The organism is Pseudomonas sp. 9.1(2019) (genome assembly GCF_009910445.1).
Classification (GTDB): domain Bacteria; phylum Pseudomonadota; class Gammaproteobacteria; order Pseudomonadales; family Pseudomonadaceae; genus Aquipseudomonas; species Aquipseudomonas paraversuta.
Genome location: NZ_VBWF01000011.1, coordinates 229,753 through 344,609, shown reverse-complemented (window position 1 = coordinate 344,609; position 114,857 = coordinate 229,753). Strand labels below are relative to the sequence as shown.

Genomic DNA, 114,857 nt, shown 5'->3' with positions numbered 1-114,857 from the left:
ATAGCGCCGGACTTCGTCCAGCACTTTGCCCATCGGGCAGTTTTCAAATACCAGACGACCCTGAACCCAGGCGAGGTCAGTCTGCGGGTTGAGCTTGACGGGCTGGCCGAATCCGTTGGGGCCGATGCTCACGCTATTGCCGGCAGACAAGCGCATTTGTGTGCCGGCACTTTTTACCCGCAGTTCAACATCGCCACGCTGTACCCGCACATGGGCTTCGCCATTGAGGTAGCTCACGGCGAAGGCGGAATCGCGCACGCTGGCGCGTACCGGACCGGCGTCAAGCAGCATCGGCAATTCCAGATTGGCCGGGACCTCAAAAAATGCCTCGCCTTGATACAGGCGAGCATTGCCCTGGGCATTGACCAGCTTGCTGGAAAACGCCGAGTTGGTGTTGAGCAGCACCTTCGAGCCGTCTTCGAGCTGCAGGCGCTGGCGTTCGCCGACCATGGTCAGGTGATCGGCTTGCAGACGTAAGGGCACGTTGCTGTAGCCACCCACGGTGATCACCAGCACGGCAGCGGCTGCCGCGTGTTTCCAGTAGCGGCTGACGCGGCGCATCACCCCGGGAGCACGGCGGGTTTGCAGGGTGTGGGCCGCGGCCAGCAACGGCTGCCCGTTCCACACGGCGTTGGCTTTGGCATAGGCCCGGGCATGGGCCGGGTCGGCATTCAGCCAGTCATTGAAGGCTGATTTTTGCGCATCGTTTGCGCACTCAAGGGTAATCAGCCAGTCCAGTGCCTGATCCATGGCGCTGTCTTGCAGCACCTCTTGAGCGGATTTGTGAGTGTCTGTCACAGATGTTCCTTGGCAGTCTCAGGACATTTTTGCAGGCTTCGAGGGTGAAGATTAAGGCCGACTCAGCCTGTCGGCTACCCCGATGCAGATTGCCATGATCAATTTGAGTTCCTTTTGGACGGTACTCAATGAGACGTCGAGCTCTTCGGCGATCTCTTGATAACTGCAGCCATGCAGGCGGCTGAGGATGAAAATTCGCTGCTGGCGTGCGCTTAACTGGCTCAGGCTCACACTCAAACGCTCCAGTAATTGTGCGGCTTGATGGGCTTCTTCGGGGGTGCTGAGGGGAGAGGCAACGCCCTCGATGACTTCAATCGGTACATCTTCAACCACTGTCCGGGACTGGATGCGCCGTGCCCGCAGATGATCAAGCGCCAGGTTGCGCGCCGTCTGGAACACAAATGGCTCAAGATGCTCGACCGCTCGTTCGCTCAAGGCCCGGGTCACGCGCAGATAGGTCTCCTGCAACAGATCCTCTGCGGTGCTGTGGTTGTTGACCATTCGCTCCAGCGTGCGCAGCAGGGTTACCCGTTGGGCAAGGAAGACTTGATTGAAGCGGGACTGACTCACTGTGTTACCCGACCGATTTTGAGCGAATGATAATGCTTATCATCCATGCCTTTGGTCAAGTGCTGTTTTGTGCGGGGGAGAATCTGTGAGGCCACTTTCCATCTGTGGGAGCTGGCTTGCCAGCCCCCACAGTGTGGATGAGGTGCTGGTGCCTTACACGCGCCCCTTGAGATAGGCGCTGTAATCGGGGATGCGATGCTCGTGGGGCTGGCTCATCAATGGGCTGCTGATCAAGTAATCGGCGCTGCACTCATTGCATGCCACCGGAATATTCCACACCGCGGCTACCCGCAGCAGTGCCTTGATATCCGGATCGTGGGGCTGGGGCTCGAAGGGGTCCCAGAAAAACACCAGCATATCGACCCGTTGCTCGGCGATCCGCGCGCCGACCTGCTGGTCGCCACCCAATGGGCCGCTGATCATGCTTTCGATCGGCAAGCCCAGGCGTTGGCTTAACAGCAAACCCGTGGTGCCAGTGGCGCACAGCTCGTGCTGGCTGAGCACTGTTTTGTGCCGCTCGGCCCAGTCCAGCAAGAAACCCTTGCAGTGATCGTGAGCCACCAGGGCGATACGCTTGCGCGCCGCCAGGGGGGCCGAGGTGAAGCTGATACCGATCATCGCGTTACTCCGCGTTACACAGCGCCAGGCAGTTATCGAGCATACGGTTGGAGAACGCCCATTCGTTGTCATACCAGGCCAGCACTTTCAACATTTTGCCGCTGACTTTGGTGTGATTGGCATCGAAGATCGACGACAGCGGATTGTGGTTAAAGTCGCTCGAAACCAGCGGCAAGGTGTTGTACCCCAGGACTTTGGAGTGTTGGCTGGCCTCTTTGAACAGAGCATTGACTTCGGCCGCGCTGACTTCACGCTTGAGCTCAACGGTCAGGTCCACCAGTGACACGTTGATCACCGGAACCCGTACGGCCATGCCGGTCAGCTTGCCGGCCAGTTCAGGCAGCACCAGACCCACGGCTTCGGCGGCGCCGGTTTTGCTCGGGATCATGTTTTGGGTGGCCGAGCGCGCGCGGTAAGGGTCGGAGTGGTAAACGTCGGTCAGGTTCTGATCGTTGGTGTAGGCGTGAATGGTGGTCATCAGGCCGTTTTCAATGCCGAATTCGCGATGCAGAATTTGCGCTACCGGTGCCAGGCAGTTGGTGGTGCATGAGGCATTGGAAATAATCTGGTGCGATTGACGCAGGATGTCGTGGTTTACCCCGTAGACCACCGTCGCGTCAGCATTTTTACCCGGGGCGGAGATGATCACTTTGCGTGCGCCGGCGCTAATATGTGCCTCGGCTTTGCTGCGTTCGGTGAACAGGCCGGTACATTCAAACACCACGTCGATCTTCAGGGCGGCCCAAGGCAGTTCAGCGGGATTGCGAATGGCAGTGACGGCGATGCGGTCGCCATTGACGGTCAGGCTTTCCTGATCATGCTCGACCGTTGCGTCGAAAGTGCCATGAACCGTGTCGAACTTGAGCAGGTGAGCATTGATCGAGCTGTCGCCCAGATCGTTGATGGCGACGATCTGCAGGTCCTGACGGTAGCCTTGGGTATACAGTGCACGCAGGACGTTGCGGCCGATTCGGCCAAAGCCATTGATTGCGATTCGTAGAGTCATGGAAAGCGTCCGCCATCGATTTGTTGTTGGAATTACAAGATTATTCGCATAAAAATAGAAAACAAGCCATTTAAGTGGCAATATTTTGTTTTATCTACAACGAGTGACCTGAATCAACGGGTCCGAATGATTGAAGTCGCGTGTCTGCGCCCTTCGGTCAGCATAGGACACGTCCCGGTCGCCACATCCGTTAGCCTGGAGTTCAACACATGCATCCCCGCGTTCTTGAAGTCACCGAGCGTCTTATTGCCCGCAGTCGAGCTACCCGCGAGGCGTATCTGGCGCTTATTCGCGGGGCCGCCAGTGACGGTCCGCAACGCGGCAAGCTGCAATGTGCCAACTTTGCCCATGGCGTAGCCGGGTGCGGGGCGGATGATAAAAACAACCTGAAGCTGATGAACGCGGCCAACGTCGCAATTGTTTCGTCATATAACGACATGCTGTCGGCGCATCAGCCTTACGAGCATTTTCCGGAGCAAATCAAGCAGGCACTGCGTGAAATGGGCTCGGTCGGCCAGTTTGCCGGCGGTACCCCGGCCATGTGCGATGGTGTGACCCAAGGTGAGGCGGGGATGGAGCTGAGCCTGCTGAGCCGTGAAGTGATTGCCTTGTCGACGGCCGTGGCGCTGTCGCACAACATGTTCGATGCGGCGATGATGCTGGGGATTTGCGACAAGATCGTTCCGGGCTTGCTGATGGGCGCGCTGCGCTTTGGTCATCTGCCGACCATCTTTGTTCCGGGCGGGCCTATGCCGTCGGGGATCTCCAACAAAGAAAAAGCCGACGTACGCCAGCGTTACGCCGAAGGCAAGGCCAGCCGCGAAGAGCTGCTGGAATCGGAAATGAAGTCCTACCACAGCCCCGGCACCTGCACGTTTTATGGCACCGCCAACACCAATCAGTTGTTGATGGAAGTCATGGGCCTGCACCTGCCAGGCGCCTCCTTCGTCAACCCCTACACCCCATTGCGTGATGCGCTGACGCGGGAAGCCGCGCACCAGATCACCCGTCTGACCAAGCAAAACGGCAACTTCATGCCGTTGGGCGAGATCGTCGACGAGCGTTCGCTGGTCAACTCCATTGTGGCGCTGCACGCCACGGGCGGCTCGACCAACCACACCCTGCATATGCCGGCAATTGCCATGGCCGCGGGTATCCAGCTGACCTGGCAAGACATGGCCGACCTGTCCGAGGTGGTGCCAACCCTGTCCCACGTGTATCCGAACGGCAAGGCCGATATCAACCATTTCCAGGCCGCGGGCGGTATGGCGTTCCTGATTCGCGAACTGCTCGAGGCCGGCTTGCTCCACGAAAACGTCAATACCGTGGCCGGTTTTGGGCTGAGCCGCTACACCCGCGAGCCGTTCCTGGTAGATGGCAATCTGGTCTGGCGTGAAGGTCCGATTGAAAGCCTGGATGAATCCATTTTGCGGCCTGTGGCCCGTGCCTTCTCGGCAGAGGGCGGGCTGCGGGTGATGGAAGGCAATCTGGGGCGCGGCGTGATGAAAGTATCGGCGGTGGCACCCGAGCATCAAATTGTCGAAGCCCCGGCCCGGGTATTCCAGGATCAACAAGAGCTGGCCGACGCGTTTGCGGCCGGTGAGCTGGAACATGATTTTGTCGCGGTGATGCGCTTCCAGGGCCCGCGCTCCAACGGCATGCCCGAGCTGCACAAAATGACGCCGTTTCTGGGCGTTTTGCAGGACCGTGGCTTCAAGGTGGCACTGATTACCGACGGCCGGATGTCGGGCGCCTCGGGCAAAATCCCGGCCGCGATTCATGTCAGCCCCGAAGCCTCGATTGGTGGCGCTCTGGCCCGGGTTCAGGATGGCGACATGATCCGGGTCGACGGGGTCAAAGGCACATTGCAACTGCTGGTGGATGAGGCAGAATTCGCAGCGCGCACTCCGGCGATCGGCACCTTGAGCAATGCCGTGGGTACCGGGCGCGAGCTGTTTGCGTTTATGCGTCAGGCCTTCAGTTCGGCTGAGCAGGGCGCGAGTACCTTCACCTCGTCTCTGGAAAACTTGAAATGAAACTGGCGCTGGTCGGTGATATCGGAGGGACCAACGCACGCTTTGCGTTGTGGGAAAACGACCAGCTGCATTCGGTCCGCGTACTGGCCACGGTGGACTTCGTCTGCCCGGAAGACGCCATCAGGCTTTACCTGCACGATCTGCAACTGGCCCCGGGGGCGGTCGGCTCGGTATGTTTGTCCGTGGCCGGGCCGGTGAGCGGTGATGAATTTCGCTTCACCAACAACCATTGGCGTCTGAGCCGTTCGGCGTTTTGCCAGGCGTTGCAGGTCGACAATCTGTTGCTGGTCAATGATTTCAGCGCCATGGCGCTGGGCATGACCCGCTTGCAACCCGAAGATGTGCGTCAGGTCTGCCCCGGCACTCCTGATCCGGCACGGCCGGCAGTGGTGATTGGCCCGGGCACCGGCCTTGGGGTGGGGACTCTGCTCAACCTGGGGGGCGAGCAGTGGATGGCGTTGCCGGGGGAGGGTGGTCACGTTGATCTGCCCATGAGCAACCCGCGTGAAGTGCAGCTGTGGCAGCACATCTACAACGACATCGGGCATGTCAGTGCCGAAACCGTTTTGAGCGGCAGCGGCTTGCCCCGCGTCTATCGGGCGATCTGTGCGGTTGATGGCCATACCCCGGTGCTGGACAGTGACCATGCCATCACCGCAGCGGCCCTGGCTGGAGACCCGTTGGCATTGCAGGTGCTGGAGCAGTTCAGTTGCTGGTTGGGGCGAGTGGCGGGCAACAATGTGCTGACCGTCGGCGGACGAGGCGGGGTGTATATCGTAGGCGGGGTGATCCCGCGCTTTGCCGATATTTTTCTGGCCAGCGGCTTTGCCCAAAGTTTCACTGACAAGGGCTGCATGAGTGACTACCTCAGGGGTATTCCCGTGTGGCTGGTCACTGCCCCTTACTCGGGTCTGATCGGTGCGGGGGTGGCGTTGCAGCAAGCGTTCGGCTGAACACCCGCAGCGATACTGTCGTCAGCAAACCCGCGCCTGCATCAAGGGGGGGGTAAAAAACAATAAGGAACATCGCTGTGAGCGCACTCGGCAAATCAATTTTGCTGGTCGACGATGACCAGGACATTCGTGAACTGCTTGATATCTATCTCACCCGCGCCGGTTTTCAGGTACGTACCGTGGGTGACGGTGCCGGCTTTCGCCAGGCGCTGGAAGACACACCCGGCGATCTGCTGATACTTGATGTGATGTTGCCCGATGAAGATGGCTTCAGCCTGTGCCGCTGGGTGCGGCAACACCCGCGCTTTGCCACAATCCCGATCATCATGCTCACTGCCAGCTCCGACGAGGCTGACCGGGTGATTGGCCTGGAGCTGGGCGCAGACGATTACCTGGGCAAGCCCTTCAGCCCCCGTGAACTTCAGGCGCGGATCAAGGCGTTGCTGCGCCGGGCGCAGTTTTCCAGCGTCAATGTGACGGCCGGCAACGAGGTCATGGCCTTTGACGAATGGCGCCTGAACACTGTGACCCATCGCCTGTTTCATACCGACGGGGAAGAAGTGATCTTGTCGGGAGCAGACTTCGCCTTGCTCAAGCTGTTTCTGGACAACCCGCAACAGATCCTCGATCGCGATACCATCGGCAACGCAACCCGCGGCAGGGATCTGATGCCGCTGGACCGCATCGTCGACATGGCTGTCAGCCGTTTGCGCCAACGCTTGCGTGACACCGACAAGCCTCCCCGGCTGATCCGCACCGTTCGCGGCAGCGGTTATCAGCTGGCGGCTCAGGTCAGCGCCGTCCATGGCCTTTAAATTCCGGCCCCAAGTCCGTATCCCCCGTTCATTGCTCGGGCGCATGCTGTTACTCACCCTGCTTGCCATTTTGCTGGCGCAGACGCTATCGAGCGCCATCTGGCTCTCGCAATTGCGTACCACCCAGCTCGAAGGCCTGGTCACCAGTGCCCGCAGCCTGGCGTATTCGATGAATGCCACGGTGACGTACTTGCGGTCACTACCCCTGGCCTACCGGCCCATGGTGCTCGACCAGATGCGCAGCATGGGCGGTACGCGGTTCTTCGTAAGCTTGAATGACAAGCCGCTGGAGATGCCGGTGCTGCAGCCGACCCAGCGCAAAAAGGCGGTGCTCAGCGCGGTGGATCAAGTGTTGCGCCAGTCCCTGGGGGCTGATGTCGACATGACCGTGCAATTTGTCAGCCCCCGGGACTTGCGCATCTTCAATGCCGGCATGAGGCTCGAAGAGTTGCCGCGTTCCTGGGCGCATTTCGCCTTGACCCTGGAGCCGGTCAATCCGCCGGTACTGGTGACGCAAATTCAGATGGCCCCCGGCGAGTGGCTGTACATCGCCTCCTTGTTGCCCGAACCCTATACCAGCCTTGAGGAGGAAGGCCTGCCGGCCGTGCAGTTGTGGTTTATCGCCCTGAGCAGCATCTTCCTGCTGTTGTTTATCGGACTGCTGGTGCACTGGCAAAGTCGCCCGCTCAAGCGTCTGGCCCGGGCGGCGCGGGATATGTCGCTGGGGGAGGACAAGCTCAAGCCGGTGGAAATCGGTGGCGGCAGCGAAGTGGTGGAAGTCGGCCGGGCCTTTAACACCATGCGCGCCCGTATCAGCCGTTATCTGACGGAGCGCAGCCAGTTGTTCAGTGCCATCTCCCATGATTTGCGTACCCCCATCACCCGCCTGCGGCTGCGGGTCGAGTTGCTTGAAGACGAGCAACTGCAGCACAAGTTTGGCCGCGATCTGGATGAACTCGAGTTGCTGGTCAAAGGTGCACTGCAATGTGTGAAGGACACCGATATTCACGAAAATATCGAGCAGGTGGACCTCAATCTGTTACTCGATTGTCTGATAGAGCCTTATTTATTGCCCCAGGGAAATGGCCGTGTGACGTTACAGGGGCGAGCCCTCAAGCCTTACTCGGGCAAGCCCCTGGCCCTGCGTCGCTGCATGGGCAACCTGATAGATAACGCCCTCAAATACGGAAAAAATGCTCACCTGCGCATTGATGACAATGAGCGCGCCTTCGTTCTGACCGTTGACGATGAGGGCCCGGGCGTACCGGAGCAGCGTCTGGAACAAGTATTTGAACCGCACTTTCGTCTGGCCGGGCAGCAGCAGGGCTATGGTCTGGGGCTCGGCATTGCCCGCAGCATCGCCCATAGCCATGGGGGCGAAGTCAGTCTGCAGAACCTGCGCGTCGGCGGGTTGCGGGTCACTTTGTACCTGCCGCGAAATGCCGACTGATCGGGTTGATCTTTATGTAACCGGATCGTGACATTTGCGCGTCTCTTCGTTACGCGAGCCTGGGCGGTGATGGATACACTCTTCGGCAGCGCAAGCAAAAGACTTGCCCAGCTATAACAACAAGAAAGGACATCTCATGAATTCACTCAGTCGCCTCGCCGTTTCCATCTCTCTCGCCTGTGCATTTCCCCTGACAACCTATGCCGCCGACGCACCTGCCGATTCCAAAGGCACGGTCGAAGTGGTGCACTGGTGGACCTCGGGCGGTGAAAAAGCGGCCGTTGATGTCCTCAAGGCCCAGGTCGAAAAAGACGGCTTCACCTGGAAAGACGGCGCAGTCGCCGGCGGTGGCGGAGCCACGGCCATGACCGTACTGAAAAGCCGTGCTGTCGCCGGCAACCCGCCAGGCATGGCTCAGATCAAAGGCCCCGACATCCAGGAGTGGGCCTCCACGGGCTTGCTCGACACTGAAGTCCTGAAGGACGTTGCCAAAGAAGAGAAGTGGGACAGCCTGCTCGACAAGAAAGTCTCCGATACCGTGAAATACGAAGGCAATTACGTGGCCGTGCCGGTGAACATCCACCGGGTCAACTGGCTGTGGATCAACCCTGAAGTGTTCAAGAAAGCCGGTATCGAAAAAGCCCCTGCCACCCTCGAAGAATTCTATGCCGCGGGCGACAAGCTCAAGGCTGCCGGTTTCATTCCGCTCGCCCACGGTGGCCAGCCTTGGCAGGACAGCACTGTGTTCGAAGCCGTGGTGCTCTCGGTCATGGGGGTCGATGGCTACAAAAAGGCACTGGTAGAGCTGGATAACGCCACCCTGACCGGTCCTGAAATGGTCAAGGCGCTGACCGAACTGAAGAAAGTCGCGACCTACATGGACGCAGACGGCAAGGGGCAGGACTGGAACCTGGAAGCGGGCAAGGTCATCAACGGCAAGGCCGGCATGCAGATCATGGGTGACTGGGCCAAGAGCGAGTGGACGGCGGCCAAGAAAGTCGCGGGCAAGGATTATCAGTGCGTGCCTTTCCCGGGTACCGATAAAGCCTTTACCTACAACATCGACTCCCTGGCGGTGTTCAAGCAGAAAGACAAGGGCACGGCGGCGGGTCAGCAGGACATTGCCAAGGTCACCCTGGGGGAAGACTTCCAGAAAGTCTTCAGCATCAACAAAGGCTCGATCCCGGTGCGGATCGACATGCTGAACGACATGGCCAAGTACGGTTTCGATTCTTGCGCCCAGACCGCGGCCAAGGACTTCCTGGCTGATGCCAAAAGCGGTGGCCTGCAGCCGAGCATGGCGCACAACATGGCAACCACGCTGGCGGTGCAGGGCGCATTCTTTGATGTGGTGACCAACTACATCAACGACCCGAAAGCCGACCCGGTTGAAACGGCCAAGAAACTCGGCGCAGCGGTCAAGTCTGCCAAGTAACCCGTAGCGGCAAGTTTCAAGCTGCAAGCTGCAAGTCAGAGCACTGTCCTGCTTGTCTTGCAGCTTGAAACTTGTAGCGGGTAACTGCTCCTTCCTTTTTTATGGATTTCCCCATGAGTTCTGTTGCTGCCTTCAGCAAAGCCTCGCCGTTCGATGCACTGCAGCGCTGGCTTCCCAAACTGGTGCTGGCGCCCAGCATGTTCATCGTCCTGGTGGGCTTTTACGGCTATATCCTGTGGACGTTCGTTCTTTCGTTCACCAACTCGACTTTCCTGCCGACCTACAAATGGGTAGGCCTGGCGCAATACGCACGCCTGTTCGACAACGACCGCTGGTGGGTCGCCAGCAAAAACCTGGCGGTATTCGGTGGCATGTTCATCGCCATTACCTTGGTGATTGGCGTGACGCTGGCGGTGTTCCTCGATCAGCGCATCCGGCGTGAAGGCTTCATCCGCACTATTTACCTGTACCCGATGGCGCTCTCGATGATCGTCACCGGTACCGCCTGGAAGTGGTTGCTGAACCCGGGCATGGGCCTGGACAAGCTGCTGCGGGACTGGGGCTGGGAAGGCTTTCGTCTGGACTGGCTGATCGATCCCGACCGCGTGGTGTATTGCCTGGTGATTGCGGCAGTGTGGCAAGCCTCGGGTTTTATCATGGCGATGTTCCTCGCCGGCCTGCGCGGGGTCGATCAATCGATCATTCGTGCCGCCCAGATCGATGGCGCGAGTTTGCCGCGGATTTACTGGAAAGTGGTGCTGCCAAGCCTGCGTCCGGTGTTCTTCAGTGCGGTGATGATTCTGGCGCACATTGCGATCAAGAGTTTTGACCTGGTGGCGGCAATGACGGCAGGTGGTCCGGGTTACTCGTCCGACTTGCCTGCGATGTTCATGTATTCCTTCACCTTCAGTCGCGGTCAGATGGGTGTCGGTTCGGCCAGTGCGATTCTGATGCTCGGAGCGATTCTTGCGATCATCGTGCCTTACCTGTATTCCGAGCTGAGGGCCAAGCGTAATGACTAGTCTTGCCGGCAAATCCGCCATCAGCCTGAGCCGCATCGCGATCTACGCGGTGCTGATCTTCGCTGTACTGCTGTACCTGGTCCCCCTGGTGGTCATGTTGTTGACCAGCTTCAAAACCCCGGAAGACATCAGTACCGGCAACCTGCTGAGCTGGCCCGCCGTGGTCACCGGCATTGGCTGGGTCAAGGCCTGGGCCACGGTCGACGGCTACTTCTGGAACTCGATCAAGATCACCGTCCCGGCGGTACTGGTCTCCACCGCCATCGGCGCGCTCAACGGCTACGTGTTGTCGATGTGGCGTTTTCGCGGTTCGCAGTTGTTCTTCGGCCTGCTGCTGTTCGGCTGCTTCCTGCCGTTCCAGACCGTGTTGCTGCCAGCCTCGTTCACCCTCGGCAAAATGGGTCTGGCCAGCACCACCACCGGCCTGGTGTTTGTGCACATTGTTTACGGCCTGGCGTTTACTACACTGTTTTTCCGCAATTACTACGTCAGCATTCCCGACGCGCTGGTGAAGGCGGCGCGTCTGGATGGCGCGGGTTTCTTTACGATTTTCCGCATGATCATTCTGCCGATGTCGACCCCGATCATCATGGTCTGCCTGATCTGGCAATTCACGCAGATCTGGAATGACTTCCTGTTCGGCGTGGTGTTCTCCAGTGGTGACTCACAGCCCATTACCGTGGCGCTGAACAACCTGGTCAACACCAGTACCGGGGTCAAGGAATACAACGTGGATATGGCCGCGGCGATGATCGCCGGGCTGCCGACCCTGCTGGTCTATGTGGTCGCAGGCAAGTATTTCGTGCGCGGGCTGACGGCCGGCGCAGTCAAGGGGTAATCATGGCAACGCTTGAACTTCGTAATGTAAACAAGACCTACGGTGCCGGCTTGCCGGACACCCTGAAGAACATCGAACTGTCGATCAAGGAAGGAGAGTTCCTGATCCTGGTGGGGCCTTCCGGGTGTGGCAAGTCGACGCTGATGAACTGCATCGCCGGCCTGGAGAACATCACGGGCGGCGCGATCATGATTGATGATCAGGACGTCAGCGGCTTGAGTCCCAAGGATCGCGACATCGCCATGGTGTTCCAGTCCTATGCGCTGTACCCGACCATGAGTGTGCGCGAGAACATCGAGTTCGGTCTCAAGATCCGCAAGATGCCCCGGGCTGACATCGACGAAGAAGTGGCCCGGGTTGCCAAGTTGTTGCAGATCGAGCATTTGCTCAACCGCAAGCCGGGGCAATTGTCCGGCGGTCAGCAACAGCGTGTGGCAATGGGCCGGGCCCTGGCCCGGCGGCCGAAGATCTATCTGTTCGACGAGCCATTGTCCAACCTCGATGCCAAGTTGCGGGTCGAGATGCGCACCGAAATGAAACTGATGCACCAGCGTCTGAAAACCACCACCGTCTACGTCACCCACGATCAGATCGAGGCCATGACCCTGGGCGACAAGGTGGCGGTCATGAAGGACGGCATCATTCAGCAGTTCGGTACTCCCAAGCAGATCTACAACGATCCGGCCAACCTGTTTGTTGCCAGCTTTATCGGTTCGCCACCGATGAACTTCATTCCGTTGCGCCTGCAGCGCAAGGACGGCCGCCTGCTGGCGCTGCTGGACAGTGGCCAGGCGCGTTGTGAGTTGCCGATGAGCATGGATGACGCCGGTCTGGAAGACCGGGAGGTGATTCTGGGGCTGCGCCCGGAGCAAATCGTGCTGGCCTCGGCCGATGCTGCCGGCATGCCAACCATTCGCGCCGAAGTCCAGGTGACCGAGCCCACAGGTCCGGACACTCTGGTCTTTGTTCAGCTCAATGAGGCCAAGGTCTGCTGTCGCCTGGCGCCCGATGTGGCGCCGCAAGTGGGTGAAACCCTGACCCTGCAATTCGATCCGGCCAAGGTGTTGCTGTTCGATGCCAAAACCGGTGAGCGCCTGGGCACTGCTGCTTCGTTGCCGGTACAGGATCGTGCTGACAACGTCACCCGAATCAAGGGGCGCTGAGTTTCAAAGTGTGGGGGTGTTCATGGAGGAGCCGGGGCCGTCTGAGCTGCAAGCGACCCGCCCCCACAGTTACACAGGGGTAGTGCCGTTGCGGGCATTGGAACGGTCGGGAATTTAAAAGTGGACCGAGTTGGATAAAAACAGTTAATAACAATAAAAGACGAGGATTTAGGGATGAAAAAGCAACACGCAAATACCCGGTTGATCTGCCAGCTGTCAGCCGTCGCCGCGCTGGTGCTTTCTGCCAATGCGATGGCCGACGACGCTTTCAGTGCAGATTCAAAATGGATGACCGGTGATTGGGGCGGTGAGCGGACCAAGCTGATCGAGCAGGGTATCGACATCAAGGCCGATTACGTCGGTGAAGTAGGCGCCAACCTGCATGGCGGCTATAACCACGACAAGACCGCGCGCTACAGCGACCAGTTCGGGCTGGGCGTGGCGCTGGACCTGCAAAAGCTGTGGGGCTGGGATAACACCCAGGCCAAGATCCAGCTCACCAACCGTAATGGTCAGAGCATCTCCAATGACCGTATCGGCGACCCGCGTGCCGGAACCCTGAGCTCCTCCCAGGAAGTCTACGGCCGTGGCCACATGGTTCGTCTGACCCAGTTGTATATCCAGCATCAATTCCTGGACGGCAAACTGGACGTCAAGGCCGGTTACTTCGGTGAAGGCGAAGACTTCAACACCTTCCCGTGCGAATTCCAGAACCTGGCGTTCTGCGGTTCCCAGGTGGGTAACTGGGCCACCAACATCTGGTACAACTGGCCGGTCAGCCAGGCTGCACTGCGGGTGAAATACAACATCACCCCCGAGTTCTATGCGCAGATCGGTGCGTACAACCAGAACCCGTCACAACTTGAGCACGGTAACGGTTTCAAACTCAGCGGCAGCGGGACCAAGGGTACAGTGCTACCGGTCGAACTGGTCTGGTCGCCCAAGGTCAACAACCTGCCGGGCGAATACCGTGTGGGCTACTACAAGAGCACGGCACCTGCGGATGACCTGCGCGAAGACATCAACGGCGCAGATGCTGCGACCACCGGTCAAAGCTACCGTGTGCGCAACAGCAAGCACGGTTACTGGTTTGTGGCCCAGCAGCAACTCACCAGCCACAACGGTGATGCCTCCCGTGGTCTGAATGTTGCAGCCAACGCAACTTTCCACGACAAGGCCACCAACATTGTCGACAACTATCAGTCGCTGATGTTTGTGTACAAAGGTCCGTTCGATGCCCGTCCAAAAGATGACATCGGTATCGGTTTTGCCCGTATCCACGTCAACAGTGATGTGAAGAAAAACGCCGAGCTGGCCAACGAGGCCATTGGTGTCACCGACTATGACAACCCGCTGTACTCACCGCTGCGCTCCACCGAATACAACTACGAACTCAACTACGGCATCCACGTGACCAACTGGCTGACTGTGCGTCCTAACCTGCAGTACATCACTCACCCGGGCGGTGTTGACCAGGTTGATAACGCGTTGGTGGCCGGCCTGAAAATTCAGTCGGTGTTCTAACGTTGTTGCGATAAGCTCCTGTCCTTATGCGCATTTGACGGATAGCCATGGCTATCCGTTTTTTTGTGCAGGAGCTTTCGGGCTTTAGTGAGACCGCGATAGCGGTTTACCCGTCGATATCTTTTCTGGATCTGGTACCTCCTTGCAGGCAGGCCAGCTCCCACAGGTTCTACTAAGGTTTGGGCGACATGATTTTCAGGACTGCGGCACATGCATGAGCATCCGCTTCACCGTTTTTTCAAATCCAGACGCGAGCAGCCGGTCTTCCAGTGGGAGCGCTTTCAGCAGCGTGACATCCTGGTGATTGACCACCCCCATTGTCAGGCCGTGTTCAGCCGTCAGGGTGCGCAACTTCTGCATTTCAAACCCACCGGCCAGAAGCCCTGGTTGTGGTGCGCTGCCAAATGGCCGCAAGTTGGAGCGATCCGTGGTGGCGTGCCTATTTTCTGGCCGTGGTATGGCCGTCATCCAAGCGAAAATGCGTGGCCGTCCCATGGCTGGGCGCGTTTGATCGACTGGAAGTTGCTGGACAGTCATGCAGACGAAGAGGGCGTGAGCCTGCACTGGCGGTTACAGCTGTGCGACTGGCAGGTGGATCTGCATGCGCGACTGGGCGAAGACATGGAGCTGCGCCTGAGCACCGAACACCAGGACGATGAGCCTTGCCAGCTGAGTCAGGCTTTGCGCGCTTACTGGCGGATTGGTGATGTGGCGCAGATAGCGCTGTCCGGTCTTGACGGGGTACAGGGCTACGACCAGCTCAACCGCGAAGTTTGCCAGCAGCAGGGCGAGTTACGGGTTGCGGGCGGTTGTCAGCGGGTGTTCCGGCATGACGGCGAAATGCAGCTCAATGACCACGCCTGGCGGCGGGCGCTGAGCATCGACACCGGCGCCAGTGGCAACACGGTGGTGTGGCATCCGGGCAAGCGGCCGTTACTGGGTGTGAGCTGGAACGAAGTGATGGGGTTTGTGTGTGTCGAGTCCACCAGCGGCGGTACCCACAATCAGACCCTGGCCCCTGGCGAGCAAGCGCATCTGAGTCTGCAGGCCCGGGCCGGTTTGGTGAGTGCCGCACCTCTGTAGGAGCGAGCTGCGGTTGCCTTGAAGCTCGCTCCTGCAGGGGGTCAGTTGAACTCGTCACCCACCGGATAGCGGCTGGCGTTCAGGCTTTCCTTGATTTTTCGCAGGTGTGGCTGGAAATCCACGCCGCGGCGCAGGGTCATGCCGGTGGCCAATACGTCCAGTACGGTGAGCTGGATGATGCGCGAGGTCATCGGCATGTAAATGTCGGTGTCTTCAGGCAGCGGAATGTTCAGGCTCAAGGTACTGGCCTTGGCCAGTGGCGAATTCTCTGCGGTCAGCCCCAGTACCGAGGCCCCGTTTGCCCGCGCAATGCGTGCCACCTCTACCAGCTCCCGCGTCCGTCCGGTGTAGGAAATAATCACGAACAGCTCGCCGGTGTGCGCCACTGACGCAATCATGCGCTGCATCAGCACGTCGGCATGGGCAGTGACGGCCAGGTTGAAACGAAAGAACTTGTGCTGTGCATCCAGCGCCACCGGCGCCGAGGCACCCAGGCCAAAGAAGTGAATCTGGCGGGCCTGGATCAGCAAGTCGACGGCGCGGCTGATAAGGTTGGGGTCCAGTGCCTGGCAGGCGCTGTCGAGCGATGCAATTGCACTGCCGAAAATCTTCTGGGTGTAAGCTTCGGGATTGTCGTCGGCCTCAACTGCGCGGCTGACATAGGCGGCGCCGCTGGCCAGACTTTGCGCCAGTTGCAGCTTTAGCTCCGGGTAACCGCTAACCCCGAACGAACGGCAAAACCGGTTAACCGTAGGTTCACTGACGGAAGCCGCCTGGGCGAGCGCCGCAATGCTGAACCGGGTCGCCTGTTGCGGATTCTGCAGGATGATTTCTGCCACTTTGCGCTCGGCCTTGTTCAGGTCTTCGAGGCGGCTTTTGATCTGTTCGAGTAAATTTCGCACGCGGTCCATTTATGTTCCTTGGTTCAGCGATGCAAAGAGCCGGGTTCTAAAGCAGCTCTGGAAGGTGGCCTATCCTACTGGTGGCCTGTTACGACCACTAGCAGGAATCTGTATTTTGAGAAAATGTTGTGTTTATTACTACATTTTTCCTTGAGTGATACCTTGAAAAAAGGTATTTGTAGCTTAACTTGATAAAAGAACAAACATCATGCCTTCGATTACGGTTGAACCGTGCACCTTTGCCTTGTTCGGCGCCCTTGGCGATCTGGCCTTGCGCAAGCTGTTTCCTGCTTTATATCAACTGGATCGTGCCGGCCTGCTGCATGCCGATACGCGCATTTTTGCGCTGGCTCGCGAGCCGGGTGACGCCCTTACGCATCTGGCACACATCGACAGTCAGTTGCGTCAGTACGTTGGTGCCAAGGAAATCGAAGAAGAAGCGCTAACCCGCTTCCTGGCTCGTTTGAGTTACCTGCATGTGGACTTTCTCAAGACAGAAGATTATTTGCCTCTGGCTGAACAAGCCGGAACGGCCCAGCGCCTGATCGCGTATTTCGCGACGCCGGCGGCGGTGTATGGGGCCATCTGCGAGAACCTGTCCCGGGTCGGTCTGGCTGAAAATACCCGTGTGGTGCTGGAAAAACCCATTGGTTCGGACCTGGACTCATCGCGTAAGGTCAACGATGCCGTCGCGCAGTTCTTCCCCGAGACGCGTATTTACCGCATCGACCACTACCTGGGTAAAGAAACCGTACAAAACCTGATTGCCCTGCGTTTTGCCAACAGCCTGTTCGAAACCCAGTGGAACCAGCGCTACATCTCCCACGTTGAAATCACCGTGGCCGAGAAAGTCGGCATCGAGGGGCGCTGGGGCTATTTCGACAAGGCCGGCCAACTGCGGGACATGATCCAGAATCATCTGTTGCAGCTGTTGTGCCTGATTGCCATGGATCCGCCTGCGGACCTGTCGGCAGACAGCATTCGCGATGAAAAAGTAAAGGTTCTCAAGGCGCTGGCCCCGATCAGCGCCGAAGGTCTCACCACCCAGGTGGTACGTGGCCAATACATCGCCGGTTACAGCGAAGGGCAGTCGGTCCCGGGCTATCTGGAGGAAGAAAACTCCAATACCCAGAGCGACACCGAAACCTTCGTTGCCCTGCGTGCCGACATTCGTAACTGGCGTTGGGCGGGGGTGCCGTTTTATCTGCGCACCGGCAAACGCATGCCGCAAAAACTGTCGCAGATCGTGATCCACTTCAAGGAACCCTCGCACTACATCTTCGCCCCGGAGCAGCGTCTGCAAATCGGCAACAAGCTGATTATTCGCCTGCAGCCGGACGAAGGTATCTCCTTGCGGGTGATGACCAAAGAGCAGGGCCTGGACAAGGGCATGCAACTGCGTAGCGGCCCGTTGCAATTGAATTTTTCCGACACGTACCGCAGTGCGCGGATTCCGGATGCCTACGAGCGTCTGTTACTCGAAGTGATGCGCGGCAACCAGAACCTGTTTGTGCGCAAAGACGAAATTGAAGCGGCATGGAAGTGGTGTGACCAGTTGATCGCCGGCTGGAAAAAGTCTGGTGATGCGCCCAAGCCGTACGCGGCGGGCTCCTGGGGACCGATGAGTTCCATAGCATTGATTACGCGGGACGGGAGGTCTTGGTATGGCGATATCTGATTTGAAACTGCCTGAAGGGGTCAACGCGCACACCTTCAAGAACCCGGCGATTCTGGCCGAGGAACTGGCAAAAAAAGTGGCCGGGCAATTGAATGCCGCCATTGGCGCGCAAGGCGTTGCCACCCTGGTGGTATCCGGTGGGCGTAGCCCGGTGGCGTTCTTTCAGAGCCTGATCAAGCAACCGGTGGACTGGTCGAAAGTGGTGGTCAGTCTTGCCGATGAGCGCTGGGTCCCGGTGGAGCACGCCGACAGCAACGCCGGCCTGCTCAAAAAGAACCTGCTGCAAGGGCCGGCAGCCAAGGCGCGCTTTGTCGGCTTGTATAACGTGGCGGCCAATCTTGACGCTGCGGCAGAGCAAGCTGACCGCGCATTGGCCGAGCTACCGCCGATTGATGTCCTGATTCTGGGCATGGGCGACGACGGGCACACCGCCTCGCTGTTCCCCGACAGCCCGAATCTGCTTGAAGCCTTGAAAGCGGATGGCGAGCGTCGTTGCTGGCCGATGCTGGCACCGACCGTGCCTCATCAACGCTTGAGCATGAGCCGCAGCCTGCTGGCGAGCGCCAGGAACACGGTGCTGTCGATTCAAGGGCAGGCCAAATTGAATACCCTCAACGAAGCGCTGGCGGGCACTGACATTGCCGCCTTGCCGATTCGTGCCTTTCTGCAACCTACGTTAGAGATTTACTGGTGCCCATGAGCCAAGGATCAGCTGCCATGACAATAAAAACTGCGAACGTATCGATGGCCGATAAAGTCGCCCTGATCGATGAACTGTGTGCCTCGGCGCGAATTCTGCCGGTGATCACCATCGCTCGTGAGCAAGACATTCTGCCGCTGGCCGATGCGCTGGCTGCGGGCGGCCTGACGGCACTTGAAGTGACCTTGCGTTCACAGTTCGGGCTCAAGGCCATTCGTGTTCTGCGCGAGCAACGGCCCGAGCTGGTAACGGGGGCGGGCACCGTGCTGGACCGGCACATGCTGGCGGCTGCCGAAGAGGCCGGTTCGCAATTTATTGTCACCCCGGGCATTACCCGTGACCTGCTGGAAGCCAGCGTGGCCAGCGATATCCCGCTGCTGCCGGGTATCAGCAATGCGTCCGGAATTATGGAAGGCTACGGTCTGGGTTACCGTCGATTCAAGCTGTTCCCGGCTGAAGTCAGCGGCGGTGTGGCGGCGATCAAGGCGCTGGGCGGCCCCTTCGGTGAAGTGAAATTCTGCCCGACCGGCGGTGTTAGCCCGGCGAACATTCGCAACTACATGGCATTGAAAAATGTGATGTGTGTGGGCGGTAGCTGGATGCTCGACAGCGAGTGGATCAAGAACGGCGACTGGGCCCGAATCCAGGAATGCACCGCCGAGGCCCTGGCTTTGCTGGATTGACCACCTGTGTAACGAATTTGTTGTGTGTTCTACGGTTTTTGGTGCGCTTGGTCGGCGCACCTTTTTTTTGTCCGCAATTCCCAACGATGAGTCACCTGCAGGAGCGAGCTTGCCTGGCGATCTTTCAAAGATCGCGAGCAAGCTCGCTCCTGCAGTTAGCCCCGGGAAAGCTCGCGCAGTGCCCTGATCAACCTGTTGATGTCATCCAGCGAGGTGGTGAGGCCCACGGTGACGCGAATACAGCTACCGCAGGCTGAACCGCCTCGCACCACGGTGAACAGGTTGTAATCCTTGAGCAGACGATCTGCCATCGGTGTTTGATCCTGCAGGTGGGTGAATCGCAGGGCAGAAATGGCGCATTGCAGACGCGGGTCATCAGGCGTGAGCACTTCGATGCCCGGCATTTTTCGCGCTTCACTCACCCATAGCTCGCGCAGATAGTTCAGGCGTTCGCCTTTGGCCCGGGCGCCACCCAGGTCTTTGTGCTCTTGCAGCACCTTTGGCAGGGTCAGCCATGCCGGAATATTGACCGTGCCATAGGGGGCCCGGTTACGAATATCAGGTTCCGGGTAACGTTGACTGCCCATGTCCGGGCTAATGTCTGCCAGACGCCGCGGGTCGATATACATGACCCCCAGGGTCAGTGGTCCGCCGATCCATTTATGCAGGTTGTAACCGGCAAAGGCCACGCCCAGGGCCTGCAGGTCGAACTCGATCTGGCCAAGCGCATGGGCACCGTCCAGCACCACGTCCACGCCGTGGGCGTTGGCCGCATCGACTATCGCCTGCACCGGCATGACCAGTCCGGTGAGGTGTGTCACGTGGGTCAGCGCCATCAGCTTGATTCGCGGATGACGTGCCAATACCTCACGATAGCTGGCGACCAGGCTGTCATGGCTGGCGGGGTGCTCATGGATTATTTCGATGATCTCAAGCCCGCGCTGCCGGGCCACCCAGCGCATGGCTGACTCGACGCTGGGGTACTCCAGGTCGCTGATCAGCAACTGATCGCCGGGCTGCAAGGCGTTGTAGTTGCGAATCAGCGATTGCAGGGCATCCGAAGCGCAGCGGGTGAGGGCGATGCTGGCGTCTTCAACGCCGAGCAAGCCTGCCAGTTGATGATGGATCTCGATATTCTGCGGACCATCGAATTGCGGGCGCACATGCACCGAGTTCTTGCGGTTGATAAAGTCGATATTGCGCTGGTAGTCCTGGGCAACTCCTCGGGTCATGCGCCCGAAGTAGCCGTTTTCCAGATTGACCGGACCGGCTGCTACGTCGTAGCGCTCGGCGATGCTGTGCCAATAATCTTCGTTGCGGGCGTTCTCTTCAATCCTTGGCATGGGGCAACTCTATCAGTGGCGAGGTTTGGGTTTTCCGTGTTTGGCGCGCAACGGGTCGAGCAGGTCTGACAGACCGTTGTGATCGATTTCCTGCATCAGGGCCAGAAGACCGCCCAATTCGCCGTGTGGAAAGCCTTCTCGGGCAAACCAGTTCAAATACTGGCCCGGCAGGTCGGCAATGATCCGCCCCTTGTATTTGCCGAATGGCATTTCGCGGGTCACCAGCAGTTCGAGTTTTTCGGGGTTCATGCAGCAGCCTTCAGATACGTGATGCAACGAATGATAAATACAGGCATTTTGCATGCAGGCCAATTGACAGATCATGCAAAAAAACCGGATACAGATAGTTATGATTTCTATAACTTGTTGATATATAAGAATTTATTCAAATTCAGCAACTGGCACGGGGTCTGCAAATACTAATGCACGATCCTCAACCTTGTAAGGAATTGAATAATGACTGACCTCAATAAAGAAGCCATCTCTGTCCTGAACGATCTGATCGAAACCAGTAAAGACGGTCAGGAAGGGTTCAAGACCTGCGCCGAAGATATCAAGCATCCTGAGCTCAAGGCCCTGTTTGCAAAACGCTCTGCAGATTGTGCGGCTGCGGCTGCCGAGCTGCAGGCCGCGGTACGCCAGTTGGGTGGCGACCCGGAGACCAGTACAAGCGTGGCGGGTGATTTGCATCGTCGCTGGGTCGATGTGAAATCGATGTTTACCGGCAAGGATGAAGAGGCAGTGCTCAATGAAGCCGAGCGCGGCGAAGACCATGCGCTGAAGGCTTATAAGGAAGCGCTGGAAAAAATCGAGAAGCACCAACTGCTGCACATTCGTGATCTGGTAGAGCGTCAGTACCATGGCGTACAACGCAATCACGATCAGGTAAAGGCTCTGCGCAACCAAGCTCGTGCCCGCTCTTAAACGTAAACGCCTGCGTAGCCCTTGGTAGCTGAGGGCTGACTCGCATACAGCAAAAACCCGGCCTGTCATCCAGGCCGGGTTTTTGCGTTGCGGGCATTTGCACGTCGTGCAAATCAGCTAATGCTGATAGCCGGCAACGGGGTCAGGGTTACGGTTTGTTGTTTGCGCGGGGCAATGATTTCGGCTTCGCCATCGACCACGATTTCATCGCGTTGATTGAACACACGGGTCGCTATACGCACGCGGAACTTGGGCAGTTTCTCGAGAATTTCCAGACGCACGGTCAGGGTGTCGCCAATTTTCACCGGCTTCTGAAAGGTCATTTGCTGGCCGACATAGATAGTGCCCGGGCCAGGCAACTCACAGGCCACGGCTGCACTGATCAGCGCGCCACTGAACATGCCGTGGGCAATGCGTTCCTTGAACATGGTTGCGGCGGCAAATTCCGGATCCAGGTGCACCGGGTTGTGGTCACCGGACATGGCCGCAAAAAGCTGAATGTCGCGCTCTTCGACGGTTTTGCTGTAACTGGCAGTCTGGCCGACTTCAAGGGCTTCGTACGGGGTGTTGGTAACCTGAGTCATCTAGCGCATGTCCTGTGACGAGTGTTTAATTTCAAGTTTTTGATTTTAAAGTATTTTTTAGAATGGTCGAGCTATTCGCTGTGGGGCGGGCGGGAGCGAAGCAGGGCCTGGTCAAGCCATTCGACAACATCTGCAGTCACTTCGTCACGGTTGATTTCGTTGAAGAGCTCATGCCGTGCCTGGGGGTAGATTTTGAGTTGCAAGTCCTGACTGCCGGCTTTGCGTAAAGCCCCGGCCAGGGATTCCAGGCGCTTGCCTTCACTGACCGGGTCACAGGCGCCACCCATCACCAGCAAAGGCAGGGCTGAATCAATTTGCACGAGGTTGGACGCTTTGCTGATTTGCTGCAAGCCGCCCAGCAGATCAATCCAGAGTTGATTGGTGCAACGAAACCCGCACAAGGGGTCGTTGGCGTAGGCATCGACTTCGGCCGGATCGCGACTGAGCCAGTCATAGCGGGTGCGATTGGGCTTGAATGCTTTATTGAACGAGCCAAAGGACAACCACTCGATCAGCGCGCTGCGTCCTTTCGGGCCCTGGCGCCAGCGTTCCAGTCGGGCTATCAGGCTGGCAGCCCGGTAAAGCGCGACAGGCTGGAAATTGGAGGCGCTCAGAATTGCCCCCTGCAGGCTGTTGCTGTGGTGGAGCAAGTACGCCTGGGCGATGTAGCTGCCCATGCTGTGGCCAAGCAGGAAGATCGGGAGCCCCGGGTGGGCCTGGCCGATGTGCTGATGGAGGCTGGCGACATCACTGACCACCGCGCACCAGCCATCATGGTCAGCAAAGTAGCCCGGTGTTCCGCGTTCGGCCGTTTTACCGTGTCCGCGCTGGTCGTGGGCATACAGGCCAAAACCGGCTTCATTTAGCGCCTTGCCCAGTCGGGCATAGCGAGCAGTGTGTTCCGCCATGCCGTGGACCAGCAACACAATGGCTTTGGGCGTAGCGCCAGGCAGCCACTGATTAACCAAAAGGCCGCTACGGTCATTCGCGTCCAGCCAGAAAGTCTGATGAATCATGGCCATTCCTTTACACGGAGTAGGAGCAGTGTATAGCGCATTCACAGGCAAACCACTTAACTGGCGATGCCGCGGTAATAAGATTCAAGATGTAAATGGCGAATATCGGTGTATTTGCCTACAACTTGATAACTGTTAACGTCAGTTAGCTCCGCTTTTCAACGCCCAAGGGAAGCGGCCAGGCACATTCAGGTCCGAGGACAAAAATAATGCAACCTGATTTCTGGAATGACAAACGTCCTGCCGGTGTACCGCTGGATATAGATATGACGGCCTTCACATCGGTCGTTGATGTGTTTGAACGCTCGTGCAAGAAATTCGCCGATCGTCCGGCGTTCAGCAACCTGGGTGTGACCATCACTTATGCCGAACTGGAGCGCCACAGCGCAGCGTTTGCCGGTTATCTTCAAAATCATACCGACCTCAAGCCCGGCGACCGCATCGCTGTACAGATGCCCAACGTGCTGCAATATCCGATCGCGGTATTTGGTGCGTTGCGCGCCGGTCTGATCGTGGTCAACACCAACCCGCTGTACACCTCTCGCGAAATGCGCCATCAGTTCAAAAGTGCCGGGATTCGGGCGCTGGTGTACTTGAACATGTTCGGCAAGCGCGTGCAGGAAGTGCTGGCAGATACCGAGATCGAGTACCTGATCGAAGCCAGAATGGGCGACATGATGCCGGCTGCCAAAGGCTGGATTACCAACCTGGTGGTCGACAAGGTCAAAAAGCTGGTGCCGGCCTACCAGTTGCCCCAGGCCATTGCCTTTAAAAGCGTATTGCACCGGGGCGCAGGCCAGCCGATTCGGCCGGTGCCGGTGACGCTGGATGACACGGCAGTCCTGCAATACACCGGTGGCACCACCGGACTGCCCAAGGGCGCAATGCTCAGTCACGGCAATCTGGTGGCCAACATGCAGCAGGTGCGTGCTTGTCTGTCCCAGCATGACGAGAGTGGGCAACCGATTCTCAGGGACGGTCGGGAGGTCATGGTGGCGCCGTTGCCGCTGTACCATATCTATGCATTTACCGCTAATTGCATGGGCATGATGGTCACGGGTAACCACAACATCCTGATCACCAATCCGCGTGATATCAAAGGTTTCATCAAGGAGCTGAAGAACTGGCGGTTCACCGCTTTTCTGGGGCTTAACACCCTGTTTGTCGCGCTGATGGACCATCCGGACTTCAAGAGCCTGGACTTCTCGGGGCTGAAGGTCACCAACTCGGGCGGTACTGCGCTGGTCAAGGCCACGGCCGAGCGTTGGGAAAAAATCACCGGATGCCGCATCGTTGAGGGCTACGGCCTGACTGAAACGTCGCCGGTGGCCAGTGCCAACCCCTGTGGTTCTCTGGCCCGGCTGGGCACCGTGGGCATGCCGGTTCCGGGCACGGCGATGAAAGTAGTCAGCGATGATGGCAGCGACCTGGGTTTGGGGGAGCGCGGCGAGCTATGCGTCAAAGGCCCGCAAGTCATGAAGGGGTACTGGCAAAACCCGCAGGCAACGGCCGAAGTGCTGGACGCCGAGGGGTGGTTCAAGACGGGTGATATTGCGGTGATTGATCCCGATGGTTTTGTCCGGATTGTCGATCGCAAAAAGGACCTGATCATCGTTTCGGGTTTCAACGTGTACCCCAATGAAATCGAAGATATCGTGATGGCCCACCCCAAAGTGGTGAATTGCGCGGTAATCGGCGTGCCTGACGAGCGCACCGGGGAGGCCGTCAAACTCTTTGTAGTCGCGCGCGAAGGCGGGGTCAGCGTTGAAGAGCTCAAGGCGTACTGCAAGGACAACTTCACCGCTTACAAGGTGCCCAAGCAGATAGTGCTGCGTGACTCCTTGCCCATGACTCCAGTGGGGAAAATCCTGCGTCGCGAGTTGCGTGATAACGCCTGATTCCATCAGCCTGGTGAAAAACGCCCGTTTGCTTTGAGCAGGCGGGCGTTTTTATTCGTCTATAACAATAGGCAGGGTTTGATCCGGATCTCTGAGGGGGCGCCGTAATGCCTGAATTAGAGCGGTTTTACTATCAATAGAGCTATTGTACTAATGATGACTTTGGATTGTCCTACAGTCAGGTTTGTGACTCTGCGGGCCATCTTTGGCTCTAGGCGGCCTCTGGCAAAGCTGCTACTCTCGGCGCGCTTTGTGACTTCTCGGTAAGTGAAAAGCCAGATTTATCCATTACAAAAATCACACAAATAATAACCGCATCAATGCGGTGAAGAATTCGCGACGCTGAGGAGTGGGCTTCCATGATTGAAGACTTTTGGAAGGATAAGTACCCAGCTGGGATTGCTGCTGAAATCAACCCGGATGAATACCCGAATATTCAGACGGTACTGCGCCAATCTTGCCAACGTTTTGCGGATAAACCCGCATTTAGCAACCTCGGTAAAACCATCACCTATGGTGAGCTTTACCAGCAATCAGGTGCATTTGCCGCCTACCTGCAGCAGCACACCGACCTGCAACCCGGCGATCGCATTGCTGTGCAGTTGCCCAACTTGCTGCAATACCCGATCGCTGTGTTCGGAGCCATCCGCGCCGGCTTGATCGTGGTTAATACCAACCCGCTGTATACCGCGCGGGAAATGGAACACCAATTCAATGACTCCGGCGCCAAGGCGCTGGTATGCCTGGCGAACATGGCGCATCTGGCCGAAAAGGTCGTGCCCCAGACTTCGATCAAGCATGTGATCGTTACTGAAGTGGCTGACCTGCTGTCGCCCTTCAAGCGCGTATTGATCAACAGTGTCATCAAGTACGTGAAAAAAATGGTCCCGGCGTATCACTTGCCCAAGGCCATCAAGTTCAACGATGTGTTGAGCAAGGGGCATGGCCAGCCAGTAAACGAAGCCAGCCCGCTTGCCAATGACGTCGCGGTTCTGCAATACACGGGCGGCACCACTGGTGTGGCCAAGGGGGCGATGCTGACCCATCGCAACCTGATCGCCAACATGCTGCAGTGCAAGGCGCTGATGGGTTCCAACCTTAACGAAGGTTGCGAAATCCTGATCACGCCATTGCCGCTTTATCATATCTACGCGTTCACCTTTCATTGCATGGCAATGATGCTGCTGGGCAATCACAACATATTGATCAGCAACCCGCGTGACCTGCCGGCGATGGTTAAAGAGCTGTCGAAGTGGAAGTTCTCCGGCTTCGTAGGGCTTAACACCCTGTTTATAGCGCTGTGCAACAACGACGGGTTCCGCAAGCTGGACTTCTCGTCCCTGAAAGTGACCCTGTCGGGGGGCATGGCCCTGCAACTGTCCGTGGCCGAGCGCTGGAAGACGGTAACCGGCTGTGCCATTTGCGAAGGCTACGGCATGACCGAGACCAGCCCGGTGGCCTCGGTCAATCCGATCCAGCACATTCAGATCGGCACTATCGGCATTCCGATGCCTTCGACCCTGTGCAAAGTGATCAATGATGCGGGTGAAGAGCTGCCGTTGGGTGAAATCGGCGAGCTGTGCATCAAGGGCCCGCAGGTGATGAAAGGTTATTGGGAGCGTCCTGATGCAACTGCCGAGATCATGGACAGCGAAGGCTGGTTGAAGTCCGGTGACATCGCGCTGATTCAACCTGATGGCTATATGCGCATTGTCGATCGCAAAAAAGACATGATCCTGGTCTCTGGCTTTAACGTTTACCCGAACGAGCTGGAAGATGTGATGGCCTCATTGCCGGAAGTGTTGCAGTCGGCGGCGATCGGTATTCCTGATGAAAAAACCGGCGAGCTGATCAAGGTTTTTATTGTGGTCAAGCCGGGCATGACCCTGAGCAAAGAGCAGGTCATGGCGCATATGCGCGCGAACCTGACCGCTTATAAAGCGCCGAAAGTTGTCGAGTTCCGTGACAGTTTGCCGACCACCAACGTAGGCAAGATCCTGCGCCGTGAGTTGCGTGACGAAGAGATGAAGAAACTGGGCCTTAAAAAGTAATCTGCCCTTAAACAACAAAGCCCCGCATTGCGGGGCTTTTTTGTTTCAGCTCGCGTTTACCGCTGTGCAGGAGCGAACTCGCCCCTGCAGGGTTTGCGCTGTTTATTTTTGCAGAAACTGCGAAAAGTTGACGCCTGTGCCTGTCGGACGCACGTCCTGCAGGAAGGAGTCTTTGTCCGCGCTCAGCTCAAGACTCATGGTCGGCGTACGCTTGTGCGTCGCTCGTACCACCATGCCTTCGCGTTTCTCGCGCAGGAACGCAGTGGTGACCTTCAAGTGCAGCAGTTCATCGGTACTTGGGGTATGCAGCAACAGATGCACCCATTCGTACTGACCGACGGCCAGACGCGCCAGGGGAATATCGAACCACCAGATGTTCTTGTTGGTGTTCAATGTGGCGAAATGGCAGTTGTTGACGCCAAGCACAGCGCCGCCAAGTTCCTGGTTTCTGCGGGCAATGGCCAGCTTTTTATCGAGTTTCATAACCTTCCTACAATTGCTGATCTTCAGCGCCATAGCCTGAATCCGTTGCGCATTCTCGGGGGTTAGGCGGCAAACATAAAGCTCAACCTGCGCGGAACGACGAAATGATGGCCAGAAAATAAATGAAACTCCTGCGGTGACGATCGGGTCAATGATTCTGTCGATGTAATGACATCCGAAATTTCATCAGGAGAAATCCCATGAGCAGCACTGGCGATAAGATCAAAGGCAAAGCGAACGAAGCAGTAGGTAATGTCAAACAAGCGGTGGGGAAAGCGACCGACAATGACAAGCTGCGTGCCGAAGGCAAGGCCCAGGAGCTGAAAGGCGAAGGCCAGCAAGCGGTAGGCAAGGTGAAAGATGCGGTCAAGAAAACCGTCGATAAAGCCTGATAACCCAGGATTGCCGCAGGTGCGTCGGGTACCTGTGGCGAACATGAACGGTCATCCATGTGATGGCCGTTTTTGTATAAGTGTTTCCATAGTCGCCAACTTGACTACATTTGAGGTAAAACCCCAACCCAGAGCTTATGGCTGGCTTGCACAACCTACTTTTTAAGCGGCGAAAGGAGACGCTATGTTATTCCCGGTCTTGAATGGCCTGCCGTTGGGCAAAGTACTGATTCGCACGGTGAAAGAGTTTATCGACGATGAAATGTCGACTTACGCCTCGGCACTGGCCTATCAAATGCTGTTTTCGTTATTCCCTTTCATTCTGTTTTTGATTGCCCTGATCGGCTTCTTGCATCTGCCGGACTTTTTCTCCTGGTTGCGCCTGCAGTCTGAACTGGTACTGCCGCCGCAGGCACTGGAGCAGGTCAACCCGGTCATCGATCAGTTGCAGCAGTCCAAGGGCGGATTGCTGTCGGTGGGTATCGTAATTGCCCTGTGGACCGCTTCGGCCGGTGTGCGGCTGATGATGAGCGCCATGAATGCCGCCTACGATGTAGTCGAGGGGCGGCCAGTCTGGAAGCGATTCCCGCTGTCGATTTTTTACACCATCGGCATTGCCGGAATGCTTCTGGCAGCCGCCGCGCTGATGGTGCTCGGGCCGCAGGTGATGAGCTGGCTGGCAGGACAGGTCGGGCTCGAAGAGTTCGTGGTGACACTGTGGACCATCCTGCGCTGGCCTGTGATTGTGCTATTGCTGATGGTGGCGGTGGCGGTGATTTACTACGTCATGCCGGATGTGGAGCAAAAATTCCGGTTTATCACCCCGGGTTCGGTGCTGGCGGTGGTTGTGTGGATCGTGGCTTCGCTGGGCTTTGCCTTTTATGTCAAAACCTTTGCTGACTACAACGCCATGTATGGCAGCATCGGTGCGATCATCGTGCTGTTGCTGTACTTCTACATTTCTGCCGCGGTGCTGCTGCTGGGGGCTGAAATGAACGCCGTGATCGAGCACATGTCGGCAGAGGGCAAGGATCCGGGCGAAAAAACCTTCGATGGCTCCGACGACCCTGATCCCAAGCAACACGTCTCCGGGCTGGGGCGTGACCATTCCATTCCATCCACTCCAGATGAAGCCTGACTATGATTCGTGAAATTCTGAAAATGGGCGATGAGCGTTTATTGCGCGTTGCCCAGCCGGTGCCGGCTGAAATGTTCGATACCCCGGAACTCTGGCAGTTGCTGGACGATATGTTGCAGACCATGGAGCACGCGGGCGGTGTGGGGCTGGCGGCCCCGCAAATCGGGGTTGACCTGCAGATGGTGATCTTCGGGTTCGAGCACAGCGAACGTTACCCTGATGCTGAAGCCGTACCACAAACCATCCTGATCAATCCGTTGATCACTCCGCTCGGTCCGGCGCTTGAAGAAGACTGGGAAGGCTGCCTGTCGGTGCCTGGTTTGCGCGGGGCAGTCGAGCGTTTTCAGAAGATCCGTTACGAAGGTTTCACGCCTAAAGGTGAACCGATCGTACGTGTGGCGGAAGGTTTTCATGCACGAGTAGTGCAGCATGAATGCGACCACCTGATCGGTCGCCTGTACCCGTCGCGGATCAAGGATTTCAGCAAGTTCGGTTTTATCGAGGTGTTGTTCCCGGACCTGGAGCCGGGCACCCGGGAATAACTGCCTTGCTTTGCAGGGGCGAGCTCTTTGAATGCTCTTCAAACAGCTCGCCCCTGCAGGGAGGGGAGCGCCGGGTTTAACGGCCCATCGCTATCATCGCCTTGTTGCGTTGATAGCGCACCAGCCGCTCATACAGGGCATGGGGCAAGTCAACCTCCAGACTGAACCCCATCTTTTCATAGAGACCTTGCAGTTCAGGGTCGCAAAACAACCAGACCGTACCTTCGCACTGCGATATTGCCGCGTTGACCAGCGTGGTGGCTATGCCTTGCCCGCGTACTGCCGGATCGACAAACAGGCCGGTCAACCAGTAACCGTTGGCCATTGGTCGCAGACACAAACCGGCGACTATCTGGTCCTGGCGGGCAACCCACAATTGAGCTTCCTTGCTCGCTTTCATCGACGATTGGTGAGAGCGGTAAAACTTGTTCAGCAAGGGCCACAACGGCGCGTCGAGCGAAGAATAAGCAATGGCAGTCATAAGTCCACAGGCTTGAAAAGGGAGCGGCAGTATAAACAAATAAGTGCTTGAACTTTATAAACCTTGGGTATTGCCGCTTATTTGCAATTAAAACGCTTTGTTTATCATTGTTTTTTGAATAAAGGGTTTTAAATCCGAGTGGGTTCTCGATAGGTGTTATACCTGTGCCACACCCCCTGAACAGTTGAGCGCTTAACATGGCTAAAGGTATGGATTCAAAGAAGGCCGCGAAAAAGAAACCGGCCAAAACAGCCGATGAAAAACGCGCGGACAAGAAAACCAAAAAATCCGAAGTCGGATTGTTTGGTCACTGAGTGATTTACAGGAGCCCGTATTCCGGGCTCCTTGGTTTTTTGATTGGCGCAACGTCGATTTGGATTATTCTGCGCAATTGAGCACTTCGTCGCACACTGATGGCGATTTGCTTGCACGCTGTATCTGGCTGGCTATGCTTCAATTCTTGGGGGTTGAACATATAAAACTTACATCCCCGAAGTGCGCACATCTCTATGTTAAAGGCAGCAGGCACGTTTTCTTGTGTCGTGAAGCGTTTGAATTATCAATAGAAAGCATCTTCAGGAATTGAGCCATGTTCAACTTTCATCACAAAGCCGACCTGCTTGAGAATCAGCGCCTCACCTGTTCTCTGGATGAGAGCAAGGCCAAGCTGATGGCCGTCAGCCGCTCAATGGCAATCATTGAGTTCACTGCCGATGGCGTCATTGTGGATGCCAACGAAAATTTCTGTCGCGTGACGGGTTACTCGGTCGATGAGATCTGCGGTAAACATCACCGTCTTTTTTGTGAACCGGACTATCTGCGCACTGAACAATACGCACAGTTCTGGAAGGACCTGGCCAGTGGGGTGCCCATGAGCGGCACTTTCTTGCGGCTTGATAAAGCCGGGCGCGAGATCTGGCTTGAGGCCAGCTACATGCCGATCACCGGCCCGAACAATGAGGTGACCCGGGTCCTCAAGGTGGCAACCGAGATTACCGAGCGGATCAACAAAGAGCGGGAAAATCAAAGCATTGTGAATGCATTGAGCCGCGCCATGGCGATGATCGAGTTCTCGCCCGATGGCCGTGTGATCAACGCCAATCAGAACTTTCTCGACACCATGCATTATTCACTGTCTGAAATTGTCGGGCAGCACCACAGCATGTTCTGTCGCAGCAGTGAGAGCGAGTCTGGCGCCTATAAAGCTTTCTGGGCTTCCCTGAATCGCGGCGAATACCATTCCAGACGCTTTGAACGGGTCGATAAATACGGCCATACAGTTTTCCTGGAAGCGTCCTACAACCCGATTTTTGATGCCAAGGGCCGACTGTATAAGGTCGTCAAATTCGCCAGCAACATCACCGCCCAAGTGACTAACCTGCAAACCGCCGCCGAGTCGGCCCACAGCACTTCGGTACAGAACGACGCCTGTGCGCAGAAGGGTTCTCAGGTGGTTCAGCAGACTGTACAAATCATCGAAGCCATCTCCAAAGATCTCAATGAAGCCGCGCAAAGCATCGATGCGGTGAACAAGCAGTCCGACATCATTGGCAAAATCGTGCAGACCATTCGTGGTATTGCGGATCAAACCAATTTACTGGCGCTCAATGCTGCGATTGAGGCGGCCAGGGCCGGTGAACATGGGCGGGGTTTTGCTGTGGTGGCGGATGAGGTCAGAAGCCTGGCGGCACGTACCAGCGCGGCAACTGTGGAAATTGTCGAGGTGGTGCGCAAGAACCATGATTTGTCGCTGAGCGCGGTGAGCAGCATGCAGTCGAGCCTGAGCCGGACCGGGCTCGGGGTTTCGCTGGCGAATGAGGCCGGGGAGGCGATTCTGGAAATCCAGCAGGGCTCCAAGCATGTGGTGGATGCCATCAGCCAGTTCAACTCGACGCTGCAACTGCATTAAAGGCCAACCCCCCCGACCGATTGTGTGAGCCGGCACCCCGGCTCACCGTTGTTACCGATGGGCAATGCTCTCCAGTGCCAGGTTACGGGTACGCGGACCAAACCCGCCGATGGTGATCATCACGATTAGCATGCTGCTGACGATAAACGCCAATACCCCCGGTGTGCCGAAGTGCTCCAGGAAAATACCCACCAGCAAACTGCTGAACACAGTGGACAGCCGGCTGAATGAATAGCAGAAGCCGACCGCACGAGCCCGGATGTTGGTCGGGAACAGTTCGCTTTGATAAGAGTGATAGCTGAAGCTCAGCCAGGCGTTGCAGAAGGTGATCATCACACCGCAGAACACCAGGCCCAGCGCGCTGGTCTGAAACGCGAACAAGGTACCGAAAATCATTGCTCCAAGCGCTGAGCCAACAATCTGCCACTTGTTTTCAAAGCGGTTGGCAAAGCGCATGAACAGCAGCGGCCCAAGGGGGTAGGCCAGGGTAATGATGAAGGCGTACATCAGGCTGTGGGTGACGCTGACCCCCTGTCCTGAAATCAGCGCGGGCAACCAGTTGCCGAAGCCAAAGAAGCCGATGGCCTGAAAGACGTGAAACACGATCAGCATGATGGCGCGTCGGCGATACGGCGGTTTCCAGATATCGGCAAAGCGGCCTTCACCTTCAAGGTTCACGGGTTCAGGTTCGGGCGTAGCCAATGGTTTTTTGTGGTCACTCAGGCAGCGGGCTTCCAGATCATCAAGGATCCTGTTGGCCTCTTCAAAGCGACCCTTTTGCGCCAGCCAGCGCGGGGATTCAGGCAGGCTTGAGCGTAACCACCAGATAAACAGGGCAAACACGGCGCTGGCCAGCACCACCCAGCGCCAGCCCGAGACGCCAAACGGCGCCTGTGGCACCAGCCACCAGGACATCAATGCAACGGCTGGCACTGACAAGAACTGAATAAAAAACGCAAAGGCGAAGGCCGAACTGCGCATGCGCTTGGGCACCAGTTCTGACAGGTAGGCGTCAATCGTGACCAGCTCGATACCCAGACCAATGCCCACCAGGAAACGCATGAAGATGATGCCTGCAGCCGAACTCTGAATGCCCATCAACACCGTGGCCAGGGTGTACCAGATCAGGGCGAAGGTGAAAATTGCGCGCCGTCCGAAGCGGTCGGCCAGAGGGCTGAGCATACTGGCGCCAAGGAACAGGCCAAGAAAAGTGGCCGAGGCAAATGCAGCCTGATCAGAAAAACCGAACACCCCTTGTGCGCCCGTCGCGAAAATACCGTCACGAATCAGGCCCGGGCTTATATAGGCAGTCTGGAACAGGTCGTAAAGCTCAAAAAAACCGCCTATTGAAAGCAGTGCCACTAATTTCCAGACACTGGCCACGGCCGGCAGGCGATCAATCCGTGCGCTGATCCAGGCCGCACGGGCAGGATCGATTCCGTCTGCTTGGGCGGCCGTTGCGCCAGGGTAGGTAGAGGAGACTTCAGGCATTGGCGAACTTCCTTTTTCTGTAAGTCAGAAAGGGTAGTTCGCTTGCCAAGGTTATTGCTTGTGAAGTTCAGGCCCCGGGCGGAGGAATTCAGCGCCTTGTTGCCATAAATGGTTACAAATTAGTGCTTTATGCTGCGCCAGCTTAATCGGGGCTAGGTGCTTTCGCGCACCATCAGGTCAAAGCCCATGTCCTGCACCGGGTTGGCAACCCTGTTTCCCGCCATCAACGTGAGCATCTGCTCGGCTGCATGACGGCCAATGGCTTCTCGCGGAGTACGAATGCTGCTGAGGCGCGGCACCATAAACTCGGAGGAGGGAAGGTCATTGAATCCCAGAATGGCAATTTGTCCGGGGATTTTGATGCCGATGCGTGCGGCTTCCAGCAGGGCGCCCTGCGCCAGGTCGTCATTGCCGAAAAATATTGCATCCACCTGCGGATGGTTGGCCAGCAACTGCAAGAACATCTCGCCGCCCAGGCCGACAGAAGAGGGGCGGGGCGTCAGGATTTCCAGGTCGGGGTTGTACAGCCCGGCCTGCTGCAAGGCCAGGCGATAGCCTTCGCCGCGCAGGAGGGTGCGCTGATCAAGCTGTGCACCTATATAGGCAAGTTGGCGGCGGCCCCGTGAAATCAGGTGCCGGGCAGCGGTCTCACCGGCCTTCAACTGTGAAAAACCTACGCAGTTGAGACCCTCGGCGGCGTCCAGTTCCATCATGTACACGCAGGGCACATTGCTGTTTTCGATCATCCGGCGCGAGCTTTCGGAACGATCAAAACCTGTCAATAACAGGCCCCGTGGCTGATAGGCCATGTAGTTGCGCAGCAGGTTTTCTTCTTCGTCCCGTGAGTAGTGAAAGTTGCCGATCAGCACTTCAAAGCCCTTGGGCCGCAGTACGGCATGGATAGCTTCGAGGGTGTCGATAAACAGCAGGTTGGACAATGACGGCACCAGCACCACCACCGAATGGCTCTGCGCCGAAGCCAGCGCCCGGGCAGCCGGATTGACCACATAGTTCAGCTCATCGGCCGCTTTGCGTACCTTTTCCGCCAGCTCGGTGGCAACACTGCTGATCCCGCGCAAGGCCCGCGAGGCGGTAATAGGGCTGACGCCGGCAAGGCGGGCGACTTCATTAAGGGTGGGACGACCCGTGGTTCGGGTGTTTTTATCGTTTTTAAAGGAGGTCATCGGGCGGCTTGCCAAACAAAAAACAAGTCACTAAGGTAGCGCTGTCCTAGGATCCCCGCAATTGCCTGATTGCGTGTAGGGCAGTTACCCCAGCTTTGTATGTAGAGAGCGCCACCGCGTCTCCCCATAAAAACGAGAAATAGACGTCGGTAGCCTGGTCTTTGTGCTTTGCTTTCAACTATTGAACGCAGCAACAAAGACAGCGCTGTCTACGGACTGAGGTGTTTCATGAGTCAACCTATCACTGCCCTGGTCATAATGGGTGTTGCCGGCTGCGGCAAGTCCAGCGTGAGCCAGGCGTTGTGCCAGCTCAACGGCGCGACCCCGATTGAAGGCGATGCGTTTCACCCTGCGGCCAACATTGCAAAAATGAGTGCAGGTATTCCCCTGACCGATGACGACCGTGCCGGCTGGCTAGACAGCCTGTGCGATGAACTGCGTCGTGCCGTAGCCAAAGGCCAGCATCCGGTCTTGACCTGTTCGGCCCTGAAATTGCGTTATCGCGAGCGTCTGCGCAGTGCGGTCGACGGTCTTGGATTTGTGTTCCTGGAGCTGACGCCAGAGGTTGCCGCTGATCGAGTGGCCCATCGTCCGGGGCACTTCATGCCCAAGACGCTGATCGACAGTCAGTTCGCTGCGCTTGAGTCACCTGTCCATGAGCCCCTGGTGCTGACATTGAATGCCGCGCAACTGGACATCGACCAACTGGCGCGCGCTACCCGTGACTGGTGGCGTGAGCAATCACTGTTGGCAACGTCATGATTTTGTTACAGATAGACAGCGCTACCCGCCTCAGCCATGGCTGCATTTGCGTAGTTGATAACAACAAGACAGGAGACGCCCCATGCTAGGCATGTCCCACAATACCTTTCTGCTGCTTGATGCAGTTGTGACCATTATCGGGCTGATCGTATTGATCACCCGGTTCAAGCTGCATCCGTTTATTGCCTTGATCATCGCCTCTGCGTTTCTGGGCCTGACGGCGGGCATGCCTGCCAACCTGATCATCAAGTCGTTCCAGGATGGTTTTGGCGGCGTGCTGGGCTTTGTCGGGATCATCCTGGCTCTGGGCACCATGCTTGGCAAAATGATGGCTGACTCCGGTGGTGCCGACCAGATCGCCCGTACCCTGATCCGTGCCTTCGGCAAGGAGCGGGTGCAGTGGGCGATGATGTTTGCCGCGTTTTTAGTCGGGATTCCATTGTTTTTCGAGATCGGTTTTGTATTGCTGATCCCGCTGGTATTTATTGTGGCGCGCCGCACCGGAGTATCGATCATAAAAATCGGCATTCCGCTGCTGGCCGGTTTGTCGGCAGTGCACGGCCTGGTGCCGCCGCACCCGGGGCCATTGCTGGCCATTGGCGTGTTCGGTGCTGATATCGGCAAAACCATTCTGTACGGCCTGATCGTCGCGTTGCCGACGGCAATCATTGCCGGTCCGATCTACGGCACTTTCATTGCCAAATACATTCCCGGCACACCATCCCAGGAATTGATGGACCAACTGGCGAGCGAACCTGAGTCCAGCAGCCTGCCGAGCTTCAGCATTACTCTGATCACCGTGCTGTTGCCGGTGTTCCTGATGTTGCTCAAGACGTTCGCGGACGTGGCGTTGCCCGATGGCAACTTCTTCCGTGTCTGGATGGACATGATCGGTCACCCGATCAGCGCCCTGTTGCTGGCTTTGTTGTTGGCGCTGTACACCTTTGGTGCACGCCAGGGCATCGACTCCAAGCGCATTCTCAAGTTGCTCGACGCGAGTCTGGCGCCCACCGCAGCGATCATTCTGATCATTGGTGCGGGCGGCGGTTTCAAGCAGATGCTGGTAGCCAGCGGTGTGGGTGATGTGATCGGTCACATGGCGGTCAACGCGCAGATCTCGCCGATCTTGCTGGCGTGGCTGGTGGCTGCGGTGATCCGCATTGCAACCGGTTCTGCCACTGTTGCAACTATTACCGGGGCGGGGATTGTGTTGCCGGTGGTGGATTTGATTCCCGGGGTTAACCGGGAACTGCTGGTACTGGCAACAGGTGCAGGTTCGCTGATTTTGTCCCACGTCAACGATGCGGGTTTCTGGCTGGTGAAGCAGTACTTCAACATGACCGTGGCTGAAACCTTCAAGACCTGGACTGCGATGGAAACCATTCTGTCGATCGTGGCCCTGATCTTTATCTTGCTGCTGTCGCTGGTGATTTAAAGCCTTCTGCTGCGCCAGGAGCGAGCCCGCTCCTGGCGCAGATAAGAAACCTCAGTTGGCGCTCAGGCCATCCGCCCGGAACATCGCGCGAATACCACGCAAGGCCTGACGGATGCGGTCCTGGTTTTCAATCAGGGCAAAGCGCACATGATCATCCCCGTACTCACCAAATCCTACGCCTGGTGAGACACAAACCTTGGCGTCCGCCAGCAGCTTCTTGGCAAACTCCAGTGAGCCCAAGTGTGCATAGGCCTCGGGAATCTTGGCCCAGACATACATCGAGGCTTTCGGGTTTTCGACCATCCATCCCAGTTCATGCAAGCCTTTGACCAGCACGTTACGGCGTTGCCGGTACTGCTCTGCAATATCCTTCACGCATTGCTGGTCGCCTTCGAGGGCAGCAATTGCCGCGACCTGCAGCGGGGTAAAAGTACCGTAGTCGTGGTAACTCTTGATCCGTGCCAGGGCGTTGACCAGCTCTGCATTGCCCACCATAAAACCGATACGCCAGCCTGCCATGTTGTAGCTTTTTGACAGGGTGAAGAACTCAACCGCAATGTCCTTGGCGCCCGGTACCTGCATGATCGACGGGGCTTTCCAGCCGTCGTAGACGATGTCTGCATAGGCCAGGTCGTGAACCACCAGCACATCGTATTGCTTGGCCAGGGCCACCACGCGCTCGAAGAAGTCCAGTTCGACACACTGGGCCGTGGGGTTGGATGGGAACCCAAGGATCATCATTTTGGGTTTTGGAATCGAGCCGCGAATGGCTTTTTCCAGTTCGGCAAAGAAGTCAACGCCGGGAATCAGGGGTACCGAGCGCACCTGGGCGCCGGCAATCACGGCACCGTAAATGTGAATCGGGTAGCTGGGGTTCGGCACCAGCACCGTGTCGCCCTGGTCCAGCGTAGCGAGCATCAGGTGCGCCAGGCCTTCCTTGGAACCGATGGTAACAATGGCTTCGTGTTCGGGGTCGATCTCAACGTTATAGCGGTCGGCATACCAGCGAGAAATGGCCCGGCGCAGGCGTGGGATTCCGCGGGAAGTTGAGTAGCCGTGGGTGTCTTCACGCTGTGCGACGGTGCAAAGTTTTTCGACAATATGCGGTGGCGTCGGGCCGTCGGGGTTGCCCATGCTGAAGTCGATAATGTCTTCGCCACGGCGCCGTGCCGCCATTTTCAGCTCGGCAGTGATGTTGAATACATAAGGGGGGAGTCGATCTATGCGCGCAAAGCGGCGCGGCGAACCTTGGTCTGCCATGTGTGCCTCTGGTACGTAAGCGCCCGGAACCGTCCGAGCGACGCTGACCACTGCGGTGGTCTGGGCGAGACAATAAAGGCGCTGATGGCCTTTTGTCCAGATACAAGTTTTTGACCTGTCATCACCCCCGGGTTTTTTGTTCCTATACTGACCCGATCCGTTTCCTACTCACTCAATGAGCACGATCTTATGGAACAGGCAGAGAAGTTCGATTTACCAGCCCCGCGATTTACCAAAGGTCACTTTCAGTTGATTGCCGGTTTGGGCGGACGTTTTACCCAGGAGAGTGCTGAGCAGATTCCACTGCTGTGGGAACAGTTTCTGCCGGAAAGCGATAACATCCCCTGCAAAGTTGGCGAGGAAACCTATGGCGTTTGCTGTAACCCGGATGGCCAGGGCGGCTTCGAGTACATCGCCGGGGTTGCCATCAGCAAGCTGGATGACTTGCCTGAGCGCTATCGCTGGATTGAGCTGCAAGAACAGGAGTACGCCGTATTCGAGCATCGTGGCTCGCTGGCCGGTTTGAGTCAGACCTTTCAGTCGATCTGGAAAGACTGGCTGCCCCAATCATCCTATGAAGCCGCGGATGCTCCAGAGTTCGAGCGCTACAGTGCCGACTTCAATCCGCATACCGGTGCCGGTCTGTTGGAGATCTGGTTGCCGGTCAAGCCGCGGTCCTAGCTCGCCTGTGCATGTGTGCCGTGGGCCTCGGCAAGATCGAGCACCAGGCGTCGCTCACCCAGATATGCCTCGCCACATTCAACCCAGCCCTGGCTCAGGTAAAAGGCCAGTGCGCTGGTATTGAAAGGGCTGACAGACAGCATCAACTGCCGGATCTCGGGCCATAGCAGACTGACTGCCAGGGGCAGTTGCCGCAGGCAGGCTTTGCCCAGGCCCTGGCCTTGTACTCGCTTGTCGACCTGCAATGCATGCAGGGTGGCGCAATCAGCTTCAGCCCAATGGGCCAAAAGCGGCTTGCGCCTGAGCAGCAAGAAGGCCACTGGCCGCTCATCACCCAAGAGTACGAAACCTTTGATCCCCGGATGGGGTTCGGCCGGCAGTGAATACAAGGCTGACTCGATGTTGCCCGAGTAGGCGATTTGTTCAGCATGAACTTCAAGCGTCTGTAACTGCTCGAGTTGGCGCGGTGTCAGGTCTTCATAGGCACAGAGTCGGGTGTTCATGCTGGGGTTCTGTCGAAGTGCAATGGGGGCCACCGAACCGTTGGTTCAGTGGCCGTTTGAAGATCACGTCAGTTTCTACCCATCTGCAGTTCAAATACAGAAAATATCCGCATATCAGTCCTGAGGGTCAGGCTTGCGATGTGGAAAGGGCAGCAACATGCCGACGGTTTTTTGATAGTGGCGGTATTTCTCACCAAATATTTCGACCAGGTCTTTTTCTTCCAGGTACGAGCCAATCATGATGTAAACCGTACTGGTCAGCGCAAACACCAGATGCCCGACAGTCATGGCGGGCGTGGCCCAGAATGCGATCAAAAAGCCCAGGTACAGCGGGTGGCGTACGATTTTGTAGAGCAGTGGGGTCTTGAAGGTACTGTCCACTGCTCTGGGTTTTCGCAAGGTATCGAGGGCCTGCTTGATCCCGAATAGCTCAAAATGGCTGATCAACGCGGAAGCCAGGAATACCAGGCCCCATCCGAGCCAGAACAGGCCACTGAGCAGCCCGGTGGCCAAGGGTGAATCGACCTTCCAGACCAGGGTGTCGATCGGCTGCCACCACCAGCACATCAATGCCAGAACCGCAGTGGAAGCCAGTACATAGGTAGCGCGTTCAATCGGGGCAGGCACGAAATTTTGCCACCAGAGTTTGAAGCTTTTACGGGCCATGACGCTATGTTGTACGGCAAACAGACTGATCAACAGCACATCGACGAGAAGTGCCTGCGGCCACGGAATTCCCGGACCTGAATCAATACTTATGGGAACGGCTACATTGCCCAGAAAGCCTATGAAGTAGAGAAAGCCCAGCAGGAAACACAGGTAACAGAGCAGGCTGTAGAGCAGGTAGGCAATTTTTGCTGTGGGCCTGAGGGGGCGAGGTTTGTGTTCGGATCTGGTCAACATGAACGAGTCCTTTCGAAGATGGAAAAACAGAGCTACACGTCCTCCAACTTAGTTCATATCGGCCAGCTGGCCCGCGCCAGTGGTCGGCGCCAAAAATCACTCCCCGTGCAATGTGGCTCCTGGTTGCGGCGAAAACTGCCCGTCACGAGCCAGGTTGCGCCTCGAATTCAAAGGTAAAGACCGTACCCTGCTGTTCATTGGAAATCACCTCGACATGGCCACCATGGGACAGGGCGATCTGGCTGGCAATGTACAGGCCCAGCCCCAGCCCGGCCTGTGGTGTGTCGTTAGCGGGACGGTAGTAGGGTTGAAACAGGTACGGCATGACCTCTGCCGGAATGGGCGGCCCCTGATTGGTGACGCTAAGGCTAAAGACCCGGTCAAGGATCCGGGCTTCGACGTGAACCGGATCGGTGGCAGAACCATGGGTGATGGCGTTGGCCAGCAGATTGGAAAGCAGTTGTGCCAAACGGCCGCTGTCACAGCGAATGCTGTCCAGTGGCTCTATTTGTAACTGAATCAGGCGGTGGGGATGAACGCTTTGTACTTCCGAGATGACATGCCGCAACACTTGATCGAGGTCGGAGCATTCGCGCAGCGTCAAGGGAATTCCGCCACCGAGTCGGCCACGGGCAAAGTCCAGTACATCTTCTACCAGCTGCGAAGCGCGATAGCCGCAGGTCAGAATGTGTTGCACCAGATGCTCGGTCTTCGGATCGGGGTGTTTGTGCAATAGACGTTCGGCTGCTGTGGTAATGGAGAATAACGGGTTGCGTAAATCGTGGCCTATGACGGCAATGAACTGCTCGCGCAATTCAGCATTTTCACGCTCCTTGATCAGTGCCATCTCTGTGCGCTGCAAGTTTTCTTCGGCTTCAATTTGCAGCGAAAGCAGGCGCGAAAATGACTCCATCGTCGATTGTATGGCGCTGTTTTTGAGCCTTGCGGGTTCCGGGTCCAGGGCGCAGAGGGTGCCGAAGAACGTGCCGTCAGTGCGAAATACCGGAATCGTAATGTAACTCTCGAAGCGATACATTTTGGGTGTGGCATGGTGTTGGTACATCGGATCTGCGCTGGCCTGATCGATGATGATCGGCAGGTGTGAGGTCATGCTTTCAAAGCACAAGGTACTGATCAGATCCAGTTCCCCGCCGGCCTGCAAGCCAAAACCCAGGTTGTCGAGCACCGCGCACGCGGTCCAGGTTTGTTGGGTGACACGCGCAACGGCGGCAAAGCGCATTCCGGTCATTTCAGTGATGACCTGAAGAATCGCCGGTACGGCACTGATCCGGTTAATCGTCGCGATATCGGCGGCCGTACTGTGCCCCATGGGAAATGTTCTCGCAGAAAAAACCTGATTCTAGCTAGAACAACTGGAGCTCGTGCAAATTCATACTGGGTGAGTGTGAAAGTCCGAGGAGAGCAGGGGTAATAAAAAAGCCGCGCCCCTCATGACGAGGGGCGCGGCTTTTTATTTATGCGACTCAAGTATCTTGTTTGTCTTGCAGCACTTCGGCGGTTTTTGCATCGAGGTCTACATCCCACTTGATGCCTTTGGCGTCACGCAGTTCAACCTCATAAACCAGTTTGCCGTAGGAGTGATCCAGCTCGGTGTCGACAATGGTCGAACCGGGGTGTTTATCCAGTGCCGCTTGATTGAGTTTTTCAAATGAAGCGATCTCACCCGATTTGAGCAGGCCCGGAATATGGTCGGGGCGTACATCGGCCTGGGCCAGGCCGGCAGTCAGGGTCAGGGCGGCAGCGGCGAACATCAGGTTAAGTGGTTTCATGTTTAATCCCTCCAGGGTGAACTCTTTAAGTGGGATCAGATTAACCATGACAACTTAATTAATCCTTAATTTTCGCCCTGTGTCTGAATCACTTACTCAAGTTCTTAGTAGCCGTTCTGTTCCAGTAGTTGGTTCACGCTCTTTGTCGCGGGGCGCTGGTAGTACTTGAGCAGTTCGCTGGCGCGGTTAGTGAAGATGCCGTCTACGCCGACATCCATGGCCTTCTTGAAGTCCACTGGCTCGTCAAGGGTGTAGACATGGACCAGCATGCCTTTGTCGTGGGTCGCCTGGTTCATCCACGGCTGAATCAGGTCGAAATAGCTCTGGGCACCTCCCGCGGTCAAGGCCGCAGACGGGCCTGTGCCGATGGCACCGTTGGCCTTGGCAAAGTCGAGCCACTGCATGAACTCGGCTTTGTCCCTGGGTTGAAGTCTGGCGTAATAGGCTGCTTTGTCCTTCGCGCCCGAGTCGGCAAAGCTGACGCTGGAGTTTGCTGCCATGCCGCCTTCGCCGACCCACAGGAGCAAGATTTTTGGTGTGTCGGGCATTTCTTTTTGCAGTAATTCAAGGCTGCTTTTTTCGAAGGTTTGCAGCATCACCCGGCCTTTGCCTTCACCGGTTTGAAGCGCACCCTTGTCAGCAGTTGAAACGACCGGTTTTAGCCAGCCGCGTTCGCCCAGCTTGTTTTTCAGGTCGCGCTCAATACCCGGAAACTGCTTGGGCTCTTTTGTTTCGATGTACAGGCCTGGCTTGTGCTGCGGGTTGCCCTGGGCAATATCGATAATTTCGTCCAGCGTCAGGATTGGCAGTCCGACATAGGCGGGGCGGGCGCGGTCGGGATAGGCCTGGTTGAACCAGCTACCGGCATCCAGTGTTTTCAGCTCTGCCAGGGTGAAGGCGCTGGCCGGGCTGTCTTTGCGCTCGGGGAATTTTTGCGCAACATCCGTGGTGCGTAACAAGCTGTTGTCATGTAGCGCAAACAGCACTCCGTCTTTACTGCGTTGCAGATCCATCTCCAGGTAGTCGGCACCCAGGTCACGGGCAAGCTTGTAGGACGCAGCGGTAGACTCCGGTGCGTCGAAAGATGCCCCTCGATGGGCGATGACTGCCGGATGCGGGATGCCATGAGCGCTGGCCAGGGCTGCTTCGGATGCGTCTGGGGCGCTGGCGGCGTGTGCGCAACCCATTCCTAGCAGCAAGCTCAGCAGTAGAGTGCTTTTGGCAAAAGTAACAGGCATTGTTGAGGTCCTTGGTATTAGAAAATTTGTGCAGTACTCTTGATGTCATCAGCGTCCCCGGCAGAGGGATGAGTGTTAAATCTTGCGTGTAAATCATCGACCCTAGAGCCTTCCTGGCTCTTCAGTGAGGTTTACCATGCGCATCACTTCGCAGCTAATCTGCCAGGCCGCCGATCTACTTTACGGTTTTGTCGGTTTCAATCGTAAGACTCAACAGTACATTGTTCGTTTCAGTGAAGATTCTTTCGGTATGGATGTCGCCGACGACAACATCACGCCTGCTTGCGAGTTCGTCTGGCAGCCCGCGGCGCAGGACACCATGACACTCAAGCGCGAGCTGATCCAGTTGTTACTGGAGCAGAATATCGACGACCGCCTGAACATCACCCAGCCTTTGCGTGTGTACATGCAACGTCAGGACTTGCCTGAAATTACCGCGGTACGCCGCTGTGTCAGTTAAGGCGCCTTGCGCACCAGATGCTGGTGCATTTCCGAGGTCAGGCTTTCAATTCGCTCGGTCAGTTGCTTGGTCATTTCGGTCAGCCGGGTGTTTTGCTCCAGCAACGTCATGATTTTCTCATTGGTTTGCGCTGCAGCGGCTTGTCGCTCGGTATTGGCCACGGCCAGTGCTTCACGGTGCTGGGCGTCAGCATCTGCCTGGGCCTTGTCCCGTGCCGCCTGGCGGGTTTGCGCCAACAAAATCAAGGGGGCGGCGTAAGCCGATTGCAGGCTGAAAGCCAGATTGAGCAGGATGAACGGGTAGATATCAAAATGCGTCACGCCAAACAGGTTCAAACACACCCATATCACCACGATCAATGTCTGGGCGCCAAGAAAGGTGGGCGTGCCAAAAAAGCGGGCAAAGGCTTCGGCTCTCAAGGCGAACTTGTCACTGCCGAAAGTAGGTTCCAGGTGGGCGTGGGCTCGATGAAAACGTAGGTGGTCAACTTTTTCAGGGGCGTGCGCAGTGTCGTTTTTATCTGTATTCACAGGGCTCTCGCTCTTGTTTTGCGTGCTTTATGGCTTGCTCAAGACTATATCCATCAGCGTGTCTGCGGCTCCGAGGCTGATCTTGTTACGACCGGTATTCTTGGCGATGTATAACGCTTTGTCGGCTTCATTCAGCCACATCGACGCATCCTGATATTCGGCCCGGAAAGCTGCCAAGCCGATGCTCAAGCTTGCGCGCAACTCAGGTTCATCGCAGTGCCGGTAATTACTGAACAACTGGCTCAATCGCTCCATGATTTCCTGCGCTTGGGCCAGTGAGCGATCAGGCAAAATGACGCAGAATTCATCACCGCCATAACGCCCGGCCAGGTCTTCTACGCGCAGGTTATCTTTGAGTTCGTTGCTCAACTCGCGCAGCACGCCGTCGCCTACGATATGTCCGTGGGTGTCATTGATGCGCTTGAAGTGGTCAATATCAATCAACACCAGGGTGGCAGTGGAATGTGTCTGCTTGCAGTGTTGGAAGCTGATTTTCAGCAAGTCTTTCCATGAGCCGTGGTTGAGCAGGCCGGTCAGGCTATCGGTACGGCTCAGGGCGCGCAGCGTACGTTTGTGCTCGGCCAGTTTGGTCGCCAGTTGATAACTGATCATGCCCACGGCGAACGGATAGAGCGTCAACATGGGCAAGCAGGCATAGATTTGTATTGCCGTGGTGTCCGGGTTGAAGGCCGCGCCAAATAACAGCCATGACAGCAGGACTCCGGCCAATTGTGCCAGCAGCCCGCGGATCAGCATTTTTGGGCCGCCGACGGCTACGTTGTTCATGATCATCATCGACAGGATGGTCACTGTCGGCAGCGGATTGAACTGCATGCTGGCGGCCCAGAAGCCTCCGAACAAAGAGTCAATCAGCATGTTGTGGCGTTCGGCCCGATACGGGTAAATAGAACGGCAAGACAATTGAAAGGCCAGGTGTGGCCAGATAAAGCCGTTGATCAGCAACAGCCCCCATACCCAGGTCGGCAAGTTGAGGGGGTAGATGGCAGCCATCACGCTGAAGCAGCCAATCGCCAGGCCAATGCTTCGCGGCAAATAAATTCGCCGGGCGAACGACAAACCTTTGCCTTTTTGATTGTCCATAGTTATCCGGCAGATGTCTGGATAGTGGAGTGCGTCTTTGCCATGGGACAGCACTGCTGATCTTTGATATTCAGCGAGTAGCGCGTTGTGGATTTTTACGCTGGCAACATCCGGATAACAACTCAGCGTGTGGGGCCGTTCTCATCAATACTGGTTCCGTTGGTATCGGCAGGCCGGTCGGTGTGACTCTGTCCGAATGCGCTGAGTTACGTTTGACCCTCTACGGCTCGAAAAGCAAGCCTGATAATCATTCATTACTGAGGTTTGAAAGAATGACACGCGACTCAGCCAGTTCAGAGGCGCTTAAACCCGCAGAGCGTCATCAAGGAGCATTTCGCAACCAGCAGGCACGGCCGCCTTCCAGTCTGGGCAAGACGCTGGGGATTTTCTGGAAGATGTTCTTCCATAAACCTGCGAATACACGCCCGGCAGGGGCGGTTCCGGTCAACTCATTGAGTCGCCGGCAATTGGAGGAGGCGCCGGATTTTAGTGTCTACCGGTTGGGGCATTCGACCCTCTTGCTCAAACTCAAAGGCAAATACTGGCTGACCGACCCGGTGTATGCCGAGCGCGCCTCGCCGTTCCAGTGGGCGGGCCCCAAGCGTTTTCATGCGCCACCCATCAGCCTGGATGAGCTTCCGCCCCTGGAAGCAGTGATCCTGTCACACAATCACTACGATCATCTTGATCAAAAGACGGTGTTGCAGCTGGCCGCCAAAACCAGGCATTTTCTGGCCCCGCTGGGTGTGGGGGACTTGCTGGTCAAGTGGGGAGTCCCCGCCAGTAAAGTTCAGCAACTGGATTGGTGGCAGCAAACACAGCTGGCAGGCATTCGTTTTATAGCTACTCCGTGCCAGCATTTTTCTGGTCGCGGGTTGTTTGATCACAACCAGACGCTCTGGGTGTCGTGGGTCATGATCATTGACGAAGTACGGATTTTCTTCAGTGGTGACTCCGGGTATTTCGACGGTTTCAAACTGATCGGTGAACAGTTTGGGCCGTTTGATCTGACCCTGATGGAAACGGGGGCCTATAACGTCGACTGGCCTGACGTGCACATGCAGCCCGAGCAGACCTTGCAGGCCCATATCGACCTGAAAGGTCGCTGGTTATTGCCTGTCCACAACGGCACCTTCGATCTGGCCTTTCATGCCTGGCATGAGCCTTTTGACCGTATCGTGGCGCTGGCGGAGCAACGCAATATTCTGATCACAACGCCATCAATGGGGGAGGTGTTCAACCTGTTGCAGCCTCACCCCGGGCGTGCATGGTGGCTGGAAGTACAAACCATGCAGGACACCCCGGGCAAGAATGGCAAATAAGCTTATTCAAGCAGTGCGAAGTCTTCACGACCTGTCGGATCGGGGGTTGTGCCGCGGATGTTGCCGCCGCGACCTGGCGCGAACCCCGGGAAGAACACCAGGCCTTCTGCTTCCAGGCTATAAGCCAGAGCCAGTCGAGTGACATCGCGAATGGGCTCGCCGGCTTCAAAACGCTGGATGGCGGGGACTGAAACCCTGGATTTCTGACTCAGTTGCTCGAAACTCCAGTCGAGCATTTGCCGCGCCTGGGTGCAGTGCAGCGGGGTGAATTGATTGATGATGATGCGTTCCAACGTACTGTGCATGGCTGGATTGGGCATGGCGATTCTCCGGGGCTGAGTCAGTGCTTGAAAATATACTGTGTTTTTATACAGTTGTTTTTAAAGGCAATCAAACCCGTTTTTCTGATCAGTTCCGGGGTGGAGCTCTCACCCGAAAAGCCCCCGTTTCAGGCGTTTTGCATTACAGGTAACAGTCGAAAATTTCGATACGTGCACGACAAATATTGCGCCCAATAAAAAGGGCCGCCTCGCGGCAGCCCTTTTAAACAGCGTATGACCAAATCGGAATCAATCCCAGCTCAGTGCGCCGCCAGTCTGGTACTCGATAACCCGTGTCTCGAAGAAGTTTTTCTCTTTCTTCAAGTCCATGATTTCGCTCATCCATGGGAACGGGTTAGTGGTGCCCGGGTATTCTTCTTTCAGGCCGATTTGCGACAGGCGGCGGTTGGCGATGAACTTGAGGTAGTCCTCCATCATGGCCGCGTTCATGCCCAATACACCGCGTGGCATGGTGTCACGTGCGTATTCGATTTCCAGCTGAGTACCCTGCAGGATCATCTGCGAGGCCTCTTCCTTCATTTCAGCGTCCCACAGGTGCGGGTTTTCGATTTTGATCTGGTTGATCACATCGATGCCGAAGTTAAGGTGCATGGATTCGTCGCGCAGGATGTACTGGAACTGCTCGGCGACGCCGGTCATCTTGTTGCGACGACCCATCGACAGGATCTGGGTGAAGCCGCAGTAGAAGAAGATGCCTTCCAGAACGCAGTAGTAAGCGATCAGGTTGCGCAGCAGTTCCTTGTCGGTTTCAACGGTGCCGGTTTCGAACTTCGGATCGGAGATCGAACGGGTGTACTTCAGGCCCCAGGTAGCTTTTTTAGCGACCGACGGGATCTCGTGGTACATGTTGAAGATCTCGCCTTCATCCATGGCCAGGGATTCAATGCAGTACTGGTAGGCGTGGGTGTGGATCGCCTCTTCGAACGCCTGGCGCAGGATGTACTGGCGGCATTCCGGGTTGGTGATCAGGCGGTATACGGCCAGTACCAGGTTGTTGGCAACCAGGGAGTCGGCGGTGGAGAAGAAGCCCAGGTTGCGCATCACGATGCGGCGTTCGTCGTCGGTCAGGCCTTCCGGGTTTTTCCAGAGGGCGATGTCGGCGGTCATGTTGACTTCTTGCGGCATCCAGTGATTTGCGCAACCGTCCAGATACTTCTGCCATGCCCAGTCGTACTTGAAGGGTACGAGCTGGTTAAGGTCGGCGCGGCAGTTGATCATCATCTTTTCATCGACGGCAACGCGGGCGCTGGCGCCTTCGAGCTCGGCCAGGCCTTCCGCGATGTCGAGATTGTCCAGGGCTGCCTTGGCGCGCTGGATTGCAGCGGAGTCAGAAGCAGTGACTGCACGGGCTTCCTGAGCCGCAACGCCGCCAGCAGCGTCAAGGCGGTCCATGTTGGCTTCGGTTGCGTGGCCGGCATTGGCGCCTTTGACAGCGACTTCACCTTCCTCTTCTTTGTCGAATTCGTCCCAGCTCAGCATGACGTGTCGTCTCCTGCGTGAGGGCCTGTGCCCGTGTGGTAACACTGATTGTTTGGTTGTCACACGGCCATAGGCCACTTGGATCTAAGAAATGTTGCTGCAGTAGCGATGTACGCACGCAAAAACATGAATATATTCGGGGGCTGTCCCGGCTGTCGCTGAGGGGATGCTGTCTGTTCAGCATCTCACCCTGGCCCAGAAGGCCGGAGCTACGTGGTTTACAGCCCGCTCAAGGGGTATGGAACACCCTTTGGATGGCGGCAGTATACGGCTTTTGTACAGGGTATTTCAGCCAGTTTTTTTTCGTACGATGCGACGAAATGCCCTAAATCCGGCCTGGACTTGAGCATGGCCGTTGCTGGGCGAGGGTTTGCTTGCGAGGAAGTATTTCTGGTGTGTACCGGGGACCACGAATGTGGTGTGGCTTTGATGGGGCGAGGGGCGGTGGCGGGGCAGACTACGCCCGGTCGAAACCGGGCATCAAGTCGATACGCTGTCAGCTCAGGCGATGGCCGTTGGTGCGATCGTAGCCGTCTTCGGCAAAAGTGGCTGAGCGGGTGTTGTCGTAACCGTCTTCAGCGAAGCTGGCCGAGCGGGTGTTGTCATAGCCGTCTTCAGTAAAGGTCGCTGAATGGGTGTGGTCATAACCGTCAGCGGCAAAGGCGCTACCTGCAAGTACAGACATGCTTAAAGCCAATATTAATGCGCGTTTCATGGGTTTAACTCCTGGCGATTGAGGCGCAGGCAGGCAACTTTTCAATGCGCAATAAATAGCGCTGTAAGTTGCAATAAAGTGCCGCGTTGGATCGCGTTAACAAGGGATGTAATTAAGTAGCGGGGGATTTGTAAGTTGCGGATCAGCCGTTGGAACAGCCGTTGCCCATTACCCGGTATTCAAGGATGTGCTGGGTGCCTTGCGAGTCTTCATAGACCATCTGGGCCGGCACCACTTCGCAAACACTGGGGATTTCGCTCATGGAGATGACCTTGGCGATATCCAGCTCGGAAGAGTAGGAGTACTGTTCTACGGCGGGTTGCGGGTGTCCGGCGGGCATAGTTGCTTCATCCGCCAGGGCGGTTAAACACACACTGCTGAGGGCCAGAACTAACAACGCTTTCATTTCGTAATTACCTGTTTTTGGTCGAGTGGGATCACACAGCCCTTGTGGGGCTGCGTGTAAAACTTGATGAGTTAAGAGCGATTAAACATGCCTTCGTGGGGGCTGTAACTTGTATCAATCGCAGTGCCTTGGTTGGCGAGGTCAATTTTAGGCCCGGGCGCTACAGGCATAAAGAGGGGGTTTTGATAAAGACTGTTGACAGATTCTGCAACAATCGTCGAAAACAGACCCGGATTTGGTTTTTGGCAATTCCTGAATCAAAGGATAAAGCGCTGTAAGTACTGTGCTTGAGGCTTCGGCAGAGAAATCAGGGTTTTTCCGGGTATTTCTTACTACCAACGTCGAATGGATCTCATGCCCCGGCCCGGCTAAAACAGGGTCATAAAACAACAACTACAAACATCGAGGTATGAAACATGAGTGCCGCTTCCCTGTATCCCGTACGCCCTGAAGTAGCAGCCAATACGCTGACCGATGAGGCGACCTACAAGGCGATGTACCAGCAGTCCGTGGTCAATCCCGATGGCTTCTGGCGCGAGCAGGCTCAGCGTCTCGACTGGATCAAGCCGTTCACCACCGTCAAGCAGACCTCTTTCGACGACCACCATGTCGATATCAAATGGTTCGCCGACGGCACGCTTAACGTTTCCTACAACTGCCTGGATCGCCACCTTGCCGAGCGCGGCGATCAGGTTGCGATTATCTGGGAGGGCGATGATCCTTCCGAGCAGCGCAACATCACCTACCGCGAACTGCACGAAGAAGTGTGCAAGCTCGCCAACGCGTTGCGCGGTCAGGACGTTCACCGTGGCGACGTAGTAACTATCTATATGCCGATGGTGCCCGAAGCTGTGGTCGCCATGCTGGCCTGTACCCGGATCGGTGCCATTCACTCGGTGGTGTTCGGTGGCTTCTCGCCCGAGGCGCTGGCAGGACGCATCATCGACTGCAAGTCCAAGGTGGTGATTACTGCCGACGAGGGCGTGCGCGGCGGCAAGCGTACGGCGCTCAAGGCCAATGTCGATGTGGCACTGACCAACCCTGATACCTCGAGCGTGCAGAAAATCATCGTGTTCAAGCGTACCGGCGGCGATATCGCCTGGTACAAGCACCGAGACATCTGGTATCACGACTTGATGGCCGTGGCTTCCACCCACTGCGCGCCAAAAGAGATGGGCGCCGAAGAAGCGTTGTTCATCCTTTATACCTCCGGCTCCACCGGCAAGCCCAAAGGGGTGCAACACACCACGGGCGGTTATCTGCTGTATGCCGCGCTGACCCATGAACGCGTATTCGACTATCGTCCCGGCGAGGTCTACTGGTGCACGGCTGACGTCGGCTGGGTAACCGGTCACACCTATATCGTCTACGGCCCCCTGGCCAATGGCGCGACCACAGTGCTGTTCGAAGGCGTACCGAACTATCCGGACATCACCCGGGTGTCGAAAATTGTCGACAAGCACAAGGTCAACATCCTCTACACCGCGCCAACGGCCATTCGCGCCATGATGGCCGAAGGTCAGGCCGCGGTTAAGGATGCTGACGGTTCAAGCCTGCGTCTGCTGGGTTCGGTAGGTGAGCCGATCAACCCGGAAGCCTGGAACTGGTACTACACAACCGTCGGTAAAGAGCGTTGCCCCATCGTTGATACCTGGTGGCAGACCGAAACCGGTGCTTGCATGATGAGCCCGCTGCCGGGAGCCCATGCGCTCAAGCCGGGTTCTGCGGCGCGTCCATTCTTCGGTGTGGTGCCGGGGCTGGTGGACAACCTGGGCAACCTGATTGAAGGTGCGGCGGAAGGCAACCTGGTGATCCTGGATTCGTGGCCGGGTCAGGCACGCACCCTGTATGGCGATCACGACCGTTTTGTCGATACCTACTTCAAGACCTTCCGCGGCATGTACTTCACGGGTGACGGGGCCCGTCGCGACGAAGACGGTTACTACTGGATCACCGGCCGGGTGGACGATGTGCTTAACGTTTCTGGCCATCGCATGGGGACCGCCGAAATCGAAAGCGCGATGGTGGCTCACCCGAAAGTCGCCGAGGCGGCTGTTGTAGGCGTGCCCCACGACATCAAGGGGCAGGGCATTTATGTCTACGTCACCCTCAATGGCGGTGAAGCGCCAAGTGAAGAGCTGCGTCTGGAGTTGAAAAACTGGGTGCGTAAAGAGATAGGTCCGATTGCCTCGCCGGATGTCATCCAGTGGGCGCCAGGCTTGCCGAAAACCCGATCCGGCAAAATCATGCGCCGTATCCTGCGCAAGATCGCCACCGGTGAATATGACGGTCTGGGGGATATTTCCACCCTGGCCGACCCGGGTGTGGTGCAGCATTTGATCGAAACCCACAAGAGCATGAAGCAGGCATAAACCTTCTTTGCGCTCCCGAACCCCGCCCGGCATTGCCCGGCGGGGTTTTTATTTGGCAGCTGGCGGAGTTGGGGGTGCCTCGGGCAGTGTTACCGCAGGTGTAACCAGGCGCACAAAAACGGGGCCTTGCGACACCAAAAGCACCGTTTTAGAGCTGTTTTGACTCCCCTGAAAAATAAGATGAAACGCTACACTTGCCGGAATAGAAGGCTTTGCGAATAATAGGCCCGCTATTTGCAACTCACATAGGTTCTATGTCTTTTGCTCTTGCATGAATTCGAAGAGCTGTCAATGACTGGAGTCGCATTTCTCGATGCATCTGTAATTTGTTGTCGCATTGGAGAAATAACGGCTTGAAGCCTGTCGTTAGAATGCCGATCACTCGCTCGTCGTCGTTGTGCTGATCTCAGTGCATCGCCAGTAGGACGTGGCGCCGCATTCCCGGTTTAACCTCCGCATCTTGGGCTAACGCTCATTCTGCATTTATTGCCCTTTACCGATGGAGTCCTAAGATGAAGAAACTCGTGCTTCTTGGCGCCCTGGCACTGTCCGTGCTGTCCCTGCAGGCTTTCGCTGATCAAAAACCGCTGAAAATCGGTATTGAAGCCGCTTATCCTCCGTTTGCCTCCAAGGCGCCGGATGGCAGCATCGTAGGTTTTGACTATGACATCGGTAATGCTCTGTGCGAGCAGATGCAGGTCAAGTGTGTGTGGGTCGAACAAGAATTCGACGGCCTGATTCCGGCGCTTAAAGTGCGCAAGATCGACGCCATCCTGTCCTCGATGTCGATTACCGAAGACCGCAAAAAGTCTGTCGACTTCACCAACAAGTACTACCTCACTCCGGCGCGTCTGGTGATGAAGGACGGTGCTGTGGTCAGCGACAGCCTTGACGAGCTCAAGGGCAAGAAAATCGGCGTGCAGCGCGGTTCGATTCACGACCGTTTCGCCAAGGAAGTCTTTGCACCCAAAGGCGCAACTGTCGTGCCTTACAGCTCGCAAAACGAAATCTATCTGGACATCGAAGCCGGTCGCCTTGATGGCACCGTGGCCGACGCCACCCTGCTCAATGACGGTTTCCTGAAAACCCCGGCTGGCAAAGGCTATGCCTTCGTAGGCCCGCAATTCACCGACGTCAAATACTTCGGTGACGGCGTGGGTATCGCGGTACGCAAGGGCGACAAAGAGCTCAAAGACAAGATCGACACCGCGATCACGGCTCTTCGTGACAACGGTAAATACAAGCAAATCCAGGACAAATACTTCGACTTCGATATTTACGGCCCAGAAGCCAAGTAAACCGTCGCAGCGGTAAGTCCGAAATGGCGCAAGCAACAGGATCTCTGAAGTTTGCGCCATTTTTTCATCCTAATTTTCGAGGACCTGAATCATGTTGAAAGGCTACGGGGCTGTCATCCTCGATGGCGCTTGGCTGACGCTTCAGCTCGCCTTGTCGTCCATGGCCCTGGCCATTGTTCTAGGTCTGATCGGTGTTTCCTTGCGCCTGTCGCCGGTGCGCTGGCTGGCCTGGTTGGGCGATCTGTATTCAACGGTTATCCGCGGGATACCCGATCTGGTGTTGATCCTGCTGATTTTCTATGGCGGTCAGAATTTGCTGAACAACGTTGCGCCGATGCTGGGCCATGACGATTACATTGACTTGAACCCTCTGGCTGCGGGTATCGGCACCCTGGGCTTTATTTTTGGTGCATACCTGTCCGAAACCTTTCGCGGGGCCTTCATGGCGATCCCCAAAGGTCAGGCCGAGGCGGGCATGGCTTATGGCATGAGCAGCTTTCAGGTGTTTTTCCGGGTATTGGTACCGCAGATGATTCGCCTGGCGATTCCGGGGTTCACCAATAACTGGCTGGTACTGACCAAGGCGACGGCCCTGATTTCGGTGGTCGGCTTGCAAGACATGATGTTCAAGGCCAAGCAGGCGGCGGATGCCACCCGCGAACCCTTTACTTTCTTTCTGGCTGTGGCGGCGATGTACCTGGTGCTGACCAGTGTTTCGCTGTTGGCGCTGCGACAACTTGAGAAACGCTACTCGGTAGGCGTAAAGGCGGCTGATCTATGATCTTCGACTACAACGTCATTTGGGACAGCATGCCGCTGTACCTGAATGGGCTGCTGGAAACCCTTAAACTGCTGGGCATCTCGCTGTTTTTCGGTTTGCTGGTGGCTGTGCCGCTGGGTTTGATGCGGGTCTCCAAGAAGTCCTGGGTCAACTTTCCGGCCTGGCTGTACACCTATGTGATTCGCGGTACGCCGATGCTGGTCCAGCTGTTTTTGATCTACTACGGTCTGGCTCAGTTCGAGGCCGTGCGTGACAGCTTCCTGTGGCCGCTACTGTCCAGTGCGACCTTCTGTGCCTGTCTGGCGTTTGCCATCAACACCAGTGCCTACACCGCCGAAATCATTGCCGGTAGCCTCAAGGCCACACCCAATGGCGAGATCGAGGCAGCAAAGGCCATGGGCATGTCGCGCTACAAAATGTATCGCCGTATTCTGCTGCCGTCGGCCATGCGCCGGGCACTGCCGCAATACAGCAACGAAGTGATCATGATGTTGCAGACCACCAGCCTGGCTTCCATCGTGACGCTGATCGACATCACAGGTGCGGCACGCACGGTCAACGCGCAGTACTACCTGCCGTTCGAAGCCTATATCACCGCCGGTGTGTTTTACCTGTGCCTGACGTTCATTCTGGTGCGCCTGTTCAAACTGGCCGAGCGCCGCTGGCTGGGCTACATGGCCCCGCGCAAGGCCTGACCATGGAACGTATCGATCATGTACTGCCGTGGAGCAGCCTGGGAACCGAGCGCCAGCTGACGGTGTTCCGTTTCGGTACCGGCGAGCGCAAGGCCTACATTCAGGCCAGCCTGCATGCTGATGAGCTGCCGGGCATGCGTTGCGCCTGGGAACTGAAAAAGCGCCTGGCCGAGCTTGAACTGCAGGGCGCCCTGAACGGCGTGATCGAACTGGTGCCTGTGGCCAATCCGCTGGGGTTGGGACAGTTGCTGCAAGGCAACCACCAGGGGCGTTTCGAGTCCGGCAGCGGCAAGAACTTCAACCGCGATTTCGTTGAGTTGAGTGCCCCCGTGGCAGCTGCGCTGCAAGGGTGTCTGGGGGATGATCCCCATGCCAATATCCGTCTGATCCGTCAGGCGATGCTTGATGTGCTGGAGCAGTTGCCACCTGCTGCGAGCCAGTTGCAGGGCCTGCAGCGGGTACTGTTGAGCCATGCCTGTAATGCGGACATCGTGCTCGACCTGCATTGCGATGCGGAAGCGGCGTTGCACATGTACGCCTTGCCCCAGCATTGGCCGCAGTGGCGCTCCCTGGCCGCGCATCTGAACATGCGGGTTGGATTATTGGCCGAAGACTCCGGCGGCAGCTCGTTCGATGAAGCCTGTTCGTTGCCGTGGTTGCGCTTGCAGCGCCAGTTCGCCGATGCACAGATTCCCCTGGCGTGCATGGCTACCACCCTGGAGCTGGGCGGGCAGTCCGATACCGGACGTCCAGAGGCCCAGGCGTATGCCGAAGCCATTCTGGCGTTTCTGGCCGAGCAAGGTTTGATTACCGGGGACTGGCCGGCCGCGCAGCACCCGGCGTGCGAAGGCATGCCGTTCGAAGGCACCGAACTGTTGTATGCACCGCACCCCGGTGTGGTGAGCTTTTTACGTCCGGCGGGCGCCTGGGTTGAAGCCGGCGAGCCGCTGTTTGAAGTGATTGATCCTTTATCTGACCGGGTCAGTACGGTATGCGCGGGTACGGCCGGCGTATTATTTGCCGTTGAGCGACTGCGTTATGCCCAACCCGGTTTCTGGCTGGCTAAAGTGGCGGGGCGTGAGCCTCTGCGTCACGGGCGCTTGCTCAACGACTGACTGTTTTTGTGAGAACCGACAACATGTACAAACTTGAAGTCCAAGATCTGCATAAACGCTATGGCAGTCACGAAGTGCTCAAAGGCGTTTCGCTGGCCGCCAAAGCAGGTGATGTGATCAGCATCATCGGTTCCAGTGGCTCTGGCAAAAGTACCTTTTTGCGGTGCATCAACCTGCTTGAGCAGCCCCATGCCGGCAAAATCCTGCTCAATGGCGAAGAACTCAAGCTGATTGCCAACAAGGACGGCGCGCTCAAGGCCGCTGATCCCAAGCAATTGCAGCGCATGCGTTCGCGACTGTCGATGGTGTTCCAGCATTTCAATCTGTGGTCGCATATGACTGCGCTGGAAAACATCATGGAAGCACCGGTGCATGTACTGGGCATGTCCAGGGCCGAGGCCCGGGAAAAGGCCGAGCATTACCTGAACAAAGTGGGTGTTTCCCATCGCAAGGACGCCTACCCGGGGCATATGTCCGGTGGCGAACAGCAGCGTGTGGCGATTGCCCGGGCGCTGGCGATGGAGCCTGAAGTCATGTTGTTCGACGAGCCGACTTCAGCCCTCGACCCGGAGCTGGTGGGTGATGTGCTGAAAGTGATGCAGGATCTGGCACTCGAAGGCCGGACCATGGTTGTGGTGACCCACGAAATGGGCTTTGCCCGTGAAGTGTCCAACCAGTTGGTGTTTTTGCACAAAGGCATTGTTGAAGAAAGCGGCGATCCGCGTGAAGTACTGGTAAACCCGCAATGCGAGCGTTTGCAGCAATTCCTGTCGGGCAGCTTGAAATAACTGCAGCTATAAGACTGCCTCTGTGCACCAAAATAGGTCATGCTCCGCGTCTCGCGCAGTTGGCCCAGGCTGAGTGTTGGCGCATTTGGTTTTCCTTCTGTTTTCGTTCCGGATAGCACGCTATGACCGCCCATCGAATTGGTTTCCTTATTTGGCCCAGCACCAAAGCCTTGACCCTGGCGCTGGCAGAGGAAGCGTTGCGTGTTGCTCAGCGCGTGCACCCCGAAGTCGTTTACGAGTTGCTGTTTTTACAGGCCGAACCGCCGGCAGAGGGCGCCTGGCAGTTGCCCGGTGAACCCTGGACGGGCAAGCTGGAAGGCTGCCAGAAACTGTTTTTGCTGGCTGACGAACCCCCGGCGACCATCGCGCCGGCCCTGAGCAGCGCACTCAAGCAATTGGTGCGCGCGGGCTGTGTGATTGGCGGGCTGTCGGCAGGGGTTTACCCGCTGGCGCAAATAGGTTTGCTCGATGGTTATCGTGCTGCCGTGCACTGGCGCTGGCAGGATGATTTCGCCGAGCGCTTCCCTAAGGTGATTGCCACCAGTCACTTGTTTGACTGGGACCGCGATCGTCTGAGTGCTTGCGGCGGCCTGTCGGTACTGGATCTGCTGCTTGCAGTGCTGGCCCGGGATCATGGTGCCGAGCTGGCGGGCGCGGTCTCCGAAGAACTGGTGGTGGAGCGCATTCGTGAAGGCGGCGAGCGCCAGCGTATTCCTCTGCAAAACCGTCTGGGTTCGAGCCATCCCAAGCTGACCCAGGCCGTGCTGCTGATGGAAGCCAACATTGAAGAGCCGCTGACCACCGACGAAATTGCCCAGCATGTCTGCGTGTCTCGCCGGCAACTGGAGCGGATATTCAAGCAATACTTGAATCGTGTTCCGAGCCAGTACTATCTGGAGTTGCGTCTGAACAAGGCGCGTCAGATGCTGATGCAAACCAGCAAGTCGATCATTCAGATCGGCCTGTCGTGCGGCTTTTCATCGGGGCCGCATTTTTCCAGCGCCTATCGCAACTTCTTTGGCGCAACGCCTCGTGAAGATCGCAATCAGCGTCGCAGCAGCAGCCCGTTCGAATTGTCATCGGCGCCTGCCGAGCGCGGCTGAGAGTCAGCGGCCTGGTTTTGCCTGAGTGCGCCCCGCAACAGGATGAGCAATCAAAGTGCGTTGATGCTGCCGAAAAGTCGGCCCAGCGTTTAAACTGCGCCTTTGTGACGGAATATGTCGCATTGCCGCAAGCCTTGGAAAATCGTGGTAGGACACTGTAAGAAGTTGTCGCTTGGCGACAAGGCTTGCCCCCCGCGTGTCCTTACAATCCCCCCATCGCTTGCCAGTTCAGGCAGGCGTTCCTCTTCAGGAGACTCCGATGTCCGTTGAGCAAGCCCCGGTGCAACGCGCCGATTTCGACCAGGTCATGGTTCCTAACTACGCACCTGCCGCCTTCATTCCTGTGCGCGGTGCCGGTTCCCGGGTTTGGGATCAGGCAGGTCGAGAACTGATCGACTTCGCAGGCGGCATCGCTGTTAACGTTCTGGGTCATGCACATCCGGCACTGGTCGGCGCGTTGACTGAACAGGCGAACACCCTGTGGCACGTATCCAACGTGTTCACCAACGAGCCGGCATTGCGCCTGGCCAAAAAGCTGGTGGACTCGACCTTCGCTGAGCGGGTGTTCTTCTGCAACTCGGGCGCAGAAGCCAACGAGGCCGCGTTCAAGCTGGCCCGTCGTGTGGCCCATGACCGTTTTGGCCCTGAGAAGTACGAAATCATCGCCGCCCTCAACAGCTTTCACGGACGCACACTGTTCACCGTGAACGTGGGTGGGCAGTCGAAGTACTCCGACGGCTTCGGTCCGAAAATCACCGGCATCACCCATGTCCCGTTCAACGATCTCGACGCTTTGAAAGCGGCCATTTCGGACAAGACCTGCGCGGTAGTGCTGGAGCCGATCCAGGGCGAAGGCGGTGTGCTCCCGGCCGAACAGGCTTACCTGCAAGGCGCGCGCGCTTTGTGCGATCAACACAATGCATTGCTGGTGTTTGACGAAGTGCAAACCGGCATGGGCCGCACCGGCGAGTTGTTTGCCTATATGCATTACGGCGTGACCCCGGACATCCTCACCAGTGCCAAGAGCCTGGGTGGCGGTTTCCCGATCGCAGCCATGTTGACCACTGAAGCACTGGCCAAACACCTGGTTGTCGGCACTCATGGCACCACCTACGGCGGCAACCCGCTGGCGTGCGCCGTGGGCAACGCGGTGATCGACGTGATCAACACCCCTGAAGTGTTGAACGGTGTGAAAACCAGGCACGAGCAGTTCAAGACCCGGCTTGAGAAAATTGGCCAGCAATACGGCCTGTTCACGCAAGTACGTGGCATGGGCCTGTTGATTGGTTGTGTATTGAGCGATGCCTGGAAAGGCAAGGCCAAAGACATCTTCAACGCCTGTGAGAAAGAAAACCTGATGATTTTGCAGGCCGGTCCTGACGTGGTGCGTTTCGCCCCGAGTCTGGTGGTTGAAGAGGCCGATATCGAAGAAGGTCTGAACCGCTTCGAACGTGCCGTGCAAAAGCTGACGCAAGCCTGATCGTGATTTCAACGCCTGATTTTTCAGGCGTTGACCCTTTTATATGCTGAACCGCAACCCCTGCAGGAGCGAGCTTGCTCGCGAGCCATGCATCGCGATCCCATAAAGCTCGCTCCTGCAGGGGTTGCAGGTTCGGTATTTTCTTCTGTGTTGTTCAAGGATTAAGGAGTGACACCATGCTGGTGATGCGCCCCGCGCAAATGGCTGATCTGGGCGAAGTACAGCGTCTGGCTGCGGACAGCCCGATTGGTGTCACTTCATTGCCGGACGATATCGAGCGCCTGCGCGACAAGATCGCAGCCTCTGAAACCTCGTTTGCCGCTGAAGTCAGCTTCAACGGCGAGGAGAGTTATTTCTTCGTTCTCGAAGACACCGCCACCGGTAAACTGGTGGGCTGTTCGGCAATCGTGGCATCGGCCGGTTACTCGGAACCGTTCTACAGCTTTCGTAACGAGACCTTTGTACATGCCTCCCGCGAGCTGAAGATTCACAACAAGATTCACGTGTTGTCGCAGTGCCATGACCTCACTGGCAACAGTCTGCTGACCAGCTTCTATGTAGTGCCGGAACTGGTGGGTTCGGCCTGGTCCGAGCTCAACTCCCGCGGGCGACTGCTGTTTGTGGCCAACCATCCGGAGCGCTTTGCCGATTCGGTGGTTACCGAGATCGTCGGTTACAGCGATGAAAACGGTGACTCGCCGTTCTGGGACGCCATTGGCCGCAACTTCTTCGACCTGAACTACGCCGCCGCCGAGCGCCTGTGCGGGCTTAAAAGCCGTACTTTCCTCGCCGAACTGATGCCGCACTACCCGATTTATGTGCCCTTGCTGCCCGACACCGCCCAGGAGGCCATGGGGCAAGTGCATCCGCGGGCGCAGATTACCTTCGACATCCTGATGCGCGAAGGCTTCGAAACCGATCACTACATCGATATTTTCGACGGTGGCCCGACCCTGCATGCACGGGTTTCGGGTATCCGTTCGATTGCTCAAAGCCGCGTGGTACCGGTCAAGATCGGGGAGCCAGGCAAAGGCGGCGGTCGCCAGTATCTGGTGGCCAACGCCCAGTTGCAGGATTACCGCGCGGTACTGCTGGAACTCGACTGGGCGCCGGGCAAACCGGTGATGCTGGATCTGGAAGCGGCCGAAGCACTCGGTGTTGGCGAAGGCGCCAGCGTACGAGTGGTGGCGGTTTAACGCGTTTAGCGAGTTTCGCGGGGTTCGTCAGCGAGCCCCGTTTGAGGAGATAGCATGATCGTTCGTCCTGTACGCAATAGCGATTTACCGGCCCTGATTGAGTTGGCCCGCAGCACTGGCACCGGCCTGACGACCTTGCCGGCCAATGAAGAACGCCTGCTGCACCGTGTCACCTGGGCTGAAAAAACCTTCCGTGGCGAAGCCGGGCGCGGCGACGCGGACTACCTGTTTGTGCTGGAAAACGACGAAGGCAAGGTGGTCGGCATTTCTGCCATTGCCGGCGCGGTAGGCCTGCGCGAGCCCTGGTACAACTTCCGGGTGGGCCTGACGGTCAGCGCCTCCCAGGAGCTGAATATCTATCGGGAAATCCCGACCCTGTTTCTGGCCAACGATCTGACCGGCAACTCTGAATTGTGCTCCCTGTTCCTCAGCGCCGATTATCGCACCGGCTTCAACGGCCGCATGCTGGCCAAGGCGCGGATGCTGTTTATCGCCGAGTTTCCCGAGTTGTTCGGCAACAAGATCATTGCCGAAATGCGCGGTATGTCCGACGAAGCGGGCCGCTCGCCGTTCTGGGAAAGCCTGGGCCGGCACTTCTTCAAAATGGAGTTCAGTCAGGCCGATTACCTGACCGGCGTCGGCAACAAGGCCTTCATCGCCGAGTTGATGCCCAAGTTCCCGGTATACACCTGCTTCCTGTCTGAAGACGCTCGCGCCGTGATCGGCAAAGTGCATGTTCACACCGAGCCGGCGCTGAACATGCTCAAAAGCGAAGGCTTCAGCTACCAGGGCTATGTCGATATTTTCGACGCTGGCCCGGCAGTGGAGTGCGAAACCAGCAAGATCCGTGCTGTGCGCGACAGTGAAGCGCTGGTGCTGGCCATCGGCACCCCGGGTGACGATGCCACGCCTTACCTGATCCACAACCGCAAGCGCGAAGACTGCCGTATTACCGCAGCACCGGCACGTCTTGCTGCAGGCACGCTGGTGGTTGATCAATTGACCGCCAGACGTTTGCAACTGACTGCCGGCGATCAAGTCCGCGCAGTGGCATTGTCCGCCCAGCCAGTGACCCCACGGGAGTCGAAATAATGAGCACGTTGTATATCGCAGGCGCCTGGCAGAACGGGCAGGGCGAAGCCTTTGAGTCGCTGAATCCGGTCACCCAGCAAGTGCTGTGGACGGGTAACGGGGCCAATGCGGCCCAGGTCGATGCTGCCGTGCAGGCGGCACGTCAGGCTTTTCCGGCCTGGGCCACACGTTCTTTCGAGGAGCGCCTGGACGTACTCGAAGCGTTCGCTGCCAGCCTCAAGGGCCACGCCGATGAGCTGGCGCGCTGCATCGGCGAAGAAACCGGCAAACCCCTGTGGGAGTCGGCCACCGAAGTCACCAGCATGATCAACAAGGTGGCAATCTCGGTACAAAGCTATCGCGAGCGCACGGGCGAGAAGAGCGGCCCGCTGGGCGATGCCACTGCCGTATTGCGCCACAAGCCCCACGGTGTGGTCGCGGTGTTTGGTCCGTATAACTTTCCGGGCCATTTGCCCAACGGGCATATCGTCCCGGCTTTGCTGGCCGGTAACAGCGTGGTATTCAAACCCAGCGAACTGACCCCCGGGGTTGCCGAGCTGACGGTCAAGTGCTGGATCGAAGCCGGCTTGCCGGCGGGTGTGTTGAACCTGCTGCAGGGTGCGCGCGAAACCGGTATCGCACTGGCGGCCCATACGGGCATCGACGGCTTGTTCTTCACTGGCTCGAGCCGTACCGGTAACGCGCTGCATCAGCAGTTCGCCGGTCGCCCGGACAAAATTCTGGCCCTGGAAATGGGCGGCAACAACCCGCTGGTGGTCGATCAGGTGGCCGATCTGGACGCTGCGGTCTACACCATCATTCAGTCGGCCTTTATCTCGGCCGGGCAGCGGTGCACATGCGCCCGGCGCTTGCTGGTGCCGCAAGGGGCGTGGGGCGACAGTCTGTTGACGCGCCTGGTTGAAGTCAGCCAGAGCATCGAAGTGGGGGCTTTTGATCAGCAGCCGCCACCGTTCATGGGCTCGGTGATTTCGTTGGGTGCCGCGCGCGCCCTCATGGATGCTCAGGAAGTATTGCTGGGCTCTGGGGCTGTGGCTCTGCTGGAGATGACTCAGCCGCAGAGCAATGCCGCGTTGCTGACTCCGGGCATTATCGACGTCACTGAAGTCAGTGAACGATCCGACGAAGAGCTGTTCGGGCCGTTGCTGCAAGTGATTCGCTACAGCGGTTTCGACGAAGCGATTGCCGAGGCCAACAACACCGCGTTTGGCCTTGCAGCAGGGCTGCTGTCGGACTCCGAAGCGCGTTATCAGCAGTTCTGGCTGCAAAGCCGGGCCGGGATCGTTAACTGGAACAAGCAGCTGACCGGCGCGGCCAGCAGCGCACCGTTTGGCGGTATCGGGGCGTCGGGCAACCATCGCGCCAGTGCCTATTACGCCGCTGACTATTGCGCGTACCCGGTTGCTTCTCTGGAGACGCCGACCCTGGCGTTGCCGGCGGCGTTGACCCCCGGTGTGCGAATGTCCTAAAGCGCCGATTCCTGTGGGAGCTGGTTTGCCAGCGATTGAGGCAGCGTGGTCCGTTCGATACCCCGCGTCGCCTGCATCGCTGGCAAGCCAGCTCCAGGATCAGGGCCTGTTTGCCTCAGAATTTTGATTCATGCCAATTACAACCGTTTGCCGGAGCCTCGCCGATGAAGTCCTTTGAAGTCAATTTTGACGGTTTAGTGGGGCCGACCCATAACTACGGCGGTCTGTCGTTTGGCAACGTCGCCTCCCAGAGCAACAGTCAGCAGGCCTCCAATCCAAAGGAAGCCGCGCTGCAGGGTCTGGAAAAAATGAAAGCGCTGATGGACATGGGCTTTGTCCAGGGGGTTTTGGCGCCTCAGGAACGTCCGGATGTCGGCGCTTTGCGCAGCCTGGGCTTTAGCGGCAGCGATGCGCAGGTCATCCAGCGCGCCGCGAAGCAAGCAATGCCCTTGCTGGTCGCCAGTTGTTCGGCGTCGAGCATGTGGGTGGCCAACGCGGCCACGGTCAGCCCGGGCGCGGATACGGCAGACGGCCGCGTGCACTTTACGGCTGCCAACCTCAATTGCAAATTTCACCGCAGCATCGAGCATCCGACCACCAGCCGTGTACTGGGGGCGATGTTTGCTGATCCGCAGCATTTTGCGCACCACGGGGCATTGCCGGCGGTGGCTCAGTTTGGTGATGAAGGTGCGGCCAACCACACGCGGTTTTGCCGGGATTATGGCCAGCCGGGGGTAGAGTTTTTTGTATACGGGCGCAGTGCGTTCGACAGCCGCTACCCGGCGCCGCAAAAATATCCGGCGCGCCAGACCCTTGAAGCTTCGCAAGCCGTGGCGCGTCTGCACGGCCTGAGTGAAGAGGGGGTAGTGTTTGCCCAGCAGAACCCTGACGTGATCGATCAAGGGGTGTTTCACAACGACGTGATCGCTGTCGGTAATGGCGAGTTGTTGTTCCATCACCAGGATGCGTTTCTCAACACCGAGCAGATGCTGGCCGAGCTGCACGCCAAGCTGGCGGCACGTGGTGGCAACTTCCAGTCGATCAGCGTGCCCCGTGATCAGGTAGCAGTGGAAGATGCAGTGCGCTCTTATCTGTTTAACAGCCAGTTGCTGAGTCGTGCTGACGGCTCGATGCTGTTGATCGTGCCCGAAGAGTGCCGCAGCAACCCCCGTGTGTGGCAGTACCTGCAAGGGCTGACGGCGGCGGGCGGACCGATTCGCGAGGTCAAGGTGTTCGACCTCAAGCAAAGCATGCAGAACGGTGGCGGCCCGGCGTGCCTGCGGCTGCGGGTCGCACTTAATGAAACTGAGCTGGCGGCGGTCAATCCCGGGGTTATCATGACCCCTGCGCTGTACGACACGCTGACCCGTTGGGTCAACAAGCACTACCGCGATGCCTTGCGCGAAAGCGATCTGGCAGACCCGCAATTGTTGCTTGAATGCCGGACGGCACTGGATGAACTGACGCAAATCCTTAAACTGGGCGCGGTTTACCCGTTCCAGATCAATTGAACACGTGCGTGCCCGGGGTTTTATCGCCCCGGGCACGCAACGTCACCCGCAAATGAGAGCTAAATAATGACCGATACCCTGAAGCTGATCCTTGAAGATACCGACGGCACCCAGCTGGAAACCTCCTGCACCCGCGTCGCTGTCATGTGGCAGGGCAAGGAACTGTGGATTCAGCAAGACGGCCGTGGCCAGTTGCTGATCGGTGTGGACGTTGAGGAAGGCGATGCCGAATACGCCAACCTGTTGCTGCGCCCATTGGCGACTAACCTTGTAAGCCTGCAACTGGAAATGGAACCGGCTGACCTGGGCGACGACGAAGACGGTCACGTTCACGGCCCAGACTGCAACCACTGATAAAGGATGCTCTATGCTCGCCCTCGGCAAACTGCTTGAACTGACCCTGGCCGGACGTGAACCGGCCGAGAAGACTCAACTGACTGTCGACGGCGTGCGGATGCGCTGGCTGGCCGAGGGGGCACTTGAAGTGCGCCCTCCAGAAGGTCGCGACGATGGTATGGATCTGCTGTTGTCGGCCGGCATCCACGGCAATGAAACAGCGCCTATCGAGTTGCTCGATCGCCTGTTGAATGACATTGCCCGGGGCGACATCAAGCCCCGAACCCGAATTCTGTTCCTGTTCGGCAACCCTGGTGCCATGCGCACCGGAGCGCGGTTTGTCGAAGAGGACCTGAACCGGCTGTTCAACGGCCGTCACGAGAACAGCAGCGGCCCAGAAGCCTTGCGTGCGTGCGAACTTGAACATCTGGCCGAAACATTTTTCAGCCTTCCTGAACGTACCCGCCTTCATTACGACCTGCACACCGCCATTCGCGGTTCGAAGATCGAGCAGTTCGCGCTCTATCCCTACAAAGAAGGTCGGGTCCATTCCCGTGACGAGCTGGCCCGCCTGCGTGCTGCCGGTATGGAAGCGGTCCTGCTGCAGAACAAGCCTTCAATCGTCTTCAGTGCCTACACCTACGAGCAGCTGGGCGCTGAAGCCTTTACCCTGGAACTGGGCAAGGCACGACCTTTCGGGCAGAACGGCGGGGTTAACGTCGAGCGTCTTGAGTTGCGTTTGAAGCAGATCATCGAGGGCACCGAACCGCCCCTGGCTGATGCTTCGCTGGAAGGTCTGCAGCTGTTCAGCGTGGCTCGCGAAGTGATCAAGCACAGTGATGCCTTCGTCCTGCACTTGCCGGCGGATGTCGAGAATTTCTGCGAATTGCCCAAGGGCTATTTGCTGGCGCAAGACACGCCCAGGACGCACTGGATCGTCGAAGAGGAGGGTGCGCGGATCATCTTCCCCAATCCAAAGGTGAAGAATGGTTTGCGGGCCGGGATGATTATCGAGCCGGCGAAGGCGGCGGTGCTCGTTTAGCTATAGGCGCGGGCTTGTCTCGCGATGCGCTCGATGGCGCCGTGTTTATTGGGTAAACACGGCGCCATCGTCAACAGTCATCGCGATTGACCTGAATTACACCGCGCGTTTTTGCTGGGTATCCATACGCTTGATAGCGCGAATTTTCTGCAGGGTATCGACGCAGGTTTTTGCCGCTTCCTGGCCTTTGTGCACGAAGTGCTCGAAGAAAAACTTCTGGTGTTCTTCGCCTGCGTGGAAGTGATGCGGGGTCAGGCTGACCGAGAACACCGGAACTTCGGTTTCCAGTTGAACCTGCATCAGGCCGCTGACCACTGACTGGGCGACGAAGTCGTGGCGATAGATGCCGCCGTCGACAACCAGGGCTGCGCCGACGATACCGGCATAGCGGCCAGTCTTGGCCAGCAGTTTGGCGTGCAGCGGGATTTCAAACGCACCGCCGACTTCAAAGAAATCGATGTCGCTTTCCTGATAACCCTGCACCAGCATTTCGGCGAGGAAACCTTTACGGCTCTGGTCGACGATCTCTTTGTGCCAGCTGGCCTGGATAAACGCTACACGCTCGTTGTGGTGAATTGCGGTGGGTTGCATGTTCTGACTCCTGTTTGTGTGAAAAACAGGGCATATGAATCGAATGGGATTTAAGGGTGCGCTCCGGTGGGCTGTACGCGGCAATAAAGCAGCAGTACAAGCCCGCCGGGTTGACGGCCCTTTGGCGCCAATCCCGTTCTCTCTTCATCCGGACTATGACCGTCGGCCCCGGGATCACACCGGGTCTGCTGACCTTGGCCGGTCATCAGCCAAAGCTGAAGGACCTGCCAAGCGCTCGCGGGCTATGCGCATTGCGCGCAATTACCGCCGGTGGGGAGTTGCACCCCGCCCTGAGAACGTTGCCGCCAGCCTTTCTGGCGGCGGGCATTTTGTATCACATATGTTTTAAAGATGCATTGCTGCTTTTTGCTAATAGTCATCGATTTTGCAGATTGTTTTATTTGTCCATTGTCAGGTTACGCCTTGAATATGGCGGGGTTGCCCGCAGTACTCTTGTTAGCAAGGGAGGTCCCCGATTAGCATCAAGTGCTGATCCCCCCATTGCCGAGGCTTGTTCAATGACTGTTATCGATCTTCGTAGTGACACCGTGACCCAACCCAGCCGCGGCATGCGCGAGGCCATGGCGAATGCGCCACTGGGCGACGATGTGTATGGCGAAGATCCCATGGTGAACAAGCTGGAGTGGGAGCTGGCCTCAAGACTGGGCTTTGCCGCGGCACTGTTCGTGCCCACGGGCACCATGAGCAACCTGCTGGCGCTGATGGCCCATTGTGGGCGCGGCGATGAATACATCGTCGGGCAGCAGGCCCACACCTACAAGTATGAAGGTGGCGGTGCGGCGGTACTGGGCTCCATCCAGCCGCAGCCGCTGGAGGTACAGGCGGATGGTTCGCTGGACCTGGATCAGGTCGCGGCAGCGATCAAGCCTGATGACTTTCACTTTGCCCGCACCCGCTTGCTGGCGCTGGAAAACACCATGCAGGGTAAAGTCCTGCCACTGGAGTATCTGGCTGCGGCAAGTCGTCTTACCCGTGAGCACGGGCTGGGCCTGCATCTCGATGGTGCGCGGCTGTACAACGCTGCCGTCAGGCTGGGGGTGGATGCGGCGGATATCACCCGGCATTTCGATTCGGTGTCGGTATGCCTGTCCAAAGGGTTGGGCGCGCCAGTGGGGTCGGTGCTGTGCGGTACTGTGGACTTGATCGGCAAGGCCCGGCGTTTGCGCAAGATGGTCGGCGGCGGCATGCGCCAGGCCGGTCAGCTGGCGGCTGCGGGGCTTTACGCGCTGGACCATCAGGTTGAGCGCCTGGCCGATGACCATGAGCACGCCCGGCTGCTGGCCGATGGCTTGCGTGCTGGCGGTTATGAAGTTGAGCCGGTCCAGACCAACATGGTTTATGCGCAACTGGGTGAGCGGGCGCAAGCGCTCAAGATATTTGCCGGTGAACGTGGTATCAAACTGAGTGCCGCACCGCGTCTGCGAATGGTCACGCACATGGATGTCAGTCGCCAGCAGATTGAGCAGGTAATCTCGGTTTTAACTGAATTTAACCAACAATGAGTGTGCAGGCCGTCCAATTGCCTGCGCCTATCGTATAAACACGCTGTACCCAAGGCGAAGGGCCGATATAATGCGGCCCTTTGCGAGTCGCACTGTCGATGGACGTGATTGACTTGCCTCTGGCCGCAGCCTCCGTGGAAGAACCTATGAAAAGCGCAGAAATCCGTGAAGCCTTCCTTCGCTTCTTCGAGGAGCAAGGTCACACCCGTGTCCCGTCCAGCTCCTTGGTCCCGAACAACGATCCGACCCTGCTGTTCACTAACGCGGGGATGAACCAGTTCAAGGACTGTTTCCTGGGTCAGGAAAAACGGGCATACACCCGTGCTACCAGCAGCCAGAAGTGCGTGCGTGCCGGTGGCAAGAACAGTGACCTGGAAAACGTCGGCTACACCGCCCGTCACCACACTTTTTTCGAAATGCTGGGCAACTTCAGCTTTGGCGACTATTTCAAGAAAGACGCGATCAATTTTGCCTGGACCTTCCTGACCGGTGTCTTGAAGCTGCCTGAAGACAAGCTCTGGGTGACGGTCTACGCCAGCGATGACGAAGCCTATGACATCTGGACCAAAGACGTCGGCGTGCCTGCCGAGCGCATGATCCGCATCGGCGACAACAAAGGTGCTCCGTACGCTTCGGACAACTTCTGGACCATGGGTGATACCGGCCCGTGTGGCCCGTGCACCGAAATTTTCTATGACCACGGCCCTGAAATCTGGGGTGGCCCGCCGGGCTCGCCGGATGAAGACGGTGACCGTTACATCGAAATCTGGAACAACGTGTTCATGCAGTTCAACCGCACCGCCGATGGCGTGTTGCATCCGCTGCCTGCGCCGTCGGTAGACACCGGCATGGGCCTGGAGCGGATCAGTGCGGTGATGCAGCACGTCAACTCCAACTACGACATCGATCTGTTCCAGAGCCTGTTGCAAGCTGCAGCCCAAGCGATTGGTTGCGCCAACGACGGCCAGGCGTCGCTGAAAGTGGTGGCTGACCACATTCGTTCGTGCAGCTTCCTGATCGCCGATGGCGTGCTGCCGTCCAATGAAGGCCGTGGCTACGTGCTGCGCCGCATCATTCGTCGCGCCTGCCGTCACGGCAACAAGCTGGGCGCCACCGGCAACTTCTTCTACAAAATCGTCGCGGCACTGGTTGCCGAGATGGGGGCGAGCTTCCCTGAACTGGTGCGCGAGCAGGCCAACATTGAGCGCGTGCTCAAAGCCGAAGAAGAGCAGTTCTCCAAGACCCTTGAGCAAGGCCTCAAAATCCTTGAGCTGGACCTGGCTGACCTTAAAGGCACCGTGGTGCCGGGCGATGTAGTGTTCAAGCTCTACGACACCTACGGTTTCCCGATGGACCTGACCGCCGACATCGCCCGCGAGCGTAACCTGACCGTGGACGAAGAAGGTTTCGAGCGCGAGATGGAAGCCCAGCGTGTGCGTGCGCGTTCGGCCAGTTCGTTCGGCCTGGACTACAACACCCTGGTCAAGGTCGACGTGCCCACCGAGTTCATCGGCTACAGCGCCACCCACAGCCCGGCCAAGGTAGTTGCCCTCTATAAGGATGGCCAGTCTGTTGCCAGCCTGAATGAAGGTGATGAGGGCGTGGTGGTTCTCGATCAAACCCCGTTCTACGCCGAATCTGGCGGTCAGGTCGGCGACTGCGGTTATCTGCAGGCGGGCAGTGCCCGTTTTGACGTGCGCGACACCACTAAAACCGGCGGCGCGTTCCTGCATCACGGTGTGGTTGCAGCGGGCGGCCTGAAGGTCGGCGAAACCGTTGAAGCGCAGGTCGATGCTGAAGTCCGTCATGCCACGGCGCTGAACCACTCGGCTACCCACTTGCTGCACGCGGCCCTGCGCCAGGTACTGGGCGAGCACGTTCAGCAGAAGGGGTCGTTGGTTGACAGTCAGCGCATGCGTTTCGATTTCAGCCACTTCGAGTCGATCAAGCCCGAGCAGATCAAGGCGCTGGAAGATATCGTCAATGCCGAGATTCGCAAGAACACCCCGGTCGAGACTGAAGAAACCGACATCGACACCGCCAAGCAAAAAGGCGCCATGGCGCTGTTTGGCGAGAAATACGGCGACAACGTGCGCGTGCTGAGCATGGGCGGTAATTTCTCGGTCGAGCTGTGTGGCGGTATCCACGCCAATCGCACCGGTGATATCGGTCTGATGAAAATTACCAGTGAAGGTGGTGTAGCCTCCGGTATTCGTCGTATCGAGGCGGTCACCGGTGCTGCCGCACTGGCTTACCTGAACGCCGCTGAAGAGCAGCTCAAGGAAGCCGCCAGCCTGATCAAGGGCTCGCGTGAGAACCTGGTCGACAAACTGTCGGCTGTGCTGGAGCGTAACCGCCAGCTGGAAAAACAACTCGAACAATTGCAGGCCAAGGCCGCAAGTGCTGCCGGTGATGATCTGTCATCGTCTGCAGTGGATGTGAAAGGCGTGAAAGTGTTGACCGCTCGCCTGGACGGTCAGGATGGCAAGGCGCTGCTGGCGCTGGTAGATCAGCTGAAGAACAAGCTCGGCCGTGCAGTGATCCTGCTCGGCAGTGTTCATGAAGACAAGGTCGTTCTGGTTGCAGGCGTAACCAAGGACCTGACTGGCCAACTCAAAGCCGGTGATTTGATGAAGCAGGCCGCTGCGGCAGTGGGCGGGAAGGGCGGTGGTCGTCCGGACATGGCGCAAGGCGGCGGTGTTGATGCTGCAGCCCTGGACGCCGCACTGGCCCTGACTGTGCCATTTGTCGAGCAAGGTATCTGAGGTCCAGCACGCGCCGTCGTCTACGGCGCGTCGTTTGAATGATAAATGGGCGCCCTTTATGGGCTGAGGCTGCTTTGAAATGGCTTTGATCGTACAAAAATTCGGAGGCACCTCGGTCGGCTCTGTCGAGAGAATCGAACAGGTCGCCGAGAAAGTTAAGAAGTTCCGTGAAGCCGGCAATGACCTGGTGATTGTGCTGTCTGCAATGAGCGGCGAAACCAATCGCCTGATCGAACTGGCCAGGCAAATCAGCGATCAGCCATTGCCCCGTGAACTGGATGTGATCCTGTCCACGGGCGAGCAGGTGACAATAGGCCTGCTGGCAATGGCGCTGAACAAGCGCGGCGTGCCAGCGGTGTCCTATACCGGCAGCCAGGTGCGGATCCTTACGGACAGCGCGCACACCAAGGCCCGGATTCTGCAAATCGACGATCAGAAGATTCGCGCCGACCTCAAGGCCGGGCGCGTGGTTGTGGTGGCAGGTTTCCAGGGCGTGGATGAGCACGGCAACATCACCACCCTGGGCCGTGGCGGCTCTGACACCACCGGTGTGGCGCTGGCGGCAGCCTTGAAGGCGGATGAGTGCCAGATCTACACCGATGTCGATGGCGTCTACACCACTGACCCGCGGGTTGTGGCGCAGGCTCAGCGTCTGGAAAAAATCACCTTCGAAGAAATGCTGGAAATGGCCAGCCTGGGTTCCAAGGTGTTGCAGATCCGGGCGGTCGAGTTCGCAGGCAAGTACAACGTTCCGCTGCGCGTATTGCACAGCTTCAAAGAGGGTCCTGGCACCCTTATTACTATTGATGAAGAGGAATCCATGGAACAGCCGATCATTTCTGGCATCGCTTTCAACCGCGATGAAGCCAAGCTGACTATCCGTGGCGTGCCTGATACTCCGGGCGTGGCGTTCAAGATTCTGGGCCCGATCAGTGCGACCAACATTGAAGTCGACATGATCGTGCAGAACGTGGCGCACGATAACACCACCGACTTCACCTTCACCGTGCATCGCAATGACTTCACTGCAGCGCAGACGGTGCTGGAAAACACGGCGCGTGAAATTGGCGCCCGTGAAGTGGTCGGTGATACCAAGATTGCCAAGGTGTCGATCGTCGGTGTTGGCATGCGCTCCCATGCGGGCGTTGCCAGCCGCATGTTTGAGTCGCTGGCCAAGGAGAACATCAACATCCTGATGATCTCGACCTCGGAGATCAAAGTCTCGGTGGTGATCGAAGAGAAGTACCTGGAGCTGGCTGTGCGCTCGTTGCACACCGCTTTTGAACTGGACGCTCCTGCCCGACAGGGTGAGTAAAGCGTTGCCCGGAGGGCGCGGTTGATCCGCGCCCTTTGTTTTTTGATAGATGTGAACGAACTCTGCTGTTTTCGTCATGTTGGTCAATACTTAAGGCGCGGCGGGCTATAGCTGTTCAGCTAGTAGGCCGAAGCCCTTTTTTTTTGCAGACTGTTGTCCCTGAAATGAATAGCGTGAGGAGAAACGTATGCTGATTCTGACTCGCCGATGTGCGGAAAGCCTGATCATAGGCGATGGCGAAATTACTGTGACCGTGCTCGGCGTCAAAGGAAACCAAGTGCGAATTGGTGTGAATGCACCCAAGGAAGTGGCCGTGCACCGCGAGGAAATCTACCTGCGGATCAAGAAAGAAAAGGATGAAGAACCAAGTCTCTAATTTTATTTAAGTTTTTAGTTGCATACGGGGAAAAGGCTGGTTATTATACGCCCCGTGTTGCGGAGAGGTGGCCGAGTGGCCGAAGGCGCTCCCCTGCTAAGGGAGTACATCTCAAAAGGGTGTCGGGGGTTCGAATCCCCCCTTCTCCGCCATTTATTCAAGTAGCACGTTCGAATCTAGCCATTTCGGTAAGTTGTTGAAATTACTGAAAAAAGTACTTGGCAGAGAGATTCAACGGTCTATAATACGCAGCTTCAAATGCACTCGTAGCTCAGCTGGATAGAGTACTCGGCTACGAACCGAGCGGTCACAGGTTCGAATCCTGTCGAGTGCACCATTTAAAGAGTTAGTTGCTTCGGTAGTTAACTTTGCTTCAACCAGGGTGGTCTGGTCTAACAAACACAACTTGCACTCGTAGCTCAGCTGGATAGAGTACTCGGCTACGAACCGAGCGGTCACAGGTTCGAATCCTGTCGAGTGCACCATTTAAGAGTTAGTTGCTTCGGCAGTTAACTTTGCTTCAACCAGGGTGGTCTGGTCTAACAAACACAACTTGCACTCGTAGCTCAGCTGGATAGAGTACTCGGCTACGAACCGAGCGGTCACAGGTTCGAATCCTGTCGAGTGCACCAAACACCAAAAAGCCTGCACATTGTGCGGGCTTTTTGCTGTCTGCGATTTGGGTTCTCGGTAGTGACTGTCGAGGCGCCAGGCTGCGATCGGCAGCGCGGCAGTCGTAAAACTCAGGCGCCTGCCATAATGGATCGATCGAGGTTTGGGGTTGGTACCGCGGCAGCGACCACAGGCATCGCGCAAGCAGTTGTTATCACCGAGATTTTTCGCGTCATTAATTTTTAAGCCGTGTATGATTGCGCCCGTCAGCCCCGCCGGGGCTTGTGGAAGACCTCCATGGACTTACCCAGTAGAAACTCAGCATCCCGTTTTTCCAATCATGAATTGACTGATTGATCCTTCCGGCGTGCCCTGCTGCTGGGAGTGGAGTTCGCCTATGACCGAAGTTGAAGTAAAGAAAACTCAAGACAGCCTGCAAAGCCGCCTCGCTCAAGTCATTGAGCTGCTTAATCGCCAGCGTGTGGTCGAGGACCTGACCCATCGTCAGGAAGGCCAGCACCATGACCGGGTTGAAAACCTGGTCCACCGGCAAAACCTTGTTGAGCTCCAGCGCAAGCTTGAAGACCTGCACTCTGCAGACGTTGCCTACATCCTTGAAGCATTGCCCCTGAACGACCGTCTGACGGTCTGGCAGCTGGTCAAGGCTGATCGCGACGGCGACATCCTGCTGGAAGTTTCGGATTCGGTACGTGAAACCCTGATCGCCGACATGGACGATCATGAGCTCCTGGCTGCGGCCAAGGAGATGGATGCCGACGAACTCGCTGACCTGGCCCCTGAGCTGCCGCGAGACGTCATCCATGAGCTGATGGAAACCCTGGACGGGCAGCAGCGTGAGCGCGTTCGCTCCGCACTGTCCTATAACGAGGATCAGGTCGGCGCCCTGATGGACTTCGAGATGGTGACCATCCGCGAGGATGTCAGCCTTGAAGTGGTGTTGCGTTATCTGCGCCGCCTCAAAGAGTTGCCAGGGCACACCGATAAACTGTTTGTGGTCGATTACGACGGCGTGCTCAAAGGCGTGCTGCCGATCAAGCGCTTGCTGGTCAACGACCCGGAGAAGCAGGTGGCTGAAGTCATGGCCAGCGACCCGGTGAGTTTCCATCCGGACGAAGATGCCTACGATGCGGCCCAGGCATTTGAGCGTTATGACTTGATCTCTGCGCCCGTGGTCGACAAGAACGGCAAGCTGATTGGCCGTTTGACCATCGATGAAATGGTCGACCTGATCCGGGAAGAAAGTGAAAACGAAGTCCTCAACATGGCCGGTCTGCGTGAAGAGGAAGACATTTTTGCATCGGTCTGGAAATCCCTGCGTAACCGCTGGGCCTGGCTGGCGGTCAACCTGGTGACTGCATTTATTGCGTCGCGGGTGATCGGGCTGTTTGAAGGATCCATTGAAAAACTGGTCGCCCTGGCTGCACTGATGCCCATCGTGGCGGGGATTGGCGGCAACTCCGGCAACCAGACCATCACCATGATCGTGCGCGCCATGGCCCTTGACCAGGTCAATACCGGCAGCACCTCGCGCCTGATGCGCAAAGAGCTGGCCGTAGGCCTGATCAATGGCCTGGTGTGGGGTGGCGTGATAGGTGTTGTCGCCTACCTGCTGTATGGCAGCTGGTCGCTGGGGGTGGTGATGACGGCTGCCATGACCCTCAACCTGTTGCTGGCTGCGCTGATGGGAGTATTGATCCCCATGACGCTGTCCCGACTGGGGCGTGATCCGGCGATGGGGGCAAGCGTGATGATCACGGCCATGACAGACAGTGGCGGATTCTTTATCTTTCTGGGCCTGGCAACGATCTTCTTGCTATGACCCGCGCCAGATCAGCCAGGCGTAAATAACGCCCATAAAAAAGCCAGCGCAGTGCTGGCTTTTTTGTATCTGTATTGAATCAGGACGCGCTGGATGCTGCTTCGGCGTCGTGAGCAATCAGGGACACCAGCGCATTTTGCTGGCGATGGGAGAGTTGGCGGAAGCGTTGCAGCAGTTCACGCTCATGCAGGGAAAGCTCGGGGCTGTCCAGGCGCATGCTGAGTTCTTCACCCAGATTGCCTTCCTGAATAAGGCTTTGCTCCAGTCGGGCGATGATTTCAGAGTTCATGCTGCGGTGATGATCGCGAGCCACTTCGGCAATGCGCTCGCGCATTCCGTCTGGCAGGCGTACGACAAACTTGTCGGCCGTACGGCTTGAGTAAATTGCCTGTTTCAATGGGCGCATTATAGTTAACCGGTTAGTTCAGGGGAGCGGTTCTCGGAATTGGCCGCAGGATGTGGTTTAAGACCGTCCCTGTGGCCAAATGTTCAACCTGAATTGTTAAGAGGCACGCATCATGCCTTAAGTCCGCCACTTCCCTGGCGTCAATTCTGTGACAAATATTGAACCGGATAGAGGCTTTTTGCCAGTAACGATTATCGGAAATCTGCACTGGCTTGGGAAGCTGATAGTCGTGTTCTTCATCCGAAAGCAGCGCTGGCACGTTTTTTACGACGAATGCTTGAAAGCCGCTAGCCGGCCCTTATGTGTTTGCGCATTCTGCGGGTGGCTCGGTTTACGGGCAGTCAGGTTCCGGGAGATCCAAATCATGCCAGGCAAATTGATTTATTTGATGGGCCCTTCGGGCTCAGGCAAGGACAGCCTGATTGATGCAGCACGACCTTATCTGCCCGAGCGCGGCTGTGAGGTTATCCGGCGAGTGATTACCCGCTCCTGCGAGGCTGTGGGAGAGGATGCGCTGGGGGTTTCCCGGGAAGTCTTTCAGTCTCTCAAGGAGGAGGGCGCGTTTGCCATGCATTGGCAGGCCAATGGCCTTGAGTACGGTATTCCGGCTCAGATCGACGACTGGCTCGATAGCGGGCGCCATGTACTGGTCAACGGCTCCCGCGGCTACCTCAAAAACGCCCGTGAACGTTACCCGGATCTGCTGGCGATCATGGTTTGCGTCGATACCCGGGTGCTGCACCAGCGTTTGCTGGCGCGTGGCCGGGAGACACCGGCTGAAATCAGCGCCCGTCTGCAGCGCAATCAATTGTTTCTCGATACCACTGATGAGCTGCAGGCAGAGCAGGTGTCGGTACTGAATAACTCGGCCACGCTGTCCCGGGGCGTTCAAGGTTTGTTGGCGCTTATTGATGCGAGCGTGGCCCCTGCTGCCCACTCGGCGTAACTGCGAGTCGACGGCTTAGCCGGGTTGTTCAGGCGCTGCTTTAAAAAAACCAGCGCTCGTCTTGAATATTTGCGCTGGCCACGGGGCGTTCAGCCGTCAATCGAGGTGCAACCTGATCGGTCTCTGTCATCACAGCCAGTTGTGGCATGGGGGTCAGCGGTTTGTTGTAAGTGACCAGCTCGGCAGTCTGTGGGGCGGTGGGGGCTGGTTGAAAGTGAAAAGCCACCAGGACGGCAAGCCCAAGGGCGTTCAACAGTAAAAGAGTGCTGTTCATGGCGGTCATCTCTGAGGGCATGGACTGATTACTGTTGATAGAGCACTCTTCGTGCCAACTTTTTTATAGGGTAAAACCCTTATAAAACAGCTTCTTGAGTGGGTTTTTAAAGGGCGGATGATTGCAGATTGCAATGATGGCTTTTTGCTGTAGTGCAAATTGCACGACAGCTGCCGGCAGCACCCCGCCAGTCATGCCGTCATGGGCAAGTCAGCCGCCCGTAGCTATCGGCAGAACCGTGCCGCCCAGCCGGCAATCGCCTTGGGCCGGGGCGTTGCATAAGTGCGTACCTTGGACGTAGACAGCCCCAGGCGCACCAGTGATTCGGCAATGGTTACAGCAGCCGTCACGCCATCGATCACCGGCACTCCAGTAAGCTGGCGAATGCGTTCATCAAGCCCGGCCATCCCCCCGCAACCCAGGCAAATAACCTCGGCCTTGTCTTCGATAACTGCCAGTTCGGCCTGGCGAACAATGGCTTCCAACGCCTTGTGCGGTGACGCCTCAAGCTCCAGCACCGCCATACCACTGGCCCGCACCGACGCACAACGATCCCAGAGCCCCGACAGCTTCAGGCGGTCCTCAATCAGCGGGACGGTGCGATCCAGGGTGGTGACCACCGAATAGGCCCGCCCCAAAAACATCGCCGTGCTCGCCGCCGCATCAGTGATATCCACCACTGGCACATCAAGCAGTTCCTGCAACCCCTCGCGGCCGTGCTCGCCGTACCCGGCCTGGATGACCGCATCGAAAGGCCGGTCATAGGCCATGACACAGTCCATTACCGCGATGGCCGCCAGATAACTCTCAAAATTGCCTTCCACCGACTCTGCGCCGAAAGCGGGGGTCAGGCCGATGATCTCGGTGCCGGGCGCTGCCACCGACTGCGCCTGGCGGGCAATGGCCTGGGTGATGCTGTCAGTGGTGTTGACATTAACCACGAGAATTCGCATGGGCTCTCCTTGAAGTGAGGGGGGGCGGTCTGCACCAGGCAGACCGTGACAGATCAATGGCTGGCATTCTCGACGGCAATCGATTCGCCACTGACCTGGGCGTAATAGGGTTGGCGCTTGGCGATGATCAGATAGAGCATCGCCGCGATACCTGCACCAATCAGCCAGGAAAACGGCGAAACGGTGTGGAAGCCCGGGACCAGGGCCAGCACGATGGCGATCAGTGCGGCAGGAACGAAGGCAGCGACCGCACGTAGATTGACGCCATTGGAGTAGTAGTAAGTGCCGCTGGGGTCTTCGCTGTACAACGCCGGCACATCGACCTGACCTTTTCGTACCAGCCAGTAATCGACCATGATCACGCCATACAGCGGGCCGAGCAGGGCGCCGAGACCGGACAGGAAGTAAACGATCACCAGCGGGCTGTTATACAAATTCCACGGCAGGATCAGCACCGCAATGGTTGCACTGATCAGCCCGGCGCGGCGAAAGGTTAGATATTTGGGTGCCAGATTGCTCAGTACAAATGCCGGAGCGACAAAGTTGGCCATGATATTCACGGCCACTGTAACGATCAGAAACGCCAGGCAGCCCAGCACCAGAAATAAAGTGTTGGGAATCGAGGCGATGATTTGCGTCGGGCTTTCAATGATTTTTCCATTGATCTGGAATTGCGCGCCGCACAACAGGACAGTGATACCGGCAAATACCAGAATGTTCACCGGCAAGCCCCAGAAATTCCCGACCTTGATCGTTTTGCAGCAGGGCGAAGAGCGGGAGAAATCGCTGAAATTAAGAATCATCGTGCCGTAGATCGCCAGCCACAGCGCGCCACCAGCAAACACGTTGCGCCACATTTCACCGGTGCTCAACGGCTCGCGGCTTGACCAGGCAATGGTGCCGTTGGCCTGAAAATACATCCAGCCGGCAAGACAGATCACCGTCAACAGAATCACCGGCCCGGCGAACGCCTCATAGCGCCGGACCATTTCCATGCCGTAGGCAAGAATCGCCAGCTGTACGAACCAGATGGCGACAAAACATAGCCAGCCCAGGCTCGACAGACCAAGAATCGAGTTGTGGTCATACTCGGCAAACCCCGGATGAACCGCGATCAGCAACACCCGCAGCACCACCGATGCCAGATAGGTCTGAATCCCGAACCAGGCGATAGCGATTACTGCGCGTATCAATGCCGGAATTTGCGCTCCATGAATACCGAAACTTATACGGCTGATCACCGGAAAAGGCACCCCGGTACGCTGCCCCATATAGCCCGACAGGTTCATGAAATTGAACACCAGGGCCGCGCCGATTCCGAGGGAGAGCAAGATTTCCCAACCGTTCAGGCCCAGTGCGTACAGGCCGATGGCGAATGAGTAATTGGCAATGTTGTGCACATCGTTGGTCCACAACGCAAAAATACTGTACCTGCCCCAACGCCGGCCTTCGGTTTTGGTGGGGGCAAGGTCGCTGTTGTGCAAGCGCGGACTGAGCGCCAGGGTTGACGACACGCTGTCAGGAGCGAGGGCGGGGGTTGAAACCGGGGAAGGTAAATCCAGAGCGATGGTAGGGGAGAGTCTTGAACGCATTCTGGCAAGCTCCTGATACCTGCAGCGTGATGACTGTTCATGAGCACGGGCTCGACAAATCTTCGTCACGGCTAGCGAGAATCACTGGTTATGAAAGTCCGCGGTATGCCTGCTTGATGCCGCAGGCCACGAAATAACGTGTACTTAGTTTTTGTCTGTTTTGTATACAAGTGGCGTGTGGGTGTAAGCGATATTCATGCCAGCGAAAAATTGCGTGTGGCTATCAGCAGCGGAAGATTTCAAAGTTGCTATTTATCTGACTGAAAAATATGGATTTTATTTTTCAAGATTTCGGGCGGGAAGATCAGGCGAGGGATAAAAGCATGGACGATTGGCGATGATGGCCATTTGCGGGGTTGTTACTTTTTGATGCAAAAAAGCAGTATTTGAATTTCTGGTGCACCGTTACGTGACATTTTGTATACGATTATTTGACCGTGCTCATGACCCTTTATCAGCAGCGGGGCGCCTGCAATTGATCGCCCCGGCGTGCCTGGGCAACGGCAACATATTCGGGGCAGGGCAGGACCTCTGTGGGTGCGAGACTTGTACGCGATGCTTGTGACAGTTAAAAAGCCAACGCACGACATGACAAATAAAGCCTTGCCCGTTACCATGCACGCCGTTGATCGCACCGCACACCGCGTGCAGTGCACATGATTTGTCTCAGTAGCTCAATTGGATAGAGCATCCCCCTCCTAAGGGGAAGGTTGCAGGTTCGAACCCCGCCTGGGACACCATATTTCTCAAGGCCTTCAGCGTGTTTTCCCTGACAGTAATTTTCGTTATGACAGCAGGGTGACAGCAGAGGACAAAAAAGGCCTCGCACAGAGTTTCTGTTGCGAGGCCTTTTCATTATTGACTGCCATAGGTTGTCAGGTGCATCTTTGCTTATCTTTAATAGCAAGGAGCCATCATGGCAAAAGTCGTTTATACCCTCAAGAAACGCACTGACACTGAAGAAGTCCATATTTTTACCGCGACCCCAGTGCCAGAGGACAAGTGCAGGCCCGCTAACAAATCGATATGCCGGAAAATGGATCTTTCCGAAACCGAGTCAACTCTTCAGGCTTGTATGTCTGAACGCACGGCGAGAGTGAAGGCGGCAGAGATAGGTCGAAGTGTTTGTGGCCCGTGCGTTAGCCATCTATACGAGACATATTGAGCAGGGTTGTCACTTACCTGTTTTGCACATCAGCTCTAACCGCCGGTGGCGACTGTCGGGAAGTACGGCGGTGATTTCGTACAGATTCACTCTTTCCCGGATGCGCTAACTCGACTTCAGATCAGCACGATAGTGAAGTGTGATCTTGTAAAGGGTTTGGGGGCCTGGGCGGCCATAAGCTCGCGCCCGCTGATACTCTCTATATACACCCCCTCCCGACTGACCTTCTACCCACGCTTCGAACATGTCTCCGTCAGGATCTTGCTCATAGCTTGGCTTTTCGATAGACGCGGGATGGTGCAACTTTCCCGCAAGCATCACAGCACGCTTATCGAGCGGTACGGCGCCAGTAGTTGCATGTAAGCGGTGCCCTCGGTCAGCGTCCGGTCGCCCTGGCGCTCTCGGTTCTCGTACAGATCGCCCACCAGCAGCAGAACAGCGGCCTTGATCGATGCGGGCATAGGCTAGGGTAAGTCATCGCCGAGGTACATGCTGACGTGTGTCTCAGCAGCCAGGATCAATCCCAGCAGGTAATCGTCCTCTGCGTCATGATCGACACGTAGGTGTAGCTTGGCTTCGTCCAGAGTCACGGTGGTAATACGAAACATACCTCTGTCTCTACGGGCTGATCCGACGCGACCATGACGCGACCGATATCCATGATGCTGGCGACAATGCCGTCTATCTTCTCGGTGGATTTCTTCTTGCTCGATTTGGCGTTACCCGCGGCATCACCTTCTACGGTCACGTTGGCGGCCATCCAGTTCAGCACCGGGTTATCGCCGTGGCGCAGGATCTAGCCGATCACTCGCGTCTCCAGCTCCTTGGTTGGGCCGCTCATACTGGCGAAGCCGATCAATTCAAAGCCGTCACCCTCAAGCTGCACACTGATTTTGCTGGCGTTCCAGCGGCCGAAGGCAATCTCTTCAATCTGATACAGCTCGCCCAGTTCGTTGATGGTGCGGCGAATGACGGCATAGTCGATCACAGCGCCATGTGTGGTGATGATGTGCCCTTGTTGCACCCACGGCACCCGGTCAGATCGGGCACCGGCCCGCCACATGCGTTCCAGGCATCCGAAGACAGCCAGCGGCTGTCGGATTCGGTCCACTGGTTTAGGTACAGGCGGCGGAAGGTGTTCTCATAGGACGGCAGGGCGCGGGCCTTGGCGCATTCCTGGGCATAGAAGTGTTCCATCACCGTGACGTTGAACGCCGGGTTGGTCTTCTCCCAAGTGGTGGACGAGGTCCAGTCGTCCTCACGGTCGGCGGCGTAGATCACGGGCAGGAACGAGTCCGAGGGAGACTCGAACTTTAGCCTTTAGGCCACGTACTACATGAGATTTGTAAAGGTGGAATGTTTTTCTACTCATATTCCTACTCACATTTGGATTTGTTAGATTTTTTTGCTTTGGATTGTTGGCCGGATTAGGCGCCTGAGAGTTGGTGTGTTTTTTTTCAGACGTGCCCTTTGAGTGCAGTCGTGCCCATGTAAAAGGGTGGGCATTACTGAGAGCACGAGGGCACGACTGAGGTAAAACGTGTCACGCCGAGACCTGCTGAAACGGTTTTAGGAGGCGTGCAGGCTCTAAAATATGGACGGCACATCATCGGGTAGCAGTTGAGTAGTGCCTTACCAGTAAATCTTATCGGGGGGTAGGGGGTATTTTATTGATTACATCTTTGAAAGGGATACAACAGGGGATACACGGTGCACGCTACTGTCCCATTTTTACCCGTTTATACTCTCCAGTTAAGACACCTACAAAACGATGACGAGTCAGTGCTGAGCCATCGGTTGAGCTGTTCTATTTCGACTACGGATTAGCTTCTTGGGTTGCTTCGAGTGTCGAGCGAACTGACTCGTCGTATTGATCCGTCTGATGGGGGGGGCTAGCCGGCATTTGCGGAGTTGATGGTGGCAGACGGTTAGTGAGCAGCAATATCAGTATCAGTAGTGCAACGGCTGTAATCACGGGGAATGACCCTAACCACAGTGCTGTGAGGCAGCGGTGTTGGTCTTCGTTCATCAGCACCCAACCTTGCCGCTTGATAGCTGCTACATGACAAGATTGTCGCCACTGTAGTGCTATTCGCAGTGATTACCAATGTTCCGTAATGGCATAGACTTAACCAGTTGTTTGCATGGGATCTGACCAGCCCACGGGGTGCGCCTTGACCAGCAGAAATCGACCCAAAGCTGCCATTGATGAATGGCAGGAGTCGGCCAGTAGCTGACCTTCAAGGTGCCTACAAAATAAGTAGCGATTCAGATCAAACGGTGATCTGCGCGATCGCGTGCCACACTCCCGACGACATTGTTAGGTGTCACTACGACGTAGGACCGAAGATTGGAAAGAAAATTTTAGCCTCATGCTTCTTCCTATTCCTGTGGCAATACGACAACGGACATGCTACCAAGTAGACTTGACCGGAAGATTCGGATAAACGCTATCTCGCAGCATTTTTACACATCGCCGCAAGCATCAAAACGAAACGTCTATTTGTGGCGTGAAAAAATAGCAATATAGATGGGTGATTTTGCTGCTCTACCACAACTATCAAGGATTGAAGTATGGAAACAGGTATTGCTTCCGAAAATAGCGACGAAATCACCCCCCCCTGTGAAAGCGATCGACTTCATCTTGCGTTAGAGTTGTTGCTGTCAGAGATAAAAAGCAACAAAGCACTTCTTGAAGATAATGTATTTCGGAAAAAATTAAGTGCCCTATTCAAAGAGTCAACCTCCAAAAAACTTATAGCCTCAGACAATAAATCCCCCCTTGAGCTATTAGCATTTCCAATTGACATCGACGCAGTATTGCAGCATCTAAACCAAGATATGCGCGATGACTGGTTCGTTGACGTGCTACAACACCAAGACTTATTTTCTAATAAACCACAACTGCACGATACGTTAAAGGCCCTCTTGCTTGAGGAAAATGGTCGTTACTTAGGTTGTGAAAGACAGGCGTACGATATCCCTAAAAAAGGTCTAGGCATTCGTTATTCATTAGAAACGGACTTCTATGATCGTTTTATTTATCAAGCAATATGCTCTTATTTAATTCCATTTTATGATCCGCTACTATCCCATCGGGTGCTGGGTCATCGGTACAACAAAAAACGAGCTGCCGAGAAATACATATTCAAAAGTCGAATCGACTTATGGAAAACCTTCGAAGGGGTAACAAAAACAGCACTTTCTAACAATCAGTCGCTGCTAGTAACCGATCTAATTAACTATTTCGAGAACATTTCCCTGTCTGCCATAAGTTCAGCATTCGAAATGATGCTTGAAAAAGTGATAGCATCAGGGCCGGAAAAGATTTTAATCCGAAATGCGACACATACTCTCTGTACTCTTCTGACACGATGGGGATACAACGAAAGGCATGGTCTCCCTCAAAACAGAGATGCCTCTTCTTTTATTGCCAATATAGTACTCAACTCAGTTGACCAGAATATGGTGGCTTTGGGATACGACTACTATCGGTACGTAGATGATATCAGGATTATTTGCTCTTCACCGCGAACAGCCAAAAAAGCGCTTGCAGATTTAATAAATCAGCTTCGGAAATTCGGAATGAATATTAATTCAGGAAAAACCGCGATCCTTACAAAGGATACCGCAGAGTCCGAAATCGCAGAAAACTTTCCGACTACCGACGATAGAACACTTACAATAGACAGCATGTGGCGCTCCAGAAGTAGGAGGGTTGTAGCTCGATCGGCAAAATACATATTTCAGTTGCTGAAGGACTGCATAGACAACAAGCAAACTCAGTCGCGACAGTTTCGGTTTGCGGTAAATCGTCTAATTCAACTAGGCGAAGCGAAGCTCTTTGATGTTCATACAGAGATTTCAGATGATCTTAAACTGCTAGTTATAGAAACTTTTGAAGACCATGCTGCCTCTACAGACCAGTACTGCCGCCTTCTTTCAGCCCTAAACTTAACAGACGATGACCACGAAAAAATCGCTCAATACTTGATGGATGATGAAAAGTCCATTCACTCCTGGCAAAACTTTCATCTTTGGTTATTGCTCGCAAAGAACCGCTACAAAAGTGAAAAAATCATTAAGTATGCGTCCGCGAAAATACAGACGGACGTTCTTGAAGCTGAAACGTCTGCAATCTTCATATACCTCCGCTGCGTTGATGAAAGCGCTGCATTGATTCCCATCATCCCGGAATTCAAAAGTACATGGCCTTTTTACCATCAAAGGAATTTTTTGCTTGCCACTAGCGAATTTGGCAAAGAAGACTTACGTCCTTTAGTATCAGAGTTAAAAACAAAAATAAAAGGTACAGCTACCCGAGCAAGATCTCATTTCAAAGACGGACGCCCTCTTATAGAGCGCGAATCAAGAAGCCCAATGGAACTATACGAAGAGATAAGCCCATATGACTAAAAAGGCTCTTATCTTCATCAGGGACTACACTGATCAAGGAAAAGACAGATTTTTTCTTTGGTCTGACAAAGTTCTAAAAGAAGCATCTGCTGAAGAAATTTCCTCTCAAAAAGAAGGGCTGGTTTGCCATGATTACTGGCTAATAGCCCCAATAATTTTCAGACTAACTGGAAGGCTGCCCAAGCTAATTATAGACGTCGAAGAACTAAGAATTTCTATCTCCGGAAAGAGATCCGAGAGAGAAAAAAAAGAAAAAATAGACATTACCAATTCGCTTCGAAGCCTTGTGTCCAAAGAGATCATACAAAAATATCTCGCGATATTTAACAGGAAAGAAAAAATCTGCGAAGAAACTCTTTCGGTGTTTGCAGATGCTCTCGTATCTTACTCTGACCAAGTTGAGGCTGAAGCAAAGCGCGAGCACGAATGGGACAGGCTAATCCAAATAGAACAGCCGGTCTCGCGCTACTTGATAGGTTCTGCTGCGACTGGGATAAATATAAACACGGAAGTGCTCAGAGGCCACAAGGATAAGATAGAATTTGATTTTTATATGGCCCTAAAGCTATTTTCGTCTAAGTACAGTGTCCCTCTAGAAGTCCCGTCGGATGAAGATGTCATGGAGTATTTAGAGCCCCGCGGCTTTGATTTTTCTGGCGTAAACGTAGATTACGTTCTCAATTTCGTCCCAATGCAGGACGAATACGCTGACGACTTACTCAATCTAAGAAAAATTCAAAAATCCAGAATGGTATTGGCGGCAATACCGCTCAGCCAGAAAAAAATATTCCCAATAGTAGATTCATTCGGCTCGATAACCTCGCGCATATACTTCAAAGACCCATCATTGCAAAATCTTGCTAAGCAGCACCGAGATATACTCATTCCAGATGAAGGGCAACTCTTCTCTTACGTCGATTACGAGCAGTACGAGGCCGGAATAATGGCCGTGCTTTCCGGCGACCAATTGCTTACGAAACTCTATACGGAAGGTGATCTCTATCAAATAGCGGCTGACTCTATTTTCCGGGATATAACAAAGCGAAAAGAGGCGAAACGCCTGTTCCTATCTTACGCGTATGGAATGAAGCACCGTGACTTAATCGATGCGGCGCATGGGTACGGCGCAGACAGACAAAATACAAAAGCTTTTTTTAAACAATTTGCTGAATTTGAGGATTGGAAGTCCAGAGTTTATACGCAGTTTGAAACAGAGGGCAAAATTGGAACTGCTCTTGGCAACCACATTAAACGAGAGCGAACGGGAGCTCTAAGTGAGAAGGAGAAGAGATCCTCAATCAGCCAGCAAGTCCAAGGAACCGCATCACTTATCTTTAAAAAGGCTTTAATTGCGATGAGTGGCGATCCACGAGTCGAGCTAAAAGTGCCAATGCACGATGCCGTGCTTTTTCAGCACCAGGAAGGTTTTGACCCGCAAGTCGTAGTCAATATTTTTGCAGAGGTCATGTCCAACCATTTTGAACACAAGGTGACAGGAAAAGCATCATTGGCGCCGTTTAGTTCTCCTCCCGAAACAGTCCAATTGCCTAGCGGTTGAAAATTACTATGCCTTTACTGGCCCCAAGTTCTTTAGAGGTTCCAACAATCTACCGTTTCTCGTTACTAGCGATGTGAATCGCCCCGAGTTTTGTAGGCGCTTCTGGTGGTCCACTCTTGGCCGACTCCTGCCGGCCAAGGAGACCTAGTGTGCTAGTCAAGTCAAATGCAAACGACTGCTCAAGTCGAATGCAAATGAGTGGTCAACTCCATGCAATTATGCACCTAGCGCTGGGGTCATATAACGTCGTTACCTTCGCTCCACTAGAATGCTTTCGCATAAGCCCGAAGTCATGACGACCGTCGGCTTTATTGACGCCGGACGGCTAGATTTGTCACATCTCCTGAACCTCAAAGGGTTGAGCACACATTGCAGCTATCATCCGCTCATGACGTAGTGCAAAGTCCTCTCGGGATGGTACGTAGTCGACCTGATCAAGTCTGAGTGCGGCAATAAGTTCAGGCTGGTTTTTGGCGAGGTTGCGGCGTGCTTCCTCAAGCAAAATCATGTCGTACTGCTCATAAAATCGGTGTTCAATGAAGAATGTGCAATCGTGGAGAAACACCTTCTTTTTTTCGCTGGGCATTTTCGTGAGCACTGATGGCGTCAAATACCACTCATTGCTAGAAATCATAACAGACTCCACCAAGTCGATAAGTCCTGGATCAGATGAAAAACTCTCCATCAGTCCATCGAGCAACGATTCAGGACACTCCTTGGGGATGACTCCAAAAACAAGCGTAGAATCTGCATATGGGATCACTGCGAAGAAAAAATCTCGACGCTGGCCTCCCAGAACCCCATGGATCATTGCGTTGACTGCTACCGGCAGGCGCACCTCCAAACGTCTGTAAGGGATATAGTGGCTCAACTGCTCCGTGCTGATTACGCTGTTGCCATCTAATCTTTGATTTCCGGGCACATCAATTTTCGTCAGGATTTGAGACGGAAGCTGGAGGAGACTCACAGCCCTGCGAGTGGCCGATACAGCTAACTTACCGTATTCAGCTTTGAAGAGCTCTTGTGCCTGTTCGTCCTCGAGCCACGGATTATCAGCAGCATCTAGCTTGCCTAAAAGCTCATCAAGATCTGTGGCCTTGTACTCTTCTGCATTGAGGGTGGCCAGTCGAGACTCATTAATACTTTCAGCAATCACCGTCCGATACGCTTGGAGCATCAGGTCCCTAGCATTTTCTATTTTTCGAGTATCAAGCGCATCGAATAGGGCTTCATGCTGACTACAAAATCCATTAAAGGCCGTAGCGTCGTTGATGCCGATCGGGCCAAATGTAATGTCCTTAACATCACCTTTTCGCTGGGACTTGATCGTCTGTAAGTGGCCATCTTCAGCAATAGTATCTAGCGAGATAGACTTGGATATGGCGTGTGAAAAAACACTCTTGCTGGTACAGCCTGGGTATGCACAAATCCATTTATCACTGCGTTTAAGCACCTCTTTGGCACGGCGCTCATGCTGATTGTCACGCTTTATATCGTTTGATCTCATACCCTTGCCTTATCCAAATATGATTGTCCACGTCAAATGTCGGTAACGGAAGTTCGCCTTCAAATATGCGAAAAGCCTGGCTAGGCCTCACTGCCTGAACTCGTTCAATACTACCTAGGTATGGAGGCATGGAGGTAGACGATGCTTTGGAGATTTCCGAGCAGACCGAGGTATGAACACTTGAAGGCGGATGCGATACCGTCGCCATCCGACCCTAAGCGGCCGCTCACGTCGGGCACTCGACAAGAGGCTGGGAATGAGCGCGATAGGCCGCCAGAACCCGATCGTAAGGAAAGGTCCTTAGACACCATGAACGTCCATGCCGAACGAGCCGTCCACAGAACATGAACGGCACCACAAGAGCAGCGCACGCTTCCACCGCAACAGATGGATACGCGGAATAAAATTCAGCCTATCGGTATGGTGTGCTGAGACAAGAATTGATCAGGAGAGATTTTGAACTCCGTCAAAATTGCAGCGACGTTTAGTGGGGTAACAAAAAGACTGCCCTGCTCTGAAAGCCTTATACACGCATGCTGAAGCCCTTGTGCAAGGGCCTTGCAGCCTGATTCTAGCAATACTCGAGTATTGGCCGGATAGTGAGCGTCTCGGTCCGCTTGTGAAACTTTCGCCACGGTGATCGGCGTTATTCGATCAGCGAATACCGGATAGGATTCTTTCGCCCACTGAACGCTGTCGTGTAGCTGGCCGCTATCCCCCTTGTGCAACTTTTTCTGATTTTCGTTTTTCACCTCAATGACGAATAGATGATTCCCCCAAAACCAGATCACATCCGGACCGATCGAAAAATCGATCTCGGGGCGTGTCGCGTCTGCGCCCAAGGCAACCCCCAGCTCCATTACCGACTTTTCAACTGCACGAAACTTTTGGCTGAAATCAAGTGAGCCGCTGATCTTCGTTGCCTCTATCACCGCCGCATTTAGCGTTGAGAAAGCTTTGATCCAATGACAGAACCGTTCAGCAGCAGAAACTGCTTCAACAGAAACTGGCTTTCTCGGGGCGGAGGGCGGTAATGCGGTGGATTTACAATACTGCCGAGCAGCCTGTTGAATCTTCATCGATTCTGCAGGATCTATGGCATAAGCAATTCTGGCCACCCGCTGGAGATACAAGCCGAGTTCTTCTCCCTCCACTCCCGAGTTATTCAGGGCCGCTCTGAGGTTAGGAATTGCCTCCATCCCCCTGTTTGAGGAAGCGAGTCGGTATGCCTCCCGCTCTGCACTGGCTAGCTGAATCCGTTTTTCCGATGGTTCAGGCACTACCTTAGTTCCTGTGCGAATTCGCGAGTTATAGAAGCTCTTCCATCCTGGATCGCGTCCGAGACATTGCTGGATCACTTGCGTAAATGCCGGTTTTGCATCTCCACCAGCGCTTTTCATCAATTCCGCTAACTCGACAGAGAGATCGATCTGGGCTCGAGTTTCCTGGGTTAATGCAGCTAAGACCTCTGACCGACCGATGTAGGTCGCCATGTCCTGGCCCACCAATAAAACCAGCGCGTAATCAGCGTGAGATCGCACTGCGCGCCCCATACCCTGCTCAATGCGATACACCGTTTTGTTGCGTACGCCGCCCGGGCTAAAGATGAGCTGCGCATCATTCTTATCGATCAGGCTCTCGCCGTACGGAACGCTATCGATCACCAAAATCCGGCAGGCATCATCTGCCAGATCGACACCGTCATAGCGCTGAGCAAACACCGCAAATTTGAGGCTTGAGCTGGGATCCTTCAGTCTTTTGACCGCAGTGATTACGTGATCACCAGCAAAGAACTTGGCGCCAGACTTTTCCCACTCTCTACCACTTACCTCACTTGAAGTGAGCACAACGACGTTGTGCTTGAGCGAAAGCGATTGGCATAGCGCCATCAGGTAGTCCCTATCCATCTCTGGACTTATCAAGGCGGGGGCTAAGATCATCCGCTCTCCTAAACCCCGATCTGAAGGGGGGCAAATCGCGGTAAGCGCTGCCGAGGGCATTACGCCAAGCTCTCTAACTAGTAGAGAGTCGTCTGCTAATGTCGCAGACATGAAGAGACGATGTGACGCGCTGGCAAAAGCACGCAGTTGATCGACGGGAAGAATTTCAGGTGATATTTCCGCATGGGAGCCTGAAAGAACGCACCTGCAAAACGGGAGCAAATTTTCAAGAAACGGCCAAACAAATCGAAACCTGTCTTCTGAGGCATAGCTGTGTAGCGCCGGCCGGATTTCATCGCACAGTTCCGACCATATCCAATGAGGAATCTCGAATAAGGCTTGTGGATCTGCTGCCTCAATATCTGACCATTTGGTGGAATGGTATGACTTGCACTGAGACTTAAGTATTTCTTTGAGAACAACGAAGGGCTCGCCATGAAGTTGGAGGGTGAGCTGCTTTCTGACGATCTCGGACCCCGCATGGGCGTCATCTAAAACAATGGCTTCGGGTACAAGGTTAACGTCTTGGCGTTGAAACGTACTTTTGGCGTTGAACAGTTTTTCATAGGTACAGACGAGTACCGCATCCCCTCTCACACATGCGGGGTGAGGAAAGGGCTCTCCTGAGGGATAGTGATGAGCATCGATGCCAAGCTTTGATGCCTCACTCAGTACCTGTTCAACGAGCTGAAGTGTTGGACACAAGTAAACCCCTGGGCGACGGGTCTTGCGCATATGCCCGAGCAGATACAGCAGCCCCACACCAGTTTTACCTGCACCCGTACTGATTTTAAGGACAAGATCTTTTTCTGAGTGTCTGACGGTGAGGGACAGCATTGCCTCTTTCTGAGTGGTGCGTGGCTCGGTGTGAGTGCTTTTGACGTCCAGAGAAGCATACAGCTTCAAGAGATCAAAATCGGGAGACTCTTTAGCTTTCCCAGCCAAACTGGCGAAGTCGATCATTGTCAGTCCTTTGAACCATTATCTAGACAGGCAGCGTTCACCGATGGTGGACGTCATGGAGTTCTAACGTAGTCATATGCTGGATAATTTTCAAGGACCGCGCTCGCGACCACATACCGCCTTAGGCTTTCTGTTACGAGAGCGTTAGGCGGGCGCTTTCGCGATGTCTGTAGTGGTCTAATGAAACCGGACACCCATTTAGGCGAGAATGCTCGCCAGAACGAGGTGTCAGATGACCAAACAACGCCGTACCTTTCCCCCTGAATTCAAACGCGATGCTGCCGACCTCGTTCTCAAGCAGGATTACAGCTTCATTGAGGCCAGCCGCTCGCTTGGTGTCGGCGAGTCGGCTTTGCGCCGATGGGTCGACCAGGTGCAGCAAGAACGCATGGGCGTCACCCCGCAGAGCAAAGCGCTGGCCCCGGAGCAGCAGAAAATCCAAGAGCTGGAAGCCCGAATTACTCGCCTTGAGCGGAAAAAATCGATCTTAAAAAATACCACCGCGCTCTTGATGTCGGAAGATCTCGAGCGTTCGCGCTGATTGACCAGTTGAGCATCCACGAGCCGGTTGATTGGCTGTGCAAGGTGTTTGAAGTGACCCGCTCGTGCTACTACGCTCGGCGTCTCAGGCGCCGCACACCGGATGTAGAACGCCTTCGATTGCGCAGCCGGGTGAGCGAGTTGTTCACCCAAGGCCGCAGTGCTCCCGGTAGCCGTAGCATCATGGCCATGATGCAGGACGACGGCGAGCAGATCGGGCGATTCAAGCTAAGCAGCCTGATGCGCGAGCTGGAGTTGGTCAGCAAACAACCGGGATCGCATGCTTACAAAAAGGCAACGGCCGAGCGGCCCGACATCCCTAATATTTTGAACCGAGAGTTTGATGTGCCCGCTCCTGACCACGTCTGGTGTGGCGATATCACTTACATCTGGGCTCAAGGGAAATGGCAGTATCTAGCGGTTGTGCTAGATCTTTTTGCCCGCCGTGTTGTGGGCTGGGCGTTGTCGGGGAGGCCGGATGCCGACTTGGTCATCAAGGCCTTGGACATGGCTTACGAGCAGCGAGGGAAGCCTCAGGGTTTGCTGTTCCACTCAGACCAGGGCTCGCAATATGGAAGCCGGAGTTTTCGCCAGCGCCTTTGGCGATATCGTATGCGTCAGAGCATGAGCCGGCGAGGAAATTGTTGGGATAATGCGCCGATGGAGCGGGTGTTCAGGAGCCTGAAAACTGAGTGGATACCGACCATGGGCTACGCGACAGCCCAACAAGCTCAGCGGGATATCAGCTATTTTTTGATGTACCGATACAACTGGATTCGACCGCACCAATTTAATGGTGGGCTGCCACCGGCTCAGGCCGAGAAAAAACTTAACGCAGTGTCCGGGATTAGTTGACCACTACAGAATGTCCTCCACCCTGTTCGGCATTACTCGCGTTATGTCTTAAGATAGCCGGTTGCCGAAAGAACCGTCATGGCCATAGCCATGAAGGGCTTTCATCCTTTTACAAATATGTGTGTTGAAGATGAACAAGCCTTTCGTTTCTCTGTGCCCTGAAATTACTCGGGCGCACGCGCTGACGCTGATGGATTGGTTGGAGGATGAGCGCGTTACCTGCTATCTGAGCGATTCGCGTCATGTCTCCCGCTCCATCGGGCAAGCTATCGATCGGACTCAATCGCCGATCCTGACCCATCTATTCAACCAGGGCGGCCGATTCTTCATGGCCTATGACCGGCATGACGCCCCGGTGGGCTTTGTCCGTCTAATCAAGACCGGGCCCAATTGCGAGATTGTCTTGGTCATCGGGGACAGTGACAAATGGGGGCGCAACCTTGGCGCCCGCACGATCCGCGAAGGCATGAAACTGGCCTTCCTCGACATGCGGGCCCAGAAGCTCATCGCCAAGATCCACCCGGACAACGGGCGCTCGCTGAAAGCCTTTGTGCGCAGCGGCTTTGTGCTCGAGAGCGAAACCCCGACATTGAAGTCATTTTCCATGACGGCGGGGCGCTATCGCCAGTTGTTGCGCGAAGGTGCCGTTGGCGACTCCACCAGGATCTACATCACTGAAATCGACAAGGCCAGGCTGGAGAGTCTGATCGTGCTCGAGCAAGGCCCGGCCGTGGTTGAACTCGAGCATGAGCTTGAGCGAGCCATTGTCGTCAAGCCGCAGCAGGTGGCGTGCAATGTCGTCACGATGAACTCCAGGGCCTTGCTGCAGCTGGACGACGAAGAGATCGAAGTGGCTCTGGTTTACCCTGAAGATGCGGACAGCAACGCAGGGAAGCATTCCGTCTATTCCGACATCGGCGCTGCCATTCTGGGTTATCAGGAGGGGGACGCCATCGACTGGCGAATTTCTGATCGCACCCGCCGGATCGAGATCAGGAAAGTGCTTTACCAGCCAGAGGCCGCGGGCCATTTCCACCTGTAATCGCGCCTTTGGCTCAGTTGTACCGCCACCCTCGAAGTCGTGTGCGACTAGCAAAAAAAGGGCCTGTACAGGCCCTTTTTCAGGTGAATCGGTTTCACTTCATGGGCCATCCTTCGACGACTTGCGCAAACCTGTCTCTTTTGGCTTCAAGCAGCACTCCCGACCTGGGGCAGCCGGCGCATGCTCTCGATAATCCGGTTTGCCATCGGGGTGACCACCACAAGGGCATTCGGGTGCCACAGCCGGGGTCTGGCCGGCGCGCCCAGGAACCAGATGCTCTCGTGCTCACCGAAGCTTTCATGGGCCCCTGCCATGGTCGGCAAGACAGTAATCGGCTGTCTTTGGCTGCGATCGCCGCGCCTGTCCAGCTCAATCTTGCCGTCATCGCCCATGACATATCTGGACTGGTGGTAGCCAGTAGCCGAGACAATGGCGTCAAAGCGGTGGTCGCCCGCGGCCCAGTTCACCCGCCATGGGTGAGGGCGACCCTGGGAGTAGCCGATACGGGTTACTTCGCCGCTCTGCACACACAGAACACCGTCCTCCAAGTACTTCAGCAGCTTGCGTGCGTTGGGGAGTGCCAGTGCGGATATGTATCGGTAAAGCAGCTGCTCGAAGGCGGGATGGAAGCAACCCTCGAAATAGAGGTCACCCTTGCTGTGCAGCCGGTTGATGGCATGCATGAAATCAACCACGTATTCCTGCCAGTGACTGGCACCGCTGCCGGCAATTTCCACCTCCTCCCTTAGCCTGTCGACAACGCTTGATGCACGGGAGAACTGCAGGCTCCAGTCCTTGCCCAGGTTCTGGCGAAGCACCCTGGAGAAATAGTTCAGGTATCTATAGCCCATGGCCGGGCTGCAGGTTTGCGCTTCGTGTTGCTCCGGCTTCATTACTGCTGCAATGGCCTCAACGTCGAATGCCGTTTTTGGACTGCGCATGAAGCGGGCGCGCACAGAGGGGAACTCTCCTGACGGCGATAGCATGGTCACTTGATGTCCGTCGCGGCACAGAACGATTGCACTGTCGATGGCCGAGAGCTTGCTACCCATGATGAGCACCCGGGAATTCTCAGGAATCATGGCCAGCATGCTTGCTTCAGGATAAGGGTTCTTGATGAAGCTCGAGTGGTTGAAAAAAGGCCGGGCAACTGCCGGTATGTGTGGCGGCCCAAACCCCGTACAGAACACCACATCGGTCGCCCTCAGTGAGAGGGCTGGTTTCATCTGCACGTCACAGAACTCAAGCTCGTAATGGCGATGGCCGTGAACTTTCAATGCCTTGAACCTGCTGCAAACATACTGAACCCGTACTCCCTGCTCACGGGCAATGGCTGAGTACTGCAGAAACCGGCTGGCCAGATATCGGCCTACCAGAAACCGCGGGACAAAACTTTCGGCTGTAAAGGCGTAGCCCTCGCACCGCAGGTGCTCAAGAAAATCCAGCGGCATGTCGTGCAGCACCGACATGGTGTCGACCGAGGTATTACAGAGAATATCGTTGTCCGTATTTGAGAATGCTGCGCCCGGACCAATTGGCTGCGGATCGATCATGTAGATGCTTCGTGCCACTTGGGCTCTGACCGCAGCAATAAAAGTCGCGACGCCAGCAGCACCGGCGCCGACTATGGCGAGTGTATTCATGCAGAGGCTCTCCGAAAGGAGTAAGAACGTTGTCGCTGGCTACGAGCAGTGGCCAATCACGCAGGCGAAGCAGCATCGATCATTGCCCAATATCCCGGGCAGGGAATGATCTCGAAAATCCCATGCTGCTCCGTACATTGCTCGTTACACCGCGCAGGTCTCGATGATTGATACGTAAGCCCGTATCAATGATGCGCTTCAGTCGCAGAGCTGCGCTGGCCGACAATGGTTCAAACGCTTTCCTGGTCCTCTCCCTTGCGCCTGCGATATCCGCCACAGTAGCGCCATCCGGGAACTCAAGGTGTGACCCATCGTTTGATCCGGAAAATGGAGTGCGGCAGCTTGGTTTTTAAGTGCTAAAGGTGATTGCTCTTTGCGAGTCATGTTCAATCCTCTCCTGAGTATTTGAAAACTGCGATCCTGCAGTTTTTTGCGAAAGCTACTGTCCAACATCAGCCTGTTCGCGAGGAGCGGGAGTCTAGTAGTCAGCCGGATAATGGCAAGCACCTGCCAAAAACCCCGGATCAGCTGCGTAATGCTCAACCAGTCGCGCACTAAAAAGCCCCGCTCAGGTTCGACCTGGCGGGGCTTTGGCGGGAGGGAGCGGGTTACCCCGCAGGTGCGCCCGTGATCGGACGCACCCCGGCACGGGTCAGGCAGATGCCTTTTGACGGCCGGCCTTCATCAGTACCACGACGCCGAGGATGGCACAGAGGATGGAGCCCATCAGCACGCCGACTTTCACTTCATCCACCAGATGCGGGGCCCCCGGGAATGCCAGGGCGCCAATGAACAGGCTCATGGTGAAGCCGATACCGCACAGCAGTGCCACGCCATAGAGCTGGACCCAGTTGCTACCCTCGGGCAGTTTTGCCAGGCCAAAGCGGATGGCCAGGGCGGCCAGGCCGAAGACGCCCAGTTGTTTACCCAGCAACAGACCCAGAGTGACCCCGAGCGGTACCGGGTCCAGCAGGTCACCTGGGGAAATGCCGGCCAGGGATACACCGGCATTGGCAAAGCCAAAGATGGGGACCACGGCGAAAGCGACCCACGGATGCAGCTTTTCTTCGAGGTGGAGCAGAGGGGATTGGTGTTTGTGTTCCGTGTTACCCAGCGGAATGCACAGGGCAAGGATGACCCCGGCCAGTGTCGCGTGGATGCCCGATTGCAGCATGAAGAACCAGAGCAGGGCGCCGGCTATCAGGTAAGGGGCGAGTCGGCGTACACCGCAGCGATTGAGCACCACCAGCACCGCAACCACAGCCACGGAGGCCAGCAACATGCTGATGGACAGGCCGCTGGTGTAGAACAGGGCGATGATCAGTACCGCCCCCAGGTCATCGAGAATCGCCAGCGCCGCCAGAAAGATCTTCAACGAAACGGGAACCCGCTTGCCCAGCAGTGACAGTACCCCCAGCGCAAACGCGATATCGGTTGCCGCGGGGATGGCCCAGCCGCCGATAGTTTGCGAGTTGCCCCAGTTGACCGCGATATAGATCAGGGCCGGCAGCAGCATGCCGCCCAGTGCGGCAAACCCCGGAAGCGCGCGCTGGCTCCAGCTGGATAACTGGCCTGCGAGCATTTCACGCTTGATCTCAAGGCCCACCAGCAGGAAGAAGATCGCCATCAGGCCATCATTGATCCAGTGCTCGATGGAGAGTCCGGCGAGTTTGATTTGCAGGGTGGAGAAGTAGGCAGCAGCCCAGGGGGAGTTTGCCAGCAGCAGGGCTGCCAGGGCAGAGGCCATCAGGATCAAGCCGCCCGCAGATTCAGCGGCGAAAAAGCGCGTGATAAACGCGAGGGAGGAAGCAGACTTGCGGGTGTTTGCGGCTTTATCCAGACGCGAGGGTTCATGACTCATAGGTGCGGCGACTCCGCGATGGCGGCCCGACCTTCGCTAAATTAACCTGCCCTGCCGCGTTGTTGCGGTGGCACCCAGCGCCGGATATTACACGAAAAGGGTTGCGGCAGGTAACACCCGGGCCGTTATGGCGACGGCCCCGAGTGCATGGCGTGCATGCGCTCGGGGTGGCGACAGTCGTCCTTTACCCCAGCAAGCCCCGGCCCGCCAGATTCTTCATCAGCGCGGCCACGCCGAATGACCATTGCGGCGCCTGGTCGCTGCTGGTCACGCGGTTGTGCAGGGCGCCCAGCTTGCCGCTGGCAATGCTCACCACGTCGCCTTCCTTGTGGGTGAAACCCTGGCCCGGCTGGTCGCGGTCGTCGGTCGGGGCGAACAGGGTGCCGAGGAACAGCACGAATCCATCCGGATACTGGTGATTTTCATTGAGGGTCTGTTGCGCCAGGTCGGCCGGGTCGCGGCTGATCTGGCCCATGGAGCTTTTGCCATTGAGCACGTAACCGTCCCGCCCTTCGACGCGCAAGGTCACTTCGCAGCGGCGTACATCGTCGAGGCTGAAATGTTCGTCAAACAGGCGAATGAACGGGCCGAGTGCGCAAGAGGCGTTGTTGTCCTTGGCCTTGCTCAGCAGCAATGCGCTGCGCCCTTCGAAGTCACGCAGGTTGACGTCATTACCCAGGGTTGCACCATGAATCTGCCCCCGGCTGTCGACGGCCAGCACCACTTCCGGTTCCGGGTTGTTCCAGCTGGACCCGGGGTGGACACCGATTGCGTTGCCGCTGCCCACGGCGGCCAGAATCGGTGCCTTGGTGAAGATTTCGGCATCGGGCCCGATACCGACTTCCAGATACTGCGACCACATGTTTTGTTCAATCAATACCTGCTTCAGACGCATGGCCTCGGGCGATCCGGGGCGCAGGTCGCGCAGGTTGTCACCGATCACCTCTTGCACCAGGGCGCGTACCTGCTCGGCCCTCAGGGCATCGCCCCCGGCTTTTTCCTCGATCACCCGTTCGATCATGCTGGCGGCAAAGGTGACCCCTGCGGCCTTGATCACTTGCAGGTCAGCGGGGGCCAGCAGGCAGGGTCTGGCCGGGTCGCGCTGTTCGCCACTGTTGGCCAGCAGATCCTGGATCGTCCCCAGGGAGTGACCGCTGATTTCACGTACTGCCTGTAACGGATTCTGTGTATCCAGCAGCAGGCTCAGGGTCGGGAACTGTGCGCTGCAGTCAATGACTTCACCGTCACGAATCACCACCACCGCCGGACCGCCGCGTACACCCGGCAAGCACACACGCCCGACCAGCGTCGCGCGCTGCCAGTCCTCAGGCAGGGAATTTTCAATGCTCAATTGCAGCGGGTTCATAAGGTCATTCCTTGAATTCATGGTGTAGCCCATAACCCGTTCCACCTCTGTAGGAGCGAGCTTGCTCGCGAGCGCTTACAAGATCAAAAGATCAAAAGATCGCGAGGCAAGCTCGCTCCTACAGGGTTCAGGGTTCAGGGTTCCAGGGGGTTCATTGTTTAATGGGAGTGGCGCGGCGGGCCGTTTTCCGGGATCACGCGCCAGTACAGGGTGGCCGGCTCCAGGCAGCCGCCGGTAGACAACTGGCCAACCAGTTGGCGATAGAGCTCCTGCCACGGGGTTTGCGACGGCGCCAGTGGCGGCAGCGGTTCCTGGCGACGGGCGTCGAGTTCAACTTCGTCCACCAGCAAATTGACGCTGCGGGCATTGAGGTCGACCCGCAGCCGGTCGCCGGTACGCAGCAACGACAAGCCGCCGCCCACCGCCGATTCCGGGGACATGTTGAGAATCGACGGGCTGGCCGAAGTACCGCTCTGGCGACCGTCACCCAGGCATGGCAACGAATCGATGCCGGCCTTGATCAGCGCCGAAGGCGGGGCCATGTTGACCACCTCGCCACTGCCCGGGAAACCCACAGTACCGCAGCCGCGAATCACCAGAATGCAGCGCTCGTCGATGTCCAGCGACGGGTCGTTGATTCGCGCCTGATAGTCCTCCGGCCCCTCGAACACAATGGCCCGGGCTTCGAAGCTGTTGGGTTGCAACGGATCGCTGAGATAGGTGCTGCGAAAGGCTTCGCCCACCACCGACATTTTCATGATGGCGCTGTCGAAGAAGTTGCCGCTGAGCACGATGAAACCGGCGCGATGCATCAGCGGGTCTTCGTACGAACGGATCACGTCGCGGTCGCCGGTGACGGCGTCGGCCACGATCTCGCCCATGCTGCGGCCACTCACCGAACGGCAGTCGCGGTGCAGGCGACCCACCTTGTCCAGTTCATGCATCACCGCCGGCACGCCGCCCGCACGGTGGAAACCTTCACCCAGGTATTCACCGGCCGGCATGCAGTTCACCAGCAGAGGTACGTCTTCGCCGACCCGCTGCCAGTCTTCCAGCGACAGGTCGATGCCGCTGTGGCGGGCAATCGCAATCAGGTGCGGCGGGCAGTTGGTGGAGGCCCCCAGTGCCGAGGCCACGGCAATGGCGTTCTCGAATGCGGCGTGGGTCATGATGTGCGAGGGGCGAACATCTTCACGCACCAGATCGACGATACGCATGCCGGTGGCATAGGCCATTTGCCCGCGCTCGCGATAAGGCGCCGGAATGCTCGCGCAGCCCGGCAAAGACATGCCCAGGGCTTCGGCCAGGGCGTTCATCGACAGGGCGGTGCCCATGGTGTTGCAGTGGCCGACCGAGGGTGATGACGCCGTGGTCAGGGTCATAAACCCTTCGTAATCGATCTCTCCGGCGCTGAGCAGATTGCGCGCATGCCAGAGCACAGTGCCCGAACCGATGCGCTGGCCTTTGTGCCAGCCGTCGAGCATCGGCCCGCCGGACAGCACGATGGACGGCAGGTCGGTGGTCGCCGCCGCCATCAGGCAGGCCGGGGTGGTCTTGTCGCAGCCGGTGGTCAGTACCACACCATCCAGCGGGTAACCGTGCAGCACTTCCACCAGGCCCAGATACGCCAGGTTGCGATCCAGAGCGGCAGTCGGCCGGCGCGACTGCTCGGCAATCGGGTGCACCGGAAACTCCATCGGAATGCCGCCCGCATCGCGGATGCCATCCTTGACCCGTTTGGCCAGTTCGATGTGATGCCGGTTGCAGGGCGTCAGGTCGCTGCCGGTCTGGGCGATCCCGATGATCGGCCGCCCCGATTGCAGTTCGGCGCGGGTCAGGCCCTGGTTCATGTAACGCTCTACGTACAGCGCAGTGAGATCGGCATGGCTGGGATCGTCGAACCACAGCTGACTGCGCAGGCGGCGAGGGGTTGATTCGGTCATGACAGGCTCCAGCAGATTATTCAGGCAATTGGTTGTGGCGGCGTAACTGGCGGATCAGCCCGGCGTGGTCGAGTTCACCGTCACCGGCTTCGATCATGGCCTGGAACAGGCCATCCACCAGGCTGCCCACCGGCAGGCTCAGGCCCAGCTTTTGGGCCTGGGCGAGGGCAGTGCGGGTGTCCTTGAGTTGCCATTTGGCCGGGCCACCGGGAGTGAAGTCGTTGTCGAGCATGCGCTGGCCGTGCTGGCGCCAGATCGGCGAATCGACAAAGCCTCCCAGCAGCGCTTCGTGAACCTTGACCGGGTCGGCACCGCCGCGTTCGGCCAGCAGCAGGCCTTCGGCGACGGTGGCGATGGTGCTGGCGACAATCAGCTGATTGACCAGTTTTGACAGCTCGCCGGTTCCGGCCGGGCCTACGTGGACCGGACGGCCCATGGCCGCCAGCACCTGGCGCCCCTGTTCAAAGGCCGCCACTTCACCGCCGACCATGATCGCCAGGCTGGCTTCACACGCCCCGCGCTCACCGCCCGACACCGGCGCATCGAGGTAGTGCAGCCCCAGGTCAGCACACTGGCGGGCCTGCTCCACGGCGCTGTCCACCGCAATCGAACTCATCACAATGACCAGCGCCCCGGGGGCCAGAACCCGCGCAGCGCCGCCTTCGCCGAACAGCACCTCATCACAGGTCGGGCCATCGCTGAGCATGCAAACCAGCACCTGGGCGCCTTTGGCCGCCAGAGCCGGGGTCGGCAGTACCTCGGCGCCATGGGCAGCCAGTTCCTGGGCCTTGGCCGGCGAGCGGTTCCAGGCCCGTACCGGATATCCGGCCTGCAACAGGTTGCGGGCCATGGGTTTGCCCATGATCCCGGTGCCGATAAACCCTACGGTCGCCAGACTCATGCTTTACCTCCTGCGGCTGCGGGGATGGCGCTGCCAATCTGCGACACCTTGTTGCGCGGCATCAGCACCATGCCCAGACCACCGGCGCCCACCAGTGCGGCGATCACCAGGAAACCCGGGGTATAGCTGCCGGTTACGGTGAACAGGTAGCCGGTCAGGTACGGGCCGACAAAACCGCTGAGGTTACCGATGGAGTTGATCAGGCCAATACCTGCGGCGGCTCCGACCCCGGTCAGCACTTGCCCCGGCACTGCCCAGAACACGTTGATGGCGCTGTACACACCCATGGCCAACAGGATGAAGCCGATGACGATGATCCACGGCTGGTTGAGCCACAGCGCGACCGCGATGGACACGGCGGCCAGCATGGCGGCACCGCCGGCATGCCAGTGGCGTTCTTGCAGACGGTCCGAACGACGGCTCCACCAGATCATCGCGACGGCGGCAACGGCGTAAGGAATGGCGGTGATCAGTCCGTTCTGCATCAGGCCGATCTCCAGCCCGAACGAGCCGCGGAACGATGCCAGCACCGTGGGCATAAAGAAGTTCATCGCGTTGGAGCCCGAGGTGATGCCGAAATACACCAGCGCCAGCAGCCAGACCTGACGGCTGCTCAGTGCCTTGAGGATCATCTGGCCTTTGGTTGGTTGCAGGCCCACCACCAGCGGTTTGTTGCGTTCTTCCTGTTCCAGGGTGCTGATCAGCCAGTTGCGCTGCTTGTCGGTCAGCCAGTGGGCATCGGCCGGGTGGTCAGTGAGGTAGAAATAGCAGACCACACCGAGAATCACCGCGGGTACGGCCTCGACAATGTACATCAGGCGCCAGCCGACGAAGCCCCAGGCATCGCCCAGCTCCATCAGGCCCACCGACAACGGGGCACCGATGATTTGCGCGATGGGTACGCCCAGGTAAAAAGTGGCGATCATGCGGGCGCGGTAACGGCTCGGGAACCACAGCGACAGCAGATAAATCACTCCCGGGAAGAACCCGGCTTCGGCGATACCCAGCAATACGCGCAGGGAGATGAAGTGCACCGGCGTCTGCAGGAAGCCCATGGCGCCGGCGATGATGCCCCAGGTCACCATGATCCTGGCGATCCAGACCCGGGCGCCGTAGCGGTGCAGCAGAATGTTGCTCGGCACTTCGAACATGAAGTAACCGAGGAAGAAAATCCCGGCGCCCAGGCCATAAATGGTCTGGCTGATACCGATGTCTTCGTTCATCCGCAGGGCGGCGAAACCGACGTTGTTGCGGTCCAGAAAGGCGACCACAAACAGCAGGATCAGAAAGGGGATCATGCGTTTGGTAACGCGTTTGATCGTCTGTTGTTCGATGTCCGAGACATCGGTGAGTGGAGTGGTCATATCGCACGGCCTCAGTTTTTTATTGTTGTGAGTAACGTGAACCTGTTGTGCAGTGTTCTGTAGGAGCAAGCTTGCTCGCGAGCTCTTCAAGATCTAAAGATCGCGAGCAAGCTCGCTCCTACAGGTTATAGGCGAGGTCTCAAACGGCAGTGTCTTCAATATGCGCGCGCACGATGGCGTCGAAATCGGCGTCGGCAGTGAAGCCCAGGGCGCGGGCGCGGGGCGCCTCGACCTTGCTCGGCCAGCTCTCGACGATGCGCTGGATGGTCGCGTCCGGTTCCCAGCGAATCAGTTTGGTCACTTGCTCACCCGCGACCCGTTGCAGCGCCGAGACCATGTCGTGAACGGTGGTGGTCACACCCGGCAGCGGGATGATCCGTTGATTGCCCAGGGTCTCTGGCGACAGGGTCATGCCCAGCAGCATTGACTCGATAATCCGCCGTGGCGAGGTCAGGTAGACCTGGGTGTCCGGGCGTACCGGGCAGACCGCAGGCAGGCCCACCAGCGGCTCGCGGATAATCGAACTGAAGAACGTCGATGCCGCCTTGTTCGGTTTGCCGGGGCGTACTGCAACCGTCGGCAGGCGCAGCACGCGGCCATCGACAAAGCCCTTGCGGGCATAGTCGGCCACCAGCAGTTCGCCCACGGCTTTTTGCATGCCGTAGGACGATTGCGGGGTGAGTACCGTGTTGTCGTCGACCACGTCGGGCAGCTCGCCACCGAATACGGCGAAGCCGCTGGCATACACAAAACGCGGGGCGTTGCCCTGTTTGCGCAGGGTTTCGAGTAACAGCATCAGGCCGTGCAGGTTGACCTGCATGCCCAGGTCGAAGTCGGCCTCGGCAGCCGAACTGACCACCGCTGCCAAATGCCACACCAGGTCCACGCCGTCGGTGACCCGGGCAATCACTTCGGGGTCGGCTACATCGCCGGTCACCAGTTCGATACGCGGGTCGAGGGGGAGGTCTTCACCGGCAAAGGTGTCGAACAGCACGATGCGCTCGATCGCGCGGGGGGCCTGGCCTTCAAGCGTCAGGCTGTTGAGGTCGAGCAGGCGTTGGGCCAGTTGTTTGCCGATGAAGCCGGTACCGCCAGTGATCAGAATCCGCATGTGTTGCTCCTGTTTCTTATGATTATTTTCAAGGCCTGCTGTGGGTCAGTCAGCCTGTACCGTGCGCTGGCGTTGCTCGCCGAGACCGCTGATGCCCAGGCGTATTTCCTGCCCGGGACGCAGATACACCGGTGCCGGTTTTACCCCCAGGCCCACGCCCGGCGGAGTGCCGGTGGAGATGACATCCCCCGGTTGCAGGGACATGCAGCGGCTCAGGTAAGCAATCAGGGCCGGGATCTGGAACACCATGGTGCGGGTATTGCCGTTCTGGTAGCGCTGTCCGTCGACCTCAAGCCACAGGTCAAGCTGGTGCGGGTCGCTGATTTCGTCGCGGGTGACCAGCCACGGGCCGAGGGGGCCGAAAGTGTCAAAGCCCTTGCCCTTGTCCCAGGTGCCGCCACGTTCCAGTTGCCACTCGCGTTCGGAGACATCGTTGATCACACAAAACCCGGCCACGTGGTCCATGGCATTGTGTTCATCGATATTGCGTCCGCCTTTGCCGATTACCACGCCAAGCTCCACTTCCCAGTCGGTCTTGGTCGAGTCGCGGGGGATCTCGACGTTGTCGTTGGGGCCGCAGATGGCGCTGGTCCATTTACTGAACACCACCGGTTCCGATGGCACGTCCAGGCCCGACTCGGCGGCATGATCGGCATAATTGAGGCCGATGCAGATGAACTTGCCGACCTGTCCGACGCAGGCGCCAATGCGTGGCGAACCGCTGACCAGCGGCAGGCTGCAAGGGTCGATTTTGCCCAGGGCGGCCAGGCTTGCGGCATCCAGTGCCTGGCCGGCTACATCGGCGATGTGTGCCGACAAATCGCGAATCTTGCCCTGGGCATCCAGCAGCCCCGGTTTTTCCTGACCTTTCTCGCCGTAGCGCAGCAGTTTCATAAAAACTCCTTCATCCAATAAGAAAAACGGTGCCTGCAGGAGCGGGCTTGTTCGCGAGCGTTTTCAAGCCAGAGCTCGCGAGCAAGCTCGCTCCTACAGAGGATTTATGCATTTCAGTTACTCATCCCGCCATCAATCACCTGGGTGGTGCCGGTGGTGTAGGCGCTGGCGTCGCTGGCCAGATACAAGGCCAGGCGGGCGACTTCTTCGGCGGTGCCGATGCGGCCCATGGGCTGGCGGTCGACGAATGCCTGATACACCTCGGCTTGCGTACGGCCCTGTTCCAGCGCCTGTTGGGCAATGCGCTGGCGCAAGGACGGCGAGTCCACCGTGCCGGGGCAAATGGCATTGCAACGGATACCCTGGCGCACGTAGTCCGCGGCCACCGATTTGGTCAGGCCGATAACTGCGGCCTTGCTTGCGGTGTAAGCAAAGCGGTTGGGTACGCCTTTTACGCTGGAAGCCACCGAGGCCATGTTGATAATGCTGCCACCGCCCGCGGCCAGCATGCCGGGCAGGAAGGCGCTGATCATGCGGTACATGGCCGTGACATTGAGATCGAAGGAGAACTGCCAGGCCTGTTCGTCGCAGTCCAGCAGTGCGCCGCTATGAACGTAACCGGCGCAGTTGAACAGCACGTCCACCGCTCCGACCTGCTGGCAGACGGCAGCGATGGCCGCAGGTTGCGTCACGTCCAGTTGCAGCACGCGGATCCCGGGAATGTCCTGCAGTGCCTGAATGTGCAGGTCGGTGGCAATGACCTCGGCGCCTGCATCGCGGAATGCGAGCACCGATGCCAGTCCGATTCCCTGAGCCGCAGCGGTGATCACTACGCGTTTATTGGCAAGGTTCATGGGCGGTTTCCATTGTTTTTATTTAGCGCGACCGGTTCACCCTAATATTGCTTCTCGATAATCGCCAATGAGATATTCTTAAGTCTCAATAACCGGAGGTTATCGGATGGCTGATGTCGGATTTAATCAACTGTGCAACTGGCTGCGCTATCGCCATTTGGTGCTTATAGACACCCTGGCGCGCACGCAAAACATGCATGCCACCGCCCATGAAATGAACATCAGCCAGCCCGCGGTGAGCAAGATGCTGCGGGAGATCGAGCACCAGCTGGACTTTGAAGTGTTTGCGCGCTTGCCACGCAGCATGTCGCTGACCGATCTGGGCAGTCATGTGGCCCGGTTTGCCCAGATCGCATTGAATGACACCGGGCAGTTTGTCGGGCAGATCAATCATTTGCGCCAGGGCGGCCATGGCCTGCTGAAAGTCGGCACCATCTACGCCGCCACGGCTTTGGCCGTTCCGGCGGCCATTGTGCGGGTCAAACAAGACTGGCCGCTGCTCACCTTGCAGGTGCTCGAGGGCACCAGCGCCAACATGCTGGCCATGCTCGAACACAAGGAGCTGGACGTGGTGGTGGCCCGCTTTACCCTCGACCGTCATCGCGAACTGTTTGATTTTCAGGCCCTGGCGCCGGAGCCGCTGTGCCTGGTCACGGGCAGCCAGCACCCGCTGGCCGGGGCCAGCGAAGTACCGCTGGCTGATCTGGGCAGTTGGCCTTGGGTGATTTACCCCACGGGCACGCCGATGCGCATGCGGGTGGAGCAGGCCTTTGTCGAAGCGGGCATGCAGACCCCGGAAAACACGGTAGAAACCGTGTCGCTGCAAACGACCATGCAACTGCTGCAAACCACCCCGACGGTGGCGATGCTGGCAGAGTCGATGGTGGAGCCGGAAATCCGCGCCGGGCGCTTGACCCGCCTGGCGCTGCCGTTTCCGCTGGTGCTGGCCGATTACGGGGTCATTACCCGGCGCAACGAAGTAGCGCAATGGTCCGCGAAAGCCTTTATCGATGCACTTTTGAGTGGCCCGGATGCTCTGCGCGGTCCCCACCAGACGCCTTGATAACTCGAGGTTATTAGTCGATCGAATCATGTGATTGGGCAGTAACCGGGACGCCAACTACAGTGAGCAACGCTCCACCTGTCGGGCAGGAGCGCAACCGCTCACGAGAGGCGTGCATGAAAACAATAAAAACCTACAAAAACCTGACGATCTTTTTCCTGTTCCTGATTGGCGTGGTCAACTACCTGGACCGCAGCGCCTTGTCCATTGCCAACACCACCATCCAGCACGACCTGGCCATCAGCCCCATGCAGATGGGGGTAATGCTCTCGGCCTTTTCCGTGGCCTACGCCTTCTCGCAGTTACCCCTTGGCGCCTTGATCGACAAACTCGGCAGCAAACTGGCGCTGGGTGGATCCCTGGTGGTGTGGTCGGTGGCGCAGGCGGCATTCGGCCTGTTCAGCAGCTACGGGCATCTGGTGGGGCTAAGGGTATTACTGGGGATTGGCGAAGCTCCGGTGTTTCCTTCGGCGGCCAAGGCCTTGTCCGAATGGTTCGACACCCAGGAACGTGGCACGGCCACCGGCTGGGTCTGGTCATCGACCTGCATCGGGCCATGCCTGGCGCCACCATTGCTGACCGTATTCATGGTTCATCTGGGCTGGCGCGGGATGTTCATCCTCACCGGTGTCATGGGGCTGTTGCTGGCGGTGTGCTGGTTCAAATTCTACAAAAGCAAAGCCCAGTACATGGCTGAGACGGGCCGCGCCGAGCCGGTGGCGGTGCAACAGAAAAAGGCGCCGAAGGTGGCCTGGACCTCACTGTTCAGAGACCGCAACACCTGGGGTGCGTTTCTCGGATTCATGGGCGTGATCTACATGATCTGGCTCAACCTCACCTGGTTGCCCGGTTACTTTGAGCGCGAACACGGCCTGGACCTGTATCGCACGGCGTGGGTGGTATCCCTGGCCTATCTGTTCGGCGCGCTGGGCACCATCGTGGCCGGCAAGTGCTGCGACCGTCTGGTGGCGCGCGGCATGCGGGTGCTGGCCAGCCGCAAATTGATGGTCATCCTTGGCTTGCTCGGCGGGGCGCTGTTCACCCTGATCGTCGCCTTCACCACCAACGTTGTGGCCTGTGTAGTGCTGCTGTGCCTGACCATGTTCTTCATTAACATCTCCAGCGCCACCGCGTGGATGATCGTCAACACCATCGTGCCCTCGGAGCGGGTGGCGTCGTTCGGCTCGATCCAGAATTTCGGTGGTTATCTGGCGGGCTCCGTGGCGCCGATCCTGACCGGCTTCAGCGTGCAGCAGAGCGGCTCTTTTTCCACGGCGTTCGTGATCAGCGCGGTGGTGGCGGTGTGTTCAGCATTTGCCTACTTCGCGCTGCTCAAAGAGCCGGGTGTACCCGTAGAACCGCGACTCAAGCCTGATGGCGCACCGGCAGCGGCCTAAAAGCGAACTTCTGCAGGCGCGAGCTTCTTGTCGGAACGAGCTTCTGTAGGAGCGAGCTTGCTAGCGAGCTCTTCAAGGGCTCGCGAGCAAGCTCGCTCCTACAGGGGGGGCAGGGGGGTGGGTGGGTTTTTAACCCGGTGACTGCACCGTCTGAGCGCCGTCGGCCTGCTTGCTCGCCCTTGCCGAGCGCATCAACATCAAGGCTCCCAGCAACGCCATAGCGGCCAGGAAGTACATGCCCGCATGGGGGTTGTTGAAGTGTTGCTCAGCCCAGGTCTTGACCGTTGGCGCGAGGAAGCCGCCGAGGTTGCCCAGGGCGCCGATCACCGCAATCCCGCTGGCCGCTGCCGCACCCCCCAGAAAACGGGTTGGCAAGGTCCAGAACAACGGTTGCACCGTGATAAATCCGGCTGCCGCGACACAGAACGCCAGAATTACCAGTGGCAAGCTGCCGCTCAAGGTCGAGCCGACCATGCCCACCGCTGCCAGTGCCAGCATGATTGCCGCGAAGCGGGTTTGCTGGCCTTTGCGGTCGGCATGCCGGGTCACGGCATACAGCATGATCACTGTGGCGATCCACGGGATCGACGTCAGCAGGCCTACCTTCAGGCCAATGCCGGTGCCCAGCAGCTCGGCGATCCGGGTCGGTAGATAAAACAGCACGCCATACACGCTGACCTGAATCGTGAAGTAGATCAGGGTGAAGTACAGCACCTTGGGGTTGATCAGCGCGGCGCGCCACGAAGACGGGCCTTTGTTGGCTTTGAGCTGTTGCTCTTTGTCCAGCTCGTGTTCGATGGCAGCCTTTTCATCGTTGCTCAACCACTTGGCGTCCCGGGGTTTGTCGGTCAGGTAAAAGAACGCAAACACGCCGATGACCGAGGCCGCGAGGCCTTCGGTGAGAAACATCCATTGCCAGCCGGTGAGGCCGAACTGCGCGGACTCCAGCAGCCAGCCCGACACCGGGCCGCCCACCATCAGCGACACCGGCACCCCGAAGTAGTAGATGCCATAGGCCGAACCGCGCTGGTTCTGCGGGAACCAGTAGGTCAGGTACAGCACCACCCCCGGCGACAGGCCGGCTTCGGCCACCCCCAGCAGAAAGCGCAGAATGTAGAAGCTGGTTTCGTCGTGGGCAAACATCATCGCCGCCGACACCAGGCCCCAGGTGACCATGATCCGGCTCAGCCAGATACGCGCGCCGACCTTGTGCAGCATCAGGTTGCTGGGTACTTCAAACACCGCATAGCCGATGAAGAAAATACCCGCGCCCAGCGCAAACGCGGCGTTGCTCAGGCCGGTGTCTGCCTGCAAGGCGTGTTTGGCAAAGCCGATGTTGGAGCGGTCGATGATTGCCATGGCAAACATCAGTGCGACAAAGGGCAGGATGCGCCAGCGGATTTTGCTGAGTGCTTGTTGCAATACGGGGTTGGACATGAAGTGCTCCGTTTGTTTTTTTTATGGAGTACAGCAATCAGATTTTTTTCAGGGCCGCACGGGCATAAGCTGCGACGATCACAAAACAGCCCATCGGCAACAGATAAGCCACGGCAGTGGACGAGTGGTCGGCCACCAGCCCCATCACGTAGGGCAGCAACGCACCGCCGACAATGGCCATGATCATGAACGAGCTGCCGCGCTTGGTATGCGCGCCCAGATTCTTCACGCCCATGGCGAACAGGGTCGGAAACATGATCGACATAAAGAAGAACATCGCCACCAGTGCCACCACCGAGACGCCTTCAAACCCCAGCACCACCACCACGCAGAGTGCGACGTTGATCAGCGCGTAAATCAGCAGCATAAGCTGGGCATTGACCCGGCCCATCAGCCAGGTGCTGAAGAAGCGGCCGAACATAAAACTGAGCATGGCCACCGACAGCAAATACGCGGCTTGCTGGCTGCTCATCTGCGCCCAGTGTTCGGTCACGTAGTTGATGAAGAACGCGCCGACGCCGACCTGCGCGCCGACATAGAAGAACTGGGTGATGACCCCGGTGACGAACTCGCGGTGCTGCCACAGGGTTTTGGGGTTGTGCTGCTGAACCTCGGCTTCCTGCTCGCGCAAGTCGGGCAGCGGGGTACGGGCAATCAGCACAGCGACCAGTAACACCATCGCGGCAATGACCAGATAGGTCATTTGCAGCGATTGCGTGGTGTCGGCGCTGTTGGCGCCGCTGAAGAACAGTGCACCGCCAATCAATGGACCGAAAAACTGCCCCAGGCCGTTGAACGATTGCGCCAGATTCAAACGTCGCTCAGCGCCCGCAGGTGAGCCCAATACCGTGGCATAGGGGTTGGCGGCGGTTTCCAGGCAGCCCAGGCCGCAGGCAATCACAAACAGGGCGAACAAAAAGAACTGAAAGCTCTGCGCGGCGGCGGCCGGCATGAACAGCAGGGCGCCTGTGGCGTAGAGACACAGACCGAGGAGGATACCCGCCTTGTAGCCGTACTTGTCCATCAGCAAACCGGCGGGCAGGGCGATCAGAAAATACGCCCCGAAGTACGCGCTTTGCAGCAAGCCCGATTGCGCCTTGCTGACGTGCAGGGTTTCCTGAAAGTGCTTGTTCAGCACGTCCAGCAGGCCATAGGACAGGCCCCATAGAAAGAACAGGCAGGTCACCAGAATCAGTGCCCAGCGATAGGACGTAACCCCACGGACAATGGGCGGTGCTGCGACGTTCGAGTGCTTGAATGACATGGCGCATCTCCTTGTTATTGTTGTTAGAGCGTTGTATCTGCCGGCATGAATCATCGAATCACCTGTAGGAGCGAGCTTGTCTCGCGATCTCTTGATCTTGAAAGCTCGCGAGGCAAGCTCGCTCCTACAGGGTTATGTGAGGCTGAAAATCCGGGTCATTGGTGCCTACTTCTCTGTCTGTTTTTTTTAGAGCGTTGTATCTGCCGGCATGAATCACCGAATCATCTGTAGGAGCGAGCTTGTCTCGCGATCTTTTGATCTTGAAAGCTCGCTCCTACAGGGTTATGTGAGGCTGAAAATCCGGGTCATTGGTGCCCACTTCTCTGTCGGTGGTGTCCAGGGCGTAGGTTGCTGAAAGCGCCACATCAGTGCTTCCCATTGCTGCACGTTGGGGTCGCTGGCAGCGGCCTGTGCAAACGCGTCGCTACTGAACTGCGGGCCGGTGTCCATGACCATGAACAGCCGTGTACCCAGGCGCCAGATCTGCATGTCCAGTACGCCATGGCGGTGCAGGTGGGCGCTGATCTGTGGCCAGATCCGTTGATGCAAGCGCTCGTATTCGGCAATCAGCGCCGGGTCGTCGATCAGGTCCAGGGCCAGGCACTGGCGGTTCATGTCAGCGCCCGGTCGAGGTGGGTGTAGCCGCCATCCACCACCAGCCATTGGCCAGTGGTGTGGGAGGCGCGTGGCGACAACAGAAACAGCACGCTGTCGGCGATTTCTTCGCTGGTGGTCATGCGTTGGCCGAAGGGGATCTTTTCGACGATGCTCGCCAGCTTGGCCTCGGAGTCGGCAAAGCTGCTGATCCAGCGCTCGTAGAGCGGGGTCATGACTTCGGCCGGGATCACGGCGTTGACCCGTATGCCATCAGCCAGTAAAGAGGTGGCCCATTCCCGGGTCAGCGACAGTTGCGCACCTTTGGCCGCGGTGTAGCCGCTGGTGCCGCCTTGCCCGGTGAGGGCAGTCTTGGAACTGATATTGACGATGGAACCGCGGGTGGCCCGCAGCGCGTCAACGCACAGGTGGGTCATCAGGTAGTAGTGGATCAGGTTTTTTTCCAGGGATTCGACGAACGCCGAACGCCCGGCTTCAAGCCCCACGCTATCGTTGACCCCGGCGTTATTGACCAGTCCGTCGATGCGCCCGAAACGCTGCAACACGCTGGCGACGGCGGCGCGGCAGGCGTCTTCATCGCGCAATTCAACCTGGATGAACAGACTTTGCGCGCCATGCTGATCCAGTTGCCGCGCCAGTTCATCGGACAGCGGGCTGTGGCCGAAAATCACCGGGATCGCACCTTCGTCAGCCAGGCCCAAAGAGATGGCTGCACCGATGCCCGAGCCACCGCCGGTAACGATAAAAACCTTGTCCTGCAGATAAAGATTCATTGCTTCACTCCTTCAATCCCGTAAATGGCGCAGGCATTGCCACCCCAAACCGCTGCTTGCTGCGGCGCACTCAAACCCTGCAGCGCGCTGTTGACCAGGCTGCAGGTATCGGCGTATTGGCTGGCCAGCAGGCACACCGGCCAGTCCGAGCCAAACATCAGGCGCTCGGGGCCGAACAGCTGCAGTGCGGTGTCCAGATAAGGCATCAGTTGTGCGCTGTTCCAGTGTTGCCAATGGGCTTCGGTGATCAACCCCGACAGTTTGCAACTGACATGAGGCAGGGCGGCCAAGGGGGCGAGTTGCCGGGCCCAGGTTGGTAAATCGTTGGCCTGTACATCGGGTTTGCCCAAGTGATCGAGCACCATGGCGTGCTGGTCGTGCTGTTGGCACAAAGCGGTTGCAGCGGGTAAATCCGCAGCCTTGATCAGCACTTCATAGACCAGCCCCCGGCGTTGCAAGGTGTTCAACCCCCGGTTAAACGCCGGGTTTTGCATGAATTCGGCCGGCGCGGGTTCGTCTTGCAACTGATGACGAAAGCCTCGCAAGGCCGGCGCTTGCGCCCAGCGTTCCAGCGACTGTTCAAGGTCGGCGGCGCACAGGTCGACCCAGCCCACCACGGCGTGAATCCACGGGTAGCGTTCAGCCAGTGCCAGTAACTGATCGGTCTCTGTTTCGCAGGCCCGGGCTTGCACGGCAATGCAGCCGTCGAGCCCGGCTGCGTCCAGCAACGGGCGCAGATCAGCGGGCTGGAAATCCCGGCGCAAAGCGCTCATGTCACGGCCGATCCAGGGATAGGCCGCGGCGTCATAGCGCCAGAAGTGCTGGTGTGCATCGAGCCGTAGTGAGGGTGAGGACGACATTGTTATTGTGCTCCGTCCGTTGGTTTAGCCCCGATAGCGGTACTGTTCGCGGGACGCGGCTTTCATCTGGATCGAGAACCCCGGCGCCTGTGGCGGCATATAGGCCGCGTTGCGAATCACGCACGGGTCTTCAAAGTGCTCGTGCAAGTGATCGACAAACTCCACCACCCGACCTTCATGGGTGCCGGCCAGACACAGGTAATCGATCATCGACAGGTGCTGCACGTACTCGCACAGGCCAACCCCGCCGGCGTGCGGGCACACCGGCAAGTTGTACTTGGCGGCCATCAGCATCACGGCCAGCACTTCGTTGACCCCGCCCAGGCGGCAGGCATCGATCTGCACCACATCAATCGCTTCACGCATGATCAGTTGCTTGAACACGATGCGGTTCTGGCACATCTCGCCGGTGGCCACTTTGACCGGGGCCACACCGAGGCGGATCTTGCGGTGGCCTTCGACGTCGTCCGGGCTGGTGGGCTCCTCGATAAACCAGGGGTTGGCGAACGACAGTTCACGCACCCAGTCGATCGCGGTATCGACTTCCCAGACCTGGTTGGCGTCGATCATCAACTGGCGATCCGGGCCCAGCACTTCACGGGCAATGCGTACGCGGCGAATGTCGTCCTGCAGGTCGTGACCGACTTTGAGTTTGACGTGGGAGAACCCGGCATCGACCGCTTCCTGGCACAGGCGGCGCAGCTTGTCGTCGGCATAGCCCAGCCAGCCGGCCGAGGTGGTGTAGCAGGGGTAGCCGTTGGCTTCGAGCAGTGCCAGGCGCCCGGCTTTGCCGTGGGCGCGTTCGCGCAGCAAGGTCAGGGCTTCGGCGGGGGTGATGCAGTCGGTGATGTAGCGGAAATCAATGCAGCGCACCAATTGCTCGGGGCTCATGTCTGCCACCAGGCGCCATACCGGCTTGCCTTCGGCTTTGGCCCACAGGTCCCAGGCGGCGTTGACCACGGCGCCGGTGGCCAGGTGAATTGCACCCTTGTCGGGGCCGATCCAGCGCAGTTGGCTGTCGCTGGTGACGTGGCGCCAGAAACGCCCCATGTCTTCGGCGATCCACTCCAGCTTCAAGCCCACCAGCAGGCTGGCCAGGGCCTTGATCGAAGCGCAGCAAATTTCGTTGCCGCGGCCGATGGTGAAGGTCAGGCCGTGGCCTTCCAGACCCGGGGTATCGGTTTCGAGAATCACATAGGCGGCGGAGTAGTCCGGGTCCGGGTTCATCGCATCCGAACCGTCCAGGGATTGCGATGTGGGAAAGCGAATATCTTCAACACGTACGGCGGTAATGGTGGTCATGGCGCAGCTCCCTGTCACTCGGCATTCACGGTGCGTTGGTTTTGTTCCCCAAGGCCGGCGATGCCCAGGCGGATTTGCTGGCCGGCGCGCAGGTACACCGGCTCGGGCTTGATGCCCAGGCCGACCCCGGGCGGGGTGCCGGTGGAAATCACATCACCGGGTTGCAGGCTCATGAACTGGCTGAGGTAGCTGATGATTTTCGGGATCTGGAAAATCATCGTCCGCGTGTTGCCGTTCTGATAGCGCTTGCCGTCGACTTCCAGCCACAGGTCGAGCTGATGCGGATCGGCGATTTCATCCCGGGTGACCAGCCACGGGCCGAGCGGGCCGAAGGTGTCACAGCCTTTGCCTTTGTCCCAGGTGCCGCCCAGCTCCAGCTGGAACTCGCGCTCGGACACGTCGTTGATCACGCAGTAACCGGCTACATGCTCAAGGGCGTCGCTTTCGCTGATATAGCGCCCGCCCTTGCCGATGACCACGCCCAGTTCGACTTCCCAGTCGGTTTTACGGGAATTGCGCGGGATTTCGATATCGTCGTCGGGGCCGACAATGGCGCTGGTCCACTTGCTGAACACCACCGGCTCAGCCGGGATGGCGGCGCCGGTTTCGGCGGCGTGGTCAGCGTAGTTGAGGCCGATGCAAATGAACTTTCCGACCTGGCCGACGCAGGCGCCAATGCGTGGCGAGCCTTGTACCAGCGGCAAGGTCGATGGGTCGATCTCTTGCAGGCGGGCAATGCTTTGCGGGCTGAGGCTGTCGCCTGCGATATCCGGGATTACGGCGGACAAGTCGCGCAATTGACCGTTGTTATCAAGCAGGGCGGGACGTTCCTGGCCTTTGTTACCGATGCGCAGCAGTTTCATGAAAATTCCTTTATCAATTATCAAGTCCCTGTAGGAGCGAGCTTGCTCGCGAGCTTTTTTCAAGATCAACAGCTCGCGAGCAAGCTCGCTCCTACAGGTGTGGAAGGGGCTAGTTGCTCCAGCCGCCATCGATGATTTGTGCGGTGCCGGTGGTGAAGCCGCTGGCACTGGAACCCAGATACAGAGCCAGCTGGGCGATTTCTTCGGCGCTGCCGATGCGGCCCATGGGCTGGCGTGCAGCGAAGGCGGCGTACAC

General features: G+C 57.2%; 103 protein-coding genes, 5 tRNA genes, 2 pseudogenes and 1 riboswitch (2 of these 111 only partly in view). Of the genes and pseudogenes, 57 read left to right on the top strand and 53 right to left on the bottom strand.

The features are described from left to right. The 4 genes from FEZ21_RS20505 to gap form a co-directional block, all read right to left on the bottom strand. On the bottom strand, positions 1–750 hold the 5' portion of the coding sequence (locus FEZ21_RS20505; protein ID WP_165439811.1) for a FecR domain-containing protein. Its footprint begins 156 nt before the window's first position; the window shows 750 of its 906 coding nt (coding positions 1–750); the start codon lies at positions 748–750; the stop codon falls past the left edge of the window. A 99-nt stretch (positions 751–849) separates the two neighbouring features. Then, entirely contained in the window at positions 850–1,368 is a 519-nt protein-coding gene (locus FEZ21_RS20500) for an RNA polymerase sigma factor (protein ID WP_003440680.1), read from the bottom strand. Positions 1,369–1,521: 153 nt separating this feature from the next. Continuing rightward, entirely contained in the window at positions 1,522–1,986 is a 465-nt protein-coding gene (locus FEZ21_RS20495; RefSeq protein ID WP_003440683.1) for a methylglyoxal synthase, read from the bottom strand. Positions 1,987–1,990: 4 nt separating this feature from the next. Next, positions 1,991–2,992 carry a type I glyceraldehyde-3-phosphate dehydrogenase gene (gap, locus tag FEZ21_RS20490; protein ID WP_003440686.1) on the bottom strand — a complete coding sequence of 334 codons (1,002 nt, stop codon included), beginning with the start codon at positions 2,990–2,992 and terminating at the stop codon, positions 1,991–1,993. 209 nt (positions 2,993–3,201) lie between these two features. Between gap and edd the strand changes: the two genes are divergently transcribed. The 10 genes from edd to FEZ21_RS20440 all read left to right on the top strand — a co-directional run bounded on the left by edd (position 3,202) and on the right by FEZ21_RS20440 (position 15,311). Next, positions 3,202–5,028: a phosphogluconate dehydratase gene (gene edd / locus FEZ21_RS20485; RefSeq protein ID WP_003440689.1), complete on the top strand. Its 1,827-nt coding sequence runs from the start codon at positions 3,202–3,204 to the stop codon at positions 5,026–5,028. After that, on the top strand, positions 5,025–5,981 hold the full coding sequence (locus FEZ21_RS20480; RefSeq protein ID WP_003440697.1) for a glucokinase: 957 nt from the start codon (positions 5,025–5,027) through the stop codon (positions 5,979–5,981). Before edd ends, FEZ21_RS20480 begins: the two co-directional genes overlap by 4 nt. Positions 5,982–6,058: 77 nt before the next feature. Beyond that, a complete protein-coding gene (locus tag FEZ21_RS20475) occupies positions 6,059–6,796 on the top strand; it encodes a response regulator (protein WP_003440699.1) in 738 nt (245 codons plus the stop codon). Beyond that, the gene (locus FEZ21_RS20470; protein ID WP_003440701.1) at positions 6,786–8,246 is read left to right on the top strand and encodes an ATP-binding protein; all 1,461 of its coding nucleotides are present in this window, start codon (positions 6,786–6,788) and stop codon (positions 8,244–8,246) included. Before FEZ21_RS20475 ends, FEZ21_RS20470 begins: the two co-directional genes overlap by 11 nt. 136 nt (positions 8,247–8,382) lie before the next feature. After that, on the top strand, positions 8,383–9,681 hold the full coding sequence (locus FEZ21_RS20465) for an ABC transporter substrate-binding protein (protein ID WP_003440702.1): 1,299 nt from the start codon (positions 8,383–8,385) through the stop codon (positions 9,679–9,681). A gap of 113 nt (positions 9,682–9,794) precedes the next feature. Next, a complete protein-coding gene (locus FEZ21_RS20460) occupies positions 9,795–10,703 on the top strand; it encodes a carbohydrate ABC transporter permease (protein ID WP_003440704.1) in 909 nt (302 codons plus the stop codon). After that, positions 10,696–11,541, top strand: coding sequence for a carbohydrate ABC transporter permease (locus FEZ21_RS20455; RefSeq protein WP_003440706.1), 846 nt, complete (start codon positions 10,696–10,698; stop codon positions 11,539–11,541). Before FEZ21_RS20460 ends, FEZ21_RS20455 begins: the two co-directional genes overlap by 8 nt. Positions 11,542–11,543: 2 nt before the next feature. Then, positions 11,544–12,704: an ABC transporter ATP-binding protein gene (locus FEZ21_RS20450; protein WP_003440708.1), complete on the top strand. Its 1,161-nt coding sequence runs from the start codon at positions 11,544–11,546 to the stop codon at positions 12,702–12,704. A gap of 174 nt (positions 12,705–12,878) precedes the next feature. Next, on the top strand, positions 12,879–14,228 hold the full coding sequence (locus tag FEZ21_RS20445; RefSeq protein ID WP_003440710.1) for a carbohydrate porin: 1,350 nt from the start codon (positions 12,879–12,881) through the stop codon (positions 14,226–14,228). Positions 14,229–14,438: 210 nt separating this feature from the next. Then, positions 14,439–15,311: a D-hexose-6-phosphate mutarotase gene (locus FEZ21_RS20440; RefSeq protein WP_010655923.1), complete on the top strand. Its 873-nt coding sequence runs from the start codon at positions 14,439–14,441 to the stop codon at positions 15,309–15,311. 41 nt (positions 15,312–15,352) lie between these two features. On the opposite strand, the gene FEZ21_RS20435 is transcribed toward FEZ21_RS20440, so the two are convergent. Then, a complete protein-coding gene (locus tag FEZ21_RS20435) occupies positions 15,353–16,213 on the bottom strand; it encodes a MurR/RpiR family transcriptional regulator (RefSeq protein ID WP_177412960.1) in 861 nt (286 codons plus the stop codon). A 208-nt stretch (positions 16,214–16,421) separates the two neighbouring features. Between FEZ21_RS20435 and zwf the strand changes: the two genes are divergently transcribed. Genes zwf through FEZ21_RS20420 form a run of 3 tightly spaced genes read left to right on the top strand, consistent with a single transcriptional unit; the run spans position 16,422 to position 19,274 of the window. After that, a complete protein-coding gene (gene zwf / locus FEZ21_RS20430) occupies positions 16,422–17,891 on the top strand; it encodes a glucose-6-phosphate dehydrogenase (RefSeq protein WP_003440716.1) in 1,470 nt (489 codons plus the stop codon). After that, entirely contained in the window at positions 17,878–18,591 is a 714-nt protein-coding gene (gene pgl / locus FEZ21_RS20425) for a 6-phosphogluconolactonase (protein WP_003440717.1), read from the top strand. The genes zwf and pgl overlap by 14 nt, the downstream gene beginning before the upstream one ends. Next, a complete protein-coding gene (locus FEZ21_RS20420; RefSeq protein ID WP_177412956.1) occupies positions 18,588–19,274 on the top strand; it encodes a bifunctional 4-hydroxy-2-oxoglutarate aldolase/2-dehydro-3-deoxy-phosphogluconate aldolase in 687 nt (228 codons plus the stop codon). The genes pgl and FEZ21_RS20420 overlap by 4 nt, the downstream gene beginning before the upstream one ends. Before the next feature lie 155 nt (positions 19,275–19,429). On the opposite strand, the gene FEZ21_RS20415 is transcribed toward FEZ21_RS20420, so the two are convergent. Next, positions 19,430–20,617: an aminotransferase class V-fold PLP-dependent enzyme gene (locus FEZ21_RS20415; protein ID WP_160628310.1), complete on the bottom strand. Its 1,188-nt coding sequence runs from the start codon at positions 20,615–20,617 to the stop codon at positions 19,430–19,432. 12 nt (positions 20,618–20,629) lie between these two features. Continuing rightward, entirely contained in the window at positions 20,630–20,866 is a 237-nt protein-coding gene (locus FEZ21_RS20410; RefSeq protein ID WP_019693207.1) for a DUF3820 family protein, read from the bottom strand. Between the two features lie 207 nt (positions 20,867–21,073). On the opposite strand from FEZ21_RS20410, the gene FEZ21_RS20405 reads away from it, so the two are divergent. Further along, a complete protein-coding gene (locus FEZ21_RS20405) occupies positions 21,074–21,541 on the top strand; it encodes a PA2169 family four-helix-bundle protein (RefSeq protein WP_003440729.1) in 468 nt (155 codons plus the stop codon). A 113-nt stretch (positions 21,542–21,654) separates the two neighbouring features. On the opposite strand, the gene FEZ21_RS20400 is transcribed toward FEZ21_RS20405, so the two are convergent. Beyond that, a complete protein-coding gene (locus tag FEZ21_RS20400) occupies positions 21,655–22,125 on the bottom strand; it encodes a MaoC family dehydratase (RefSeq protein WP_003440732.1) in 471 nt (156 codons plus the stop codon). Positions 22,126–22,196: 71 nt separating this feature from the next. Then, positions 22,197–23,141 (bottom strand): alpha/beta hydrolase, encoded by a 945-nt coding sequence (locus FEZ21_RS20395; protein ID WP_003440734.1) that lies wholly within the window; start codon positions 23,139–23,141, stop codon positions 22,197–22,199. A gap of 209 nt (positions 23,142–23,350) precedes the next feature. On the opposite strand from FEZ21_RS20395, the gene fadD2 reads away from it, so the two are divergent. Further along, positions 23,351–25,039: a long-chain-fatty-acid--CoA ligase FadD2 gene (gene fadD2 / locus FEZ21_RS20390; RefSeq protein WP_003440736.1), complete on the top strand. Its 1,689-nt coding sequence runs from the start codon at positions 23,351–23,353 to the stop codon at positions 25,037–25,039. 359 nt (positions 25,040–25,398) lie between these two features. Further along, entirely contained in the window at positions 25,399–27,090 is a 1,692-nt protein-coding gene (gene fadD1, locus FEZ21_RS20385) for a long-chain-fatty-acid--CoA ligase FadD1 (RefSeq protein WP_003440738.1), read from the top strand. Between the two features lie 102 nt (positions 27,091–27,192). Here the strand turns inward: fadD1 and FEZ21_RS20380 are convergent, their stop codons facing one another. Continuing rightward, on the bottom strand, positions 27,193–27,573 hold the full coding sequence (locus FEZ21_RS20380; RefSeq protein ID WP_003440740.1) for a hypothetical protein: 381 nt from the start codon (positions 27,571–27,573) through the stop codon (positions 27,193–27,195). Positions 27,574–27,773: 200 nt separating this feature from the next. On the opposite strand from FEZ21_RS20380, the gene FEZ21_RS20375 reads away from it, so the two are divergent. From FEZ21_RS20375 to def, 3 genes are all read left to right on the top strand, one after another. Continuing rightward, the gene (locus FEZ21_RS20375; RefSeq protein WP_003440746.1) at positions 27,774–27,965 is read left to right on the top strand and encodes a CsbD family protein; all 192 of its coding nucleotides are present in this window, start codon (positions 27,774–27,776) and stop codon (positions 27,963–27,965) included. Between the two features lie 184 nt (positions 27,966–28,149). Continuing rightward, positions 28,150–29,103 carry a YihY/virulence factor BrkB family protein gene (locus FEZ21_RS20370; protein WP_003440749.1) on the top strand — a complete coding sequence of 318 codons (954 nt, stop codon included), beginning with the start codon at positions 28,150–28,152 and terminating at the stop codon, positions 29,101–29,103. 2 nt (positions 29,104–29,105) lie between these two features. Further along, positions 29,106–29,645 (top strand): peptide deformylase, encoded by a 540-nt coding sequence (gene def, locus FEZ21_RS20365; RefSeq protein ID WP_003440752.1) that lies wholly within the window; start codon positions 29,106–29,108, stop codon positions 29,643–29,645. A gap of 76 nt (positions 29,646–29,721) precedes the next feature. On the opposite strand, the gene FEZ21_RS20360 is transcribed toward def, so the two are convergent. Continuing rightward, a complete protein-coding gene (locus FEZ21_RS20360) occupies positions 29,722–30,126 on the bottom strand; it encodes a GNAT family N-acetyltransferase (RefSeq protein ID WP_003440755.1) in 405 nt (134 codons plus the stop codon). 589 nt (positions 30,127–30,715) lie between these two features. Between FEZ21_RS20360 and FEZ21_RS22905 the strand changes: the two are divergent. After that, positions 30,716–31,486: pseudogene (locus FEZ21_RS22905) on the top strand (PAS domain-containing protein); the annotation flags it as partial. Between the two features lie 9 nt (positions 31,487–31,495). Next, on the top strand, positions 31,496–32,035 hold the full coding sequence (locus FEZ21_RS22900; RefSeq protein ID WP_238143970.1) for a methyl-accepting chemotaxis protein: 540 nt from the start codon (positions 31,496–31,498) through the stop codon (positions 32,033–32,035). A gap of 51 nt (positions 32,036–32,086) precedes the next feature. Here the strand turns inward: FEZ21_RS22900 and FEZ21_RS20350 are convergent, their stop codons facing one another. Both FEZ21_RS20350 and FEZ21_RS20345 read right to left on the bottom strand, forming a co-directional pair. Further along, positions 32,087–33,526, bottom strand: coding sequence for an MFS transporter (locus FEZ21_RS20350; RefSeq protein ID WP_003440773.1), 1,440 nt, complete (start codon positions 33,524–33,526; stop codon positions 32,087–32,089). Between the two features lie 152 nt (positions 33,527–33,678). Continuing rightward, positions 33,679–34,710, bottom strand: a complete 1,032-nt coding sequence (locus FEZ21_RS20345; RefSeq protein WP_003440777.1) for a LacI family DNA-binding transcriptional regulator — start codon at positions 34,708–34,710, stop codon at positions 33,679–33,681. A gap of 228 nt (positions 34,711–34,938) precedes the next feature. Between FEZ21_RS20345 and FEZ21_RS20340 the strand changes: the two genes are divergently transcribed. Together FEZ21_RS20340 and FEZ21_RS20335 are read left to right on the top strand one after the other, a co-directional pair. Then, complete coding sequence (locus tag FEZ21_RS20340) at positions 34,939–35,472, top strand: gluconokinase (protein ID WP_003440780.1); 534 nt, start codon at positions 34,939–34,941, stop codon at positions 35,470–35,472. Between the two features lie 82 nt (positions 35,473–35,554). After that, entirely contained in the window at positions 35,555–36,907 is a 1,353-nt protein-coding gene (locus tag FEZ21_RS20335; RefSeq protein ID WP_003440786.1) for a GntP family permease, read from the top strand. 51 nt (positions 36,908–36,958) lie between these two features. On the opposite strand, the gene alaC is transcribed toward FEZ21_RS20335, so the two are convergent. Then, complete coding sequence (alaC, locus tag FEZ21_RS20330; protein WP_160628308.1) at positions 36,959–38,167, bottom strand: alanine transaminase; 1,209 nt, start codon at positions 38,165–38,167, stop codon at positions 36,959–36,961. Positions 38,168–38,356: 189 nt separating this feature from the next. Between alaC and FEZ21_RS20325 the strand changes: the two genes are divergently transcribed. Then, positions 38,357–38,848 (top strand): GyrI-like domain-containing protein, encoded by a 492-nt coding sequence (locus tag FEZ21_RS20325; RefSeq protein ID WP_003440794.1) that lies wholly within the window; start codon positions 38,357–38,359, stop codon positions 38,846–38,848. Here the strand turns inward: FEZ21_RS20325 and FEZ21_RS20320 are convergent. The 5 genes from FEZ21_RS20320 to FEZ21_RS20300 all read right to left on the bottom strand — a co-directional run bounded on the left by FEZ21_RS20320 (position 38,845) and on the right by FEZ21_RS20300 (position 43,282). Next, on the bottom strand, positions 38,845–39,351 hold the full coding sequence (locus FEZ21_RS20320; RefSeq protein ID WP_003440796.1) for an N-acetyltransferase: 507 nt from the start codon (positions 39,349–39,351) through the stop codon (positions 38,845–38,847). The genes FEZ21_RS20325 and FEZ21_RS20320 overlap by 4 nt on opposite strands. A gap of 114 nt (positions 39,352–39,465) precedes the next feature. After that, a complete protein-coding gene (gene mddA, locus FEZ21_RS20315; protein WP_160628306.1) occupies positions 39,466–40,254 on the bottom strand; it encodes a methanethiol S-methyltransferase in 789 nt (262 codons plus the stop codon). 142 nt (positions 40,255–40,396) lie between these two features. Beyond that, positions 40,397–41,584 carry a GAF domain-containing sensor histidine kinase gene (locus FEZ21_RS20310; protein ID WP_003440802.1) on the bottom strand — a complete coding sequence of 396 codons (1,188 nt, stop codon included), beginning with the start codon at positions 41,582–41,584 and terminating at the stop codon, positions 40,397–40,399. Positions 41,585–41,738: 154 nt separating this feature from the next. Next, positions 41,739–42,044, bottom strand: coding sequence for a PepSY domain-containing protein (locus FEZ21_RS20305; protein WP_003440805.1), 306 nt, complete (start codon positions 42,042–42,044; stop codon positions 41,739–41,741). 104 nt (positions 42,045–42,148) lie between these two features. Then, positions 42,149–43,282 carry a glycerophosphodiester phosphodiesterase gene (locus FEZ21_RS20300; RefSeq protein ID WP_160628303.1) on the bottom strand — a complete coding sequence of 378 codons (1,134 nt, stop codon included), beginning with the start codon at positions 43,280–43,282 and terminating at the stop codon, positions 42,149–42,151. A 136-nt stretch (positions 43,283–43,418) separates the two neighbouring features. Between FEZ21_RS20300 and FEZ21_RS20295 the strand changes: the two genes are divergently transcribed. Further along, entirely contained in the window at positions 43,419–43,742 is a 324-nt protein-coding gene (locus tag FEZ21_RS20295) for a DUF2025 family protein (protein WP_160628302.1), read from the top strand. On the opposite strand, the gene FEZ21_RS20290 is transcribed toward FEZ21_RS20295, so the two are convergent. Further along, positions 43,739–44,272 (bottom strand): DUF1003 domain-containing protein, encoded by a 534-nt coding sequence (locus FEZ21_RS20290; protein ID WP_010655915.1) that lies wholly within the window; start codon positions 44,270–44,272, stop codon positions 43,739–43,741. The genes FEZ21_RS20295 and FEZ21_RS20290 overlap by 4 nt on opposite strands. A gap of 27 nt (positions 44,273–44,299) precedes the next feature. Beyond that, a complete protein-coding gene (locus tag FEZ21_RS20285; protein WP_160628300.1) occupies positions 44,300–45,373 on the bottom strand; it encodes a diguanylate cyclase in 1,074 nt (357 codons plus the stop codon). 272 nt (positions 45,374–45,645) lie between these two features. Between FEZ21_RS20285 and FEZ21_RS20280 the strand changes: the two genes are divergently transcribed. Continuing rightward, a complete protein-coding gene (locus FEZ21_RS20280; protein ID WP_160628299.1) occupies positions 45,646–46,695 on the top strand; it encodes an MBL fold metallo-hydrolase in 1,050 nt (349 codons plus the stop codon). A 2-nt stretch (positions 46,696–46,697) separates the two neighbouring features. Here the strand turns inward: FEZ21_RS20280 and FEZ21_RS20275 are convergent, their stop codons facing one another. From FEZ21_RS20275 to FEZ21_RS20260, 4 genes are all read right to left on the bottom strand, one after another. Next, the gene (locus tag FEZ21_RS20275; protein WP_003440839.1) at positions 46,698–47,015 is read right to left on the bottom strand and encodes a helix-turn-helix transcriptional regulator; all 318 of its coding nucleotides are present in this window, start codon (positions 47,013–47,015) and stop codon (positions 46,698–46,700) included. A gap of 249 nt (positions 47,016–47,264) precedes the next feature. Next, positions 47,265–48,515, bottom strand: a complete 1,251-nt coding sequence (locus FEZ21_RS20270) for a ribonucleotide-diphosphate reductase subunit beta (RefSeq protein ID WP_003440841.1) — start codon at positions 48,513–48,515, stop codon at positions 47,265–47,267. 496 nt (positions 48,516–49,011) lie between these two features. Further along, positions 49,012–49,230, bottom strand: coding sequence for a heme utilization protein (locus FEZ21_RS20265; RefSeq protein WP_160628298.1), 219 nt, complete (start codon positions 49,228–49,230; stop codon positions 49,012–49,014). Positions 49,231–49,372: 142 nt separating this feature from the next. After that, positions 49,373–49,636 carry a DUF2790 domain-containing protein gene (locus FEZ21_RS20260; RefSeq protein WP_003440846.1) on the bottom strand — a complete coding sequence of 88 codons (264 nt, stop codon included), beginning with the start codon at positions 49,634–49,636 and terminating at the stop codon, positions 49,373–49,375. A 416-nt stretch (positions 49,637–50,052) separates the two neighbouring features. On the opposite strand from FEZ21_RS20260, the gene acs reads away from it, so the two are divergent. From acs to astE, 14 genes are all read left to right on the top strand, one after another. Further along, complete coding sequence (gene acs / locus FEZ21_RS20255; RefSeq protein WP_010655912.1) at positions 50,053–52,008, top strand: acetate--CoA ligase; 1,956 nt, start codon at positions 50,053–50,055, stop codon at positions 52,006–52,008. Between the two features lie 512 nt (positions 52,009–52,520). Next, a complete protein-coding gene (locus FEZ21_RS20250) occupies positions 52,521–53,306 on the top strand; it encodes an ABC transporter substrate-binding protein (RefSeq protein WP_003440850.1) in 786 nt (261 codons plus the stop codon). A 91-nt stretch (positions 53,307–53,397) separates the two neighbouring features. After that, positions 53,398–54,087 (top strand): ABC transporter permease, encoded by a 690-nt coding sequence (locus tag FEZ21_RS20245; protein ID WP_003440853.1) that lies wholly within the window; start codon positions 53,398–53,400, stop codon positions 54,085–54,087. Beyond that, positions 54,084–54,782, top strand: coding sequence for an ABC transporter permease (locus FEZ21_RS20240; RefSeq protein WP_003440855.1), 699 nt, complete (start codon positions 54,084–54,086; stop codon positions 54,780–54,782). The genes FEZ21_RS20245 and FEZ21_RS20240 overlap by 4 nt, the downstream gene beginning before the upstream one ends. A gap of 2 nt (positions 54,783–54,784) precedes the next feature. Then, positions 54,785–55,897 carry a succinylglutamate desuccinylase/aspartoacylase family protein gene (locus FEZ21_RS20235; protein ID WP_003440858.1) on the top strand — a complete coding sequence of 371 codons (1,113 nt, stop codon included), beginning with the start codon at positions 54,785–54,787 and terminating at the stop codon, positions 55,895–55,897. 23 nt (positions 55,898–55,920) lie between these two features. Further along, the gene (locus FEZ21_RS20230) at positions 55,921–56,685 is read left to right on the top strand and encodes an ABC transporter ATP-binding protein (RefSeq protein WP_003440860.1); all 765 of its coding nucleotides are present in this window, start codon (positions 55,921–55,923) and stop codon (positions 56,683–56,685) included. Positions 56,686–56,807: 122 nt separating this feature from the next. Beyond that, positions 56,808–57,788 carry a transcriptional regulator ArgR gene (gene argR, locus FEZ21_RS20225; protein WP_003440864.1) on the top strand — a complete coding sequence of 327 codons (981 nt, stop codon included), beginning with the start codon at positions 56,808–56,810 and terminating at the stop codon, positions 57,786–57,788. 259 nt (positions 57,789–58,047) lie between these two features. Next, complete coding sequence (locus FEZ21_RS20220) at positions 58,048–59,268, top strand: aspartate aminotransferase family protein (RefSeq protein ID WP_003440867.1); 1,221 nt, start codon at positions 58,048–58,050, stop codon at positions 59,266–59,268. Positions 59,269–59,444: 176 nt separating this feature from the next. Beyond that, positions 59,445–60,464 carry an arginine/ornithine succinyltransferase subunit alpha gene (aruF, locus tag FEZ21_RS20215; RefSeq protein WP_003440870.1) on the top strand — a complete coding sequence of 340 codons (1,020 nt, stop codon included), beginning with the start codon at positions 59,445–59,447 and terminating at the stop codon, positions 60,462–60,464. Between the two features lie 54 nt (positions 60,465–60,518). Beyond that, positions 60,519–61,556 (top strand): arginine N-succinyltransferase, encoded by a 1,038-nt coding sequence (gene astA, locus FEZ21_RS20210; protein ID WP_003440872.1) that lies wholly within the window; start codon positions 60,519–60,521, stop codon positions 61,554–61,556. Next, on the top strand, positions 61,553–63,022 hold the full coding sequence (gene astD, locus FEZ21_RS20205; protein WP_373683739.1) for a succinylglutamate-semialdehyde dehydrogenase: 1,470 nt from the start codon (positions 61,553–61,555) through the stop codon (positions 63,020–63,022). The genes astA and astD overlap by 4 nt, the downstream gene beginning before the upstream one ends. A 164-nt stretch (positions 63,023–63,186) precedes the next feature. After that, positions 63,187–64,533, top strand: a complete 1,347-nt coding sequence (gene astB, locus FEZ21_RS20200; protein ID WP_010655907.1) for an N-succinylarginine dihydrolase — start codon at positions 63,187–63,189, stop codon at positions 64,531–64,533. A 66-nt stretch (positions 64,534–64,599) separates the two neighbouring features. Beyond that, on the top strand, positions 64,600–64,887 hold the full coding sequence (locus FEZ21_RS20195; protein ID WP_003440880.1) for a hypothetical protein: 288 nt from the start codon (positions 64,600–64,602) through the stop codon (positions 64,885–64,887). Between the two features lie 13 nt (positions 64,888–64,900). Then, complete coding sequence (gene astE / locus FEZ21_RS20190; protein ID WP_003440883.1) at positions 64,901–65,911, top strand: succinylglutamate desuccinylase; 1,011 nt, start codon at positions 64,901–64,903, stop codon at positions 65,909–65,911. A 96-nt stretch (positions 65,912–66,007) separates the two neighbouring features. On the opposite strand, the gene FEZ21_RS20185 is transcribed toward astE, so the two are convergent. Further along, a complete protein-coding gene (locus tag FEZ21_RS20185) occupies positions 66,008–66,502 on the bottom strand; it encodes a 6,7-dimethyl-8-ribityllumazine synthase (protein ID WP_010655905.1) in 495 nt (164 codons plus the stop codon). 131 nt (positions 66,503–66,633) lie between these two features. Next, a riboswitch (FMN riboswitch) is annotated at positions 66,634–66,804 on the bottom strand. A gap of 216 nt (positions 66,805–67,020) precedes the next feature. On the opposite strand from FEZ21_RS20185, the gene ltaE reads away from it, so the two are divergent. The 9 genes from ltaE (at position 67,021) to mgtE (ending at position 74,933) form a co-directional block, all read left to right on the top strand. Next, complete coding sequence (ltaE, locus tag FEZ21_RS20180) at positions 67,021–68,025, top strand: low-specificity L-threonine aldolase (RefSeq protein WP_003440889.1); 1,005 nt, start codon at positions 67,021–67,023, stop codon at positions 68,023–68,025. 146 nt (positions 68,026–68,171) lie between these two features. Continuing rightward, on the top strand, positions 68,172–70,790 hold the full coding sequence (gene alaS, locus FEZ21_RS20175) for an alanine--tRNA ligase (RefSeq protein WP_160628296.1): 2,619 nt from the start codon (positions 68,172–68,174) through the stop codon (positions 70,788–70,790). 79 nt (positions 70,791–70,869) lie between these two features. Then, positions 70,870–72,105: an aspartate kinase gene (locus FEZ21_RS20170; RefSeq protein ID WP_003440896.1), complete on the top strand. Its 1,236-nt coding sequence runs from the start codon at positions 70,870–70,872 to the stop codon at positions 72,103–72,105. Between the two features lie 187 nt (positions 72,106–72,292). Next, positions 72,293–72,481: a carbon storage regulator CsrA gene (gene csrA / locus FEZ21_RS20165; protein ID WP_003175645.1), complete on the top strand. Its 189-nt coding sequence runs from the start codon at positions 72,293–72,295 to the stop codon at positions 72,479–72,481. Between the two features lie 61 nt (positions 72,482–72,542). Next, positions 72,543–72,633 (top strand) — tRNA-Ser (locus FEZ21_RS20160). Between the two features lie 108 nt (positions 72,634–72,741). Beyond that, positions 72,742–72,818: transfer RNA gene (locus tag FEZ21_RS20155), tRNA-Arg, on the top strand. Positions 72,819–72,889: 71 nt separating this feature from the next. Beyond that, positions 72,890–72,966 (top strand) — tRNA-Arg (locus FEZ21_RS20150). A 70-nt stretch (positions 72,967–73,036) separates the two neighbouring features. Continuing rightward, positions 73,037–73,113, top strand: a tRNA-Arg gene (locus FEZ21_RS20145). Between the two features lie 377 nt (positions 73,114–73,490). Beyond that, on the top strand, positions 73,491–74,933 hold the full coding sequence (gene mgtE, locus FEZ21_RS20140; RefSeq protein WP_003440900.1) for a magnesium transporter: 1,443 nt from the start codon (positions 73,491–73,493) through the stop codon (positions 74,931–74,933). 79 nt (positions 74,934–75,012) lie between these two features. On the opposite strand, the gene FEZ21_RS20135 is transcribed toward mgtE, so the two are convergent. Beyond that, the gene (locus FEZ21_RS20135; RefSeq protein WP_003440903.1) at positions 75,013–75,339 is read right to left on the bottom strand and encodes an Arc family DNA-binding protein; all 327 of its coding nucleotides are present in this window, start codon (positions 75,337–75,339) and stop codon (positions 75,013–75,015) included. Between the two features lie 364 nt (positions 75,340–75,703). Between FEZ21_RS20135 and phnN the strand changes: the two genes are divergently transcribed. Then, a complete protein-coding gene (gene phnN, locus FEZ21_RS20130) occupies positions 75,704–76,285 on the top strand; it encodes a phosphonate metabolism protein/1,5-bisphosphokinase (PRPP-forming) PhnN (protein WP_003440906.1) in 582 nt (193 codons plus the stop codon). A 40-nt stretch (positions 76,286–76,325) separates the two neighbouring features. Here phnN and FEZ21_RS20125 read toward each other — a convergent pair whose 3' ends face one another. The 3 genes from FEZ21_RS20125 to FEZ21_RS20115 form a co-directional block, all read right to left on the bottom strand. Continuing rightward, positions 76,326–76,568 (bottom strand): hypothetical protein, encoded by a 243-nt coding sequence (locus FEZ21_RS20125; RefSeq protein WP_177412955.1) that lies wholly within the window; start codon positions 76,566–76,568, stop codon positions 76,326–76,328. Positions 76,569–76,783: 215 nt separating this feature from the next. Beyond that, positions 76,784–77,512: an aspartate/glutamate racemase family protein gene (locus FEZ21_RS20120; RefSeq protein ID WP_003440913.1), complete on the bottom strand. Its 729-nt coding sequence runs from the start codon at positions 77,510–77,512 to the stop codon at positions 76,784–76,786. A 53-nt stretch (positions 77,513–77,565) separates the two neighbouring features. Then, on the bottom strand, positions 77,566–79,104 hold the full coding sequence (locus FEZ21_RS20115) for an NCS1 family nucleobase:cation symporter-1 (protein WP_003440916.1): 1,539 nt from the start codon (positions 79,102–79,104) through the stop codon (positions 77,566–77,568). 663 nt (positions 79,105–79,767) lie between these two features. Here FEZ21_RS20115 and FEZ21_RS20110 point away from each other — a divergent pair. After that, positions 79,768–79,844, top strand: a tRNA-Arg gene (locus tag FEZ21_RS20110). A gap of 742 nt (positions 79,845–80,586) precedes the next feature. Here FEZ21_RS20110 and FEZ21_RS20105 read toward each other — a convergent pair. The 4 genes and pseudogenes from FEZ21_RS20105 to FEZ21_RS20090 form a co-directional block, all read right to left on the bottom strand. Next, positions 80,587–80,877 (bottom strand): annotated as a pseudogene (locus FEZ21_RS20105) (head-tail connector protein). Continuing rightward, entirely contained in the window at positions 80,856–81,062 is a 207-nt protein-coding gene (locus FEZ21_RS20100; RefSeq protein ID WP_274597075.1) for a terminase TerL endonuclease subunit, read from the bottom strand. The pseudogene FEZ21_RS20105 and the gene FEZ21_RS20100 overlap by 22 nt, the downstream one beginning before the upstream one ends. Positions 81,063–81,065: 3 nt before the next feature. Then, on the bottom strand, positions 81,066–81,257 hold the full coding sequence (locus FEZ21_RS22555) for a hypothetical protein (RefSeq protein ID WP_160628294.1): 192 nt from the start codon (positions 81,255–81,257) through the stop codon (positions 81,066–81,068). Next, a complete protein-coding gene (locus FEZ21_RS20090) occupies positions 81,254–81,556 on the bottom strand; it encodes a terminase TerL endonuclease subunit (protein ID WP_238840060.1) in 303 nt (100 codons plus the stop codon). Before FEZ21_RS20090 ends, FEZ21_RS22555 begins: the two co-directional genes overlap by 4 nt. Before the next feature lie 1,287 nt (positions 81,557–82,843). On the opposite strand from FEZ21_RS20090, the gene FEZ21_RS20085 reads away from it, so the two are divergent. Both FEZ21_RS20085 and FEZ21_RS22730 read left to right on the top strand, forming a co-directional pair. Then, positions 82,844–84,685 carry an RNA-directed DNA polymerase gene (locus tag FEZ21_RS20085; RefSeq protein WP_160628292.1) on the top strand — a complete coding sequence of 614 codons (1,842 nt, stop codon included), beginning with the start codon at positions 82,844–82,846 and terminating at the stop codon, positions 84,683–84,685. Beyond that, a complete protein-coding gene (locus FEZ21_RS22730) occupies positions 84,678–86,243 on the top strand; it encodes a DNA polymerase (protein WP_238840043.1) in 1,566 nt (521 codons plus the stop codon). Before FEZ21_RS20085 ends, FEZ21_RS22730 begins: the two co-directional genes overlap by 8 nt. A gap of 334 nt (positions 86,244–86,577) precedes the next feature. Here FEZ21_RS22730 and FEZ21_RS20075 read toward each other — a convergent pair whose 3' ends face one another. Next, positions 86,578–87,750, bottom strand: coding sequence for a hypothetical protein (locus FEZ21_RS20075; RefSeq protein ID WP_160628291.1), 1,173 nt, complete (start codon positions 87,748–87,750; stop codon positions 86,578–86,580). Positions 87,751–88,157: 407 nt separating this feature from the next. Then, a complete protein-coding gene (locus FEZ21_RS20070) occupies positions 88,158–90,653 on the bottom strand; it encodes a DEAD/DEAH box helicase (protein WP_160628290.1) in 2,496 nt (831 codons plus the stop codon). Between the two features lie 232 nt (positions 90,654–90,885). Between FEZ21_RS20070 and FEZ21_RS20065 the strand changes: the two genes are divergently transcribed. Both FEZ21_RS20065 and FEZ21_RS20060 read left to right on the top strand, forming a co-directional pair. After that, positions 90,886–92,048 (top strand): IS3 family transposase gene (locus FEZ21_RS20065; protein ID WP_160628289.1). Its coding sequence is split into 2 segments (ribosomal slippage): positions 90,886–91,150 and positions 91,150–92,048, totalling 1,164 coding nucleotides; the frame shifts between segments, so codons are not numbered across the junction. Positions 92,049–92,178: 130 nt separating this feature from the next. Continuing rightward, a complete protein-coding gene (locus FEZ21_RS20060; protein ID WP_003440918.1) occupies positions 92,179–93,090 on the top strand; it encodes a bifunctional GNAT family N-acetyltransferase/nucleoside diphosphate kinase regulator in 912 nt (303 codons plus the stop codon). Positions 93,091–93,236: 146 nt separating this feature from the next. Here the strand turns inward: FEZ21_RS20060 and FEZ21_RS20055 are convergent, their stop codons facing one another. From FEZ21_RS20055 to FEZ21_RS20015, 9 genes are all read right to left on the bottom strand, one after another. Further along, positions 93,237–94,733, bottom strand: a complete 1,497-nt coding sequence (locus FEZ21_RS20055; RefSeq protein ID WP_160628288.1) for an FAD/NAD(P)-binding protein — start codon at positions 94,731–94,733, stop codon at positions 93,237–93,239. 652 nt (positions 94,734–95,385) lie between these two features. Further along, a complete protein-coding gene (gene nhaA, locus FEZ21_RS20050) occupies positions 95,386–96,594 on the bottom strand; it encodes a Na+/H+ antiporter NhaA (protein ID WP_003440923.1) in 1,209 nt (402 codons plus the stop codon). A 184-nt stretch (positions 96,595–96,778) separates the two neighbouring features. Further along, on the bottom strand, positions 96,779–97,960 hold the full coding sequence (locus tag FEZ21_RS20045; protein WP_003440926.1) for a fumarylacetoacetate hydrolase family protein: 1,182 nt from the start codon (positions 97,958–97,960) through the stop codon (positions 96,779–96,781). Positions 97,961–98,118: 158 nt separating this feature from the next. Further along, entirely contained in the window at positions 98,119–99,903 is a 1,785-nt protein-coding gene (locus FEZ21_RS20040; RefSeq protein ID WP_003440929.1) for an IlvD/Edd family dehydratase, read from the bottom strand. Between the two features lie 16 nt (positions 99,904–99,919). Next, positions 99,920–100,804, bottom strand: a complete 885-nt coding sequence (locus FEZ21_RS20035) for an NAD(P)-dependent oxidoreductase (protein WP_160628287.1) — start codon at positions 100,802–100,804, stop codon at positions 99,920–99,922. Then, positions 100,801–102,168 carry an MFS transporter gene (locus tag FEZ21_RS20030; RefSeq protein ID WP_003440931.1) on the bottom strand — a complete coding sequence of 456 codons (1,368 nt, stop codon included), beginning with the start codon at positions 102,166–102,168 and terminating at the stop codon, positions 100,801–100,803. Before FEZ21_RS20030 ends, FEZ21_RS20035 begins: the two co-directional genes overlap by 4 nt. A gap of 139 nt (positions 102,169–102,307) precedes the next feature. Next, positions 102,308–103,279 (bottom strand): D-erythronate dehydrogenase, encoded by a 972-nt coding sequence (denD, locus tag FEZ21_RS20025; protein WP_160628286.1) that lies wholly within the window; start codon positions 103,277–103,279, stop codon positions 102,308–102,310. 45 nt (positions 103,280–103,324) lie between these two features. Continuing rightward, a complete protein-coding gene (locus FEZ21_RS20020; protein ID WP_003440933.1) occupies positions 103,325–104,173 on the bottom strand; it encodes an ureidoglycolate lyase in 849 nt (282 codons plus the stop codon). A 113-nt stretch (positions 104,174–104,286) separates the two neighbouring features. Beyond that, positions 104,287–105,027 carry an SDR family oxidoreductase gene (locus FEZ21_RS20015; protein ID WP_003440944.1) on the bottom strand — a complete coding sequence of 247 codons (741 nt, stop codon included), beginning with the start codon at positions 105,025–105,027 and terminating at the stop codon, positions 104,287–104,289. Positions 105,028–105,133: 106 nt separating this feature from the next. Here FEZ21_RS20015 and FEZ21_RS20010 point away from each other — a divergent pair, with 106 nt between their 5' ends. Both FEZ21_RS20010 and FEZ21_RS20005 read left to right on the top strand, forming a co-directional pair. Next, on the top strand, positions 105,134–106,090 hold the full coding sequence (locus FEZ21_RS20010; RefSeq protein WP_160628285.1) for a LysR family transcriptional regulator: 957 nt from the start codon (positions 105,134–105,136) through the stop codon (positions 106,088–106,090). Positions 106,091–106,206: 116 nt separating this feature from the next. Then, positions 106,207–107,487: an MFS transporter gene (locus FEZ21_RS20005; protein WP_003440950.1), complete on the top strand. Its 1,281-nt coding sequence runs from the start codon at positions 106,207–106,209 to the stop codon at positions 107,485–107,487. A 129-nt stretch (positions 107,488–107,616) separates the two neighbouring features. Here the strand turns inward: FEZ21_RS20005 and FEZ21_RS20000 are convergent, their stop codons facing one another. The 8 genes from FEZ21_RS20000 to FEZ21_RS19965 form a co-directional block, all read right to left on the bottom strand. After that, the gene (locus tag FEZ21_RS20000) at positions 107,617–108,924 is read right to left on the bottom strand and encodes an MFS transporter (protein ID WP_160628284.1); all 1,308 of its coding nucleotides are present in this window, start codon (positions 108,922–108,924) and stop codon (positions 107,617–107,619) included. A gap of 37 nt (positions 108,925–108,961) precedes the next feature. After that, entirely contained in the window at positions 108,962–110,188 is a 1,227-nt protein-coding gene (gene fucP / locus FEZ21_RS19995) for an L-fucose:H+ symporter permease (RefSeq protein ID WP_010655890.1), read from the bottom strand. A gap of 282 nt (positions 110,189–110,470) precedes the next feature. Then, entirely contained in the window at positions 110,471–110,803 is a 333-nt protein-coding gene (locus tag FEZ21_RS19990) for an L-rhamnose mutarotase (protein WP_003440958.1), read from the bottom strand. Next, positions 110,800–111,576, bottom strand: a complete 777-nt coding sequence (locus FEZ21_RS19985; protein ID WP_160628283.1) for an SDR family oxidoreductase — start codon at positions 111,574–111,576, stop codon at positions 110,800–110,802. Before FEZ21_RS19985 ends, FEZ21_RS19990 begins: the two co-directional genes overlap by 4 nt. Beyond that, complete coding sequence (locus FEZ21_RS19980; protein WP_160628282.1) at positions 111,573–112,436, bottom strand: amidohydrolase; 864 nt, start codon at positions 112,434–112,436, stop codon at positions 111,573–111,575. Before FEZ21_RS19980 ends, FEZ21_RS19985 begins: the two co-directional genes overlap by 4 nt. 24 nt (positions 112,437–112,460) lie before the next feature. Next, positions 112,461–113,738: an L-fuconate dehydratase gene (locus FEZ21_RS19975; RefSeq protein WP_003440967.1), complete on the bottom strand. Its 1,278-nt coding sequence runs from the start codon at positions 113,736–113,738 to the stop codon at positions 112,461–112,463. A 14-nt stretch (positions 113,739–113,752) separates the two neighbouring features. After that, positions 113,753–114,601, bottom strand: a complete 849-nt coding sequence (locus FEZ21_RS19970) for a fumarylacetoacetate hydrolase family protein (RefSeq protein ID WP_010655886.1) — start codon at positions 114,599–114,601, stop codon at positions 113,753–113,755. 109 nt (positions 114,602–114,710) lie between these two features. Next, positions 114,711–114,857: the 3' portion of an SDR family oxidoreductase gene (locus FEZ21_RS19965; RefSeq protein WP_003440974.1), read on the bottom strand. It continues 594 nt past the right edge of the window; only the last 147 of its 741 coding nucleotides appear in the window; its start codon lies off the right edge, out of view — the gene reads right to left on this strand; it ends in the stop codon at positions 114,711–114,713.

Bases quoted from the DNA above. Each gene is read 5' to 3' on its own strand.
- FEZ21_RS20350 (WP_003440773.1), bottom strand. From the start codon at position 33,526: ATGCCTGAAGTCTCCTCTACCTACCCTGGCGCAACGGCCGCCCAAGCA.
- FEZ21_RS19970 (WP_010655886.1), bottom strand. From the start codon at position 114,601: ATGAAACTGCTGCGCATCGGTAACAAAGGCCAGGAACGTCCCGCCCTG.
- FEZ21_RS20375 (WP_003440746.1), top strand. From the start codon at position 27,774: ATGAGCAGCACTGGCGATAAGATCAAAGGCAAAGCGAACGAAGCAGTA.
- FEZ21_RS20335 (WP_003440786.1), top strand. From the start codon at position 35,555: ATGCTAGGCATGTCCCACAATACCTTTCTGCTGCTTGATGCAGTTGTG.
- FEZ21_RS20370 (WP_003440749.1), top strand. From the start codon at position 28,150: ATGTTATTCCCGGTCTTGAATGGCCTGCCGTTGGGCAAAGTACTGATT.
- aruF (WP_003440870.1), top strand. From the start codon at position 59,445: ATGCTGGTGATGCGCCCCGCGCAAATGGCTGATCTGGGCGAAGTACAG.
- FEZ21_RS20275 (WP_003440839.1), bottom strand. From the start codon at position 47,015: ATGCCCAATCCAGCCATGCACAGTACGTTGGAACGCATCATCATCAAT.
- FEZ21_RS20245 (WP_003440853.1), top strand. From the start codon at position 53,398: ATGTTGAAAGGCTACGGGGCTGTCATCCTCGATGGCGCTTGGCTGACG.
- astA (WP_003440872.1), top strand. From the start codon at position 60,519: ATGATCGTTCGTCCTGTACGCAATAGCGATTTACCGGCCCTGATTGAG.
- alaC (WP_160628308.1), bottom strand. From the start codon at position 38,167: ATGGCAGACCAAGGTTCGCCGCGCCGCTTTGCGCGCATAGATCGACTC.
- phnN (WP_003440906.1), top strand. From the start codon at position 75,704: ATGCCAGGCAAATTGATTTATTTGATGGGCCCTTCGGGCTCAGGCAAG.
- FEZ21_RS20035 (WP_160628287.1), bottom strand. From the start codon at position 100,804: ATGAGTCTGGCGACCGTAGGGTTTATCGGCACCGGGATCATGGGCAAA.
- FEZ21_RS20320 (WP_003440796.1), bottom strand. From the start codon at position 39,351: ATGAACACCCGACTCTGTGCCTATGAAGACCTGACACCGCGCCAACTC.
- FEZ21_RS20030 (WP_003440931.1), bottom strand. From the start codon at position 102,168: ATGACCACTCCACTCACCGATGTCTCGGACATCGAACAACAGACGATC.
- FEZ21_RS20005 (WP_003440950.1), top strand. From the start codon at position 106,207: ATGAAAACAATAAAAACCTACAAAAACCTGACGATCTTTTTCCTGTTC.
- FEZ21_RS20230 (WP_003440860.1), top strand. From the start codon at position 55,921: ATGTACAAACTTGAAGTCCAAGATCTGCATAAACGCTATGGCAGTCAC.
- argR (WP_003440864.1), top strand. From the start codon at position 56,808: ATGACCGCCCATCGAATTGGTTTCCTTATTTGGCCCAGCACCAAAGCC.
- FEZ21_RS20070 (WP_160628290.1), bottom strand. From the start codon at position 90,653: ATGATCGACTTCGCCAGTTTGGCTGGGAAAGCTAAAGAGTCTCCCGAT.
- gap (WP_003440686.1), bottom strand. From the start codon at position 2,992: ATGACTCTACGAATCGCAATCAATGGCTTTGGCCGAATCGGCCGCAAC.
- FEZ21_RS20055 (WP_160628288.1), bottom strand. From the start codon at position 94,733: ATGAATACACTCGCCATAGTCGGCGCCGGTGCTGCTGGCGTCGCGACT.
- pgl (WP_003440717.1), top strand. From the start codon at position 17,878: ATGGCGATATCTGATTTGAAACTGCCTGAAGGGGTCAACGCGCACACC.
- FEZ21_RS20010 (WP_160628285.1), top strand. From the start codon at position 105,134: ATGGCTGATGTCGGATTTAATCAACTGTGCAACTGGCTGCGCTATCGC.
- FEZ21_RS20020 (WP_003440933.1), bottom strand. From the start codon at position 104,173: ATGAAACTGCTGCGCTACGGCGAGAAAGGTCAGGAAAAACCGGGGCTG.
- FEZ21_RS20170 (WP_003440896.1), top strand. From the start codon at position 70,870: ATGGCTTTGATCGTACAAAAATTCGGAGGCACCTCGGTCGGCTCTGTC.
- FEZ21_RS20195 (WP_003440880.1), top strand. From the start codon at position 64,600: ATGACCGATACCCTGAAGCTGATCCTTGAAGATACCGACGGCACCCAG.
- FEZ21_RS20325 (WP_003440794.1), top strand. From the start codon at position 38,357: ATGGAACAGGCAGAGAAGTTCGATTTACCAGCCCCGCGATTTACCAAA.
- FEZ21_RS20415 (WP_160628310.1), bottom strand. From the start codon at position 20,617: ATGCCAAGGATTGAAGAGAACGCCCGCAACGAAGATTATTGGCACAGC.
- FEZ21_RS20440 (WP_010655923.1), top strand. From the start codon at position 14,439: ATGCATGAGCATCCGCTTCACCGTTTTTTCAAATCCAGACGCGAGCAG.
- FEZ21_RS20185 (WP_010655905.1), bottom strand. From the start codon at position 66,502: ATGCAACCCACCGCAATTCACCACAACGAGCGTGTAGCGTTTATCCAG.
- FEZ21_RS20300 (WP_160628303.1), bottom strand. From the start codon at position 43,282: ATGCCTGTTACTTTTGCCAAAAGCACTCTACTGCTGAGCTTGCTGCTA.
- FEZ21_RS20400 (WP_003440732.1), bottom strand. From the start codon at position 22,125: ATGACTCAGGTTACCAACACCCCGTACGAAGCCCTTGAAGTCGGCCAG.
- FEZ21_RS20270 (WP_003440841.1), bottom strand. From the start codon at position 48,515: ATGCTGAGCTGGGACGAATTCGACAAAGAAGAGGAAGGTGAAGTCGCT.
- FEZ21_RS20455 (WP_003440706.1), top strand. From the start codon at position 10,696: ATGACTAGTCTTGCCGGCAAATCCGCCATCAGCCTGAGCCGCATCGCG.
- FEZ21_RS20015 (WP_003440944.1), bottom strand. From the start codon at position 105,027: ATGAACCTTGCCAATAAACGCGTAGTGATCACCGCTGCGGCTCAGGGA.
- FEZ21_RS20410 (WP_019693207.1), bottom strand. From the start codon at position 20,866: ATGAACCCCGAAAAACTCGAACTGCTGGTGACCCGCGAAATGCCATTC.
- csrA (WP_003175645.1), top strand. From the start codon at position 72,293: ATGCTGATTCTGACTCGCCGATGTGCGGAAAGCCTGATCATAGGCGAT.
- FEZ21_RS20075 (WP_160628291.1), bottom strand. From the start codon at position 87,750: ATGAGATCAAACGATATAAAGCGTGACAATCAGCATGAGCGCCGTGCC.
- FEZ21_RS20040 (WP_003440929.1), bottom strand. From the start codon at position 99,903: ATGACCGAATCAACCCCTCGCCGCCTGCGCAGTCAGCTGTGGTTCGAC.
- def (WP_003440752.1), top strand. From the start codon at position 29,106: ATGATTCGTGAAATTCTGAAAATGGGCGATGAGCGTTTATTGCGCGTT.
- FEZ21_RS20000 (WP_160628284.1), bottom strand. From the start codon at position 108,924: ATGTCCAACCCCGTATTGCAACAAGCACTCAGCAAAATCCGCTGGCGC.
- FEZ21_RS20280 (WP_160628299.1), top strand. From the start codon at position 45,646: ATGACACGCGACTCAGCCAGTTCAGAGGCGCTTAAACCCGCAGAGCGT.
- FEZ21_RS19990 (WP_003440958.1), bottom strand. From the start codon at position 110,803: ATGAACCGCCAGTGCCTGGCCCTGGACCTGATCGACGACCCGGCGCTG.
- FEZ21_RS20395 (WP_003440734.1), bottom strand. From the start codon at position 23,141: ATGATTCATCAGACTTTCTGGCTGGACGCGAATGACCGTAGCGGCCTT.
- edd (WP_003440689.1), top strand. From the start codon at position 3,202: ATGCATCCCCGCGTTCTTGAAGTCACCGAGCGTCTTATTGCCCGCAGT.
- FEZ21_RS20240 (WP_003440855.1), top strand. From the start codon at position 54,084: ATGATCTTCGACTACAACGTCATTTGGGACAGCATGCCGCTGTACCTG.
- FEZ21_RS20250 (WP_003440850.1), top strand. From the start codon at position 52,521: ATGAAGAAACTCGTGCTTCTTGGCGCCCTGGCACTGTCCGTGCTGTCC.
- FEZ21_RS20495 (WP_003440683.1), bottom strand. From the start codon at position 1,986: ATGATCGGTATCAGCTTCACCTCGGCCCCCCTGGCGGCGCGCAAGCGT.
- FEZ21_RS20285 (WP_160628300.1), bottom strand. From the start codon at position 45,373: ATGGACAATCAAAAAGGCAAAGGTTTGTCGTTCGCCCGGCGAATTTAT.
- ltaE (WP_003440889.1), top strand. From the start codon at position 67,021: ATGACTGTTATCGATCTTCGTAGTGACACCGTGACCCAACCCAGCCGC.
- FEZ21_RS20235 (WP_003440858.1), top strand. From the start codon at position 54,785: ATGGAACGTATCGATCATGTACTGCCGTGGAGCAGCCTGGGAACCGAG.
- FEZ21_RS20360 (WP_003440755.1), bottom strand. From the start codon at position 30,126: ATGACTGCCATTGCTTATTCTTCGCTCGACGCGCCGTTGTGGCCCTTG.
- FEZ21_RS20380 (WP_003440740.1), bottom strand. From the start codon at position 27,573: ATGAAACTCGATAAAAAGCTGGCCATTGCCCGCAGAAACCAGGAACTT.
- FEZ21_RS22730 (WP_238840043.1), top strand. From the start codon at position 84,678: ATGACTAAAAAGGCTCTTATCTTCATCAGGGACTACACTGATCAAGGA.
- FEZ21_RS20060 (WP_003440918.1), top strand. From the start codon at position 92,179: ATGAACAAGCCTTTCGTTTCTCTGTGCCCTGAAATTACTCGGGCGCAC.
- nhaA (WP_003440923.1), bottom strand. From the start codon at position 96,594: ATGAGTCATGAACCCTCGCGTCTGGATAAAGCCGCAAACACCCGCAAG.
- fadD2 (WP_003440736.1), top strand. From the start codon at position 23,351: ATGCAACCTGATTTCTGGAATGACAAACGTCCTGCCGGTGTACCGCTG.
- FEZ21_RS20120 (WP_003440913.1), bottom strand. From the start codon at position 77,512: ATGCGAATTCTCGTGGTTAATGTCAACACCACTGACAGCATCACCCAG.
- denD (WP_160628286.1), bottom strand. From the start codon at position 103,279: ATGCGGATTCTGATCACTGGCGGTACCGGCTTCATCGGCAAACAACTG.
- zwf (WP_003440716.1), top strand. From the start codon at position 16,422: ATGCCTTCGATTACGGTTGAACCGTGCACCTTTGCCTTGTTCGGCGCC.
- FEZ21_RS20420 (WP_177412956.1), top strand. From the start codon at position 18,588: ATGAGCCAAGGATCAGCTGCCATGACAATAAAAACTGCGAACGTATCG.
- FEZ21_RS20085 (WP_160628292.1), top strand. From the start codon at position 82,844: ATGGAAACAGGTATTGCTTCCGAAAATAGCGACGAAATCACCCCCCCC.
- FEZ21_RS20265 (WP_160628298.1), bottom strand. From the start codon at position 49,230: ATGAAACGCGCATTAATATTGGCTTTAAGCATGTCTGTACTTGCAGGT.
- FEZ21_RS19985 (WP_160628283.1), bottom strand. From the start codon at position 111,576: ATGAATCTTTATCTGCAGGACAAGGTTTTTATCGTTACCGGCGGTGGC.
- FEZ21_RS20260 (WP_003440846.1), bottom strand. From the start codon at position 49,636: ATGAAAGCGTTGTTAGTTCTGGCCCTCAGCAGTGTGTGTTTAACCGCC.
- FEZ21_RS20480 (WP_003440697.1), top strand. From the start codon at position 5,025: ATGAAACTGGCGCTGGTCGGTGATATCGGAGGGACCAACGCACGCTTT.
- astB (WP_010655907.1), top strand. From the start codon at position 63,187: ATGAAGTCCTTTGAAGTCAATTTTGACGGTTTAGTGGGGCCGACCCAT.
- FEZ21_RS20340 (WP_003440780.1), top strand. From the start codon at position 34,939: ATGAGTCAACCTATCACTGCCCTGGTCATAATGGGTGTTGCCGGCTGC.
- FEZ21_RS20450 (WP_003440708.1), top strand. From the start codon at position 11,544: ATGGCAACGCTTGAACTTCGTAATGTAAACAAGACCTACGGTGCCGGC.
- FEZ21_RS20295 (WP_160628302.1), top strand. From the start codon at position 43,419: ATGCGCATCACTTCGCAGCTAATCTGCCAGGCCGCCGATCTACTTTAC.
- mddA (WP_160628306.1), bottom strand. From the start codon at position 40,254: ATGTTGACCAGATCCGAACACAAACCTCGCCCCCTCAGGCCCACAGCA.
- FEZ21_RS20445 (WP_003440710.1), top strand. From the start codon at position 12,879: ATGAAAAAGCAACACGCAAATACCCGGTTGATCTGCCAGCTGTCAGCC.
- fucP (WP_010655890.1), bottom strand. From the start codon at position 110,188: ATGTCATTCAAGCACTCGAACGTCGCAGCACCGCCCATTGTCCGTGGG.
- FEZ21_RS20465 (WP_003440702.1), top strand. From the start codon at position 8,383: ATGAATTCACTCAGTCGCCTCGCCGTTTCCATCTCTCTCGCCTGTGCA.
- FEZ21_RS20460 (WP_003440704.1), top strand. From the start codon at position 9,795: ATGAGTTCTGTTGCTGCCTTCAGCAAAGCCTCGCCGTTCGATGCACTG.
- FEZ21_RS20405 (WP_003440729.1), top strand. From the start codon at position 21,074: ATGACTGACCTCAATAAAGAAGCCATCTCTGTCCTGAACGATCTGATC.
- FEZ21_RS20125 (WP_177412955.1), bottom strand. From the start codon at position 76,568: ATGACCGCCATGAACAGCACTCTTTTACTGTTGAACGCCCTTGGGCTT.
- FEZ21_RS19975 (WP_003440967.1), bottom strand. From the start codon at position 113,738: ATGACCACCATTACCGCCGTACGTGTTGAAGATATTCGCTTTCCCACA.
- FEZ21_RS20220 (WP_003440867.1), top strand. From the start codon at position 58,048: ATGTCCGTTGAGCAAGCCCCGGTGCAACGCGCCGATTTCGACCAGGTC.
- fadD1 (WP_003440738.1), top strand. From the start codon at position 25,399: ATGATTGAAGACTTTTGGAAGGATAAGTACCCAGCTGGGATTGCTGCT.
- FEZ21_RS19980 (WP_160628282.1), bottom strand. From the start codon at position 112,436: ATGTCGTCCTCACCCTCACTACGGCTCGATGCACACCAGCACTTCTGG.
- acs (WP_010655912.1), top strand. From the start codon at position 50,053: ATGAGTGCCGCTTCCCTGTATCCCGTACGCCCTGAAGTAGCAGCCAAT.
- FEZ21_RS20310 (WP_003440802.1), bottom strand. From the start codon at position 41,584: ATGGGGCACAGTACGGCCGCCGATATCGCGACGATTAACCGGATCAGT.
- FEZ21_RS20115 (WP_003440916.1), bottom strand. From the start codon at position 79,104: ATGCGTTCAAGACTCTCCCCTACCATCGCTCTGGATTTACCTTCCCCG.
- mgtE (WP_003440900.1), top strand. From the start codon at position 73,491: ATGACCGAAGTTGAAGTAAAGAAAACTCAAGACAGCCTGCAAAGCCGC.
- FEZ21_RS20045 (WP_003440926.1), bottom strand. From the start codon at position 97,960: ATGAACCCGCTGCAATTGAGCATTGAAAATTCCCTGCCTGAGGACTGG.
- FEZ21_RS20470 (WP_003440701.1), top strand. From the start codon at position 6,786: ATGGCCTTTAAATTCCGGCCCCAAGTCCGTATCCCCCGTTCATTGCTC.
- FEZ21_RS20305 (WP_003440805.1), bottom strand. From the start codon at position 42,044: ATGAAACCACTTAACCTGATGTTCGCCGCTGCCGCCCTGACCCTGACT.
- astE (WP_003440883.1), top strand. From the start codon at position 64,901: ATGCTCGCCCTCGGCAAACTGCTTGAACTGACCCTGGCCGGACGTGAA.
- FEZ21_RS20345 (WP_003440777.1), bottom strand. From the start codon at position 34,710: ATGACCTCCTTTAAAAACGATAAAAACACCCGAACCACGGGTCGTCCC.
- alaS (WP_160628296.1), top strand. From the start codon at position 68,172: ATGAAAAGCGCAGAAATCCGTGAAGCCTTCCTTCGCTTCTTCGAGGAG.
- FEZ21_RS20135 (WP_003440903.1), bottom strand. From the start codon at position 75,339: ATGCGCCCATTGAAACAGGCAATTTACTCAAGCCGTACGGCCGACAAG.